At 75.6% G+C, this 114258-nt stretch carries 114 protein-coding genes, 1 pseudogene and 1 riboswitch (1 of these 116 only partly in view); of the genes and pseudogenes, 81 read left to right on the top strand and 34 right to left on the bottom strand.

The features are described from left to right. Positions 1–558 carry the beginning of an SCO7613 C-terminal domain-containing membrane protein gene (locus CHC04_RS19675; protein WP_089405646.1) on the bottom strand. The gene continues 1542 nt to the left of window position 1, outside the view, so only the first 558 of its 2100 coding nucleotides appear in the window; its start codon is at positions 556–558; its stop codon lies beyond the left edge, outside the window. Positions 559–688: 130 nt separating this feature from the next. Here CHC04_RS19675 and CHC04_RS19670 point away from each other — a divergent pair, with 130 nt between their 5' ends. From CHC04_RS19670 to CHC04_RS19615, 12 genes are all read left to right on the top strand, one after another. Beyond that, the gene (locus CHC04_RS19670) at positions 689–2290 is read left to right on the top strand and encodes an ABC-F family ATP-binding cassette domain-containing protein (RefSeq protein ID WP_089405645.1); all 1602 of its coding nucleotides are present in this window, start codon (positions 689–691) and stop codon (positions 2288–2290) included. A gap of 84 nt (positions 2291–2374) precedes the next feature. Continuing rightward, positions 2375–2557 carry a hypothetical protein gene (locus CHC04_RS19665; protein ID WP_089405644.1) on the top strand — a complete coding sequence of 61 codons (183 nt, stop codon included), beginning with the start codon at positions 2375–2377 and terminating at the stop codon, positions 2555–2557. A gap of 160 nt (positions 2558–2717) precedes the next feature. Continuing rightward, complete coding sequence (locus CHC04_RS19660) at positions 2718–2948, top strand: helix-turn-helix domain-containing protein (protein WP_073420258.1); 231 nt, start codon at positions 2718–2720, stop codon at positions 2946–2948. Next, a complete protein-coding gene (locus CHC04_RS19655; RefSeq protein WP_089405643.1) occupies positions 2945–3718 on the top strand; it encodes an enoyl-CoA hydratase/isomerase family protein in 774 nt (257 codons plus the stop codon). The genes CHC04_RS19660 and CHC04_RS19655 overlap by 4 nt, the downstream gene beginning before the upstream one ends. A gap of 247 nt (positions 3719–3965) precedes the next feature. Then, positions 3966–5261 (top strand): MFS transporter, encoded by a 1296-nt coding sequence (locus tag CHC04_RS19650; protein ID WP_089405642.1) that lies wholly within the window; start codon positions 3966–3968, stop codon positions 5259–5261. Between the two features lie 20 nt (positions 5262–5281). Beyond that, entirely contained in the window at positions 5282–6502 is a 1221-nt protein-coding gene (locus CHC04_RS19645; RefSeq protein WP_089405641.1) for a M24 family metallopeptidase, read from the top strand. After that, a complete protein-coding gene (locus tag CHC04_RS19640; RefSeq protein ID WP_141233861.1) occupies positions 6502–7431 on the top strand; it encodes a LysR family transcriptional regulator in 930 nt (309 codons plus the stop codon). The genes CHC04_RS19645 and CHC04_RS19640 overlap by 1 nt, the downstream gene beginning before the upstream one ends. Further along, positions 7428–8456 carry an ornithine cyclodeaminase gene (locus CHC04_RS19635; RefSeq protein ID WP_089405639.1) on the top strand — a complete coding sequence of 343 codons (1029 nt, stop codon included), beginning with the start codon at positions 7428–7430 and terminating at the stop codon, positions 8454–8456. Before CHC04_RS19640 ends, CHC04_RS19635 begins: the two co-directional genes overlap by 4 nt. 121 nt (positions 8457–8577) lie before the next feature. Continuing rightward, entirely contained in the window at positions 8578–10470 is a 1893-nt protein-coding gene (locus tag CHC04_RS19630) for an ABC transporter ATP-binding protein (RefSeq protein ID WP_245817519.1), read from the top strand. 43 nt (positions 10471–10513) lie between these two features. Further along, complete coding sequence (locus CHC04_RS19625; RefSeq protein WP_089405637.1) at positions 10514–10981, top strand: SgcJ/EcaC family oxidoreductase; 468 nt, start codon at positions 10514–10516, stop codon at positions 10979–10981. Then, positions 10978–11802, top strand: a complete 825-nt coding sequence (locus tag CHC04_RS19620) for a sulfurtransferase (RefSeq protein WP_176450104.1) — start codon at positions 10978–10980, stop codon at positions 11800–11802. Before CHC04_RS19625 ends, CHC04_RS19620 begins: the two co-directional genes overlap by 4 nt. Positions 11803–11831: 29 nt before the next feature. Then, on the top strand, positions 11832–12113 hold the full coding sequence (locus CHC04_RS19615) for a hypothetical protein (protein WP_089405635.1): 282 nt from the start codon (positions 11832–11834) through the stop codon (positions 12111–12113). A gap of 58 nt (positions 12114–12171) precedes the next feature. Here CHC04_RS19615 and CHC04_RS19610 read toward each other — a convergent pair whose 3' ends face one another. The 3 genes from CHC04_RS19610 to CHC04_RS19600 are packed head-to-tail and all read right to left on the bottom strand — an operon-like array spanning position 12172 to position 16485. Continuing rightward, the gene (locus CHC04_RS19610) at positions 12172–12870 is read right to left on the bottom strand and encodes a sirohydrochlorin chelatase (RefSeq protein WP_089405634.1); all 699 of its coding nucleotides are present in this window, start codon (positions 12868–12870) and stop codon (positions 12172–12174) included. Then, positions 12867–13622, bottom strand: a complete 756-nt coding sequence (locus CHC04_RS19605; protein ID WP_089405633.1) for an SDR family oxidoreductase — start codon at positions 13620–13622, stop codon at positions 12867–12869. Before CHC04_RS19605 ends, CHC04_RS19610 begins: the two co-directional genes overlap by 4 nt. A gap of 4 nt (positions 13623–13626) precedes the next feature. Next, positions 13627–16485 (bottom strand): aconitate hydratase, encoded by a 2859-nt coding sequence (locus CHC04_RS19600; RefSeq protein WP_089405632.1) that lies wholly within the window; start codon positions 16483–16485, stop codon positions 13627–13629. A 214-nt stretch (positions 16486–16699) separates the two neighbouring features. On the opposite strand from CHC04_RS19600, the gene CHC04_RS19595 reads away from it, so the two are divergent. The 11 genes and pseudogenes from CHC04_RS19595 (at position 16700) to CHC04_RS19550 (ending at position 26650) form a co-directional block, all read left to right on the top strand. Continuing rightward, a complete protein-coding gene (locus CHC04_RS19595) occupies positions 16700–17461 on the top strand; it encodes an SIR2 family NAD-dependent protein deacylase (protein ID WP_089405742.1) in 762 nt (253 codons plus the stop codon). Beyond that, positions 17458–17769 (top strand): hypothetical protein, encoded by a 312-nt coding sequence (locus CHC04_RS19590; RefSeq protein WP_089405631.1) that lies wholly within the window; start codon positions 17458–17460, stop codon positions 17767–17769. Before CHC04_RS19595 ends, CHC04_RS19590 begins: the two co-directional genes overlap by 4 nt. After that, on the top strand, positions 17766–18197 hold the full coding sequence (locus CHC04_RS19585) for a DUF1772 domain-containing protein (RefSeq protein WP_089405630.1): 432 nt from the start codon (positions 17766–17768) through the stop codon (positions 18195–18197). Before CHC04_RS19590 ends, CHC04_RS19585 begins: the two co-directional genes overlap by 4 nt. Positions 18198–18329: 132 nt before the next feature. After that, positions 18330–19865, top strand: coding sequence for an AMP-binding protein (locus CHC04_RS19580; RefSeq protein ID WP_089405629.1), 1536 nt, complete (start codon positions 18330–18332; stop codon positions 19863–19865). A gap of 158 nt (positions 19866–20023) precedes the next feature. Beyond that, complete coding sequence (locus CHC04_RS19575) at positions 20024–21433, top strand: C40 family peptidase (protein WP_089405628.1); 1410 nt, start codon at positions 20024–20026, stop codon at positions 21431–21433. Positions 21434–21735: 302 nt separating this feature from the next. Then, positions 21736–23034 (top strand): AAA family ATPase, encoded by a 1299-nt coding sequence (locus tag CHC04_RS19570; protein WP_245817517.1) that lies wholly within the window; start codon positions 21736–21738, stop codon positions 23032–23034. Beyond that, the gene (locus CHC04_RS19565; protein ID WP_245817515.1) at positions 23031–24098 is read left to right on the top strand and encodes a DUF58 domain-containing protein; all 1068 of its coding nucleotides are present in this window, start codon (positions 23031–23033) and stop codon (positions 24096–24098) included. The genes CHC04_RS19570 and CHC04_RS19565 overlap by 4 nt, the downstream gene beginning before the upstream one ends. A 28-nt stretch (positions 24099–24126) precedes the next feature. Continuing rightward, positions 24127–25086, top strand: a complete 960-nt coding sequence (locus CHC04_RS19560; RefSeq protein WP_089405627.1) for a VWA domain-containing protein — start codon at positions 24127–24129, stop codon at positions 25084–25086. A gap of 1 nt (position 25087) precedes the next feature. After that, positions 25088–25441: pseudogene (locus CHC04_RS25615) on the top strand (SDR family NAD(P)-dependent oxidoreductase); the annotation flags it as partial. Beyond that, complete coding sequence (locus tag CHC04_RS25080; RefSeq protein WP_425432461.1) at positions 25414–25704, top strand: SDR family oxidoreductase; 291 nt, start codon at positions 25414–25416, stop codon at positions 25702–25704. The pseudogene CHC04_RS25615 and the gene CHC04_RS25080, both read left to right, overlap by 28 nt. A 97-nt stretch (positions 25705–25801) precedes the next feature. Continuing rightward, complete coding sequence (locus tag CHC04_RS19550; protein WP_089405626.1) at positions 25802–26650, top strand: mycofactocin-coupled SDR family oxidoreductase; 849 nt, start codon at positions 25802–25804, stop codon at positions 26648–26650. Positions 26651–26697: 47 nt separating this feature from the next. Here CHC04_RS19550 and CHC04_RS19545 read toward each other — a convergent pair whose 3' ends face one another. Beyond that, the gene (locus CHC04_RS19545; RefSeq protein ID WP_089405625.1) at positions 26698–27669 is read right to left on the bottom strand and encodes a quinone oxidoreductase family protein; all 972 of its coding nucleotides are present in this window, start codon (positions 27667–27669) and stop codon (positions 26698–26700) included. A 106-nt stretch (positions 27670–27775) separates the two neighbouring features. Here CHC04_RS19545 and CHC04_RS19540 point away from each other — a divergent pair, with 106 nt between their 5' ends. The 5 genes from CHC04_RS19540 to CHC04_RS19520 all read left to right on the top strand — a co-directional run bounded on the left by CHC04_RS19540 (position 27776) and on the right by CHC04_RS19520 (position 33125). Beyond that, positions 27776–28294, top strand: coding sequence for a hemerythrin domain-containing protein (locus tag CHC04_RS19540; RefSeq protein ID WP_089405624.1), 519 nt, complete (start codon positions 27776–27778; stop codon positions 28292–28294). A gap of 191 nt (positions 28295–28485) precedes the next feature. Continuing rightward, on the top strand, positions 28486–28869 hold the full coding sequence (locus tag CHC04_RS19535) for a hypothetical protein (RefSeq protein ID WP_089405623.1): 384 nt from the start codon (positions 28486–28488) through the stop codon (positions 28867–28869). After that, on the top strand, positions 28866–31394 hold the full coding sequence (gene fxsT / locus CHC04_RS19530) for an FxSxx-COOH system tetratricopeptide repeat protein (RefSeq protein WP_089405622.1): 2529 nt from the start codon (positions 28866–28868) through the stop codon (positions 31392–31394). The genes CHC04_RS19535 and fxsT overlap by 4 nt, the downstream gene beginning before the upstream one ends. A gap of 238 nt (positions 31395–31632) precedes the next feature. After that, complete coding sequence (locus tag CHC04_RS19525; protein ID WP_217897460.1) at positions 31633–32559, top strand: glycerophosphodiester phosphodiesterase; 927 nt, start codon at positions 31633–31635, stop codon at positions 32557–32559. Positions 32560–32819: 260 nt separating this feature from the next. Further along, complete coding sequence (locus CHC04_RS19520; RefSeq protein ID WP_089405621.1) at positions 32820–33125, top strand: muconolactone Delta-isomerase family protein; 306 nt, start codon at positions 32820–32822, stop codon at positions 33123–33125. A 91-nt stretch (positions 33126–33216) separates the two neighbouring features. Here CHC04_RS19520 and CHC04_RS19515 read toward each other — a convergent pair whose 3' ends face one another. Genes CHC04_RS19515 through CHC04_RS19505 form a run of 3 tightly spaced genes read right to left on the bottom strand, consistent with a single transcriptional unit; the run spans position 33217 to position 35359 of the window. Next, entirely contained in the window at positions 33217–33426 is a 210-nt protein-coding gene (locus tag CHC04_RS19515) for a hypothetical protein (protein ID WP_089405620.1), read from the bottom strand. A 6-nt stretch (positions 33427–33432) separates the two neighbouring features. Then, complete coding sequence (merB, locus tag CHC04_RS19510) at positions 33433–33876, bottom strand: organomercurial lyase (RefSeq protein ID WP_089405619.1); 444 nt, start codon at positions 33874–33876, stop codon at positions 33433–33435. 52 nt (positions 33877–33928) lie between these two features. Beyond that, positions 33929–35359, bottom strand: a complete 1431-nt coding sequence (locus CHC04_RS19505) for an MFS transporter (RefSeq protein ID WP_245817513.1) — start codon at positions 35357–35359, stop codon at positions 33929–33931. Positions 35360–35688: 329 nt separating this feature from the next. On the opposite strand from CHC04_RS19505, the gene CHC04_RS19500 reads away from it, so the two are divergent. Both CHC04_RS19500 and CHC04_RS19495 read left to right on the top strand, forming a co-directional pair. Beyond that, a complete protein-coding gene (locus CHC04_RS19500) occupies positions 35689–37848 on the top strand; it encodes a DEAD/DEAH box helicase (protein ID WP_089405618.1) in 2160 nt (719 codons plus the stop codon). A 65-nt stretch (positions 37849–37913) separates the two neighbouring features. Further along, the gene (locus CHC04_RS19495) at positions 37914–39134 is read left to right on the top strand and encodes a 3-deoxy-7-phosphoheptulonate synthase (RefSeq protein ID WP_089405617.1); all 1221 of its coding nucleotides are present in this window, start codon (positions 37914–37916) and stop codon (positions 39132–39134) included. A 45-nt stretch (positions 39135–39179) separates the two neighbouring features. On the opposite strand, the gene CHC04_RS19490 is transcribed toward CHC04_RS19495, so the two are convergent. The 3 genes from CHC04_RS19490 to CHC04_RS19480 all read right to left on the bottom strand — a co-directional run bounded on the left by CHC04_RS19490 (position 39180) and on the right by CHC04_RS19480 (position 41256). Next, on the bottom strand, positions 39180–39383 hold the full coding sequence (locus tag CHC04_RS19490) for a zinc-ribbon domain-containing protein (RefSeq protein ID WP_089405616.1): 204 nt from the start codon (positions 39381–39383) through the stop codon (positions 39180–39182). A gap of 72 nt (positions 39384–39455) precedes the next feature. After that, positions 39456–40265 (bottom strand): phosphotransferase enzyme family protein, encoded by an 810-nt coding sequence (locus CHC04_RS19485; RefSeq protein ID WP_089405615.1) that lies wholly within the window; start codon positions 40263–40265, stop codon positions 39456–39458. A gap of 43 nt (positions 40266–40308) precedes the next feature. Further along, a complete protein-coding gene (locus CHC04_RS19480; protein ID WP_089405614.1) occupies positions 40309–41256 on the bottom strand; it encodes a sugar-binding transcriptional regulator in 948 nt (315 codons plus the stop codon). Between the two features lie 159 nt (positions 41257–41415). Here CHC04_RS19480 and CHC04_RS19475 point away from each other — a divergent pair, with 159 nt between their 5' ends. The 10 genes from CHC04_RS19475 (at position 41416) to CHC04_RS19430 (ending at position 51414) form a co-directional block, all read left to right on the top strand. Continuing rightward, entirely contained in the window at positions 41416–42783 is a 1368-nt protein-coding gene (locus CHC04_RS19475; RefSeq protein ID WP_245817511.1) for an ABC transporter substrate-binding protein, read from the top strand. 31 nt (positions 42784–42814) lie between these two features. After that, positions 42815–43801, top strand: a complete 987-nt coding sequence (locus tag CHC04_RS19470) for a carbohydrate ABC transporter permease (RefSeq protein WP_089405612.1) — start codon at positions 42815–42817, stop codon at positions 43799–43801. Next, on the top strand, positions 43798–44691 hold the full coding sequence (locus CHC04_RS19465) for a carbohydrate ABC transporter permease (protein WP_089405611.1): 894 nt from the start codon (positions 43798–43800) through the stop codon (positions 44689–44691). The genes CHC04_RS19470 and CHC04_RS19465 overlap by 4 nt, the downstream gene beginning before the upstream one ends. Then, positions 44688–45749 (top strand): NAD(P)-dependent alcohol dehydrogenase, encoded by a 1062-nt coding sequence (locus CHC04_RS19460; protein WP_245817509.1) that lies wholly within the window; start codon positions 44688–44690, stop codon positions 45747–45749. Before CHC04_RS19465 ends, CHC04_RS19460 begins: the two co-directional genes overlap by 4 nt. A 29-nt stretch (positions 45750–45778) precedes the next feature. After that, complete coding sequence (locus tag CHC04_RS19455; protein ID WP_089405610.1) at positions 45779–47296, top strand: mannitol dehydrogenase family protein; 1518 nt, start codon at positions 45779–45781, stop codon at positions 47294–47296. Positions 47297–47348: 52 nt separating this feature from the next. Beyond that, positions 47349–48329 (top strand): patatin-like phospholipase family protein, encoded by a 981-nt coding sequence (locus CHC04_RS19450; protein ID WP_089405609.1) that lies wholly within the window; start codon positions 47349–47351, stop codon positions 48327–48329. Further along, positions 48326–48679, top strand: a complete 354-nt coding sequence (locus CHC04_RS19445) for a nuclear transport factor 2 family protein (protein WP_089405608.1) — start codon at positions 48326–48328, stop codon at positions 48677–48679. The genes CHC04_RS19450 and CHC04_RS19445 overlap by 4 nt, the downstream gene beginning before the upstream one ends. Positions 48680–48754: 75 nt before the next feature. Then, positions 48755–49459 (top strand): 3-oxoacyl-[acyl-carrier-protein] reductase, encoded by a 705-nt coding sequence (gene fabG / locus CHC04_RS19440; protein WP_089405737.1) that lies wholly within the window; start codon positions 48755–48757, stop codon positions 49457–49459. Further along, the gene (fabI, locus tag CHC04_RS19435) at positions 49459–50232 is read left to right on the top strand and encodes an enoyl-ACP reductase FabI (protein WP_176450103.1); all 774 of its coding nucleotides are present in this window, start codon (positions 49459–49461) and stop codon (positions 50230–50232) included. The genes fabG (CHC04_RS19440) and fabI overlap by 1 nt, the downstream gene beginning before the upstream one ends. Positions 50233–50298: 66 nt before the next feature. Further along, positions 50299–51414 carry a ferrochelatase gene (locus tag CHC04_RS19430; RefSeq protein WP_089405607.1) on the top strand — a complete coding sequence of 372 codons (1116 nt, stop codon included), beginning with the start codon at positions 50299–50301 and terminating at the stop codon, positions 51412–51414. On the opposite strand, the gene CHC04_RS19425 is transcribed toward CHC04_RS19430, so the two are convergent. After that, positions 51411–52067, bottom strand: a complete 657-nt coding sequence (locus tag CHC04_RS19425; protein ID WP_089405606.1) for a hemerythrin domain-containing protein — start codon at positions 52065–52067, stop codon at positions 51411–51413. The two genes, CHC04_RS19430 and CHC04_RS19425, sit on opposite strands and share 4 nt — an antisense overlap. A 136-nt stretch (positions 52068–52203) precedes the next feature. Between CHC04_RS19425 and CHC04_RS19420 the strand changes: the two genes are divergently transcribed. After that, positions 52204–53058, top strand: a complete 855-nt coding sequence (locus CHC04_RS19420) for a class I SAM-dependent methyltransferase (protein ID WP_089405605.1) — start codon at positions 52204–52206, stop codon at positions 53056–53058. 54 nt (positions 53059–53112) lie between these two features. On the opposite strand, the gene CHC04_RS19415 is transcribed toward CHC04_RS19420, so the two are convergent. Then, on the bottom strand, positions 53113–53847 hold the full coding sequence (locus tag CHC04_RS19415; protein WP_089405604.1) for a hypothetical protein: 735 nt from the start codon (positions 53845–53847) through the stop codon (positions 53113–53115). An 88-nt stretch (positions 53848–53935) separates the two neighbouring features. Between CHC04_RS19415 and CHC04_RS19410 the strand changes: the two genes are divergently transcribed. Further along, positions 53936–54376 (top strand): NfeD family protein, encoded by a 441-nt coding sequence (locus CHC04_RS19410; protein ID WP_089405603.1) that lies wholly within the window; start codon positions 53936–53938, stop codon positions 54374–54376. 82 nt (positions 54377–54458) lie between these two features. After that, entirely contained in the window at positions 54459–55646 is a 1188-nt protein-coding gene (locus CHC04_RS19405) for an SPFH domain-containing protein (RefSeq protein WP_089405602.1), read from the top strand. A gap of 65 nt (positions 55647–55711) precedes the next feature. Here CHC04_RS19405 and CHC04_RS19400 read toward each other — a convergent pair whose 3' ends face one another. Then, complete coding sequence (locus tag CHC04_RS19400; protein ID WP_245817507.1) at positions 55712–56761, bottom strand: RNA polymerase sigma factor SigF; 1050 nt, start codon at positions 56759–56761, stop codon at positions 55712–55714. Next, positions 56758–57267 (bottom strand): ATP-binding protein, encoded by a 510-nt coding sequence (locus CHC04_RS19395; RefSeq protein ID WP_089405601.1) that lies wholly within the window; start codon positions 57265–57267, stop codon positions 56758–56760. The genes CHC04_RS19400 and CHC04_RS19395 overlap by 4 nt, the downstream gene beginning before the upstream one ends. 238 nt (positions 57268–57505) lie before the next feature. Between CHC04_RS19395 and CHC04_RS19390 the strand changes: the two genes are divergently transcribed. After that, positions 57506–59380 (top strand): SpoIIE family protein phosphatase, encoded by a 1875-nt coding sequence (locus tag CHC04_RS19390; RefSeq protein WP_089405600.1) that lies wholly within the window; start codon positions 57506–57508, stop codon positions 59378–59380. A 47-nt stretch (positions 59381–59427) separates the two neighbouring features. Then, positions 59428–60438 carry a DNA topoisomerase IB gene (locus CHC04_RS19385; RefSeq protein WP_245817505.1) on the top strand — a complete coding sequence of 337 codons (1011 nt, stop codon included), beginning with the start codon at positions 59428–59430 and terminating at the stop codon, positions 60436–60438. A gap of 152 nt (positions 60439–60590) precedes the next feature. Here the strand turns inward: CHC04_RS19385 and CHC04_RS19380 are convergent, their stop codons facing one another. Both CHC04_RS19380 and CHC04_RS19375 read right to left on the bottom strand, forming a co-directional pair. Further along, complete coding sequence (locus CHC04_RS19380; RefSeq protein ID WP_089405599.1) at positions 60591–60989, bottom strand: STAS domain-containing protein; 399 nt, start codon at positions 60987–60989, stop codon at positions 60591–60593. Positions 60990–61249: 260 nt separating this feature from the next. Beyond that, the gene (locus CHC04_RS19375) at positions 61250–61774 is read right to left on the bottom strand and encodes a hypothetical protein (RefSeq protein ID WP_089405598.1); all 525 of its coding nucleotides are present in this window, start codon (positions 61772–61774) and stop codon (positions 61250–61252) included. Between the two features lie 156 nt (positions 61775–61930). On the opposite strand from CHC04_RS19375, the gene CHC04_RS19370 reads away from it, so the two are divergent. The 5 genes from CHC04_RS19370 (at position 61931) to purU (ending at position 66627) form a co-directional block, all read left to right on the top strand. Then, the gene (locus CHC04_RS19370) at positions 61931–62569 is read left to right on the top strand and encodes a DUF1360 domain-containing protein (RefSeq protein WP_089405597.1); all 639 of its coding nucleotides are present in this window, start codon (positions 61931–61933) and stop codon (positions 62567–62569) included. 126 nt (positions 62570–62695) lie between these two features. Further along, positions 62696–63754, top strand: a complete 1059-nt coding sequence (ku, locus tag CHC04_RS19365; RefSeq protein WP_089405734.1) for a non-homologous end joining protein Ku — start codon at positions 62696–62698, stop codon at positions 63752–63754. Between the two features lie 3 nt (positions 63755–63757). Beyond that, positions 63758–64747, top strand: a complete 990-nt coding sequence (gene ligD / locus CHC04_RS19360) for a non-homologous end-joining DNA ligase (RefSeq protein ID WP_245817502.1) — start codon at positions 63758–63760, stop codon at positions 64745–64747. A gap of 23 nt (positions 64748–64770) precedes the next feature. Further along, the gene (ligD, locus tag CHC04_RS19355) at positions 64771–65691 is read left to right on the top strand and encodes a non-homologous end-joining DNA ligase (protein WP_217897459.1); all 921 of its coding nucleotides are present in this window, start codon (positions 64771–64773) and stop codon (positions 65689–65691) included. Positions 65692–65742: 51 nt separating this feature from the next. Then, positions 65743–66627, top strand: a complete 885-nt coding sequence (gene purU / locus CHC04_RS19350) for a formyltetrahydrofolate deformylase (RefSeq protein ID WP_089405596.1) — start codon at positions 65743–65745, stop codon at positions 66625–66627. Between the two features lie 85 nt (positions 66628–66712). Here the strand turns inward: purU and pabB are convergent, their stop codons facing one another. The 3 genes from pabB to CHC04_RS19335 form a co-directional block, all read right to left on the bottom strand. Further along, positions 66713–68461, bottom strand: a complete 1749-nt coding sequence (pabB, locus tag CHC04_RS19345; RefSeq protein WP_089405595.1) for an aminodeoxychorismate synthase component I — start codon at positions 68459–68461, stop codon at positions 66713–66715. Beyond that, positions 68458–69408, bottom strand: coding sequence for a proteasome assembly chaperone family protein (locus CHC04_RS19340; protein ID WP_089405594.1), 951 nt, complete (start codon positions 69406–69408; stop codon positions 68458–68460). Before CHC04_RS19340 ends, pabB begins: the two co-directional genes overlap by 4 nt. Positions 69409–69478: 70 nt before the next feature. Then, positions 69479–70603: an AI-2E family transporter gene (locus CHC04_RS19335; protein ID WP_245817500.1), complete on the bottom strand. Its 1125-nt coding sequence runs from the start codon at positions 70601–70603 to the stop codon at positions 69479–69481. A gap of 415 nt (positions 70604–71018) precedes the next feature. Between CHC04_RS19335 and CHC04_RS19330 the strand changes: the two genes are divergently transcribed. The 10 genes from CHC04_RS19330 (at position 71019) to fabG (CHC04_RS19285) (ending at position 77584) form a co-directional block, all read left to right on the top strand. After that, a complete protein-coding gene (locus CHC04_RS19330) occupies positions 71019–71288 on the top strand; it encodes a hypothetical protein (RefSeq protein WP_089405592.1) in 270 nt (89 codons plus the stop codon). A 60-nt stretch (positions 71289–71348) separates the two neighbouring features. Continuing rightward, positions 71349–71813 carry a PPOX class F420-dependent oxidoreductase gene (locus tag CHC04_RS19325; protein ID WP_089405591.1) on the top strand — a complete coding sequence of 155 codons (465 nt, stop codon included), beginning with the start codon at positions 71349–71351 and terminating at the stop codon, positions 71811–71813. Between the two features lie 62 nt (positions 71814–71875). After that, positions 71876–72412: a hypothetical protein gene (locus CHC04_RS19320; protein ID WP_089405590.1), complete on the top strand. Its 537-nt coding sequence runs from the start codon at positions 71876–71878 to the stop codon at positions 72410–72412. A gap of 87 nt (positions 72413–72499) precedes the next feature. Further along, complete coding sequence (locus CHC04_RS19315) at positions 72500–73033, top strand: hypothetical protein (protein ID WP_245817498.1); 534 nt, start codon at positions 72500–72502, stop codon at positions 73031–73033. Between the two features lie 40 nt (positions 73034–73073). Beyond that, on the top strand, positions 73074–73841 hold the full coding sequence (locus tag CHC04_RS19310; protein WP_089405588.1) for a dienelactone hydrolase family protein: 768 nt from the start codon (positions 73074–73076) through the stop codon (positions 73839–73841). A 104-nt stretch (positions 73842–73945) separates the two neighbouring features. Further along, complete coding sequence (locus tag CHC04_RS19305) at positions 73946–75286, top strand: AI-2E family transporter (protein WP_089405587.1); 1341 nt, start codon at positions 73946–73948, stop codon at positions 75284–75286. 87 nt (positions 75287–75373) lie between these two features. Continuing rightward, complete coding sequence (locus tag CHC04_RS19300) at positions 75374–75637, top strand: hypothetical protein (protein WP_089405586.1); 264 nt, start codon at positions 75374–75376, stop codon at positions 75635–75637. A 23-nt stretch (positions 75638–75660) separates the two neighbouring features. Further along, the gene (locus CHC04_RS19295) at positions 75661–76083 is read left to right on the top strand and encodes an ATP-binding protein (protein ID WP_089405731.1); all 423 of its coding nucleotides are present in this window, start codon (positions 75661–75663) and stop codon (positions 76081–76083) included. A 170-nt stretch (positions 76084–76253) separates the two neighbouring features. After that, entirely contained in the window at positions 76254–76673 is a 420-nt protein-coding gene (locus tag CHC04_RS19290) for a DUF350 domain-containing protein (protein ID WP_089405585.1), read from the top strand. A gap of 149 nt (positions 76674–76822) precedes the next feature. Continuing rightward, entirely contained in the window at positions 76823–77584 is a 762-nt protein-coding gene (gene fabG, locus CHC04_RS19285) for a 3-oxoacyl-ACP reductase FabG (protein ID WP_089405584.1), read from the top strand. A 131-nt stretch (positions 77585–77715) separates the two neighbouring features. On the opposite strand, the gene CHC04_RS19280 is transcribed toward fabG (CHC04_RS19285), so the two are convergent. Both CHC04_RS19280 and CHC04_RS19275 read right to left on the bottom strand, forming a co-directional pair. Further along, on the bottom strand, positions 77716–78879 hold the full coding sequence (locus tag CHC04_RS19280; protein WP_089405583.1) for a cation:proton antiporter: 1164 nt from the start codon (positions 78877–78879) through the stop codon (positions 77716–77718). 9 nt (positions 78880–78888) lie between these two features. Then, positions 78889–79377 carry a cation:proton antiporter regulatory subunit gene (locus tag CHC04_RS19275; RefSeq protein ID WP_245817497.1) on the bottom strand — a complete coding sequence of 163 codons (489 nt, stop codon included), beginning with the start codon at positions 79375–79377 and terminating at the stop codon, positions 78889–78891. A gap of 108 nt (positions 79378–79485) precedes the next feature. Between CHC04_RS19275 and CHC04_RS19270 the strand changes: the two genes are divergently transcribed. Beyond that, entirely contained in the window at positions 79486–80106 is a 621-nt protein-coding gene (locus CHC04_RS19270) for an SGNH/GDSL hydrolase family protein (protein WP_089405582.1), read from the top strand. A gap of 4 nt (positions 80107–80110) precedes the next feature. Here the strand turns inward: CHC04_RS19270 and CHC04_RS19265 are convergent, their stop codons facing one another. The 3 genes from CHC04_RS19265 to CHC04_RS19255 form a co-directional block, all read right to left on the bottom strand. Next, positions 80111–80767 (bottom strand): NADPH-dependent F420 reductase, encoded by a 657-nt coding sequence (locus CHC04_RS19265; RefSeq protein ID WP_089405581.1) that lies wholly within the window; start codon positions 80765–80767, stop codon positions 80111–80113. Positions 80768–80864: 97 nt separating this feature from the next. Further along, positions 80865–83696, bottom strand: a complete 2832-nt coding sequence (locus tag CHC04_RS19260; protein WP_089405580.1) for an FAD-binding and (Fe-S)-binding domain-containing protein — start codon at positions 83694–83696, stop codon at positions 80865–80867. 66 nt (positions 83697–83762) lie between these two features. Then, on the bottom strand, positions 83763–84167 hold the full coding sequence (locus CHC04_RS19255; RefSeq protein ID WP_089405579.1) for a cupin domain-containing protein: 405 nt from the start codon (positions 84165–84167) through the stop codon (positions 83763–83765). Between the two features lie 173 nt (positions 84168–84340). Here CHC04_RS19255 and CHC04_RS19250 point away from each other — a divergent pair, with 173 nt between their 5' ends. The 6 genes from CHC04_RS19250 to CHC04_RS19225 all read left to right on the top strand — a co-directional run bounded on the left by CHC04_RS19250 (position 84341) and on the right by CHC04_RS19225 (position 92609). Continuing rightward, the gene (locus tag CHC04_RS19250; protein ID WP_176450101.1) at positions 84341–85741 is read left to right on the top strand and encodes an MFS transporter; all 1401 of its coding nucleotides are present in this window, start codon (positions 84341–84343) and stop codon (positions 85739–85741) included. A gap of 572 nt (positions 85742–86313) precedes the next feature. Next, the gene (locus CHC04_RS19245) at positions 86314–87645 is read left to right on the top strand and encodes an MFS transporter (protein WP_176450100.1); all 1332 of its coding nucleotides are present in this window, start codon (positions 86314–86316) and stop codon (positions 87643–87645) included. Between the two features lie 22 nt (positions 87646–87667). Further along, positions 87668–87901 (top strand): hypothetical protein, encoded by a 234-nt coding sequence (locus CHC04_RS19240; protein ID WP_089405577.1) that lies wholly within the window; start codon positions 87668–87670, stop codon positions 87899–87901. Between the two features lie 53 nt (positions 87902–87954). Beyond that, positions 87955–89499: a gluconokinase gene (locus tag CHC04_RS19235; protein ID WP_089405576.1), complete on the top strand. Its 1545-nt coding sequence runs from the start codon at positions 87955–87957 to the stop codon at positions 89497–89499. A 17-nt stretch (positions 89500–89516) separates the two neighbouring features. Then, complete coding sequence (locus CHC04_RS19230) at positions 89517–90980, top strand: GntP family permease (protein ID WP_089405575.1); 1464 nt, start codon at positions 89517–89519, stop codon at positions 90978–90980. A 57-nt stretch (positions 90981–91037) separates the two neighbouring features. After that, positions 91038–92609, top strand: coding sequence for an FMN-binding glutamate synthase family protein (locus tag CHC04_RS19225; RefSeq protein ID WP_089405574.1), 1572 nt, complete (start codon positions 91038–91040; stop codon positions 92607–92609). Positions 92610–92642: 33 nt separating this feature from the next. On the opposite strand, the gene CHC04_RS19220 is transcribed toward CHC04_RS19225, so the two are convergent. Next, positions 92643–93266, bottom strand: coding sequence for an FMN reductase (locus CHC04_RS19220; RefSeq protein ID WP_089405573.1), 624 nt, complete (start codon positions 93264–93266; stop codon positions 92643–92645). Beyond that, a complete protein-coding gene (locus CHC04_RS19215; RefSeq protein ID WP_245817494.1) occupies positions 93263–94420 on the bottom strand; it encodes an LLM class flavin-dependent oxidoreductase in 1158 nt (385 codons plus the stop codon). The genes CHC04_RS19220 and CHC04_RS19215 overlap by 4 nt, the downstream gene beginning before the upstream one ends. A gap of 252 nt (positions 94421–94672) precedes the next feature. Between CHC04_RS19215 and CHC04_RS19210 the strand changes: the two genes are divergently transcribed. The 10 genes from CHC04_RS19210 to CHC04_RS19165 all read left to right on the top strand — a co-directional run bounded on the left by CHC04_RS19210 (position 94673) and on the right by CHC04_RS19165 (position 104622). Then, on the top strand, positions 94673–95623 hold the full coding sequence (locus CHC04_RS19210; protein WP_089405572.1) for a DivIVA domain-containing protein: 951 nt from the start codon (positions 94673–94675) through the stop codon (positions 95621–95623). 164 nt (positions 95624–95787) lie between these two features. After that, positions 95788–95949, top strand: a riboswitch (cyclic di-AMP (ydaO/yuaA leader). A gap of 231 nt (positions 95950–96180) precedes the next feature. Continuing rightward, positions 96181–97101: an aggregation-promoting factor C-terminal-like domain-containing protein gene (locus CHC04_RS19205; RefSeq protein ID WP_176450099.1), complete on the top strand. Its 921-nt coding sequence runs from the start codon at positions 96181–96183 to the stop codon at positions 97099–97101. A gap of 153 nt (positions 97102–97254) precedes the next feature. After that, positions 97255–97896 carry a class I SAM-dependent methyltransferase gene (locus tag CHC04_RS19200; RefSeq protein ID WP_089405571.1) on the top strand — a complete coding sequence of 214 codons (642 nt, stop codon included), beginning with the start codon at positions 97255–97257 and terminating at the stop codon, positions 97894–97896. Between the two features lie 41 nt (positions 97897–97937). Then, positions 97938–98603 (top strand): TetR/AcrR family transcriptional regulator, encoded by a 666-nt coding sequence (locus CHC04_RS19195; protein ID WP_089405570.1) that lies wholly within the window; start codon positions 97938–97940, stop codon positions 98601–98603. Positions 98604–98679: 76 nt separating this feature from the next. After that, the gene (locus CHC04_RS19190; protein WP_089405569.1) at positions 98680–100188 is read left to right on the top strand and encodes a flavin-containing monooxygenase; all 1509 of its coding nucleotides are present in this window, start codon (positions 98680–98682) and stop codon (positions 100186–100188) included. Continuing rightward, positions 100188–101027: an SDR family NAD(P)-dependent oxidoreductase gene (locus tag CHC04_RS19185; RefSeq protein WP_089405727.1), complete on the top strand. Its 840-nt coding sequence runs from the start codon at positions 100188–100190 to the stop codon at positions 101025–101027. The genes CHC04_RS19190 and CHC04_RS19185 overlap by 1 nt, the downstream gene beginning before the upstream one ends. A 16-nt stretch (positions 101028–101043) precedes the next feature. Next, on the top strand, positions 101044–101769 hold the full coding sequence (locus CHC04_RS19180; RefSeq protein ID WP_089405568.1) for a DUF72 domain-containing protein: 726 nt from the start codon (positions 101044–101046) through the stop codon (positions 101767–101769). Between the two features lie 76 nt (positions 101770–101845). After that, the gene (locus CHC04_RS19175) at positions 101846–102235 is read left to right on the top strand and encodes a hypothetical protein (RefSeq protein WP_089405567.1); all 390 of its coding nucleotides are present in this window, start codon (positions 101846–101848) and stop codon (positions 102233–102235) included. A gap of 42 nt (positions 102236–102277) precedes the next feature. Continuing rightward, positions 102278–103729, top strand: a complete 1452-nt coding sequence (argG, locus tag CHC04_RS19170; protein WP_089405566.1) for an argininosuccinate synthase — start codon at positions 102278–102280, stop codon at positions 103727–103729. A 332-nt stretch (positions 103730–104061) separates the two neighbouring features. Next, on the top strand, positions 104062–104622 hold the full coding sequence (locus tag CHC04_RS19165; protein ID WP_141233860.1) for a hypothetical protein: 561 nt from the start codon (positions 104062–104064) through the stop codon (positions 104620–104622). Here the strand turns inward: CHC04_RS19165 and CHC04_RS19160 are convergent. The 3 genes from CHC04_RS19160 to CHC04_RS19150 all read right to left on the bottom strand — a co-directional run bounded on the left by CHC04_RS19160 (position 104591) and on the right by CHC04_RS19150 (position 105941). Beyond that, complete coding sequence (locus tag CHC04_RS19160; RefSeq protein ID WP_141233859.1) at positions 104591–104974, bottom strand: hypothetical protein; 384 nt, start codon at positions 104972–104974, stop codon at positions 104591–104593. The two genes, CHC04_RS19165 and CHC04_RS19160, sit on opposite strands and share 32 nt — an antisense overlap. Before the next feature lie 111 nt (positions 104975–105085). After that, positions 105086–105523 carry a VOC family protein gene (locus tag CHC04_RS19155; protein WP_089405563.1) on the bottom strand — a complete coding sequence of 146 codons (438 nt, stop codon included), beginning with the start codon at positions 105521–105523 and terminating at the stop codon, positions 105086–105088. A gap of 25 nt (positions 105524–105548) precedes the next feature. Then, positions 105549–105941 (bottom strand): VOC family protein, encoded by a 393-nt coding sequence (locus CHC04_RS19150; protein ID WP_176450098.1) that lies wholly within the window; start codon positions 105939–105941, stop codon positions 105549–105551. Positions 105942–106071: 130 nt separating this feature from the next. On the opposite strand from CHC04_RS19150, the gene CHC04_RS19145 reads away from it, so the two are divergent. Beyond that, positions 106072–106950: a pentapeptide repeat-containing protein gene (locus tag CHC04_RS19145; RefSeq protein ID WP_089405561.1), complete on the top strand. Its 879-nt coding sequence runs from the start codon at positions 106072–106074 to the stop codon at positions 106948–106950. Here the strand turns inward: CHC04_RS19145 and CHC04_RS19140 are convergent. The 4 genes from CHC04_RS19140 to CHC04_RS19125 are packed head-to-tail and all read right to left on the bottom strand — an operon-like array spanning position 106892 to position 110739. Beyond that, positions 106892–107329, bottom strand: coding sequence for a hypothetical protein (locus CHC04_RS19140; protein WP_089405560.1), 438 nt, complete (start codon positions 107327–107329; stop codon positions 106892–106894). The two genes, CHC04_RS19145 and CHC04_RS19140, sit on opposite strands and share 59 nt — an antisense overlap. A 38-nt stretch (positions 107330–107367) precedes the next feature. Next, entirely contained in the window at positions 107368–107769 is a 402-nt protein-coding gene (locus CHC04_RS19135) for a hypothetical protein (RefSeq protein ID WP_089405559.1), read from the bottom strand. Between the two features lie 21 nt (positions 107770–107790). After that, positions 107791–109200 carry a Re/Si-specific NAD(P)(+) transhydrogenase subunit beta gene (gene pntB / locus CHC04_RS19130; RefSeq protein ID WP_089405558.1) on the bottom strand — a complete coding sequence of 470 codons (1410 nt, stop codon included), beginning with the start codon at positions 109198–109200 and terminating at the stop codon, positions 107791–107793. A gap of 3 nt (positions 109201–109203) precedes the next feature. After that, positions 109204–110739, bottom strand: coding sequence for a Re/Si-specific NAD(P)(+) transhydrogenase subunit alpha (locus tag CHC04_RS19125; RefSeq protein WP_281252259.1), 1536 nt, complete (start codon positions 110737–110739; stop codon positions 109204–109206). A gap of 286 nt (positions 110740–111025) precedes the next feature. Here CHC04_RS19125 and CHC04_RS19120 point away from each other — a divergent pair, with 286 nt between their 5' ends. The 3 genes from CHC04_RS19120 to CHC04_RS23720 all read left to right on the top strand — a co-directional run. Then, positions 111026–113062 (top strand): putative bifunctional diguanylate cyclase/phosphodiesterase, encoded by a 2037-nt coding sequence (locus CHC04_RS19120; protein WP_089405556.1) that lies wholly within the window; start codon positions 111026–111028, stop codon positions 113060–113062. 5 nt (positions 113063–113067) lie between these two features. Continuing rightward, the gene (locus tag CHC04_RS19115) at positions 113068–113910 is read left to right on the top strand and encodes an HDOD domain-containing protein (RefSeq protein WP_245817490.1); all 843 of its coding nucleotides are present in this window, start codon (positions 113068–113070) and stop codon (positions 113908–113910) included. Positions 113911–114020: 110 nt separating this feature from the next. Further along, on the top strand, positions 114021–114258 hold a 238-nt coding region (locus CHC04_RS23720; RefSeq protein WP_141233858.1), incomplete at its 3' end, for a helix-turn-helix domain-containing protein.

Below are 114258 nucleotides of genomic sequence, written 5' to 3'. Positions count from 1 at the left end.
GGCGGCGCCGAGGTCGACGGCCAGCAGGGCGGCACCGGCGGCGGCCAGGGCCTCCTCGGTGGCCCGCAGCCCGCGCCGCGCGGCGAACGCCGAGGCGGCGCAGGCGGCGGCGGTGACCGTGCCCATCACGACGGCCTGGAAGGTCACGCCCAGCCGCGTCCACGCCACGGCGACGAACGCGATCGCCGCGGCGACCACCAGCAGTGCACCGAGCCCGAGCAGCACCTGCTGCGGGCTCAGCCGGGGGCGCGGCGCCCGGGGTGGCGCGACCGGCCGGGGGGCCGGCGGCGCGGGGACCGGTGCGTCGGGCACGCGGGCGACCACCGGGATGTGCGCCGGTGCTGGGGGAGGGGCCGGCGCGGTGCGGGCGGCGCGGCGCAGCGTGGCCACGAGGGCGTCGCGCTCGCGGGCGAACTCGTCGATCGTGGCGCCCAGCCGCGCCACCACCGTCGCCGCCTGGGCCACCGCGGGCAGTCCGCAGGTGGGGCAGGGTGCGGGTGCCGGCACGGCCGGCGTCCCGCAGACGGGGCAGGGCGGTGCCCAGGTCGGCGTGCTCATGGCCGGATGGTGACGCGCGCCGGGCGTCGGCGGAACCGATCTCACCCCGACTGTGGACACGGCCGGCTGCTGTGGACGTCACCCCGCAATCCGCTCGGGTTCCGGCGCGCGGGCGCCTACCCTGGGATCAGTGATCACCACGACCGGCCTGGAGCTGCGCGCCGGCGCCCGCATCCTCCTGAGCGACATCAGCCTGCGCGTGCAGGCCGGTGACCGCATCGGCCTGGTCGGGCGCAACGGCGCGGGCAAGACCACCACCCTCACCACCCTCGCCGGCGAGCGCCTGCCGCACGCCGGGAGGGTCGAGGTGAGCGGGGAGATCGGCTACCTGCCGCAGGACCCGCGCAGCGGCGACCTCGACATCAGCGCCACCGACCGCGTGCTGTCCGGCCGCGGCCTCGACGTCCTCAAGGCCCAGCTGGTCAAGGCGCAGGTGGCCATGGCCGAGCCCGCCGACGACGCCGAGCGCGACCGCGCGGTGCGCCGCTACGGCCGTCTCGAGGACCAGTTCGCCGCTCTGGGCGGGTACGCCGCCGAGAGCGACGCCGCCCGCATCTGCACCGCCCTCGGCCTGCCCGACCGGGTGATGGGCCAGCCGCTGCGCACCCTCTCCGGGGGTCAGCGGCGGCGCGTCGAGCTCGCCCGCATCCTGTTCTCCGACGCCGAGACGCTGCTGCTCGACGAGCCCACCAACCACCTCGACGCCGACTCGATCACCTGGCTCAAGGGCTTCCTCGCCGCGCACAAGGGCGGCCTGGTCGTCATCAGCCACGACGTCGAGCTGCTCGACGCCGTCGTCAACAAGGTGTGGCACCTCGACGCCAACCGGGCGACCGTCGACGTCTACAACCTCGGCTGGAAGGCCTACCTGCAGCAGCGGGAGACCGACGAGCGCCGCCGCCGGCAGGAGCGGGCCAACACCGAGCGCAAGATCGACGCGCTCACCGCCCAGGCGGACAAGATGCGCGCCAAGGCCACCAAGGCGAAGGCCGCCCAGAGCATGGACAAGCGGGCCCAGCGGCTCGCGGCGGGCCTGGAGGCGGTCCGCCAGCAGGACCGGGTGGCCAGGCTGCGCTTCCCGACGCCGGCGCCGTGCGGGCGCACGCCGCTGACCGCGGAGGGGCTGAGCAAGAGCTACGGCTCCCTCGAGGTGTTCACCGACGTCGACCTCGCCGTCGACAAGGGCACGCGGGTCGTCGTCCTCGGGCTCAACGGCGCGGGCAAGACGACGCTGCTGCGCATGCTGGCCGGCACCGAGGTGCCCGACACCGGGGAGGTGCGCCCCGGGCACGGGTTGCGGGTGGGCTACTACGCGCAGGAGCACGAGACGCTCGACATGGACCGGTCGCTGCTGGAGAACATGCGCGCGGCCGCACCGCAGAGCACCGACACCGAGCTGCGGCGCATCCTCGGCGCCTTCCTGTTCTCCGGCGACACCGTCGACCAGCGGGCCGGGACGCTCTCCGGCGGCGAGCGCACCCGGCTGGCGATGGCCACCCTCGTCGTCTCCGGCGCCAACGTGCTGCTGCTCGACGAGCCGACCAACAACCTCGACCCGGCCAGCCGCGAGCAGGTCCTCGACGCGCTGCGCACCTACACCGGCGCGATCGTGCTGGTGACCCACGACGAGGGCGCCGTCCGGGCGCTGGACCCCGACAAGGTCATCCTGCTGCCCGACGGCACCGAGGACGCCTGGAGCGAGGACCTCGCCGACCTCGTCGAGCTGGCGTAGCGCAGCGACGGGGACCCGGCCGACCTGCTCGGCGACTCCGCGCCGTCCGGCCCGGCCCTGGGCCTGCGCACCGCCGGCCCGGAGGTGGTCGACGCCCTCGTCGCGGCACGCCCGGGGGTCTTCTCCACCGTCGCCGGCTACGGCCTGCACCCGATGGTGCTCGCGCACGTCGAGCGGGCCTGCGTCGAGGACCTCGAGGAGGCGCTCACCGAGGCCTGGTGGTGCCGCGCCCCGCGCCGGCTGCGGGAGGAGCTGCGCGGCCGGTGACGGCGGTCCGGCCGGCGGATCCCGCCTCGCGTGGCCGAGGTCGCCCGACTGGGTGATCATCGGACGGGGAGGTCGGCGTCACGGGGACGGCGGCACCACGCGGACCAGCACCGGGCACGCCGGCACCGGCCGGCGCGGACGGCGGCGACGGAGGGGAGTCATGGCCGACTCGAGCACGGCGGACCTCGGCAAGGGCAAGCGGATCACCGGCGGGGACCGCACGTCCCTCGCGGACGAGCTCAAGAAGCGCTACGACGGCGGGGAGAGCATCCGCTCCCTGGCCACCTCGACCAACCGGTCCTACGGGTTCGTGCACCGGCTCCTGTCGGAGTCCGGTGCCACCCTGCGCAGCCGTGGCGGTGCCAACCGGAACAGCAAGAAGACCGCGTGACGGCGGTCGACACCGACGGCTGGGTCCGCACCAGCCGGGACGGCGCGGTCCTCACCGTCACCCTCGACCGTCCCGAGCAGCTCAACGCTCAGACGCCGGCCACCTGGACGGCGCTGGCGGCGGTCGGGGCCTCGCTCGACGACGACGTGCGCGTCGTCGTCGTGCGGGGCTCGGGGCGCTCGTTCTCCGCGGGGCTGGACCGCAGCCTGTTCAGCCCCGACCCGTCGACCGCCGGCGGGCTCGGCCAGCTCGGCTCCCTGCCGCCCGACCAGGCCCAGGAGCGCATCCGCTCCTACCAGGCCGGGTTCCGGTGGCTGCGCTCGCCGGGGATCGTCTCGGTGGCCGCGGTGCAGGGCCACGCCATCGGTGCCGGCGCGCAGCTGGCACTGGCCTGCGACCTGCGGGTGCTCACCGAGGACGCGTCGCTGCGGCTGCCCGAGGCGACGCTCGGCCTGGTGCCCGACCTGACCGGCACGAGCACGCTGGCCGAGCTCGTCGGGTACGCGCGGGCGCTGGAGGTGTGCGTGACCGGACGGCCGGTCGGCGCGGCCGAGGCGCTGTCGTGGGGGCTGGCCAACGCCGTCGTCCCGGCCGGGGAGCTCGACGGGGCGGTCACGACGCTGGTCGCGGCCCTGACCGCCCCGCCGGCCGGTGCGGTCCGGGAGACCGCCGCGCTGGTCCGCTCCGCCGTCCGCAACACCCCGGAGGCGCAGGACGCCGCCGAGCGCGCCGCCCAGGCGCGCCGGCTGGCCGAGCTGGCCGGGGGCTGATCCCGCCGTCCCCCGGCACACCTCCGGCGCGCCTCGGCCGTGCGCCGGAGGTCCGGCGAGGGTCCGGACACGTGGCCCGACCCCGGCCGCACCGGCACGGGGCACGGCTCCGGTGGCCTGCATCCCGTGAGCCGCGACACGGGGACCAGCAGGACCGATTCCCGGAGGGAATCACCGAGGACTCAGGTGATATTGGACCTCGGTCACAGAGGCTTCCTACGGTCGTCCGGACCGAAAGGGGCCCGTCATGACCGTCCTCGCCGATCCCGCCACGCGACCCCAGGTTCGCCGTGTCGTCCTGTCCAGCTTCGTCGGCACCTCGATCGAGTGGTACGACTTCTTCCTGTTCGGCTCGGCCGCGGCGCTGGTCTTCCCGACCGTGTTCTTCCCCGAGTCCGCGCCGCAGACCGCCATCCTGCTGTCCTTCATGACCTACGGCGTCGCCTTCCTGGCCCGGCCGCTCGGCGGCATCCTCTTCGGTCGCATGGGTGACGCGGTCGGCCGCAAGAACGTCCTGGTGATCACGCTGCTGATCACCGGGGGTGGCACCTTCCTGATCGGCTGCATCCCGGGGTACACGTCGATCGGGGTGTGGGCGCCCGTGCTGCTGGTCCTGATGCGCCTGGTGCAGGGCCTGGGGATCGGCGGCGAGTGGGGCGGTGCGGTGACCCTGTCGACCGAGCACGCCGAGGCCGGCGGGCGCCAGCGCTCCCGCGGCCTGCTCACCTCGGCCATCCAACTGGGCGTGCCGATCGGCAACCTGTTCGCGGTCGGCGCCCTGGCGGTCATGAGCACCACGCTGCCCGAGGAGCAGTTCCTCGCATGGGGCTGGCGGGTGCCGTTCCTCGCCAGCGCCCTGCTCATCGGCCTCGGGCTCTGGATCCGGGTCGCGGTGCACGAGTCCCCCCTGTTCACCAAGAGCGAGCAGGCCGAGGCCCCGTTCCGGGAGATGCTCGCCACGCACTGGCGCCAGGTCGTGCTCACGGTCGGTCTCCGGATCGCCTCGGACGTCTCCTACTACGTCTTCGCGGTGTTCGCGCTGTCCTACCTCGCCTCCGGGCTCGGGCTGTCGTCGTCCGTGGGGCTCTACGGCGTCATCGTCGGATCGATCGCCCAGCTGGTCACCATCCCGTTGTCGGCGACGCTCTCCGACCGGTTCGGACGTCGTCCGGTGTACATCTGCGGCGCCGTGGCCGTCGGCATCTGGGCCTTCGTGGCGTGGCCGCTCATCGACACCGCCAGCACCGGCTGGGTCATCCTCGCGATCGCGGTCGGCATCGCCGCCCAGGGCGTCATGTTCGGGCCGATGGCCGCCTTCGTCGCCGAGATGTTCAGCACCCGGGTGCGCAACTCCGGCGCCTCCTTCGGCTTCCAGATCGCCGGCGTCTTCGGCGGCGCGATCGCGCCCTTCGTCGCCCAGTTGCTGCTGACGACCTTCGGTTCCACCTCCGCCGTCTCCCTCTACGTCGTCCTCACCGCCGTCCTCGCCGTGGTCAGCGCCCTCCTCGCGCGGGAGACGCACCGGTCGGCGATCGACGCCTGACCCCCGCTGGAGAGCTCGAGATGAACGTCCACGCCGTCGGTGCCATCCGCGCCGCGCTGCAGTCCCGCGGTCTTGCCGGGTACATCGCCTACACGCCGTCCTCCGTGTTCTACGTGACCGGTTTCCGCAGCTACTTCGTCTCCGAGTGGTGGCGCATGCACGGCACGGTCCTGGCGTTCGTGCCGGCCGACGAGTCGCAGCCGGTCACGCTGCTCGTCAGCGACTTCGAGGCCGGCACGGCCGCCGACGCGGCGCCGGAGGTGGCGTTGAGCACCTACCGGCTGTGGGTCGACCTGTCGACGGCGGAGCAGATGGCCGTCCGGCCCGACGCGGGCGTCCCACTGCGCCCGGAGCAGTGGGACGACGCCGAGGTCGACCGGCGCGTGTCCGAGGTGCTCGCCGGGCTCGGCATGGCGGCCGGCTCCGTGGCGACCGAGCTGGGACACATGAACGGTGCGACGTCGGCGCGCCTGCGCCGGTGCGCGCCGGACGCGACGTGGGTGGACTTCACCGACGAGGTGTACGCGATCCGTCTGGTGAAGCAGGAGTGGGAGATCGACCGGCTCCGCCGCGGCGTCGAGCTGTCCGAGGCGGGCATGAGCTACGCGGCGGGGCACCTGGAGAAGGGCATGACCGCACAGGACGTGCGTGCGCTCTACCAGGTCGGCGTCGCCCAGGAGACCGTGGGCAACCAGCGGTACCACGGGTACTCCGACAACTGGGTCCTCCCCACCGTCGGTGGCACGACCTCGGCGGGTTACGGCGCGGTGTCGGCCGGCCTGCAGCCCGGCGACCTGGTGAAGTTCGACTGCGGCGTCACGATCGGTGGCTACCGGTCCGACGGCGGGCGGACCTTCGCCTTCGGCCATGCCAGCGACGCCGCCCGGCGTCTCTACGACGTCGTGGCGCGCGCCCAGGAGATCGCCCGCTCCGCCATCGCGCCCGGTGTCGTGATCGGTGACGTGTACCGAGCGGCGATGGACCACGTGCACGCCAACGGGTACCCCACGTTCAACCGTGGCCACATCGGACACTCGATCGGCATCGACTCCTTCCACGAGGAGCCCCCGTACCTCGGCCCCGCGTGCCGGCAGACGTTCGAGGTCGGCATGGTCTTCGCGGTGGAGGTGCCCACCTACACCCCGGACGTCGGTGCCATGATGGTCGAGGACCTGGTCGTGGTGCGCGAGGGAGGCGCGGAGGTCCTGCACCGCCTCAGCCACGACCTCATCGTGGTGTGATGGACGTCCAGGACCTCGAGGTCCTCATCGCGCTCGCCGACGAGCTCCACTTCGGCCGTGCCGCCCGGCGGCTGCAGATGACCCAGCCGCCGTTGACCAAGCGGGTGCAGAAGCTGGAGCGGTCGCTCGGCGTCCGCCTCTTCGAGCGCAACCGCCACGGTGTGCGCCCGACCGAGGAGGGGGCCGAGCTGTTGGAGCTCGCGCGCCGGGCGTTGCGCGAGGTGCGCCGCGTCGAGCTGCACGCGCGCGGGCTGCGCAACGGTGAGAGCGGGACCATCACGGTGGCCGCCGTCGGCTCCGCCTTCTACGCGGCGCTGCCCGCACTGCTCGAACCGTGCCGGCGCCGGCACCCGCAGATCCGCCTCCTCGTCCGCGAGCTGGAGAGCGCCGCGCTGGTCGATGCACTGCGCGACGGGGACGTCGACCTGGGCTTCGTCCGGCCCCCTGTGGGCCCGGAGCTGGACAGCTGGGAGGTGTGGAGGGAGCCGCTCGTCGTCGCGGTGGCCTCCACCAGCCCGCTGGCACGGTCCGACCGGGTGGGCGTCGAGCACCTCGTGGGCCACTCCCTCGTGTTCTTCGATCGCGCCATCGGGCCCGGGTACTGGGACCGGGTCGCCGAGCTGTTCGCGTCCCAGGACGTCCCGCTGGAGCCGGCGGTCACCACCGACCACGTCACGACGATGCTCGGCCTGGTCGCCCTCGGTGAGGGGATCAGCATCGTCCCCTCGTCCGCGCAGAACTTCCAGCACGTCAACGTCCGCTTCGTCGGCCTGGATCCTCCGGCGCTCCTGCCGCTGGCGGTCGCCGTGCCCCGGCCGCCGGTACGGCCGACCGTGCGGACCTTCCTCGCCACCCTTCCGCGCCGGCCCCTGCGCTACGAGCACCCGGCCGGCATCCCCGTCCCTCCGTCCGAGGACATCGCACCGTGACCGCTTTCGTCGGAGTCCGCAACATGCTGCGCTGGGTCGCCGACCGCGGCGCAGCCGAGATCATCACCGGCATCGCCGGTGAGATCACCACGGACTTCCTGCGCTGGGACCGCTTCGACAAGACGCCCCGGGTCGCCCACCACACGCCGTTGGGGGTCGTGGAGCTCATGCCGGTGAGCGATGGGAGGGAGTACTCGTTCAAGTACGTGAACGGGCATCCGGCCAACCCGGCGCGCGGCCTCCAGACCGTCACCGCCTTCGGCGTGCTCGCCGACATGGACAGCGGATACCCCGTCCTGGTCTCGGAGATGACCGTGCTCACCGCGCTGCGGACGGCGGCCATGTCCGCCGTGGCCGCCCGTGCCCTCGCACCTCCGACCGCCCGGACGCACGCCATGATCGGCGCCGGGAGCCAGGCGGAGTTCCAGGCCCTCGCCCTGCGTGACGCCCTGGGCCTCGAGCGCATCCGCGTGTGGGACGTCGATCCGCGGGCCATGGCGAAGCTGGCGGGCAACCTGGGACCGCTGGGCTTCCACGTCGCCCTGGCCGCCAGCGCGGCGGACGCGGTCGCCGGGGCCGAGGTCGTCACCACCTGCACCGCCGACAAGGCGCTCGCGACGGTGCTGCGCGACGAGATGGTGGTGCCCGGCGTGCACGTCAACGCCATCGGCGGCGACTGCCCCGGCAAGACGGAGCTCGACGCCGGCATCCTCGAGCGGGCCTCGGTGTTCGTCGAGTACACGCCGCAGACCCGCGTCGAGGGCGAGATCCAGCAGATGCCGCCGGACTTCCCGGTCACCGAGATGTGGCGGGTGCTGGACGGCACGGCACCGGGCCGCACCCGGCCCGAGGAGATCACGGTGTTCGACTCGGTCGGGTTCGCGGTCGAGGACCTCGCGGCACTGCGGTACCTGCACCAGGACGTCCGGGGCTCCCGCTACGTCGAGGACATCGATCTCGTCGCCGACCCGGAGGACCCCAAGGACCTGTTCGGCCTCTGCCTCTCGCTGGACCCGGTCGGCTGATCCCGGGCAGCGATCCGGATCGGCCGACGGCAGCGACCGTCCAGGAACAATGCCCTGTGACCGGCTGTTGACCCGAGGCCGGCGTCACGCCTGGCGCGGTCGGGCAGGGAGGGGGTCGCCGGTGAGCTCGCCCATGACCTCGATGGCGGCCATGCGCTCGTTCCGCCGGGACCCCTCGGTCACCTCGCGGCAGCTGCCCAAGGGCACCGTGCGCCGCATCCTGGGCATCGCCCGCCCGTACCGGCGCGAGCTGACGGCGTTCCTGGCGCTGGTCGTCGGCTCGTCGGTCATCGGCGTGCTCACCCCGCTGCTGGCCGGCAACATCGTCAACCGCATCGCCCGCCTCGACGGCACCGCGGGCGGCATCGTCCGGATCGCGCTGTTCATCGCCGGCCTGGCCGTCGTCGACGCCGCCATCTCGGTGGCCACCCGCTGGTACTCCGCGCGCATCGGCGAGGGCGTGATCTACGACCTGCGCGCCCGCGTGTTCGAGCACGTGCAGCGGATGCCGGTCGCGTTCTTCACCCGCACCCAGACCGGCGCGCTGGTCAGCCGGCTCAACAACGACGTCGTCGGCGCGCAGCAGGCGTTCACCTCGACCCTGTCCGGCGTCGTCTCCAACGTCATCGGCCTGGTGCTCACCGCCGGCGTCATGTTCACGCTGTCCTGGCAGATCACCCTGCTGTCGCTGGTCATGGTGCCGCTGTTCGTGCTGCCCGCCCGCCGCATCGGCCGCCGGCTGCAGGAGATCACCCGGGAGTCCTACGGCCTCAACGCGTCGATGAACGCGACGATGACCGAGCGGTTCAACGTCGCCGGCGCGCTGCTGGTCAAGCTGTTCGGCCGCCCCGCCGCCGAGGCGGAGAGCTTCCGCGGCCGGGCGGCGCGGGTCCGCGACATCGGCGTCCTGTCGGCGATGTACGGCCGCACCTTCTTCACCGCGCTGACCCTGGTGGCCGCGCTGGCCACCGCGCTGGTCTACGGCCTCGGCGGCTGGCTGGCCTTCTCCGGGTCGCTGTCGCCGGGCGACGTCGTGGCGCTCGCGCTGCTGCTGTCGCGGCTGTACGGCCCGCTGACCGCGCTGTCCAACGTCCGGGTCGACGTGATGAGCGCGATGGTCAGCTTCGACCGGGTCTTCGAGGTGCTCGACCTGCCGCCGATGATCGCCGAGGCCCCCGACGCGGTGCCGGTGCCCGCCGACGACCGCTCGGTGGAGTTCGACTCGGTCTCCTTCAGCTACCCGGCGGCCGCGGACGTGTCGCTGGCCTCGCTGGAGGACGTGTCGCTGCCCGAGCACGGCGGGCCGACGGCGGTGCTGCACGACGTGTCCTTCCGCGTCGAACCCGGCCAGCTGGTCGCCCTCGTCGGGCACTCCGGCGCCGGCAAGTCCACGATCGTCAACCTGGTGCCCCGGCTCTACGACGTCACCGCCGGCGCGGTGCGGATCGGCGGGGTCGACGTGCGGCAGGCCACGCTGGCCTCGCTGCGCGACGCGATCGGCGTCGTCAGCCAGGACGCGCACCTGTTCCACGACACCATCCGGGCCAACCTGCTCTACGCCCGGCCCGAGGCCACCGAGGAGCAGCTGTGGTCGGCACTGACCGGCGCGCGGATCGCCGCGCTGGTCGCCTCGCTGCCCGACGGGCTCGACACCGTCGTCGGCGACCGCGGCTACCGCCTCTCCGGCGGGGAGAAGCAGCGGCTGGCCATCGCGCGGGTGCTGCTCAAGGCGCCGGGGATCGTGATCCTCGACGAGGCGACCGCGCACCTCGACAGCGAGTCGGAGGTGGCGGTGCAGCACGCGCTCGACACCGCGCTCGCCGGCCGGACGTCGCTGGTGATCGCGCACCGGCTGTCCACGATCCGCAGCGCCGACCGGATCCTCGTCGTCGACGACGGTCGCATCGCGGAGTCGGGTACTCACGAGGAGTTGCTGGCGCTCGGCGGGCGGTACGCCGACCTCTACCGGACGCAGTTCGCCGACGGCGAGCGTCGGACGGTCGACGCGGCGTAGCAACTAGCGTTCCTCCTGCACCGGCTGCACCAGGAGGAACTCCGTGACGTCCGCCCACCCGCACGACGCCCAGATCCGCGCGCTGTACGCCGACTTCGTCGACGGCTGGAACCGGCGCAGCGGGGCGGCGGTCGCCGCGGTCTTCGCCGACGACGGCGACATGGTCGGCTACGACGGCACGACCGTCAGCGGCCGGCTGTCGATCGCCTCGGACCTGCGGCGGGTGTTCGGCAGCCATCCCACGGCCACCTACGTCGGCCTGGTCCGCTCGGTGCGCTCGATCGCCGAGGGCGTGGCGGTGCTGCACGCCCACGCCGGGATGATCCCGCCCGGTGAGGACGACGTGGACCCGGGACTGCACAGCATCCACACGCTGGTCGCCGTCGACGAGGGCGGCGGACGGTGGAAGACGACGCTGTTCCAGGCGACCCCGGCGGCGTGGCTGGGCCGCCGCGACGCCCGGGACGCGCTGACCGCGGAGCTGCGCGGGCTGCTGGCCACCGCGCGGTGAGCGTGCTGGTGCGGGCCGTCGAGCTGCTCGCCGGCCCGCGGCCGGTGCTGCTCGACGTCCGGTGGGCGCTGGGCGACCCGCACGGCCGGGAGCGGTACCTGGCCGGCCACCTCCCGGGCGCGGTGTTCGTCGACCTGGAGACCGAGCTCGCCGCGCCCCCGTCGGCCGCCGACGGCCGGCACCCCCTGCCGCCGGTGGGCGCCGTGCAGGCCGCGGCCCGGCGGTGGGGCATCGGCACCGGCGACGCCGTCGTCGCCTACGACGCCACCGGCGGCCTGGCCGCGGCGCGGGCCTGGTGGCTGCTGCGCTGGGGCGGGCTGGGTGACGTCCGGCTGCTCGACGGCGGCCTCGACGCCTGGGTGGCCGCCGGCGGCGTGCCGGAGACCGGCGACGTCGTCCCCGAGCCCGGCGACGTGGTGCTCACCGGCGGCGGCATGCCCACGCTCACCGCCGACGAGGCGGCCGCGCTGCCGGGCGCGGGCGGGGTGCTGCTCGACGCCCGGGCGGGGGAGCGCTACCGCGGCGAGGTCGAGCCGGTCGACCCGCGGGCCGGGCACGTGCCCGGTGCGGTGAGCGCCCCGACGGCGGACAACCTGCGCACCGACGGGACGTTCCGGCCCGACCTGGTACAGCGGTTCGCCGCGCTGGGTGTGCGGCCGGGGACGACGGTCGGCGTCTACTGCGGGTCCGGCGTCACCGCCGCGCACGCGGTGGCCGCGCTGGCCGAGGCCGGCATCGCGGCGGCGCTGTGGCCCGGGTCGTGGTCGCAGTGGTCGGCCGACCCGGCCCGCCCGGTGGCCACGGGACCCGATCCGGCCTGAGCCCGCCGCGGCCCTGCCATGCTGCCGCCGTGCCCACCCGGACCGCCCGCCCCGCCGCCGGACTGCTGCTGCTCGCCGCGCTGTCCGGGCTCGCCCACCTGGCCGTCGGGTGGTTCTACCTCGCCGGCGGCCTGGTCGTCCCCGGTGCGGTGCTGATCCCGCTGTGGCTGCTCTGGCTGGGGCTGGCGGCGTGGCTGGCCCGATCGGCGCTGCGCGGCTCGTGGTGGACGCCGGTGGTGCCGGTGCTCGCCGCGACCGTGTTCGTGCTGGTCCTCGTCGTGGGGGAGCAGGCGCTCGGCTGGCAGGCCTGAGCAGGTGCCTCCGTCGCGCTGCCGGCTGTCGGCGGGCCGCCGAGGTGCCTTTGTCGCGCTAATGGCTCCCCAGGGCGGCGTCGTAGCGGTCGAGCAGGACGGCGGCGATGCGCTCGTCGGGCAGCAGCGGAGCGGTGACGACGTCGGCGCCGGCCTCCGCCAGCTTCCCGTGGAAGTGGCCGGGCGCCAGCAGGTAGGAGGCGACGACGACCCGCTCGGCGCCGCCCTTCCGGGCCGCGGCCACGGCGTCGGCCACCGGCGGCTGCGCGGCCGAGCCGTAGCCGGTGGTGACCGGGCCGGCCCACGAGCGCTGCAGCAGGTCGGCGGTGTCCTCGACGTCGGCCACCGACCGGGGGTCGCTCGACCCGGCGGCGGCCAGCACGACCGCCGTGAGCGGGTCGCGCGGGTCGGCGCCGGCCTCGACCAGCCGATCGCAGAGCACCGCGGCCAGCCGGGGGTCGGGCCCCAGCGGCCGCGCGGCGACGGCGGCGTCGTGTGCGGCGACGGCCCCGGCGATGTCGACGTGCACGTGGTAGCCGCCGGACAGCAGCAGCGGCACGACGACCGCCGGCTGCCCGTCGGCGGCGAGTCCCGCGACGACGTCGGCGACCGTGGGCGGCTGCACGTCGACGAACGCCGCCGTCGTCACCAGGCCCGGCCGCAGCCGGCGGGCGGCCAGCGCCAGCTCGGCCACCAGCCGCCGTCCGGCGGGGTTGCGCGTGCCGTGGGCACACGCGACGAGCACCGGTGGGGTCACGGGCTGCGCAGGATGCCGCCGTCGACGGCGACCATCGTGCCGGTGACGTAGGAGGCGGCGGGGGAGAGCAGGAAGGCGGCGACCCGGCCGAACTCGTCGGGCTCGCCGACGCGGCGCAGCGGGATGCCGGCCTCGGTGCGCGCCCGCATCCGCGCGGGGTCGCCGGAGGCGGCCTCGAGGTCGGTGATCCGGTCGGTGGCGATCGTGCCGGGCAGCAGGCCGACCACCCGGATCCCGCGCGGGCCCAGCTCGTCGGCCAGCGCCTTCGCGGTCATGGCCAGACCCGGCCGCAGCCCGTTGGAGATGGCCAGGTGCCCGATCGGCTGGCGCGCCGACGTCGAGAGCACGAAGCCGATCGCTGCGCCCTCGGACAGGTGCGGCACCAGCGCGCGCACCAGCCGCAGCGGGCCGAGCAGCACGCTGTCGACGGCGTCGCGCCAGGCGTCCTCCGGCGTCTCCAGCACGGTGCCCGGGGCCGGGCCGCCGACGCTGACCAGCACGCCGTCGACCCGGCCGAGCCGCTCCAGCGCGGTGCTCACCAGCAGCGAGGCCGCGTCCGGGTCGGCGAGGTCGGCGGCGACGCCCGAGGCACCCTCGCCCAGCGACGCCACGGCCGCCTCCACCGAGGACGCGGAGCGGGAGCTGACGAGGACGCGGGCCCCGTCGGCGACGAGGGCCCGGGCGGTCGCCAGGCCCAGCCCCCGGCTCGCGCCGGTGAGCAGGTACCCGCGACCGCCCAGGCCCAGGTCCACCGGGTCAGCCCTGCCGGAGCGAGCGGAGGACGTACTGCATGATCCCGCCGTTGCGGTAGTAGTTCGCCTCACCGGGGGTGTCGATGCGGACGCGGGCGTCGAACTCGACGTCCCCGGCCTCAACCTTCACCGTGCGCGGGGTGCGGCCCTCGTTGAGCTCGGTGATCCCGGTGATGGTGAACTCCTCGTCGCCGGTCAGGCCCAGCGACTCGCGGTTCTGGCCCTCGGGGAACTGCAGCGGCAGCACGCCCATGCCGATGAGGTTGGAGCGGTGGATCCGCTCGTAGCTCTCGGCGATGACCGCCTTGACGCCCAGCAGCGCCGTCCCCTTGGCCGCCCAGTCGCGTGACGAGCCCGAGCCGTACTCCTTGCCGGCCAGCACGACCAGGGGGATGCCCTGTTCCTGGTAGGCCCGCGAGGCGTCGTAGATCGTCGTCGTCTCACCGGTCAGGTGGTTCTTGGTGACGCCGCCCTCTGTGCCCGGCACCAGCTGGTTGCGCAGCCGGATGTTGGCGAACGTGCCGCGGATCATGACCTCGTGGTTCCCGCGGCGGGAGCCGTAGGAGTTGAAGTCGCGCCGCTCCACGCCGTGCTCGCGCAGGTACTGCCCGGCGGGGCTGTCGGCCTTGATGGAGCCGGCCGGGGAGATGTGGTCGGTGGTCACCGAGTCGCCGAGCACCGCCAGCGTGCGGGCGCCGGTGATGTCCTGGACCGGCGCCGGCTGCGCCGGCATGCCCTCGAAGTACGGGGGCTTGCGGACGTAGGTGCTCTCCGGGTCCCAGGCGAAGGTGTCGCCGGTGGGCGTGGGCAGGTCCTGCCACTGCTGCGTGCCGGCGAAGACGTCCTCGTAGCTGCGGCCGAACTGCTCGGCGGAGACCGCCTCGTCGATGACCCGCTGCACCTCCTGCGGCGAGGGCCAGATGTCGCGCAGGAAGACGTCGTTGCCGTCGGCGTCCTGCCCCAGCGGGTCCTCGTTGAGGTCGACGTCCATCGACCCGGCCAGCGCGTAGGCGATGACCAGCGGCGGGCTGGCCAGGTAGTTCATCTTGACGTCGGGGTTGATCCGGCCCTCGAAGTTGCGGTTGCCCGACAGCACCGAGACGACGGCGAGGTCGGCCTCGTTGACCGCCTGGCTGACCGGCTCGGGCAGCGGGCCGGAGTTGCCGATGCAGGTGGTGCAGCCGTAGCCGACCAGGTAGAAGCCGAGCTTCTCCAGGTAGGGGGTGAGCTGCGCCTTCTCGTAGTAGTCCATGACGACCTTCGACCCGGGGGCCAGCGTCGTCTTCACCCACGGCTTGGTGGCCAGGCCGCGCTCGACGGCGTTCTTCGCCAGCAGCGCCGCGCCGATCATGACCTGCGGGTTGGACGTGTTGGTGCACGAGGTGATCGCCGCGATGACCACGTGGCCGTGGTCCACGGTGGTCTCGGTGCCGTCCTCCATCACCACGCGGGTGGGCTTCGACGGTCGCCCGGAGACCGGGTCGTCCTCGTAGTGGTGCGGCTGCCCGGCGCTGCCGTTCCCGCCCTCGCTGCCCGGCGCGGCGGTGGCCGGGTCGGAGGCGGGGAAGGACTCGGCGGAGGCCTCGTCGACGGCGGACTCGACGCCGTAGGGCTGCGTGTTCTGCGGGACGCCGGGCTTGCGGTCGTCGCCGCCGGTCTCGTCGTCGGAGACGTAGTCGGCCAGCGCGGCGCGGAAGGCGTGCTTGGCGTCGGTGATGGCCACCCGGTCCTGCGGGCGCTTGGGGCCGGCGATCGACGGGACGACCGTGGCCAGGTCGAGCTCGAGGTACTCGGAGAAGGCCGGCTCGCGGGAGGGGTCGTGCCAGAGGCCCTGCTCCTTGGCGTAGGCCTCGACCAGCGCGACCTGCTCCTCGGAGCGGCCGGTCAGCCGCAGGTAGCCGATGGTCTCCTCGTCGATGGGGAACATCGCCGCGGTGGAGCCGAACTCCGGGCTCATGTTGCCGATCGTGGCGCGGTTGGCCAGCGGGACGGCGGAGACGCCGGCGCCGTAGAACTCGACGAACTTCCCGACCACGCCGTGCTGGCGCAGCATCTCGGTGATGGTGAGGACCAGGTCGGTGGCCGTGGCGCCGTCGGGCAGCTGGCCGGTGAGCTTGAAGCCCACCACCCGCGGGATGAGCATCGACACCGGCTGGCCGAGCATCGCGGCCTCGGCCTCGATGCCGCCGACGCCCCAGCCCAGCACGCCGAGGCCGTTGACCATCGTGGTGTGGCTGTCGGTGCCCACACAGGTGTCGGGGTAGGCGACGACGCGGTCGCCGTCCTGGCGCGGGAAGACCACGCGGGCCAGGTGCTCGATGTTGACCTGGTGCACGATGCCGGTGCCGGGCGGGACGACCTTGAAGTCGTCGAACGCGCCCTGGCCCCAGCGCAGGAACTGGTAGCGCTCGCCGTTGCGCTCGTACTCGATCTCGACGTTGCGCTCGAAGCTCTCCGGGGTGCCGAAGACGTCGGCGATGACGGAGTGGTCGATGACCAGCTCGGCCGGGGCGAGCGGGTTGATCCGGTTCGGGTCGCCGCCGAGGTCGGCCATGGCCTCGCGCATGGTGGCCAGGTCGACGATGCAGGGGACGCCGGTGAAGTCCTGCATGACCACGCGGGCCGGGGTGAACTGGATCTCCTGGTCGGGTTCGGCCGTGGGGTCCCAGTTCGCCAGCGCCCGGACGTGGTCGGCGGTGACGTCGGCGCCGTCCTCGGTGCGCAGCAGGTTCTCGAGCAGGACCTTCAGGCTGTAGGGGAGCCGGTCTGCGCCCTCGACCGCGTCGAGCCGGTAGATGTCGTAGTCGGTGCCGGCGACGCTGAGCGTCGACCGGGCGCCGAAGCTGTCCTTGCTGGCTGCCACTGCTTGCGCCTCACCCTCGAGAAGTCCATCGGGCTTGAATGCCACCCGCCATCATCCCAGCCCGGGCCGGTGAACCGCTGGCCAGGCGACCCTTCCCTGCCCGGGTGACCTGCGTCTCAGGGCCGCCCGGACCGTGCACTTCCGCGGAAGTGCACGGAATGGCCGGGCACTTCCGCGGAAGTGCACGCCAGGGGGCGGACCTACGGTGGACGGCGTGACCGGCGCCGTGCCCGACCCGCTCCCGGACTGGCTCGCCGGCGCCCACCGGATCACCGTGCTGACCGGCGCCGGCATCTCCACCGACAGCGGCATCCCCGACTACCGCGGCCCGAACGGCGTGTGGACCCGCGACCCCGACGCCGAGAAGCTCGTGACGCTGTCCTACTACGTCACCGACCCGCAGATCCGGCGGAAGGCCTGGCGCATGCGGGCGGGGATGCGCGCCGGCGACGTCGCCCCGAACGCCGGGCACCGTGCGCTGGCCGGGCTCGAGGCGCAGGGCCGGCTGCGGGCACTGCTGACCCAGAACGTCGACGGGCTGCACCAGGCGGCGGGCTCGGCGCCGGAGCGGGTGCTCGAGCTGCACGGCACGGTGCACGCCGTCGAGTGCCTGTCCTGCGGCGACCGCACCTCGATGGACAGCGCACTGGCCCGCCTCGACGCCGGCGAGGACGACCCCGCCTGCCTCGTCTGCGGCGGCATCCTCAAGTCCGCGACGGTCAGCTTCGGGCAGGCCCTCGACGAGCGGGTCCTCGACGCCGCGGCGCAGGCGGCCGCCGACTGCGACGTGTTCCTCGCCGTCGGCACCTCGCTGGTCGTCCACCCGGTCGCCGGTCTGGTCGAGGTCGCCGCGGCGCACGGGGCCCGCGTGGTCGTCGTCAACGCCGAGCCCACGCCCTACGACGGGCTGGCCGACCTCGTCGTCCGCGAGCCCATCTCGACGGCGCTGCCCCGGCTGCTGGGGACGACGGCGTGACCCGCGCCGACCTGGAGGCCCGCTACCGCGAGCTGGTGCTGCACGAGCTGCCGCGGCGGGCCCGCGCGGGCCGCTGGGTGGTGACGAACGACCACTGCTTCGGGCGGATCGTCCTCGACCACGCCGTCGGTGGCCGCTGGTACGACGTGCTCGACCGCCGGCGCTCCCCGGCGTTCGCGCAGCTGTCCGACGAGCATCTCGCCGCCGCCGTCGCCCTGGCCGAGCGGGTGCTCGCCGAGGGCGACCCGCTGCTGCGCGAGCTCGACGCGCAGAGCCTCACCTGGCGCGGCAAGCCGCTGAAGCGGTGACGCTGCTCGTCGTCCACCTGGCGCTGACCGCGGCCTACGCCGGGTTCCAGTGGACCGTGCGCGCGCTGGTCTACCCGCAGTTCGCGCAGGTGCCGCCCGACGCGTTCCCCGCCTACGAGCGGGCGCACCAGCGGCGGGTGAGCCGGGTGGTGGGGCCGCTGTTCGCCGGGCAGGGCGTCACCACGCTGTGGTTGCTGGCCGCGCGGCCGGCCGGGACGCCGCTGCTGCCGGTGCTCGCCGGCGGTGCCTGCCTCGCCGTCGTCCTCGCCGTGACCGCGCTGCTGGCCGTCCCGCTGCACCGGCAGCTGGGCGGCGGGTGGGATCCCGTCGCGCACCGCCGGCTCTGCCGCGTCGACACCGTGCGCGCACTCGCGGCCACGGCGGGGACGGCCGCGGTGGCGTGGGCCGTCCTCGCGACGAGCGGTTGACGCCGTCCTCCCGTGCGGGAGGACGCTGCGCGATCAGGTCACCTGATCGTCGCGGAGGCGGCTAGCGTGACGGGGACCACGTCGAGCGGTCGACCGGCCTCCCCGGTCGGCCCTGGCCACCGGGAGCCCGGCATGCGCGTGCCCCTGACCACCCGCGACTTCCTCGACCGCGCCGAGCTCGTCTACGGCGACCGGATCGGCGTCGTCGACGAGCCGGACCAGCCCGCGCCGTCGGTGGGCGAGACCACCTGGCGCGAGTTCGCCCGCCGCGGCCGCGCGCTGCAGGCCGGCCTCGACGCCCTCGGGGTGGGGGAGGGCGAGCGGGTGGCGATCGTCAGCCACAACGCCGCCCGGCTGCTGGAGGTGCTGCTGGCGGTCCCGTCGTCGGGCCGGGTGGCGGTGCCGGTCAACTTCCGGCTCAACCCCGAGGAGGTCTCCTACATCGTCGGGCACAGCGGCGCGCGCGTGCTGCTGGTCGACCCGGAGCTGGAGACCTCGCTCAAGGCCGTGCAGGCCGAGCACCGGTTCGGCACCGGCGAGGAGTACGAGCAGCTGCTGGCCTTCGACGCCGAGCCGCGGCCGTGGGGAGAACCCGACGAGGACGCCACCGCCACGATCAACTACACCAGCGGCACGACGGCGCGGCCCAAGGGCGTGCAGATGACCCACCGCAACATCTGGGTCAACGCGGTCACCTTCGGCATGCACATGCAGGTCAGCGACCGCGACGTCTACCTGCACACGCTGCCGATGTTCCACTGCAACGGCTGGGGGCTGCCCTACACGATGGCCGGCGTCGGCGCCCGCCAGGTGGTGCTGCGCAAGGTCGACGGCGCGGAGATCCTGCGCCGCGTCGAGCGGCACGGCGTCACGATGATGGCCGGCGCCCCCGCCGTCTGGAACGCCGTCCTCGAGGCCGCCGCCACCTGGGACGGGGAGATCCCCGGCCGGGACCGGGTGCGGATCGTCGTCGCCGGCGCCCCGCCGCCGTCGAAGACCATCGCCCGCGTGGAGGCCGAGCTCGGCTGGGAGTTCAACCAGATCTACGGCCTCACCGAGACCGCGCCGCTGCTGACCATCAACCGGCCCCGCGCGGAGTACGACGAGCTCCCGCGCGAGGAGCGCGCGCAGCGGCTCTCGCGCGCCGGCGTCCCGGCGCTGGGCACCCGGCTGGCGGTCAGCGACTCCGGCGAGGTGCTCGCCCGGGGCAACACCGTCCTGGCCGGCTACTGGGACAACCCCGACGCCTCGGCCGAGGCGCTGGAGGGCGGCTGGTTCCACACCGGCGACGGCGGCAGCATCGACGACGGCGGCTACCTGACCATCTCCGACCGCAAGAAGGACGTGATCATCACCGGCGGCGAGAACGTCTCCTCCATCGAGGTCGAGGACGCCGTCTTCAGCCACCCGGCCGTGGCCGAGGTCGCCGTCATCGGCATCCCCGACGAGAAGTGGGGCGAGCTGGTGACCGCGATCGTCGTGCTCGGTGAGGGCCAGAGCGCCACCGCCGAGGAGATCATCGCCCACTGCCGGTCGCGGCTGGCCGGGTACAAGACGCCCAAGCGGGTCGAGTTCCGCGATGCGCTGGCCCGCACCGCCACCGGCAAGATCCAGAAGTTCAAGCTGCGCGAGCCCTTCTGGCAGGCCGGCGGGCGGCAGGTGAGCTAGGGAGGGACGGCCTTCCTCCCCCCTGAGGGGGAGATCGGCCCGCCGACCCCTCCGGAGGTCACCCGGACCGGTCGATCCCCGGTCCGGGTGGCGCCCGGACGGGCGCCCGGAGACCAGCGCCCGGTGTGCGACGCCGGCGCACCGGGAGGGGTCGGCACGTGGGAACGGGAACGCGCACGCGACATCACCGCTGGGCGCTGCGGGTGGTGGGGACGGCGCTGGCCGGGCTCACCGTCGCCGGCCTCACCCCCGGCACGGCCACCGCCGCGCCCACCGACGAGGAGATCGCCGCCGCCGAGGCCGCCCGCGACGCCGCCGCCGCGCAGGTCGGCGTGCTCAGCGCGCAGCTGGCCGAGGCCGAGGCGGCCGCGGCGACCGCGCACCAGGACGCGCAGATCGCGCTGCAGGACTACGAGGAGACACAGGCCGCCTACGAGGCCGCCCGCGACGCCGCCGAGGCCGCCACGGCCGCCGCCGCGCAGGCCGACGCCGAGGTCGCCACCGGCCGGGCCCAGGTGGCCGACTACGCCCGCGACACCTACATCCAGGGCAGCACCGCGCCCGGCACCGCGGCGCTGCTGTCGGCCGGCGGCCCCGCGCAGCTGATCGAGCGCGCCGCGCTGCTCGAGGCGGCCGGCACCCACCGCGTCGACGTCGTCGGCGAGCTCGTCGCCCTGCAGGAGCAGGCCGTCGTCGCCCAGCAGGACGCGCAGTCGGCCTCGGCGCGGGCCGAGGGGCTGCAGGCCCAGGCCGCCGCGGCCCTCGAGGGCGCGCAGGCCCAGGAGCTGGCCGCCCGCGAGCAGACCGCTGCCCTCACCGGGCAGCGCGACGAGCTCGCCGCCCAGGCCGCGGCCGCCGGCCAGGAGGTCACCGAGCTCCAGCAGGAGCAGGACGCCGCCGAGGCCGCCGCGGCCGCGGCTGCCGAGGCCGCCCGGGCGGCGGCGTCGCGCCCGGCGCCGGCGCCCCCGGCCGCGCCCGCCCCGCAGGCCGCCCCGTCGAGCAGCGCGCCCGCGCCCGCCCCGTCCGCACCGTCCGCTCCGGCGCCGTCCGCGCCGAGCACGCCCTCGGGGTCGTCGGGCTCGTCGGGTTCCTCCGGCTCGTCGGCGGGCACCCCGGCGCCGCCGGCGTCGACCTCCGCCGGTGCGCCGTCGGCCTCGGCGGCGCAGCGGGCCATCGACGCGGCGCTGTCCCAGCGCGGCCTGCCCTACAGCTGGGGCGGCGGCGGCAGCAACGGCCCGAGCTACGGCATCCCGCCGGACACCCGCATCTGGGGCTTCGACTGCTCGGGGCTGACCCAGTACGCCTACGCCCGCGCCGGCATCCAGATCGGCGGCACCAGCCGCGACCAGTGGTGGAACAACCGCGGCAAGACCGTCGCGCGGGGCGACCTGCGCCCCGGTGACCTGGTCTTCTGGGGCTCGGGCAGCTCGTACCTGTCGATCTACCACGTGGCGCTCTACATCGGCGACGGCAAGGTGGTGCACGCCCCGCAGAGCGGCGACGTCGTCAAGGTGGCGCCGATGTGGTTCGGCAGCAGCTACTTCGGGGCGGTCCGGCCGTCGGCCTGAGCCGCACCGGTCGGGACAGTAGGGCGTCGGGCAGCCACGGGGGGAGCTGCCCGACGCAGCGCACACGCTAGCAGCCGACGGGCGCGAGGTGCAGGGGGACGGACGTGCTCCGACGGCGCGTCGGTGTCCTTCCCCGGCGTGTCCCGCCCGACACCCGGCGCGGCGCGGCGCCGCGCACGCCGGACGGATCCCCAGGCCGGGGTGGGACACTGGCCGCGGGACGGGCGGCAGGCCCCGTCACCGGCCTCCCGGGGAGCCCCGCTCCGGATCCGGAGGCCGCGAACCGGCACCCGAGGAGCCTCGTGACCACCGCCAGCACCCCTCTCGACAAGCCCGCCGGCGCCACCGCCGCGGCCGGTGCCCCGGTCCCGCCGTCGGCGGACGCCGCGCGGCTGGAACGGGCGCTGTTCGAGATCAAGCGGGTCATCGTGGGCCAGGACCGCCTGGTCGAGCGGATGCTGGTCGCCCTCCTCGCCCGCGGGCACGTGCTCCTCGAGGGCGTCCCGGGCGTGGCCAAGACCCTCGCCGTCGAGACGCTGGCCACCGTCGTCGGGGGGAAGTTCGCCCGGCTGCAGTTCACGCCCGACCTGGTGCCGGCCGACATCCTCGGCACCCGCATCTACAAGGCCGGGCAGGACGCCTTCGACACCGAGCTGGGCCCGGTGTTCGCCAACTTCGTCCTCACCGACGAGATCAACCGCGCGCCGGCCAAGGTGCAGTCGGCGCTGCTGGAGGTCATGGCGGAGCGGCAGGTGTCCATCGGCGGCGTCACCCACCCGCTGCCCGACCCCTTCCTCGTGCTGGCCACCCAGAACCCGATCGAGTCCGAGGGCGTCTACCCGCTGCCCGAGGCCCAGCGCGACCGCTTCCTCATGAAGGTGCTCGTCGACTACCCGAGCCCGGAGGAGGAGCGCGAGATCATCTACCGGATGGGCTCGACGCCGCCGCAGGCCGAGACCGTCCTGGGCCCGGAGGACCTGCGCCGCATGCAGCGCACCGCCTCGCAGGTCTTCGTGCACCACGCGCTGGTCGACTACGTCGTCCGGCTCGTCGTCGCCACCCGGCAGCCGCGCGAGCACGGCATGGACGACGTCGCCTCGTGGGTGTCCTACGGCGCCAGCCCCCGCGCCTCGCTGGGGCTGATCGCCGCCGGCCGGGCGCTGGCCCTGGTCCGCGGCCGCGACTACGTGCTGCCGCAGGACGTCCTCGACGTCACCGCCGACGTGCTGCGCCACCGGCTGGTGCTCTCCTACGACGCGCTCGCCGACGGCGTGCCGGCCGACCACGTGGTCAAGCGGATCCTGCAGACGGTGCCGCTGCCGCAGGTCACCCCGCGCCAGCGGGCCGCCGGTTACGGCCCGGCCGCGCCAGGCGGCCCGGCGGTCCCGCCGCCCGGCGCGCCGCAGTACGGCCCGCCCCAGGGCGTGGCGCCCTACGGCCCGCCCGGGTACCCGGCCGGTCCCGTGCCCGGCGGCCCGGTGCCGACCGGCCCGGCCGGCCCCGGCGGGGTGGTGCCCCCGAACGGTCCGGTGCAGAACGGCCGGCCCGGCGCCGGTGCGCCGGGCGGCAACGGCCACGTCCCGGGCGCTCCGCAGGCGTGATCCGGCGTCGCGGCCGCGCGCGGGCTCAGGAGCCCGCCGCGGCGGGGGCGGCGACGGCCGCCGCACCGACGGCCGCCGCACCGGTGGCCGTCGCGCCGTCGGGTGGCGGCACCCCCGGCTCGGGGATCGACCCCGGCGACGGCGACGCCGCACCTCCCCACTTCGGCGAGGGTCCGGCCGACGTGCTCCTGCAGCGGCTGGAGCTCACCGTCCGGCGGCGGCTCGACGGGCTGCTGCAGGGTGACCACCTCGGGCTGGTCCCCGGCTCGGGCAGCGAGGCCGGCGACTCGCGCACCTACCACCCCGGCGACGACGTCCGGCGGATGGACTGGCCGGTCACCGCCCGCACCCAGGTGCCGCACGTCCGCGAGACGATCGCCGACCGCGAGCTGGAGACCTGGGCCGTGGTCGACCTGTCGGCCAGCCTCGACTTCGGCACCGGGCTGTGCGACAAGCGCGACCTCGCCATCGCCGGGCTCGCCGCGGTCAGCCACCTCACCGTGCGCGGCGGCAACCGGCTCGGCGCCGTCGTCACCACCGGCGAGCGGGTGGACCGGTACCCGGCGCAGGCCGGCCGGCTGGCCGCCGACCGTCTGCTGCGCGGGGTGGTCGGCACGCCGCGGGCCGCCACCGGCCGCCGCGGCGACCTCGCCGCGGCGCTGGAGACGCTGCGCCGCCCGCCGCGCCGCCGCGGGCTGGTGGTCGTGGTCTCCGACTTCCTCGGCGACCTGGACTGGGAGCGCCCGCTGCGCGGGCTCGGCGCCCGCCACGAGCTGCTGGGCATCGAGGTGGTCGACCCGCGCGAGCTCGAGCTGCCCGACGTCGGCCTGCTCACGGTGCGCGACCCCGAGTCCGGGCAGACCCTGGAGGTGCCCACCGGCGACCCGGGGTTCCGCGCCCGGTTCGCCGAGGGCGCGGCCGAGCAGCGGCGCGCGATCGCCGCCGCGCTGCGCCGGGCCGGCGCCGGTCACCTGCAGCTGCGCACCGACCGCGACTGGCTGATGGACGTCGTCCGGTTCGTCGCCGACCGCCGGCGCGCCGGCTCCGGAGGGGCGTCGCGGTGACCGCCCCGAACCCCAGAGAGGTCCGCTCGTGAGTTTCCAGTCACCGCTGTGGCTGCTCGCACTCGTCCCCGCCGTCGCGCTGGCCGCGCTGTACGTGGTCAAGCAGCTGCGCCGGCGGGTGTACGCCGCCCGGTTCTCCCAGACCGGGCTGGCCGCCGGGCTGCTCCCCAAGCGGGCCGGCTGGGTGCGGCACGTCGCCTTCGGCCTGACCCTGGCCGCGCTGCTGGGCCTGGTGCTGTCCCTGGCGCAGCCGAGCACCGAGGTGCGGGTGCCGCGGGAGACCGCCACCGTCGTCCTGGCGCTCGACGTCTCGCTGTCGATGCAGGCCGAGGACATCGAGCCCAGCCGGTTCGAGGCGATGAAGGACGCCGCCTCGGACTTCGTCGACATCCTCCCGGAGCGGATCAACCTCGGGCTGGTGTCGTTCTCCGGCACCGCCTCGACCCTGGTGACGCCCACGACCGACCGCGACCAGGTGCGCGGGGCCATCGCCAACCTGGAGCTGTCGGAGGCGACGGCGATCGGTGAGGCGATCTTCACCTCGCTCACCGCGATCAGCACCTTCCAGTCCACCCTCGACGTGGGGGAGGACGAGGAGCTGCCGCCGGCGCGGATCCTGCTGCTGTCCGACGGCTACAACACCGTGGGCCGGGAGAACACCCAGGCGATCGCCGCCGCGCAGGGCGCCGGGGTGCCGGTCTCGACGATCGCGTTCGGCACCGACTACGGCTCGATCGAGATCGGCGGCGAGGTGACGCCGGTGCCGATCGACCGCGACGCGCTGCGGCAGATCGCCGAGGACACCGGCGGCCAGTACAACGAGGCCCGCACCCGCGCCGAGCTCGAGGCCGTCTACGACGACCTCGGCAGCCAGATCGGGTACACCACCGAGCCGCAGGACGTCTCGCACTGGTTCGTGCGCATCGCCACGCTGCTGCTCTTCGGCGGGCTGGGCCTGGCGGCCTGGCGCCTGCAGCGCCTGTTCTGACGTGGCGACCCGGCCGTCGTCGGTCGTGACCGGCGGAGCGCAGGGCGTCGGGCGGGCCGTCGCCGAGCGGTTGGCCGCCGACGGCGAGGTGGTCGTGGTGGACACCGCCACCGACCTGGGCGGGACGCACGAGCGGGTACGGCTGGTCGGCGGCGACGCGCGCGACCCGGAGGTCGCCGCCCGCGCGGCCGCCCTGGCGGAGTCGGCCGGCCCGCTGACCGGGTGGGTGGCCAACGCCGCGGTCTTCCGCGACGCCTCGCTCGCCTCGGCCCCCGCCGCCGAGGTGCTCGCCCTGGTCACCGCGAACCTGGCCCTGGCGCTCACCAGCTGCTCGGTCGCCGTCCGCCACTTCCTGGCGCACGGCCGGACGGGATCCGGGCCAACGCCGTCGCGCTGGGCACGGTCGCCACCGACCGGCTCGAGGAGTTCCGGGCCGCGCACCCCGCGGTCGACGCGGAGCTCGCCACCCTCCACCCGCTGGGGCGGGTCGGCACGCCGGCCGAGGTCGCCGACGTCGTGGCGTTCCTGCTGTCCCCGGCCGCGGCCTTCGTCAGCGGCGCCGTCCTCCCCGTCGACGGCGGCCGGGCGGTCCTCGGCGCCGACCCCGAGGCGCGCTGACCCCGTGGCCGGGGCTTGACCCCTCCTGCGAGCCGGATCACAGTCATCCGGCACCGGGGTCGCCACCGGGGTGCACCCCGCGACGGAGGGGGTTCCCGTGGGACGGGTCGAGGGGAAGGTCGCCTTCATCACCGGTGCCGCGCGCGGGCAGGGCCGCGCCCACGCCATCCGCCTGGCGGAGGAGGGCGCCGACGTCATCGCGGTGGACATCTGCCAGGACATCGCCACGGTGCCCTTCCCGGGTGCGACCGAGGCCGACCTGCGGGAGACGGTCAAGGCGGTCGAGGCGCTCGACCGGCGGATCGTCGCCCAGCAGGCCGACGTCCGGGATCTCGGCGCGCTGCAGCGCGTGGTCGACGAGGGGCTGTCCCAGTTCGGACACATCGACGTCGTCTGCGCGAACGCCGGGATCGGCAGCATGGCCCCCGCCCTCGAGCTCACCGAGGAGCAGTGGCAGGACGTCGTCGACGTCAACCTGACCGGGGTGTGGAAGACGGTCAAGGCGGCGGCGCCGTCGATGGTCGAGCGCGGACAGGGCGGCTCGATCGTCCTCACGAGTTCCGCGGCCGGGCTGATGGCCTATCCCAACCTGGCCCACTACACCGCCGCCAAGCACGGGGTGACCGGTCTCATGCGGGTGCTCGCCGTCGAGCTGGCGCCGCACATGATCCGGGTCAACTCGGTGCACCCCACGACCGTGGACACCCCGATGGTGCAGAACCCGGCCACCTACGAGCTGTTCACCGGGCGCCAGGGGGTCAGCCGCGAGGAGGCGGTAGAGGCGTTCAAGCCGCTCAACGCCCTGCCGATCCCCTGGATCGAGGCGGTCGACGTCAGCAACGCGATCCTGTACCTGGCCTCCGACGAGTCCCGCTACGTCACCGGGACGACGATGGTGATCGACGCCGGTGCCATGGCGGCGTACAAGATCCCGCACCAGGCCTGACGGGACCCGCGGAGGGAGGGCACGCCCTCCCTCCGCGGGGGAGCGCCTCAGCGGGTGGGGTCGAGGACGAGCTTGCCGGTGGTGCGGCGGGCGAGCAGGTCCTGGTGCGCCTCTCGGACGGCGGTCAGCGGGTAGCGCCCGCCGCCGACCGGCTTCAGGGCGCCGTCGGCCACCAGCGGCAGCATCTCGCCCATCGCGGCGTCGAGCATCGCCGGGCGGCTGAAGCAGTGCGCCAGCCAGAAGCCGACGACCGCGCGGCTGGTGCCCATGAGCGACGGCGGCTGCACCGGCTTGGGCGGGCGCCGGCCGGCCATGCCGTAGAACACGATGCGGCCGAAGGGCGCCAGCGCGGAGAACGCGCCGTCGAACACGTTGCCGCCGGTCATCTCCAGGACGACGTCGACCCGCCGGCCCCCGTTGGCCTCGCGCAGCGCGGCGGTGAACGCCTTCGGGTCGCCGTCGGCCAGGGCGGGGTCGACGGTGGCGTCGGCGCCGAGCTCCTCGGTCAGCGCCCGCTTCTCCGGGCTGGACGCGGTGGCGATCACGCGGCCGGCGCCCCACCGCTTGGCCAGCTGGACGGCGAGCGAGCCGACCCCGCCGGCGCCGGCGACCACCACGACCGACTCGCCGGCGGCCAGGTGCGCGCTGGTGCGCAGCAGGTGCCAGGCGGTGCTGCCCTGCAGCACGAGGGCGAGCGCCTGCTCGTCGGTGACGGTGTCGGGCACCGGCCAGGTCAGCCGCGGGGTGCCGACCACCTTCTCGGCGTAGCCGCCGCCCTCGACCAGGCCGACCACCCGCTCGCCGCCGCCGGCCGGGCGGCCGACGAACTCCGCGCCCGGGACCAGCGGCAGCTGCTGCGGCGCCAGGTAGCTGTCCTCGGTCTGGTGGGTGTCGGCGTAGTTGACGCCCGACGAGCTGACCTCGTACAGCTGCTGGCCGTCGCCGGGGACGGGGTCGGGCAGGTCGACGACGTCGAGGACCTCCGGGCCGCCGAAGCGGGTGATCTGCACGGCACGCATGCAGCTGAGGCTATGGCGTGGGTCCGGCCGACGGTGACCGGCGGGGTCGGCACCACCGGACTGCTCCGTCCGCCTACCTCCCGCTCGGTGCGGGTAGGCGTCCGGCATGTCCGACTTCGAGATCACCGCCCTCGTCCTGGCCGAGCACGAGGTCTTCCGGCGGGAGTTCTCGGCGCTCGAGGACCTGTCCGGCGAGGAGCTCGCCGCCGCCTGGGAGGCCCTGCACGCCAGGCTGGAGGTGCACGCCGTCGCCGAGGAACAGCTGTTCTACCCGCTGCTCGCCCAGGAGGCGGACGGCGAGGAGGAGACGGCGGAGGGCGTGCACGACCACAACGAGATCCGGCACGCCGTGGCCGCCGTCGGGGAGCACGAGGTCGGCAGCGAGGCGTGGTGGGAGGCGGTGCGGACCGCCCGGCAGGTCAACGCCGACCACATGGCCGAGGAGGAGACGGACTTCTTCCCCCCGTTCAAGGAGGCCGTCGACGACGACCAGCGCGAGGCCCTCGGGATGCGCTGGCTGGCGTTCCACGACGAGCACGAGCAGGCCGAGGGGCTCTCCGGTGAGGACGCGGAGGTGGCCGAGGTGGTCGCGACCGAGGTGCCGGAGGGCGACCCGTCCGTCTGAGCACGCCGGCCTCCTCCCAGGTGGCCGGCCGTCCGGCCGGACCCCTGGTCGCGGATCCGGCGACTGCTGGTCGGCGCGGATCTCCGCGTCCCGGTGGCCGGTGCCGACCACGGGCGCTGACGTCACGAGGACCCTGTCAGTCCCCCACCCTCGGTGGCAGACTGGTCACAGTCCGACGACAAGGGGCCGAGATGGAACCCGTGAGTCTGCTGCTGGCGGCGTTGGCGGCCGGGGTCGGGGCGGGCGTGCAGGACGTCGCCGGCTCCGCGGTGCGGGACGCGTACGCCAAGCTGCGGGAGGTCCTCCGCCGGCGGTTCGCCGGCAGGCCGGCCGCCGAGGAGGCGCTGGCCGAGCACGAGAAGGACCCGAAGGCGTACGAGCCGTTGCTGCGCAGGTACGTGACCGAGACCGGCGCCGACCGCGACGCCGAGGTGCTGGAGCTGGCGGAGAGGGTGCTGGCCCTCGCCGACTCCGCGGGGAGCGCCGCCGGCAAGTACCGGGTGGACGCCGCCCACGCGCAGGGCGTGCAGGTCGGTGATCGCAACGAGCAGATCAACACCTTCGGCGCCGGGTGACCGAGGACGTGACGCCGGGGGAGGCCGTCGGCGCGCCACGGGTGGACGCCCAGCGGGCGCAGGGGTTGCAGGCCGGCGACTTCAACCGGCAGACCAACGTCTTCCAGGTCAACAGGGAGACGGTGGCGCGGCGCGCGGTCTTCCTGCCGCCCCGCCACCGGGTGACGGGGCGCGAGCAGCTCCTGGACCGGGTGCGGCGTGAGCTGCTCCACCTGACCGCGGGCGAGGATGTCGGCCCGGCCGTGCTGGTGCTGCACGGCCTGGGCGGGGTGGGCAAGTCGAGCCTGGCGCTCGAGTACGCCCACCGGCACTGGATCACGGAGGACTACGGGCTGGCGTGGTGGGTGGCGACGGCAGAGCCCGTCACGGTCGCCACCCAGCTGGGGACACTGCTGGCCGCCCAACTCGAGGTCGACGCCGAGGGCCAGGACGCGGTCGCGGCGACCCAGGCCGTGCTGGCCGCGCGCACCGACCCGTGGCTGATCGTCCTCGACAACGCCGAGAGCCCGGACGCCGTCCGCGAGTTCCTCCCGCCGGCCGGGTCCGGGCACGTGCTGGTCACCAGCCGCAACCCCAGCTGGTACCCGTACCGCACGCTCGAGGTGCCGGACCTGGACGCGCAGGCGTCGGCCGCGTTCCTCGTCAGCCGGACCGGCGACCCCGACGAGGCCAGCGCCGCACAGCTGGCCGAGGAGCTCGGCCACCTGCCACTGGGCCTGGAACAGGCCGGCGCCTACATCTCGGCCTCCCCGGGCGCCACGCTGGCCTCCTACCTGAGGGCGTACCGCCGGCGCCGCCCGGATCTCCTGGGACGGGGAGACCCGGCCGGCTACGAGTACCCCATCGCCCGGACGTGGAGCGTCGCGCTGGAGGCCCTCAGCCCGACAGCGGCCGGACTGCTGCGGCTGCTGGCCTGCTACGCCCCCGACGACGTCCCTCTCGCCCTGCTGCTGTCCGGCGGCACCGACGCAGCGGGACTGGCACCGGAGACCGCCGCAGTCCTCGGCCCGCTGACCGAGGACGAGCTGGCCCTGGACACGGCCCTGGCCACGCTGTACCGCTACTCCCTGGTGCGGACGGGGGCCGGATCCCGGAGCGTGACGGGGGCGGACGCCGAGGTGCCGCGGGACGGGCGGACGGTGTCGGTCCACCGCCTGGTCCAGGCCGTCGTCCGTGACCAGATGCCGGACCGGCAGCGAACGGCGTGGGAGCACGCCGCGCGCACCCTCCTCCACCGAGCTCTCCCCCTCGATCCGGAGGACCCGGCGGGCTGGCCGGCCTTCTCGGCGCTGCTCCCACACCTGCTCGCCACGCTCCCCGACACCGACGATCACCTGCGAGGGGCGGCGCGGTACCTCCACGTCTGCGGGGACTTCCGCGGTGCTCGCCGCGTGCTGGACCGGGCGGTCTCGGGCCTGGCGGGGGCGCTGGGGTCGGAGCACCCCGACACCCTGGCGGCGCAGGTCGACCTGGCGCGGACCCTCTTCGCCCTGGGGGACCTCGACGGGGCGCGCCGGGTGCTGGACCAGGTCGCCACGACGAGGTCGGAGGTGCTGGGTCCCGCCCACCCGGCAACCCTCACGGCGCAGGCCAACCTCGCGCTCAGCCTGTGGCACCTGGGCAGGTGGATCGAGGCGCGAGAGGTGCTGCAGCGGGTGATCGGGGGACTGGCTCAGGTGCTGCCCGAGCCGGGGCCGGCGGGGTCGACCGGGCCGGGTGGTGGCCCGGCCGACCTGGCCGCGCTGGGCGACCTGGCCGCTCTGGGCGACCTGGCGGAGGCGAGGCTGCCCCTGGAAAGGGTGCTGCCGGCCAGGTTGCGTGCCTCGGTGTCCGACGAACCACTCCTCGAGACCGGGGCGGTCACGGGGCTGTCGCTGGCCGACCTGACGGGACTCGGACAGGCACGGCGGGTGCTGGGCCGCATGGAGCGGGCGCTGGAGCAGGCGCTGGGACCGGAACACCCGAGCATGCTGACGACCTCCGGGAACCTGGCGTTCGTCCTGATGGGAGCGGGCGAGTTCGACGAGGCCCGGCGCGTCCTGGAGAGGCTGGTGGCGGCCCGGCTGCGGGTGTCGGGTCCGGAGCACCCCGCGACGCTGACCGCGCAGGGCGGCCTCGCCGAGGCCCTCACCGTGCTGGGGGAGCGGGCCGGGGCCCGCCGGCTCCTCGAGCACGTGGTGTCCGTCCGGCAGCAGGTGCTGGGCAGAGAGCATCCGGACACCAGGACGGCGGAGGCCAACCTGGCGCTGGTCCTGGCGGAATCGGGGGAGTGGTGCCCGGCCCGCCAGTTGCTCGAGCAGGTGGTGGACGGACTGATCCGAACCCTCGGGCCGACCCACCCCGACAGCCTGACGGCCCAGGGCGACCTCGCTGCCGTCCGGGCCGGGACGGGGGAGTGGGGTGCGGCTCGGGAGCTGCTCGAGCAGGTGGTCGAGGGCCTGTCCCAGGCGGCGGGCCCCGACCACCCGGTCACGGTCTCCGCGCGGGAGAACCTGGCCGTCATCGCCGCCCGTCAGGGCGCCTGAGCGGTCACCGCACCGCCGCTGCCGCCCTCCGGGACGCGGGTGATCAGCACGGCTCGCACGCGGTGAGGCCCTGGCGTGACCGCCCGCTGCTCCCGGCCGCGTCCCGGACGCCCGGTGCGCGTGTCGCCCGGGAGGCGCCGGGTAGGAGGCGGGCCCAGCGGCGGCGGGACGGGTCCTGCCGCCGGACGACGGCGACCCGGCGTCCGCGCCCGGTCCTGGGACCGTTCGAGGAGATGGCGTGTCCCGTACGGGGACCGGTACGGGCCACGGCAGGGGCGTCGGAGGCCTGCCGCCGCGCGCACCGTCGGAGATCGAGGTCGTGGCGCACCGCGGCGTGTCGGCGGAGGCCCCCGAGCACACCCTCACCGCCTACCAGCAGGCGCTGGCCCTCGGCGCGGACGCCGTGGAGTGCGACGTCCGGATGACCCGCGACGGCGTGCTGGTGTGCGTGCACGACCGCCGCATCAACCGGACGTCCACGGGCCGCGGTGTGGTGTCCGCCCTCGACCTCGCCGAGCTGGAGCGACACCGGGTGGTCCACCGGCGGCCGCGGGGCGCCGCGATCCGGGGTCGCCGGTCGCGTCCGGCGGTCGAGGAGGACGACGTCGAGGCCGACGAGGACGCCGGCCGGGTGCTCACCCTGGACCGGTTGCTCGACTACGTGACGGCCTCGCCCGGGCGGGTGCGGCTGGCGATCGAGACCAAGCACCCGACCCGCCACGCCGGTCAGGTCGAGGCGGCCCTGCTGACGAGCCTGCGCAGGTTCGGGCTGCTCTCCGGCGGGCGTCCGCTGCAGTGGTCGGGACGCCCGGCGGTCCGGGTCATGAGCTTCTCGCCGACGGCGCTGCGGCGGGTCCGGGTCCTGGCGCCGGACCTCCCCACCGTGCACCTGGTCCGCCAGGTGCTGCCGCGGTCGCGGTCGCGACCCGTCCTCCCGGACGGCACCGCCGTCGGACCGTCCCTGGCGCTGCTGCGCCAGCACCCGGGCCTCGTCACGCGCCTGCACCGAGCCGGCCTGCAGGTGCACGTGTGGGTCGTCAACCGCCCGCGCGACATGCAGTTCGCGGTGTCCCTGGGGGTCGACGCGATCATCACCGACGAGGCCGCCTCGCTGATGCACCTCCTGGGGCGGGGCGGACCGCCGTCCCTGATGAGCACGGGCTGACCGTCGCCGAGGACCCCGGCACGACCAGCGGGTAGGCGACGCGGGCGAGGCACTCGCCGACGGGCCGGCGACCACCGGGCGGGGACCCGGGTGGCGCACGGTCGGGGCCCGCCGTGGCAGCCGGACCCGGTCGTCGTCGGCCCGGGCGTGGTGACCCCGTCCGCCGCCTTGTCCCGTGGGCGAGGCGCGGGCACGCTGACGCCCACCCCGACAGCAGCGGCGTCTGCCCCGGGCGCCGCCCGGTCCTCTGGAGTGCCCCGATGCTGTTCCACGTCAGCTTCCGCGTCGAACACACCCGGCTCGACCGCGACGAGTTCTGGGACGAGTGGGAGCGGGAGACGCAGGCGGCGATCGGCGCGATCGAGGCCGGGGTCATCAAGAGCCTGTACAAGGTCGCCGGTCAGCGCCGGGTCATCGGCATCGTGGAGGTCGAGTCGCACGACCAGCTCGACCAGATCGTGATGGGCGCCCTGCCGATGAGTCACCACCTCACCCTCGAGGAGGTCCTCCCCGTCCGGGAGTACACGGCCTTCGCCGACGACGTGCGCCGGCGCTGGCAGGCCTAGCCGCGGGACGGTCCGGGCGCCGGCTCCCGGCCCGACCGCGGCGGAGTGCTCCCGACAGGCGGGCGTGCGGCGCGAGCACCTCCGGGGGCGGTCAGCCGAGCCGCCAGAACTCGCCGGTCAGCCCGACGCCGTCGAGGACGGCCTGGTTCTGCTGCCGGGAGTGGGGCGTCCAGCCGGGTGCGAGCCGGTCGCCCCACCAGGCGTGCGCCAGCGCGCTCAGGGTGGTCACCGGGACGGTGACGCCGGGGGGACGGGTGCCGAGCCAGGCGGTGACGTGCTCCTCCGACCGGAAGAGGTTCATCGTGCTCTAGGTGAAGACGATGTCGTCCCACCAGCGCCGCGCGGGCAGCAGGCAGTGGAAGAGCAGGGACGGGTCCTCGGGCCGTTCGTCCTCGACGGCGATGGCGAGGGGGTCCCCGCAGTCGGGGCAGGACGTCTCGATGCGCCCGTCGGTGTGCAGGGCCGCGCAGACGCCGAAGGCGTCCCAGGCGCAGTTGGCGTACCACCAGCGGCCGCCGGCCCGCACCCGGTGGGCGGTGGGGACGGCGGAGAAGGGGTTGGCCATCCGGATCTGCGTGCCCCCGGCGTCGAGGACGAGGGCGTGCTCGTCGTGCAGCCGCCGCCACCCCCGCAGGACCTCGTCGGGCGTCGTCCCCCTCGCGGCGGCGACCTCGTCGGCCGACGGCGCGCGGCCGAGGGTCACGAACGCGCGGTAGGTGTCGTTGCGCAGGGCGACGTCGGCGGGCTCCATGTCCGGGGAGTGTGGCCCCGCAGCTCCGCCGACGACACCCGGTGGCGTTCGGTCAGCGGCCCCGGGTCGCCTGGACGGCCGCCGTCCGGGCCGGCGGGTCCGCGGCCCCGGCCGCCGCGCGCGGGGGCAGCAGCCACGCGACGACGGCGGTCAGCACGCAGACCGCGAACCCGAGGACGGCGACGGTGCCGTACCCCTCCCCGCCCGGCGCGGCGGCGCCCTCGGGCGTGGCGGCGGCGAGGACGGTGGCGGTCAGGGCGCTGCCGAGGGCGAACCCGACGTAGCGCAGCACCTGGTTCAGGCTCATCGCGCTGCCCGTCTCGGACGACGGCACGGCGGAGATGACCAGCGCCGGGAAGACGGCGAAGGCCGCCCCGACCCCGAGCCCGGCCACCGCCATGACGAGGAACACCTGCCACAGCTGCGTGTGGGCCAGGCCGAACAGGACGAAGGCGCCGCTCTGGACGAGCGCCGCGACCGGCAGCACGAGGTGCGGGCCGGCGCGGTCGGCGAGCAGCCGGGCCAGCCGTCCGGCGAGCACGCTGGCCGCCGAGAACGGCAGCAGCGCCAGCCCGGCGACCACGATCGACGCGCCGAGCCCCGGGCCGCCCCGCGGGGCCTGCGCGAGGACCGGCACCGCCGCGAGGAGGAGGTAGTTCGACAGCCCGACCAGCAGGGCCGCCGAGTGGGCCGTGGCGGCGGTGCGTCCCCGGGCCAGCCGGAGGTCGACCAGCGGCGACGGGGTCCTGAGCTCCCGGAGCACCCAGCACGCCAGCACGAGAGCGGACCCGGCGATCAGCACCCACGGCACCGGCGACGTCCAGCCCCCGCCCTCCGCCTCGCCGAGGGCGAGCAGCGCACCGGCCAGCCCGGCGCCGAGCAGCACGGCGCCGAGGACGTCCAGCGGCCGGGAGGACGTGCTGTGCGAGGCGGGCAGGACCGCGGCCGAGGCCACGAGCGCGGCGGCGCTCACGGCGGCCCCGGCCCAGAAGGCGGCGTGCACACCGCCGAGCTCCGCGACGAGTCCCGCGAGCGGGTAGCCGAGCCCCACACCGGCCACCACGGTGATCGACAGCGCGGCGATCGTGGACCGCGACCGCTGGCCCGCGAGCGCCTCCCGGGCCGTCGCGATCGCCAGGGGGGTCAGCCCGAGCCCGACCCCCTGCAGCCCCCGGCCCGCGACGAGCCACCCCAGACCCAGGGGGAGGGCGGCCAGCAGCCCGCCGAGGGTGACGGCGGCCAGCACGACGAGCACGACCGCGCGCCGGTGCGGACCGTCGCCCAGCCGACCGACGACCGGGGTGGCGACCGCGCCGACCAGCAGGGTGACCGTCAGTGCCCACTGGGCACTGGGCAGCGTCGTCGCCATCTCGGTGGCGATGGCCGGTACCAGGGGTGCGCCGAGGCTGCTGATGACGGCGACGACCGTGCCGACGAAGAGCAGCACCGGCACCAGGGCCCGGGACGGAGGAGCGGTGTGCACGGTCCCACGCTCCCAGGTCGTTGCAGATCCCAAGCGATCAGGGCCGTGCTGGCCGGGGTCCCCGGCGCCGACTCGCCGGGACGGCAATACCCGGCGGCCGGTCGGCGTTACTGTTCAGTCGGGGCGGACCACCTCCGCCCGACCGGCGGCTCTCCCGGACGAGTCGAGTCGCCGACCGGCCGCCGCCGGTCCGGGGGCACCGCCCCCGGCAGACCCGAGGGTCCGGCCCGGGACGACCGCGTCCCCGCCCGGCCGTCGTCGTCCGGCCGCACCACCGGGTGCGGCCCTGCCCCGGCAATCGTTGCCGGGCACCGCAGAGGAGTGTTCGAGTGGCTCGACCAGGCCGGCGCCCCACCGGCGCCCGCCGTACCGCCCCGCGGCAGCAGCGGCGCGTCCGGGACCGCGACCTCGTCTCGCTGCTGGCCCGCACCGTCCGCGAGGTCGAGGCGGCCGTCCGGCGGCGTCGCGTGACGCCGTCGGTCCGCACCGACGTGCAGGTCGTGGCGCTGCTGCTGCGCGAGGAGCGCGCCCGTGTGCAGGCCGACGGCGCCCTGAGCCCCACCCGCCGCGCCGAGCAGCTCAAGCGCCTCGACGGGATCGCGACCATCCTCGCGACGACCGCCGTCCGCGACGCCGCGCTGCTGGCGCTGCTCGACGACGACGCGGTCGTCTCCGACGCCGCCCGGTCGCGCCGGCGGGAGCTGCTGCGCGCCGTCGGCATCGAGCCGGCCCCGGACGACCTGCCCGCGCCGGAGCCGGTGGACACCCCCGCCCCGCCCGAGCGGCGGGTCGTGCCGCGGTCGGTCGTGTCCCGGCAGCTGGCCAACCCCTTCCTCGCCCCCGACTTCTCCGCCCCGCGGCCGGCCGCCGTCCGCCCGCGCCGCCTCGCCGGCTGGGAGCTGCTCGGCCCCCTGCTGACCTCCTTCGAGCGGGCCGGCGCCGGCGCGCCGGCCTCCATGGACCTGCCCGAGCCGACCCTGCGCACCCTCCCCGGTGGCGCCGAGCTGATGCCGCACCAGGCCCGGCTGGTCGCCGCCGCCGCGGCCGGCCACCGGACGTTCCTGCTCGCCGACGAGCCGGGCCTGGGCAAGACGGCGCAGTCGCTGCTGGCCGCGGAGGCGGCCGACGCCTACCCGCTGCTCGTGGTCGTGCCCAACGTCGTCAAGACGAACTGGGCGCGCGAGGCCGGCCGCTGGACGCCGCACCGGCCGGCCACCGTCGTGCAGGGCGACGGCGACACCATCGACGGGTTCGCCGACGTCGTCGTCGTCAACTACGACGTGCTCGACCGCCACGCGGGCTGGCTCGGGGACTTCGGCTTCCGCGGGATGGTCGTCGACGAGGCGCACTTCATCAAGAACCGCACCTCGCAGCGCTCCCAGCACGTGCTGGGGCTGTCCGCGCGCATCCGCGAGCGCACCCCGCGGGCGCTGCTGATGGCGCTCACCGGCACCCCGCTGATCAACGACATCGACGACTTCCGGGCGATCTGGCAGTTCCTCGGCTGGATCGACGAGACGGGGCCGGTCGGCGAGCTGCTCGACGCGCTCGAGGACACCGGCCTGACGCCCGCCGACCCCGGGTTCTACGCCGCCGCCCGCCAGTGCGTCGTCGACCGCGGCATCGTCCGCCGCCGCAAGGTCGACGTCGCCGCCGACATCCCCGCCCGGCTCGTCGCCGACCTCCCCGTCGAGCTCGACGGGGAGGCCGGCCGCTCGATCCGCGCGGCCGAGCGCGACCTCGCCCGCCGGCTGGTCGCCCGGTACGAGGCCGCGCTGGCCGCCCGGACCGCCGACACCGCCGACAGCCCCGACGGCGGCATCGACCTCGAGCTGGTGCGCCGGGTGGCCCGGTGGGAGCTCAAGGAGGCGAACGCCTCGACCACCGGCGAGAACGTCTTCGGCGTGATGCGGCGCATCGGCCGCGCGAAGGCCGGCCTGGCCGCCGACTACGCGGCGCAGCTGGCCCGCAGCGCCGGCAAGGTCGTGTTCTTCGCCAAGCACGTCGACGTGATGGACGCCGCCGAGGAGACGTTCACCCGGCTCGGCATCCGGTTCTCCTCGATCCGCGGCGACCAGACGCCGACGGTGCGCCAGCGCAACGTCGACGCGTTCGTCACCGACCCCGACGTCGCCGTCGCCGTCTGCTCGCTCACCTCGGCCGGGGTGGGGCTCAACCTGCAGGTCGCCTCCAACGTGGTGCTCGCGGAGCTGTCCTGGACCGACGCCGAGCAGACCCAGGCCATCGACCGCAGCCACCGCATCGGGCAGACCGAGCCGGTCACGGCGTGGCGCATCATCGCCGCGCAGACGATCGACAGCCGGGTCGCCGAGCTGGTCGACAGCAAGGCCGGCCTCGCGGCGCGCGCGCTCGACGGCGCGGACGGGGACGCCTCGCCGGCCGGGGACGTGCAGCTGGAGGCGCTCGTCGGCCTGCTCACCGACGCGCTGGCCGCACGGCCCGGCCCGGCCCTGCCCGCGGCGCGCTGACCGCGGCCGGGCGCCGCGGCGGCCTGTGGTTGGCTCGGCGACCGGCGGCGACGACGGGAGGCCCCATGCCGGCTGAGCGGATCCTGGACACGGCGACCCGGATCGCCGACCTCCTGGTCGAGGTGCAGACCCAGGTCAACGGGCAGATCGACGCCGCGCTGGGCGCCCTGCTGCCCGGCGTCCGCGAGCGGCTCGGCGTCCCGCCGGACGGCGACGTCGACCTGTCCGGGCTGGTCAACACCCGCATCACCGGGCTGAGCGTCGTCGTCACCCCGGCGGCGGTGGCGACGGTCCTCCCGCTGAGCGCCGCCTCCGCCGCGACGACGGCCGCCGGGCGCCGGGCGGTCGCCGACGTCGTCGCCGGCCGCGACGACCGCCTCGCCGTCATCGCCGGCCCCTGCTCGATCCACGACCCCGAGGCCGCGCTCGAGTACGCCGCCTTCCTCGCCCGGATGCGCGAGCGGCACGGGGCGGACCTCGAGCTCCTCATGCGGACCTACACCGAGAAGCCGCGCACCGAGGTCGACTGGAAAGGGTTCGCCTACGACCCGTTCCTCGACGGGTCGAGCCGGATCAGCGTCGGGCTGGTCGCCACCCGCGTCCTCATGGGCCGCATCACCGACCTCGGTGTCCCGGTGGCCGCGGAGCCGCTCAACGCGCTCACCCCGCAGTACGTCAACGGCCTGGTCACCTACAACGGGGTGGGCGCCCGCAACGTGACCGACCAGACCGCCCGCGAGCGGGTGTCGGGCTTCTCCTCCGTCGTCGGCTTCAAGAACTCCCCGGAGGGCAGCATCGACGCCGCCGTCTCGGCCGTGCTGACCGCGCGGGCCCCGCACGAGTTCCTCGGCGTCGACGCCCACGGGGTGTCCGCGCAGCTGTCGACCACCGGCAACGACACCGCGCACGTGATCCTGCGCGGCGACCGGCACGGCCCCAACCACTCCGCCGCGCACGTCGCCGACACCAAGCGGCGGCTGGCGGAGCGCGGGCTGCCGGAGGTGGTCGTCGTCGACGCCTCACACGGCAACAGCCAGAAGGACCACCGGCGCCAGCCACTGGTGGTGCGCGACCTCGCCGGCCAGATCGCGGCCGGGGAGCGGGGGATCCGCGGCGTGATGATCGAGAGCAACCTCGTCGAGGGCCGGCAGGACCTCGACCAGCGGCACCCCGAGCGCCTGGCCTACGGCGTGAGCGTCACCGACGCCTGCGTCGACCTCCCGACGACCGAGGCGCTGCTCGCCGAGCTGGCCGACGCCGTCCGGGCCCGGCGCGCCGTGGCCTGACCGCCTCCGCAGGCGGCCCGGGACGGGCGCCCCGAGCCGGACGGGTCACACCGCGACGGCGGTGCCGCAGACGCCGCAGACCTCCAGCTGCTCGCGCCGCCAGCGCAGGACCGGCACGAAGAACACGCTGAACTGCCGGAACTGCCGGATCCGCGCCCAAGCCGTGGTGTTCGAGCAGCGCGGGCAGGTGCGCAGCTGTCCGGGACCGAGGTGCTGCTGCTTCGTGCCGAACCCGAACAGGAGGAACACGGCGTCAGCGTAGGGAGCCAGCGGCCCGCTCGCGTCCCGGCGGCCCGGCCGCGGTGCGGGTCCGGCTCACGGTCAGGCGAGTGCGTCGCGCAGCAGGTCGGCGTGGTCCAGGTACCACTGGCGGGTCTCGCGGGCGCGGACCATCGCGCCGTTGGTCCAGTAGTCGGTGAAGGCGGGGTGACCGTTCGCGGCGGCGGTGCCCACGACGTCGTAGGACCAGTCGTGACTCCCGAGCACGGCGCTCACCAGCCGGTCCCGGTCGCCGTCGGTCAGCCCGTAGCTGTCGACGAACAACCGGAAGCGGGACAGGCCCCGGCCGCGCCGGGAGTCGCCGACGTGCCGGTCGGGACGCAGGGGAGCCCACAGCCGTGCCGCGCCGGCGACGTCCCAGACACGGCTGCCGGGGCTGGCCAGGTCGAAGTCGATGAGGGCGACCGCCCGGCCCCCGCGGAAGACGACGTTGTCCAGGTTGACGTCGTTGTGGGTGACCAGCCGGCCGGCGAAGGGAGCCGGCGGGCGTGGCGGCCACTCGTGGCCCTCCGGGTCGAAGGAGCTCACGGCCCGGTGGTAGTCGCGCAGCAGGCGCGCCACGCTGACGAGCGCGTCGTCGGTGAGGGCCCAGGCCGGGTAGGGCGGCGTGACGGCGGTGCCGGGGACGAAGGAGAGGACCTCGCGGCCCCGTCCGTCCACCCCCAGGACGCGCGGTGCCCCGGCGAAGCCGACGTCGGCGAGGTGGCGCAGCAGCGCGTGCGTGGCCGCGCTCGTGTCGCGGCGCGGCCGGCGGACGGTGTCCCCGACCCGCACCACCTGCCCGCGGTTGGCGGTGCCCCCGACGAGGGGGACCTCACCGCCGGTCCCCGTGGTCTCGGTCCCCTCGCGCATGGGCCTCCCTCGGGCGGGTGCTGCCGCCGGCGTCGGCGGGCCGTCACTCCTCGAGCACGGCCCGGGCGAGGGCCGTGTGCGTCACGATGCCACCGACGAGCCCGCTGCGGAGGGTGGCGCGGACGGCCCGGGCCTTCGCCGTGCCGTAGGGGATGGTGATCACCTCGGGGATGGCTCGCATCTCCTCCGCGCCGATGCCGATCATGCGCTCGGACAGCTCGGTCACCACCGGCTCGCCGTCGGCGGACAGGAAGACCCCCGACACGTCGGCGCAGACCCCGAGCCGCGCGAGGGCGTCGCGGTCCTCCTCCGGCAGGGCGTCGTGGAGGACCGAGAGACCCGGCGCCCACAGGCCCACCCCGGCCACCGCCTTCGTGACGGCCGGCAGGTGGGCGAACGCGCGCGCCACCTCGGGTTGCTGGCGGAGGGCGCGCGCGGTGGCGGCGTCGGGCACGGTGAACGGCGCGTAGAAGACGTGCGCCGCGCCGCCCGAGGCGCTGGCCACCTCGCGGACGACGTCGACGGAGGTGTCCGGCCCGCCGGGCAGGGACATCGCCCCGGTGAGCTGGACGACAGGTGTCCCCGGCAGCGGCGGCAGGGCCCGGGCCATCGCGCTGACCGCCCGCGCCCAGGCGAGGCCGAGCACGTCCTGTGGCGTGATCACCTCGGCGAGCAGCTGCGCCGCCGCCCGCCCGAGGTGGTCGCGCAGCGAGGCGGGGTCGTCGTCGGGGATGTCGAGGACGACCGCGTGCTGCAAGCCGTAGCGGTCCTGCAACCGTGCCGAGAGGTCGACGTCGACCTCGCCCTGGTGCCGGATCTCGATGCGCACCAGCCCGCTGTCGCGGGCGGCGTCGAGGAGGCGGGCGACCTTGAAGCGGCTCAGCCCGAACTCGTCGGCGATCTCGACCTTCGACCGGCCGTCGAGGTAGTAGCGGCGGGCGATCGACGCCGTCAGGACGATCCGCGCCAATCCGCCCGGCTCCGCCGTCATCTGCTTCTCCTGCTCATCTGAGCGCGCTGCTCCTCATCATGGCACCGCTCTTGACGGGGTCACCCGGCCGTATGAGACTCAGGTCACTCACATCTGAGAGCACGCGCGCTCAGATGAGCGCGCACCGGTGGTGCGCTGGCTCGGGAGAGGACTCCGACCGTGCACCCACGCACCCGCTCCGCCCTCGCCGTGGCGACGACGACCGTGCTGACCGTCGGGGTGACCGGCTGCGCCGGCTGGGGCGGGGGACCCACCGGCGGCGGGCCGGACACGATCGACGTGCTGATGGTCAACAACCCGCAGATGGTCGACCTGCAGCAGCTGACCGCCGAGCACTTCACCGCCGAGACGGGCATCTCGGTCAACTACACCGTGCTGCCGGAGAACGACGTCCGGGACAAGATCAGCCAGGAGTTCTCCAGCCAGGCCGGGCAGTACGACGTCGCCACGCTGAGCAACTTCGAGATCCCCATCTACGCCCGCAGCGAGTGGATCGCCCCACTCGACGAGTACGTCGCGGCCGATCCCGAGTTCGACCAGGACGACGTCCTCGCGCCGCTGACCGCGTCGCTGTCCGGCGACGACGGGCGGCTCTACGGCGAGCCGTTCTACGGCGAGTCCTCGTTCCTCATGTACCGCAGGGACGTCCTCGACGCCGCCGGGATCACGATGCCCGACGCCCCGACCTGGCAGGAGGTCGCCGACATCGCGGCGCAGGTCGACGGCGCCGAGCCGGGGATGGCCGGCATCTGCCTGCGCGGCCAGCCGGGCTGGGGTCAGGTCTTCGCCCCGCTCACCACGGTCGTCAACACCTTCGGCGGCACCTGGTTCACCGAGGACTGGCAGCCGCAGGTCGACAGCGCCGAGTTCCGCGACGCCGTCCAGTTCTACGTCGACCTCGTCCGCGAGCACGGCGAGGTCGGTGCACCGCAGGCCGGCTTCACCGAGTGCCTCAACAACGTGGTCCAGGGCAACGCGGCCATGTGGTACGACGCCACGTCGGCGGCCGGCTCGCTGGAGTCCGCCGACTCCCCGGTGCGGGGGCTGATGGGCTACGCACCCGCGCCGGTGGTGGAGACCGACAGCTCCGGCTGGCTCTACGCGTGGTCCTGGAGCATCCAGCAGGCCAGCTCGAAGAAGGACGCCGCCTGGGAGTTCGTCTCCTGGGCCTCCAGCCAGGAGTACGAGGAGCTCGTCGGCGCCGAGCTCGGCTGGTCGCGCGTCCCCGCCGGCAAGCGTGCCTCGACCTACGAGAACCCCGACTACCTGGCGGAGGCCTCGGCGTTCGCCGAGCCCACGCTGGCGGCGATCCAGGCCGCCGACCCGAACGACCCGGGCGTGCAGCCCCGCCCGGCGCCCGGCATCCAGTTCATCGGCATCCCCGAGTTCCCGGACCTGGCCACCCAGGTGTCCCAGGACGTCAGCTCCGCCATCGCCGGCCAGATGACGGTCGACGAGGCGCTCGACCGGGGTCAGCAGCTGGCCGAGGACGTCGCCGCCCGCTACCGCGAGCGGGAGTCCGGATGAGCCCGCAGGCAGGTCCCCAGGAGGCAGCGGCATGAGCACCACCCTCGAGACCAGCCGCGGACGCGGTCAGCAGCCGCCCACGCCACCGACCCCGCCACCGCCGCCACCCCCGGGCGGCGCGCTCCGCCGGACCAGCGACTGGGCCCGCCGGGCGCCCCTGCTGCCGGCCCTGGTCTTCACCATCGTGGTGACCCAGCTGCCGTTCGTGGTGACGCTGGTCGTGTCCTTCATGGACTGGAACGCCTACTACCCCGACGAGCGCGGCTTCACCGGCTTCAGCAACTACGCCAGCGTGCTCACCGACGTCAACATGCGCGAGGCGATCCTCACGACGGTCATCCTGACCGTGGTCGTCGTGCTGGTCAGCCTGCTCCTGGGGCTGGGCGTCGCACTGCTGCTGGACCGCAGGTTCCGCGGCCGCGGCGTGGTGCGGACCATGATGATCACACCGTTCCTGATCGTGCCGGTGGCCGCGGCGCTGCTGTGGAAGCACGCCCTGTTCAACCCCGAGTACGGCCTGCTCAACGGCACCCTCAACGGCATCTGGCGGTTGTTCGGGTCCGACGACGCGCCACAGCCGGACTGGATCACGGCCGCCCCGCTGGTCTCGGTGGAGGTCGCGCTCATCTGGCAGTGGACGCCGTTCATGATGCTGATCCTGCTGGCGGGACTGCAGAGCCGGCCGCTGGACGTCATCGAGGCCGCCCGCCTCGACGGCGCGAGCACCTGGCAGATCTTCCGGTACATGACGCTCCCGCACCTGCGCCGCTACCTGGAGCTGGGAGCGCTGCTGGGGTCGATCTACATCGTCCAGAACTTCGACGCGGTCTTCACCATCACCTCGGGCGGCCTGGGCACGGCGAACCTCCCGTACGTGATCTACCAGACCTTCTACCAGGCCCACGACTACGGCCGGGCATCCGCCGCCGGCGTCGTCGTCGTCATCGGCACGATCGTCATCGCCACCCTGGCGCTGCGGACGGTGTCGACGCTGTTCCAGGAGGAGAACGCGCGATGAGCTCGATCACCGACGTCGCGCCGGTCGCCGCGACCCGCACCCCCGAGGGCCGGCCCCGCCGCACCCGCAAGCCGCGCTCGGGCCCCCTGCTGGGGCTGCTCGCCTGGGTGATCGGCTTCCTGTTCGTCGTGCCGGTGCTGTGGATGGTGCTGACGTCGTTCCACAGCGAGGAGGACGCCGCCACCAACCCGCCCTCGCTGGCGGCGCCGCTGACGCTGGAGGGCTATCGCGAGTTCTTCGGCGTCGGCACCGGCACCAACCCGTGGCCGTCGCTGCTCAACTCCCTGACCGCCAGCGTCGTGTCCACCGTCATCGTGCTCCTGCTGGCCCTCCCCGCCGCCTACGCGCTGTCGATCAAGCCGGTGCGCAAGTGGAGCGACGTGCTCTTCTTCTTCCTCTCCACCCGCATGCTGCCGATCGTGGCCGGGCTGCTGCCCATCTACCTGTTCGCGCAGTGGAGCGGCCTGCTCGACAACATCTGGCTGCTCATCGTCCTGTACACGGCGATGAACCTGCCGATCGCGGTCTGGATGATGCGCTCCTTCCTCGCCGAGGTGCCGGTGGAGATGCTCGAGGCCGCGCAGATGGACGGCGCCGGGCTGCTGCGGACCCTCCGCGCGGTCGTGGCACCCGTCGTCCTGCCGGGCATCGCCGCGACCTCGCTGATCTGCTTCATCTTCAGCTGGAACGAGCTGCTGCTGGCCCGGACCCTGACCGGCACCGTGGCGCAGACCGCGCCGGTCTACCTGACCGGGTTCGTGACCAGCCAGGGGCTGTTCCTGGCGCAGGTCTGCGCGGCGGCGTTCGCGGTGTCCCTGCCGGTGCTGATCGCGGGCTTCGCCGCCCAGGACAAGCTCGTGCAGGGGCTCTCCCTCGGCGCGGTCAAGTGACCCGGTCGGCCGCGAGCGCGGCCACCCTCGAGCGAGGCGCGGTGATGCGGGCCGCCGTGCTCCACGGGGTCGGCGACGTGCGGATCGAGGAGAGACCCGTCCCGGGAGCCGGCCCCGGGGAGGTCGTCGTCCGGGTCTCGTCGGTCGGCGTGTGCGGGTCGGACACGCACTACTACGACCACGGGCGGATCGGCCGGTTCGTCGTCGACTCCCCGCTCGTGCTGGGGCACGAGGCGGCCGGCGAGGTGGCCTCCCTCGGGCCGGGCGTCACCTCCCTCGCCGTCGGGCAGCGGGTGTCGGTGGAACCGGGCGTCCCCGACCTGACGTGCCCGCAGTGCCTGGCCGGCCGGTACAACCTGTGCCCGGGGATGCGCTTCTTCGCGACCCCGCCCGTCGACGGAGCGCTGGCCGAGTACGTCGTGGTGCACGCCGCGTTCGCCCACCCGGTGCCCGACGTCCTCAGCGACGACGCCGCCGCGCTGCTCGAACCGCTCTCGGTCGGCCTGTGGGCCTGCCGGAAGGGCGGCGTGACCGCCGGTTCGCGCGTGCTGGTCACCGGTGCGGGGCCGATCGGGCTGGTCAGCGTCCAGGCGGCCCTGGCCTCCGGCGCCACCGAGGTCGTGGTGTCCGACGTCAACCCCGAACGGCTCGCCCTGGCCCGCGACCTCGGGGCCACCGACGTCGTCGACGCGCGGACGGCCGACGTCGCCGAGCTGCCCCGCCCGCCGGAGGTGCTGCTGGAGTGCTCGGGGCACCCCGCGGCGACCACGGCGGCCATCCGCGCGCTCGACCGCGCCGGCCGGGCGGTCCTGGTCGGCATGGGCGGCGACGAGCTGTCCCTCCCGCTGTCGGTGGTGCAGGAACGGGAACTGCAGGTGACCGGCACCTTCCGCTACGCCGGGACGTGGCCGACGTCGATCGCGCTGGTCGCGGCCGGACGGGTCGACCTCGACCGGCTGGTCACCGGCACCTACGGCCTCGACGGGGCGGCCGACGCCCTGACCGCCGGGCGTGACGACCCCCGCTCGGTGAAGGTCGTGGTCCACCCCCAGCGCTGACCGCCAGCCCCGTCCGAGCGGAGGACACCGTGCACCCCCTGAGCACCGCGACCCTGCCGTCCCTGGCCGGCTCCCTGCCGGTACCCGGATACGACCGCTCCCGGGTGCGCACCGGGATCGTGCACCTGGGGGTGGGCGCCTTCCACCGGTCCCACCAGGCCGTGTACGTCGACCGGCTCCTGGAGCAGGGACAGGCGCAGGACTGGGGGATCTGCGGCGTCGGCGTGCTGCCGTCGGACCGCCGGACGGCGGAGGTCATGGCGGCGCAGGACTGCCTCTACACGCTCGTCGCCAAGCACGCCGACGGCACCTACGACGCCCGCGTCGTCGGCTCGATCGTCGAGTACCTGCTCGCCCCCGACGACCCCGAGGCCGTCGTCGAGAAGATGGCGGCGGAGACGACGCGGATCGTGTCGCTGACGGTCACCGAGGGCGGCTACGCCATCGACCCGGTGACCGGCGAGTTCGACCCGACCGACGTGGGCGTCGCCGGGGACCTGGGGCGCGGCGCGACGCCGGTGACGTGGTTCGGACTGGTCGCCGAGGCGCTGGCGCGCCGGCGCGGGCGCGGGGTGGCCCCCTTCACCGTGGTGTCCTGCGACAACGTGCAGCACAACGGCGACGTCGCCCGCCGCAGCTTCGCCGCGTTCGCCGCCCTGCGGGACCCGGGGTTCGGCGCGTGGGTGGAGCACGAGGTCCCCTTCCCGAACTCCATGGTCGACCGGATCACCCCGGCGACCACCGACGACGACCGCGCCGAGGTGGCCCGCCGGTTCGGCGTCGACGACGGGTGGCCGGTGGTCTGCGAGCCGTTCAGCCAGTGGGTCCTCGAGGACCGCACCAGCCTCGGGCGGCCGCCGCTGGAGGAGGTCGGCGTGCAGGTGGTCGACGACGTCGACCCCTACGAGCGGATGAAGCTGCGGCTGCTCAACGCCAGCCACCAGGCACTGGCCTACCTCGGCCGGCTCGCCAGGCACACGCTGGTGCACGACGCGGCGCAGGACCCGCTGCTGCGGGCGTTCCTGGTCGGCTACATGGAGCAGGAGGCCACCCCGACCCTGCTGCCGGTCCCCGGGATCGACCTCGACGACTACCGGCGGGAGCTGGTCGTCCGCTTCTCCAACCCCGCCGTCCGCGACACACTCGCCCGGCTGGCCTTCGACGGCTCCGAGCGGCTGACCAAGTGGCTGCTGCCGGTCGTGCGGGACAACCTCGCCGCCGGGGGCGAGGTGCGGCGGTCCGCCGCCGTCGTCGCCGCCTGGGCCCGGTACTGCGAGGGCGTCGACGAGCAGGGGCACCCGATCGAGATCACCGACCGCCGGCGCGACGCGCTGGTGGCCCGGGCCCGGGCCCAGCGCGAGGACCCGCTCGCCTTCCTCGCGGACCGCGAGCTGTTCGGCGACCTGGTCGACGACGAGCGCTTCACCTCCGCCTACCTGGCGACGCTGACCTCCCTGCACGAGCGGGGTGCCCGGGCGACGCTGCAGACCCTGGCCGACGAGGCGCCGGGCCCGCGGCCGGTCGCGCCGGCCACCTCGCGGGGCTGACGCCGGGCCGCCCCGGCGGGCCCGGTGATCACGCCCGTGGCAGGCTCGTGGCGTGGTCCGTGTCGGTCTGGTGCTCGGTGGGGGCGGCGTCGTCGGTCAGGCCTACCACGCCGGCGTGCTGGCGGTGCTGCAGCACGACTTCGGCCTCGACGCCCGCGGCGCCGACGTCGTCGTCGGGACCTCGGCCGGGTCGATCACCGGCACCCTGCTGCGGGCGGGGGTGTCCGCGGAGGACCTCGCCGCGTGGACGGTCAAGGCGCCACTGTCCGGCGAGGACGAGGTGCTCAGGACGATGGCCGCCACCAGCGTCCCCGAGCTGGCGCCGTTCCGGCCGCTGGAGGTGCTGCGCCGGCCGCTGCGGCTGCCCGGCCCCCAGCTGATCGGGCGGGCCATCGCCCGCCCGCTGCGCTTCAACCCACTCGCCGCCGCCATGACGCTGCTGGCGCCGGGCCGGCACGACGTCGTCGAGCAGCTGGCCGCCCTGCGCGAGGTCGAGGGACCCGGGTGGCCCGAGCGCGACCTGTGGATCACCGCGGTGCGCCGCCGCGACGGGCGCCGGGTGGTCTTCGGCCGCCCCGGCGCCCCCGCGGTGCCGCTGCACCTGGCCGTCGCCGCCTCCTGCGCGGTGCCCGGCTACTTCGCCCCCGTGCGCATCGGCCGGCACGCCTACGTCGACGGCGGCGTGCACTCGGCCACCAACGCCGCGGTGATGCGCACCGCCGGCGTCGGCCTCGTCCTCGTCGTCGCGCCGATGAGCGGGTCCCCGGGCTGGCGCCCCGACGTCACCGCCGCCGTGCGCCGGTACTCGCAGCGGCAGCTCGTCCGCGAGGTGCGGGCCCTGCACGCCGCCGGGATCCGCACCGCCGTGTTCACCCCGGGCCCGGCCGAGCAGGAGGCCATGGGCGCGGACATGATGTCGCGCCACCGCCTCGACGAGGTCATCCAGCAGTCGTTCCTCCAGGGCGGCGCACACGCCGCGCGGCCGGAGGTGGCCGACCTGGTGCGGGAGGCCGCGGAGCGGACGGCGCGGTGACCGCACCCCGCGAGGTCGCCGAGGCCTTCAGCCGCCACCGCTTCCGCGACGTGTACCCGGTGCTGGCCCCCGACGTCGTCTGGACCGCCGTCGGCTCCCGGCGGACGGTCGGCCGGGACGCGGTCGTCGGCCTCTGCGAGCAGACCCTGGCCGCGCTCGCCGGCACCCGGGTCGAGTTCACCCGCTTCGTGCTGGTGGCCGACGGCGACGCCGCCGCCTGCGACGTCGTCGCCCGGTACACCGACCCCGGCGGCACCTCGGTGGTGGCCTCCTGCGACGTCTACGAGTTCCGCGACGGGGCGCTGGCGGTCATCACCTCCTACGACGTCGAGCTCGAGACGCCCGGCTGACACCCGCGGCCGGGTGGGACCGGCGGGGGCTGACTAGGTTGGACGCCGGACGAGGTCCTCGGACAGGGGGTGCACGTGGCCAGGTCGGTGCTCGTGACCGGCGGGAACCGGGGGATCGGGCTGGCCATCGCCCGTTCCTTCGCCGAGCAGGGCGACGCGGTGGCCGTCACCCACCGCGGCAGCGGCGCCCCCGAGGGGCTGTTCGGCGTGCAGTGCGACGTCACCGACGCCGAGGCCGTCGACCGCGCCTTCACCGAGGTCGAGGAGCACCAGGGGCCGGTGGAGGTGCTGGTGAGCAACGCCGGCATCACCCGCGACGGGCTGCTCATGCGGATGAAGGAGGACGACTTCACCGACGTCCTCGACGCCAACCTCACCGCCGCCTACCGGGTCGCCAAGCGGGCGACGCCCAAGATGGTCCGCGCGCGCCGCGGCCGCATGGTGTTCGTCAGCTCCGTCGTCGGGCTGCTGGGCTCGGCGGGGCAGACCAACTACGCCGCGAGCAAGGCCGGGCTGGTGGGCCTGGCCCGCTCCATCGCCCGCGAGCTCGGCAGCCGCAACGTCACCGCCAACGTCGTCGCGCCCGGGTTCGTGCGCACCGACATGACCGCGGAACTGCCGGAGAAGCGGCAGCAGGAGATCCTCGGGCAGGTGCCGCTGGGCCGGTATGCCGAGGCCGACGAGATCGCCGCCGTCGTCCGCTTCCTGGCGAGCGACGCGGCCGGATACGTCACCGGGGCGGTCGTCCCGGTCGACGGCGGACTGGGGATGGGGCACTGATGAGCGGCATTCTCGAGGGCAAGCAGGTCCTCGTCACCGGCGTGCTGACCGAGGCGTCGATCGCCTTCGCCACCGCGCGGATCGCCCAGGAGCAGGGCGCCACCGTCGTCCTGTCCAACTTCGGGCGGGCGCTGTCGCTCTGCCAGCGGATCGCCAAGCGGCTGCCGCAGGAGGCCGCCGTCGTCGAGCTCGACGTGACCAACACCGAGCACCTGGGCTCGCTGGCCGACCGGCTGCGCGAGGCCGGCCTCGACACCCTCGACGGCGTCGTGCACTCCATCGGCTTCGCGCCGCAGGAGGCGATGGGGGAGGGCTTCCCCGAGGTCGCCTGGGAGCACGCCGCGACGGCGTTCCAGGTGTCGTCGTGGTCCTACGCCTCGCTGGCCCAGGCCTGCCGGCCGCTGCTGGGCAACCCGTCGGCCATCGTCGGGCTCACCTTCGACGCCAGCGTCGCCTGGCCGGTGTACGGCTGGATGGGCGCGGCCAAGGCGGCGCTGGAGTCCGTCAGCCGCTACCTGGCCCGCGAGCTCGGCCCGGAGGGCGTGCGGTCCAACATCGTCGCCGCCGGCCCGCTGCGCAGCATGGCGATGAAGTCCATCCCCGGCAGCGCCCAGTTCGAGGAGGCCTGGGAGGGCCGCGCCCCGCTGGGCTGGTCGGTGACCGACACCGAGCCCGCCGGCAAGGCCGTCGTCGCGCTGCTGTCGGACTGGTTCCCCGCCACCACCGGCGAGATCGTCCACGTCGACGGCGGGTTCCACGCCGTCGGCGTGTGAGGTCACAGCGCCACGCCGTCGGCGTGTGAGCGCATCCGTCCCCGCACCGTCCCCGGAAGAGAGTCCGTGCCCCGCGCCACCGTCGACCTGCACCCCGGCCAGCGTCCCGACGAGGACCCCTCCCTGGCCGTCCGCAACAACGGCGGGGTCCCGCCCGCGGCCACGCCCGCCCCGCCCGGCCGCCGCGAGGCGCTGCTGGTGCTCTCCTTCGGCGGGCCCCGCGGTCACGACGACGTCATGCCGTTCCTGGAGAACGTCACCCGCGGGCGGGGCGTGCCCCGCGAGCGGCTGCTCGACGTCGCCGAGCACTACCACCACTTCGGCGGCGTGAGCCCGATCAACGAGCAGAACGAGGCGCTGGTGGCCGCGATCCGCGAGGACCTCGCCGCCAACGGCGTGGAGCTGCCGGTGTACTGGGGCAACCGCAACTGGGACCCCTACGTCGAGGACGTCTGGCAGCAGATGACCGACGACGGCGTCGAGCACGTCTACGTCCTGGCGACCTCGGCCTACGCCTCCTACTCCGGGTGCCGGCAGTACCACGAGGACGTCGCCCGGGCCCGCATCGCGACCGGGGGCGGCCCCACCGCCGAGAAGCTGCCGCACTACTTCGACACCCCCGGCTTCGTGCGGGCCAACGCCGACGCCCTCGCCGCGGCGCTGGCGCGGCTGCCCGAGGAGCACCGCGGCACCGCCCGCCTGGTGGCCACGGCGCACTCCATCCCCGACGCGATGGCCGCCGTCGCCGGGCCCGACGGGCACGCCTACGAGACCGAGCTGACCGCCGCCGCGCGGGCCGTCGTCGACGCCGTCGACCCCGGCCGGGAGTTCGACCTGGTCTGGCAGAGCCGCAGCGGCCCGCCGTCGGTGCCGTGGCTCGAGCCCGACGTCAACGACCACCTGCGCGCGCTGGCCGGGAGCGGCGAGCGCGCGGTCGTGGTGTTCCCGGTCGGGTTCGTCAGCGACCACCTCGAGGTCGTCTGGGACCTCGACAACGAGGCGGAGGGGACCGCCGAGGAGCTCGGGCTGGTGTTCGTGCGGGCCGGTACCGCCGGCACCCACCCGGCGTTCGTGGCGATGGTCCGCGAGCTGCTGGAGGAGCGCCGCGCCGGCGGGCAGCCGCGGCTGGGCACCAACTGCCCCGCCGCCTGCTGCCACGTCCCGCGGCCGGCGGGCCGCTAGCCGCCGACGGGCGGGCGGACCGCGGCGCGCCACACCGGCGCGACCCCGCGGGTGTAGCGCCGGCCGAACACCCGGGACAGCACGGCGGTGACCGGCGCCGGCACCGTGGCGCGCAGCACCGCCCGGTCGCCGGCGCTGATGCCGTCGGTGAGCCAGGCGAAGAAGGAGCCGGCCGCGCGGGGGTCGCGGTGCCGGAGCCGGCCGGTGACGGCCCGCCACTCGGCGCTGCCCTCGTGCGCGCGCAGCAGCGGCTCGAGCGCCTCCTCCTCGTGGTCGAGGTGGCCGACCACCACCGCGCGGGTGTGCTCCACGCTGGTGCGGGCGGCCGCGGCGTCGGCCCCGGAACCGGTCCGGGCCAGCGTGCGCAGCGCGCCGGCGGTGCCGGCCAGCGCGGCCGACATCGCCGCGTGCTCCTCCTCCATCTCGGTCAGCAGGTCCGCGGCGACCCCGGTGCCGGCGAGGAAGGGCCAGACGTACTCGTCCTCGCCCTCGTGGTGGTGGGTCAGCTCGCGGTGCACGTTGGCGAAGGCCCGCTCGAGGCCGGCCGCCCGGGCGCGGTCGCCGTCCTGCCACGGGTCGAGGGCCGCCGACAGGCGGGCGAGGTCCCGGCGCACGGCGTTGTGGATCAGCCCGTTCATCGTCGGCGCTGTCATGGCGGCCGACCGTAGCGGCGCCGCTGCCCGCACGGGAGCCCCTCCGGCCACCGACCGCGACCGCCCGCGCCCGTTGACGGGCCCGGGCCGGGAGCGGACCCTCGGAGCTCCGGGGGCCGGACGAGGACGGTGTGCCGTGGTCGCTGCTCGCTCTCTCGACGTCGACCCGGGCAACGCCGCGCAGCACCGCTCCTGGGAGGGCTCGCAGGGCGAGTTCTGGGCCGCCGAGGCCGACCGCTTCGACCGGTCGGTGGCCCGCTACGACGCGCCCCTCCTCGCTGCCGCCGCCGTCCGGCCGGCCGACCGGGTGCTCGACGTCGGCTGCGGCACCGGCGCCACGACCCGCGCGGCGGCCCGCCTGGCCGTCGCGGGCTCCGCGGTGGGGGTGGACCTGTCCTCGACGATGCTCGCCGTCGCGCGCCGCCGGGCCGACGAGGAGGGGCTGGACAACGTCGTCTTCGTCCACGCCGACGCCCAGGTCGCCGACCTGCCCGGCGGCAGCGACGTCGCCGTCAGCCGGGCGGGGGCGATGTTCTTCGCCGACCCGGTGGCCGCGCTGGCCAACGTGGGCCGCGCGCTGCTGCCCGGTGGCCGGCTGGTCCTGCTGGTGTGGCAGGCCGCGGCGGCCAACGAGTGGATCACCGAGATCACGACCGCCCTCGCCGCGGGCCGGCCGGTGCCCGCGCCGCCGCCCGGCGCTCCCGGCCCGTTCTCGATGGCCGACCCCGCCCGCGTGCGCGAGGTCCTCGACGGCGCCGGCTACCGGTCGGTGTCGGTGGACGCGCTGCACGAGCCGCTGTGGCTCGGCGCCGACGCCGACGACGCGTTCGGGTTCGTCACCGGCCTCGCCGGCTGGATGCTCGAGGGGCTCGACGACGCCGCCCGCGACGCGGCGCTGGGCGACCTGCGGCGCCGGGTGGAGGCGCACCGGGGCGGCGGCGGCGTCGAGTTCGGCTCGGCCGCCTGGCTGGTGACCGCCCGCCGCCCGTGACTGCTGCGGCGGCCGCAACGGCGCACGCGAGAAGGGCGCACGCGAGGAGGCCGGTCAGCGGGGGACGGCGTTGTACGCGGCGACGGTCGCCTCGCGGACGGCGGCGGCCAGCGGGCGCAGCGCGTCGTCGCGGGCGGCGGCCTGACCGCCGGTGACCGCGCCGCCGGGGGCGTCGGCCGTCGCGAGGTCGAGCACCCGCGCCAGCCGCCGGGCGCGGGCGAGGACCGATACCGCCAGCGGGTCGGTGTCCGGCGGCAGCTCCGGCGCCTGAGCCCCGGCCAGGCCGGTCAGCAGCGCCGGCACCTCGGGGTGCCAGCGGGCGAGGTCGAGGCGGGCCAGCGTGCGGGCCGCGTCGCCGACGGCGAGGTCCAGCGACCCCGACAGCGCGCGCAGCGACCCCTCCGCCGCCGGCGGAGCGGGTGGCACGCCGTCGAGGTCGACCGCCGTCCAGGTCACGACCTCCGGCCCCGCGGCCTCGGGCACCAGCGCGACCCGGTCGCCCACCGCGGCCTGACCGGCCTCCAGCGCCAGCGCGCCCAGCCCGGGTGCCGGCGGCAGCCCCCGGACGTCGCCGGGCACCGGCAGCACCAGCTTGACCCGGCGCTCCCCGAGCCCGCGCAGCGCGGTCAGCGCCCAGCCCAGCGGCACCGCGCCGGGCGCACCGGGCACGCCGGTCACCCGGTGCGCGCGGTCGTCGGCGAGCGCGTCGAGCGCGGCGTCGGTGGAGACGCGGCCGGAGAGCCAGGCGGTGGCCCACACCGCGAACCGGCCGGCGAGGAGGTCGTGCACCCCGCGAGGCTACGTCGGGCGGCCGGCCGGGCGCGCAGCCGGCGCGAGAGCGGCACTCGCCGGTGCCGCCGTCTGGGAGGATGCAGGCATGGCTGCGTGGGTGCTCTGGCTGGTGGCCGCGGGGCTGTTCACCGCCGGCGAGGTGGTCAGCCTCGACCTGGTCCTGCTGATGTTCGCCGGCGGGGCGCTGGGTGGCATGGTGGTCGCCCTCGCCGGGGGCGGCGTGCCCGTCCAGCTGATCGCCTTCCTCGCCGTCTCGGCGTTCCTCATCGCCGCCGTCCGGCCGGTGGCCAAGGCGCACCTGGAGAACCGGACGCCGCGGCACCTCGACGGCGTCCAGGCGCTGGTCGGACGCACCGCCATGGTCACCCGCGAGGTGGGTCGCTCCGGTGGCCGCATCCAGGTGGGCGCCGACGAGTGGACCGCGCGGTCGGGGTTCGACGAGACCTTCGAGGTCGGCACGACCGTGCGCATCCTGCAGGTCGACGGCGCCACCGCCGTGGTGGGCGAGTCGTTCGGGGAGCACTGACCCGAACCGCCGCGCGGGCCGGTGACCCGCGGCGGCGGGTGGGGGATGATCACGGTCAGGCACCGACCCCCTGGAGGCCCCCGTGACCCCCGCCCTGATCGCACTCATCGTCGTCGTCGTGCTGTTCGTGCTGGTGGCGGCCAGGAGCGTGACGATCGTCCCGCAGGCCCAGGCGAAGGTGGTGGAGCGGCTGGGTCGTTACAGCCGCACGCTCTCGCCGGGCCTGTCGTTCCTGCTGCCCTTCGTCGACCGGGTGCGGGCCACCATCGACCTGCGCGAGCAGGTCGTCTCCTTCCCGCCGCAGCCGGTGATCACCTCCGACAACCTGCAGGTGGGCATCGACACCGTCGTCTACTTCCAGGTGACCGACCCGCGGCTGGCCACCTACGGGATCGCGAACTACATCACCGGCATGGAGCAGCTGACCACCACGACGCTGCGCAACGTGGTGGGCGGGCTCAACCTCGAGGGCACCCTCACCGGCCGCGACGGCATCAACAGCCAGCTGCGCGAGGTCCTCGACGGCACCACCGGGCCCTGGGGCCTGCGGGTGGCCCGCGTCGAGATCAAGGCGATCGACCCGCCGCCGACCATCCGCGACTCCATGGAGAAGCAGATGCGCGCCGACCGCGACAAGCGCGCGGTCATCCTGCAGGCCGAGGGGCAGCGGCAGTCGGCGATCACCAGCGCCGAGGGTCAGAAGGCGGCGGCGATCCTCTCGGCGGAGGGCCGCAAGCAGGCGGCGATCCTCGACGCCGAGGCCGAGCGGCAGAGCCGGATCCTGCGGGCCGAGGGCGAGCGGGCGGCGCTGTTCCTGCAGGCGCAGGGCCAGGCCAAGTCCATCGAGACGGTGTTCCGCGCCATCCACGACGGCAAGCCCGACCAGGGCCTGCTGGCCTACCAGTACCTGCAGACGCTGCCGCAGATCGCCCAGGGCGACGCGAACAAGATGTGGATCGTCCCCAGCGAGTTCAGCAAGGCGCTGGAGGGCCTGTCCCGGCTCGGCGGGGGCGACGGCGAGAGCCGGTCGTTCCTCGACGTCCCGCCGTCGGTCGACGGGACGGCCGCGACCGACCCGATCGACACCAGCGGCTGGTTCGAGTCGCAGCTGCCCCCGGCCGCCGCGCAGCCCGAGGCGCGGATCGAGATGTCGAGCATCGCCGACGCCGGCCCGGCCGTGCCCTCTCCGCAGCTGCCACCGACGACGGACATGGCGCGGGTCGCCGAGAACGGCGTCGCCCGGCAGGACGGGACGCCCCCGGGCGCCTGAGGAGCGGACCCGGAGCCCGTGCGGCCGACCCGGAGCCCGTGCACTTCCGCGGAAGTGCACGGGCTCTAGTCCTTGAGGAGGCCCTCGCGGAGCTTGGCCAGCGTCTGGGACAGCAGCCGGGAGACGTGCATCTGCGAGATGCCGATGTCGGCGGCGATCTGCGACTGGGTCATGTTGCCGAAGAACCGCAGGATGAGGATCCGCCGCTCCCGGGCCGGGATGGTGGCCAGCAGCGGCTGCAGCGACTCGCGGTACTCCACGCCCTCGAGCGCGGCGTCCTCCTCGCCGAGGGTGGCGGCCAGCGTGGGGGAGTCGTCCTCGCCGGAGAGCCGCTCGTCGAGGGAGCTGCTGCGGTAGGCGTTGGCCACCGCGAGGCCCTCGAGGACCTCCTCGCGCGGGATGCCCAGGTGCTCGGCCAGCTCCGACGGCGTCGGCGCCCGCCCGTTCTTCTGCGCGAGCTCCCCGACGGCGGAGTTCAGCGACAGGTGCAGCTCCTGCAGCCGGCGCGGCACCCGCACCGACCAGCCCTGGTCGCGGAAGTGCCGCTTGATCTCACCGGTGATCGTGGGGACGGCGAAGGAGAGGAACTCCACGCCGCGGTTGGGGTCGAACCGGTCGATCGCCGCGATGAGGCCGAGCGTGCCGACCTGCAGCAGGTCGTCGAAGGGCTCGCCGCGGTTGCTGAACCGGCGGGCGAAGTGCCGGACCAGGGGCAGGTGCTCCTCGACCAGGATCTCGCGCAGCCGCTCGCGGCGGGGGTCGTCCTTCTCCAGCGTCGCGAGCTCGGCGAACAGCGGCGCGGTGCGCTCGGCGCGGCGGCGGTTGTCCGAGACCGGGGCGCTGTCGGGCTCGCGGGCGGCGTCCGCGGTCCGGTCGCCGTCCTCGGTGTCGGCGTCCTCCGTGTCCGTGTCGGCCTCGGTGTCCTCGGTGTCCTCGGTGTCCTCGGTGTCCTCGGTGTCCTCGTCCGAGGCGGTGTCGCTGTCGGTGACGTCGTCGGTGCTCTCGTCGTCGTCGCGGGGCAGGACGGTCTCCTCCGCGGGGTCGGGCGTGGTCTCCGGCACGTCGTCCAGGGTGTCCTCCTCGACGGCCCGGCTGCTGGCGGCCGCCGACGTCACGGGGCGACCGAGAGGTCGCTGCCCATGCCGCTGCCCGCGCGGCCGACGAGCTCGCCCGGTCGCTGCCCGGGCAGGTACTTGTCCATGCTGATCACGGCCACCGCCGCGCCGCTGCCGTCACCGCCGGGCACCGTCGCCTGGGTGGCGCGGTGGCCGTCGACGTTGTCGGCCAGGGTCTGCAGCACCGCCCAGCCGAAGCCGTCGCGGGGGACGTCGGTGCCCTCGGCGGTGGGCACCCACGCGTCGATGTGCAGCCCGGCGCGGGTGGTCTCGAACACCACCGTCAGCGGCGCGTCGCCCAGCGCGATGGCCGACAGGGTCGCGCACGCCTCGTCGACCGCGAGGCGCAGGTCCTCGACCGAGTCGAGGTCGTAGTCCATGCGGATCGCCAGGTCACCGGCCATCGCGCGCACCGCGGGGAGCTGGGTCGGCGTGGTGGGCACCCGCAGTTCCAGTCGTTCGGCGCGTCGCCCGTCCTGGGCGAGGGCACTGCTCGAGTCCGCCATCCGTCGTCCGCTCCTCATCCGTTCTGCTCGGTTCCCGCGCCGCCCGCGTGGGCGGGCCCGCGGGCACCCGGCTCCATCCTGCCCGCCGGGTCGTGGTGCGCTCCGCGCGGGGCCGGGGCTCTCGCCCGGCCGCACGCCAGCGCGGGGGGCTACCCCGCGGCCGAGCAGGTCAAACGCGCGCCGGACGGACCCGGTGCGCGGTTGCCGGGCCGCAGGCGCTGTTGTGTGCTTGTGCCGGATGAACACCAGCCAGGGCAGCTCGCCGCCGGGGCCCCGTCCCGTCGTGGACGAGGGCCCGGCCGCGTTGGTCGCCGCCCTGGAGGAGGCGCCCTCGGCCCTCTGGTTCGTCACCGGTCCGGAGCAGCGCACCGTGTGGGCCAACGCCCGCGCCCGTGAGCTGGGGGCCGCGCCGTACGACCTGCCGGTGGTGGGGGGCCGGCCGGTGGCCGACCTGGTCGCCAGCGTGCTGCGCACCGGCCGTCCGCAGACCCTCACCGGCGTCCTCGACGAGGAGGGGCCGCCGGTGACGGTGGCGGTCCGCCCGCTGGCCGCGGGGCCCGACCCCGGGGCGGTGCTCGTGCTCGAGGGCGGCCTGGTGCCCGACGGCGCCGAGGACCGGGTCGGCGACGCCCCGCCGCCCGGGCCGCTCCCGGACGTCGTCGGGGAGGCCCAGCTCTCGCTGCTGCCGCCGTCCCTGCCGCTGCTGCCCGACGTGCGCCTGTCGGGCAGCTACCACCCCGCCACCTCCGCGCGCGCCGCCGGCGGCGACTGGTACGACGCGGTGCCGCTCGGGCACGGCCGGCTGGCGCTGGTCATCGGCGACGCCGTCGGCCACGGGGTGCCGGCCGCGGCCGCGATGAGCCGGTTGCGCGGCGCGATGCGCTCCAGCGCGCTGCACGACCCCGCCCCGGCCGCCGTCCTGGGGGCGCTCGACGACTTCGCCGCCCAGATGGACGACGTCCAGGGCGCGTCGGTGTTCTACGCCGTCCTCGACGCCGCCACCGGCGCGCTGGCCTTCGCCGCGGCCGGGCACCCGCCGCCGCTGCTGGTGCACGCCGACGGCCGCACCACCTACCTGCCGGTGGCCGCCCGCCCGCCGCTGGGCACGCTCCCGGGCGCGGCCACCCCGGTGTCCCGCGCGCAGCTCGAGCCCGGCGCCACGCTGGTCCTCTACTCCGACGGCGCGGTGGCGGCCGCGGGCCCGCCGCCCTCCATGGGACTGGGGCGGCTCAGCGAGGTCGCCCGCACCGCGCTCACCGACCCGGCCGCCCTCGACGGCGAGGCCGTGGCCGGGCTCGCCTCCCGGATCGCCGCCGGGCTGCTCACCGCCGACGGGCGCCCCGACGACGTCGCCGTCCTGGTCGCGCACCGCCGCTCCCGGTCGGTGGAGCCGCTGCAGCTGGACCTGGTGGCGGTGCCCTCGGCGCTGCCCGCGGTCCGCCGCCGCCTCGGGGCGTGGCTGACGGCGCTGGGCATGGGCGAGCAGGACCGCGTCGGCGTGATGGTGGCCGTGGGCGAGGCCTGCGCCAACGCCGCCGAGCACGCCTACCGCGACACCGAGCCCGGCCCGATGCGGGTCACCGCCGCGGTCGACGTCGACGGCGTGCTCACCGTGACCGTGCACGACGAGGGCACCTGGCGCCCGCCCGACCGCGACCCCGGCGACCGCGGCCGTGGCCTGCTGATCATGCGGCAGCTCGTCGACGGCATGGTCGTCCGCGGCGAGCACGGCACCACGGTCACGCTGCGCACCCGGCTGCGGCAGAGCCCCGTCGAGGAGCCCGAGCACCCGGTGGGCGGCACCGGGGCCACGGTCGTCGTCGACCGGGCGGGCGGCAGCCCCGTGGTGCGCGCGGCCGGCGACGTCGACCTGGTCGGCGCCGAGCAGCTGCGGATCCGGCTGCTGGAGGCCAGCCACGGCGGCACCGTCCGCGTCGAGCTCGACCTGACCGCCGTCACCCTGTTCAGCAGCGCCGCGGTGCGGGTGGTGCTGGCCGTGGCGGCCATCGCCGAGTCCGAGGGCTGGCGGCTGGTGGTGCACGCGCCGGACGGCGGCGTCACCCGGCACATCCTCGAGGTCAGCGGGCTGCAGCGGCTGGTCGAGCTGCGCTGACCCGCGGGCCCGGTTTACCGGACCGGCCGGTTGCCCATCCACGGGGCGTGAGACTGCGGCGCAGCAACGTGCACGGCCCCGGCTGGACCCGGCGCCGCGCCGGGCGCGGCTTCGCCTACCGCGACGAGACCGGCGCGCTCATCCGCGACCCCGAGCGGCTCGACCGGATCAAGGGCATCGCCATCCCCCCGGCGTGGAAGGACGTCTGGATCTGCCCGTGGCCCAACGGTCACATCCAGGCCACCGGCCTCGACGCCGCGGGACGGCGGCAGTACCGCTACCACGACGCCTGGCGGGCCCGGCGCGACGCGGAGAAGCACGAGCGGGTCCTGGCGATCGCCTCCGAGCTGCCCGACGTCCGCGACCGCGTCGCCGCGGCGCTGCGGACCCGCGGGCCCAACCGCGAGCGGGTGCTCGCCTGCGCGCTGCGGCTGCTGGACCTGGGCACCTTCCGGATCGGCAGCGAGGAGTACGCCGAGGAGAACGGCACCTACGGCCTGGCCACGCTGCGCCGGGAGCACGTCACGGTCCGCGGCGAGCGCACCTACTTCCGGTACACCGCCAAGGGAAGCATCGAGCGCGAGGTGGAGATCACCGACCGGCCGACGGCGACCGTCGTCCGGCAGCTGCTCGAACGCCCCGACGACGCGGGGGAGGAGCTGCTGGCCTACCAGCTGGAGGACGGCAGCTGGCGCGACGTCACCAGCGACGAGATCAACGCCTACCTCAAGGAGGTCAGCGGCGCGGAGATCACCGCCAAGGACTTCCGGACGTGGAACGCCACGGTGATGATGGCCGCCGCGCTGGCCGAGCGGCCCTTCCCCAGGACCAAGACCGAGCGGGACAAGACCATCCGGGACGCCTACGTGCGGGTGTCGGAGCAGCTGGGCAACACCCCCGCGGTCTGCAAGGCCAGCTACGTCGACCCGCGGGTGGTCGACCGGTACGAGCACGGCGAGACCGTCGCCGACGCGCTCGGTGAGCTGACGCAGACCGACGACGACCGCGAGGCCCAGAAGGTGCTCGAGCAAGCAGTGTGCCGCTTGTTGTCCGCTTAGGCGGCCCGCCTGCAGGGGCCCGCCGTGAGCCTGTGAGCGGTGGGGGGCAGGCGGGTCCTTCCAGTGCCGCTTGCCGTCCGCCTGAACCGGGTCCCGGAAAGCGACGAGGCCCCGCCGGAGCGGGGCCTCGTCGGGGATGGTGCGGCGGACGGTCAGCGGGCGCTGCTGTCCACGATGGTGAACAGGTCGATCAGGCCGGTGACCTCCAGCGGGCGGGTGACGGCCCGGGTGGTGGCGACCAGGCGCAGGCCGACGTCGCGGGCGCGGGCCGACTTCTGCGTCTCGACGAGGACGGCCAGGCCGGCCGACCCCAGGAACTGGACGCCGGACAGGTCGATGACCAGTTCGCGGGGCTGCTGCTCGAGCTGGGTGTCCAACGAGGAGCGGAGCACCGGCGCGGTGAAGGTGTCGACCTCGCCGACGACCGTCACCGTGACCGCGCCGTCCTCACCGGTGGAGGTCGAGAGCGTGATCACGTCGTCGAAGGGAGCCTCCGTGCCCTCGGTGGACACGTCGGGCTGCCCCCCGGCGGGCAGGTCGGATGCGGTCACGGACGCAGCTCCTCTCAGTGGCCGCGCCGAACGGAACGGCCACCGGTCAATCTACCGCCGCGGAGACCGGGGACGTCGGTACCCCGGGTGGGCGGTCGGTCGTGGGGAACACGCCGGGAACGGTCGGCCGGCGCGCGCGGCTGCCTGCTCAACCGCATTTACAACGTAGACAACCGGATGGCCGCACGCCAACCAGCCCGGCAGGACCCCCTCAGCGGGTGACCTGCCGGGCCGGTCGGGGAACCGGGGGAGCCGGGGGATCAGGTGTCGAGCACGTGGACGGCGGCCTCCTCCGGGCCCTCGCCCCCGGCGCGGCGGTCGGCGGTGGCCTCGACGTCGTCGGCGGTCTTGTTCGTGCCCGAGTCGCTGTCGAACGTCGTCGAGGTGTCCTGCTCGAGCTGCATCGACGCCGCCTGCGGGTCCTCCGCCGGACGCACACCGGGCTGCACGTCGGGCACCTCGCGCTCCAGGCGGCCGCTGAGCGACTCGCCCTCGGACTGCTCGGCGGCGGTGGTGCCGAAGTCGATCGAGGCGCCGGGGTCCTCCCGCGGCAGCGGCGCGAACTCGGGGTCCTCGGAGGCCGCGATGCCGGGGGAGTCGTCCTGCGAGACCTCCGGGATGCCCTCGTCCTCGGGGAACACGTCGCGGGCGGTCTGCCCCTCCGGGCGCGTCGCGCCGGCGTCGCTGCCGGCGTCCTCGGCCACCCCGGTCAGGCCCCGCTCGTCGTCGGGGAACTCGGCGTCGTTGAGCGCGGAGTGGACGGCTCCGGGGTCGGGCTGGGTCATCGGCTTCCTCCCTCTCGGGCCGCCGGGACGGTGCACCCGGCGGCGGACTGCTCCTGCGCCTACCCGGCTCCCCGCGGCCCATGCGGCAGGAGTCCCGGGCGGAACGGGTCGCGCACGACCGCATGGCGCACCGGCCCCCCGGGTAGCGCAGCCGCCATGGCGATCCAGGACGAGGTGGCGCGCATCGGGCAACCGGTCCGCCGCTGGGCGACCGAGCAGGCCCGCGGCTACGACGGCGGGGAGGGCCGGCCGCTGGGCGGCTTCCTGGGTGCGATGAGCGTCTACAGCGCCGCGGTGGCCACCGGTGCCGCCGTCGTCCGGGCGACCGGGCGCGAGCTGCCCTCGCGGATCCCGCTCGGCGACGCCGTCCTGCTCACCGTGGGCACCTTCCGGCTCGCCCGCCGGATCGCCAAGGACCCGGTCACCAGTCCGCTGCGGGCGCCGTTCGCCCGCTTCCAGGGCGCCTCGGGCGAGGCCGAGCTGGCCGAGGACCTGCGCGTGGAGCACGGCTGGAAGCACGCGGTCGGCGAGCTGGTGACCTGCCCGTTCTGCCTCGCGCAGTGGGTGGGCACCGGCTTCGTGTTCAGTTACGTCGCCGCGCCGCGGGCCACCCGGCTGGCGGCGCTGACGATGACGATGGTGGCCGGCTCCGACGTCCTGCAGTTCGCCTACGACGCGCTGCAGAGCAGTGTCACCGGCGGCGGACCGGAGGAGGATCAGGGCGGCGGCGGCAGCCGCGGTGACGGCAGCGACGACGACGAGGACACGGCCGGCCGGCACGCCGAGCAGGCCTGACAGGAGGACGCCCGCTTCCCCCGGGCGGAGGAGACCAGCAGCGACGACGCTGCCGGGGCGCCGGCCCGCACCTATCCTGCGGGCCGCGCCGCCGATGGTCGCGGAGCCCGGGGAAGGGGAGTGGACATGCGCTCGATCTGGCGCGGCGCGGTCTCGTTCGGCCTGGTCAGCATCGGGGTGAAGCTGTACACGGCCACGGAGGACAGGGACGTCCGCTTCCACCAGGTGCACGCCGCCGACGGCGGGCGGGTCAAGTACAAGCGGGTCTGCTCGATCGACGGCGAGGAGGTCGAGTACGGCGACATCGCCAAGGGCTACGAGCTCCCCGACGGGCAGCTGGTGGTCCTCACCGACGACGACCTCGCCGAGCTGCCGCTGGCCACCCGGCGGGAGATCGAGGTCCTGCAGTTCGTCGACCAGGCCGAGATCGACCCCATCCACTTCGAGAAGACCTACTACCTCGAGCCCGACGGCCCGGCGACCCGCCCGTACGTGCTGCTGCGCGACGCGCTGGAGAACACCGGCCAGGTCGCCATCACCAAGATCGCGCTGCGGCAGCGGGAGTCGCTGGCCGCGATGCGCGTCCGCGACGGCGTCCTGGTGCTGCACACGATGCGCTGGCCCGACGAGATCCGCCGTCCGGACTTCGGCTTCCTCGACGAGGACGTCTCGGTCCGGCCGCAGGAGCTGCAGATGGCCGAGGCGCTGATCACTTCGATGGCCGGCGACTTCGACCCCGCCGGGTTCACCGACGACTACCGCGAGGCCATGACCGCGCTGCTGGAGGCCAAGCAGACCGGCGGCGAGGTGCAGCCGGTGCCCGAGACCGCCGACCCGGGCGCGGCCGTGGTCGACCTGATGAGCGCGCTGCGCCGCAGCGTCGAGCGCGCCCGCGGGGGAGGCGCCGACGAGGAGGACGAGGCCCCCGCCCCCGCCCGCCGTGCCCCGGCCGCGACGGCCGCGGCGAAGCGGGCCCCGGCGAAGCGGGCTCCGGCGAAGCGGGCCGCGGCGAAGCGGGCCCCGGCGGCGGAGAAGGCGCCGGCGGAGAGGACGGCGGCCCGCGAGGCCCCGGCGCGCACGGCCGCGGTCGCCGCGGAGGAGCCGCCGGTGCGCACCACCCGCGCGCGCAAGGTCACCGCGGCGAAGAAGGAGCCGGCCAAGCGCACGTCGCGGCGCAGCGCCTGACCCGTGCGCCCCGCCGTCCTCCCCGCGCCGCCGGTGCCGGCGCCCATGCTCGCCGTCGCCGGCGAGCTGCCGCCGCGCGGCCAGGACGCCGCGTGGGGTTACGAGTTCAAGTGGGACGGCGTCCGCGCGCTGGCCGCCGTCCGCCGGGGCCGGGTCGAGCTGTGGGCGCGCAGCGGCACCCCGCTCACCGACCGTTATCCCGAAATGGGTCAGCTGCCTGCGGCGCTCGGGCGCGCCGACGTTGTCGTCGACGGCGAGGTGGTGGCCCTCGACCGGCTGGGCCGGCCCGACTTCGGCCTGCTGCAGAACCGGATGCACCGCACCGGCGGGGCCGAGGTCGCCCGGCTGGCCGCCGCGGCGCCGGTGACCTACCTGGTCTTCGACGTGCTGAGCCTGGACGGGCGCAGCCTGCTCGACCTGCCCTACGACCAGCGGCGGGAGCGGCTCGACGGCCTGGGCGCCGAGGGGCGGCGCTGGGTGACCACCCCGTGGTTCCGGGGCGGCGGCGCCGACGTCCACGCCGCCAGCCGCGACAACGGCCTCGAGGGCGTCGTCGCCAAGCGGCTGGACTCGCCCTACCGGCCTGGCGTGCGGGCGCCGGAGTGGCGCAAGGTCAAGCACCTGCGCACGCAGAGCGTCGTCGTCGGCGGCTGGCGGCCGGGCAAGGGGCGGCGCGCCGGGGGAGTGGGCTCGCTGCTGGTCGGCGTCCACGACGACGACGGCCGGCTGGTCTACGCCGGGCACGTGGGCACCGGCTTCCCCGACGCGGCGCTGCGCGAGCTCGGGGCGCTGCTCACCCCGCGCCGCACTCCGCCGTTCGCCGACGCGCTGCCGCGCGAGGTCGCCCGCGATGCGCGGTGGGCCGAGCCCGAGCTGGTCGGCGAGGTGGCCTTCGCCGCGTGGACGGCCGACGGCCGGCTGCGCCACCCGGCGTGGCGCGGGCTGCGCGAGGACCTCGACGTCGACGAGGTCGTCGTGGAGTGGTCGCCGTAGGCCCGGCGCGGTGGGATGGGCCGGTGAGCCGCCAGCGGGTGCGCGTCGAGGGCCGGCAGCTGTCGGTGTCCAACCTCGACAAGGTCCTCTTCCCCGAGGTCTCGTTCACCAAGGCGCAGGTCATCGACTACTACGTGCGCATCGCGCCGGTGCTGCTGCCGCACCTGTCCGGCCGGCCGGTGACCTTCACCCGCTGGCCCGACGGCGTCGAGGGGCAGGCGTTCTTCGAGAAGAACAGCGCCCGGCACGCGCCCGACTGGGTTCGCAAGGTCACCGTGCCCAGCCCCGGCAGCGCCAAGGACCGCGAGGTGCTGGAGATGGTGGTCCTCGAGACCGTCGCCGACCTGGCCTGGGCGGCCAACCTGGCCGCGCTGGAGCTGCACGTGCCGCAGTGGCAGGTGGGCAGCAAGCTGCAGCCGGCCCTGCCGGACCTGCTGGTGCTCGACCTCGACCCCGGTCCGCAGGCCGGCATCGCCGAGTGCTGCGAGGTGGCCGAGCGGCTGCGGGTGCGGCTGGTCGACGACGGGCTCGACCCGGTGGTCAAGACCTCCGGCTCCAAGGGCATGCAGGTCTACGCCCCGATCCGGGTCGCCGACCGCGACCACCCGTCCCGGTACGCCAAGGCGCTGGCCCAGGAGCTCTCGGCGCAGACGCCCGACCGCGTCGTCTGGCGGATGGAGAAGGTGCTGCGCCCCGGGAAGGTGCTCATCGACTGGAGCCAGAACAACCCGGCCAAGACGACGGTGGCGCCCTACTCGCTGCGCGCCCGGCCCGACGCCCCGGTGTCCGCCCCGGTCGGGTGGGACGAGGTGGACGCCGTGCGGGACGGCGCCGACCCCGGTGAGCTGCGGTTCCGCACCGAGGAGGTGCTGGCGCGGGTGGAGGAGTACGGCGACCTGTTCGACGTCGCCGGCCGCACCCGCGCCCGGCTGCCCTCCCTCTGAGGGAGGAGACCGCGGCGGCGCCGGCGCCGGCCTCTGCCACCATGGCTGATCGTGTCCGCCGCGCCCGTCGCCTCTGCCGTGAACACCGCCGACACCGGTCGGCTGGTGGTGCGCTGCCCCGACCGCCCGGGCATCGTCGCGGTGCTCTCCCGGCTGCTCGCCGACGTCGGGGCGAACATCACCGAGTCGCAGCAGCACTCCTCGGACCCGACCGGCGGGGTGTTCACACTGCGGCTGGAGTTCGTGCTGCCCGGCCTGTCGGCGCGGCGCACCCAGCTCGAGGGGGCGCTGGAGCTCCTGGCCCAGCAGTGGCAGCTCACCTGGCGGCTCACCGAGGCCTCGTACCGGCCGCGGGTGGCGGTCTTCGTGTCGAGGACCGACCACGTGCTGCAGGAGCTGCTCTACCGGGTGCGCGCCGGTGACCTGCACGCCGACATCGTCGCCGTCGTCTCCAACCACCCCGACCTGGAGCCGGTGGCGGCCGCGGCCGGGGTGCCCTTCCACCACGTGCCGGTGACGCCGGAGACCAAGGCGCAGGCCGAGGCCCGGGCGCTGGAGCTCGTCGGCGACGTCGACCTGGTGGTGCTCGCCCGGTACATGCAGATCGTGTCGGCCGACTTCTGCAGCCGGTTCCCCGAGCGGCTGATCAACATCCACCACAGCTTCCTGCCGGCGTTCGTCGGCGCCAACCCCTACCAGGCCGCCCACGACCGCGGGGTGAAGCTGATCGGCGCGACGGCGCACTACGTGACCCCCGAGCTCGACGCCGGCCCGATCATCGAGCAGGAGGTGGCCCGGGTCGACCACCGCGCCACCGTCGAGGACATGCGCCGGGTGGGCCGCTACGTCGAGCGGCAGGTGCTCGCGCAGGCGGTGACCTGGCACGTGGAGGACCGCGTGATCGTCGAGGGCGACCGGACGATCGTCTTCGCCTGAGAAGGAGGACCCCGCCGCCCCCCCACGCCTCGCTCCGCTCGGCGCGGGCCCGTGCAGAGGGGCCGTCCCAGCACGACAGCCGGCTCTACACCAGGACGGCGGGGCGCCAGCCGCGCAGGGAGCTGACGACGGCGAGCGCCTGGGCGCGGCGCAGGTCGTCCGGGGTGAGGTCGCGCTCGCGCAGCCGGCCCTCCTCCACCAGGCGGCCGCGCGCCACGCCGGGGAGGCAGCCCGCCGACAGCGGCGGGGTCCACCACGCGCCGCCGAGCCGGACGGCGAGGGAGGCGATCGTGGTCTCGGTGACGGAGCCGGCGGTGTTGACGAGGACCACGTCGTCGGCGTCCGGGTGGCGGGCGGCGGCCGCGGTGTAGACGTCGCGGCGGGTGGTCTTGTGCCGCAGCCAGACCGACGCCGGGTCGACCGGCTCGTCGTCGACCGCCAGCCGCACCGGCCCGTCTGCCGGCGGCGGCAGCGGGTGCGCCTCGACGTCGAGCCGCCCGTCGCGGTGCAGCACCAGGCGCAGCCGCGCGGGCGCGCCCGGCGGGACGGCGGCCGCCAGCCGCCGCCGGGCCTCGGCCTCGCGGAGGGGGAAGCCGAGCTCGGCGGCGGAGGCGGCCAGCCGCGCCAGGTGCCGGTCGAGGTCGCGGACCCGGCCGTCGGGCTCGGCCGCCATCGTCTCCAGCAGCCCGAACGGGCCGGGGCCCGGCTCGAGGATCGCGGCCTTGGCCAGCAGCTCCGCGTGCTCGGCCGCGGGGTCGGAGGACCACGTGATGCCGCCGCCGGTGCCGTACTCGGCGGTGCCGGTCGCCCGGTCCACGGTCACCGTCCGGATGGCGACGCTGAACACCGCCCGGTCGCCGGCTCCCGGCGGGGCGACCCAGCCGATCGCGCCGCAGTAGACCCCGCGCGGGCCGTCCTCGAGCGCGGCGATGAGCTCCATCGACCGCCGCTTGGGCGCGCCGGTGACCGAGCCGGAGGGGAACAGCGCCCGGAGGACGTCGACCAGCCCGGTGTCCGGGCCGGTGCGCGCGGTGACGTCGGAGGTCAGCTGCCACACCGTCCCGTACCGCTCGGCGGTGAACAGCGCGGGGACGGCGACGCTGCCGACCTGCGCCACCCGGCCCAGGTCGTTGCGCAGCAGGTCCACGATCATCAGGTTCTCGGCGCGCTCCTTGTCGCTGGCCAGCAGCCGCGCGCGGGCCGCGGCGTCCTCGCCGGGCGTGGCGCCGCGGCGCGCGGTCCCCTTCATCGGCCGGGTCAGCAGCTCGCCGCCGGACCAGCGGAAGAACAGCTCCGGGCTGGCGGAGACGACGGCGTGCCGGCCGAGGTCGAGGAGGGCGGCGTGCGACCCGGCCTGGGCGCAGGCGAGGTCGGCGTAGAGCCGCTCCAGGTCGCCGGACACCGGCGCGCGCATCCGCACGGTCAGGTTGAGCTGGTAGGTGTCGCCGGCGGCGATGTGCTCGCGCACCGCCTCGACGGCGGCGCGGTGACCGGCCTCGGTCCAGCCCCGGGCCCACGGGCCGACCGCGTACCCGCGGCCGCCGGCGGGGGTCACGACGGGCACCTCGAGCGGCCGGTCGGCCAACCCGAAGACGGCCAGCGGCAGCGGGTCGCCGTCGGGCCGGGCGGCGACGGTCAGGCCGGGGTCGAGCCCGGCCGCGGCCTCGTAGGCGAGGTAGCCGAAGGCCCAGCAGCCGGCGGCGGTGGCGCGGTCGACCTCGGCGAGCACCGGGACGACGTCGGCCGGGGTGGTGGCGACCAGCACCCGGGAGGTCCCGGGGAAGGACCGCGCCGTGCCGCCGGCGACGTCGTCGAAGCGCCCCCGGAGCCTCACTCGCCCCGGTGGCGGTCCTGCTCGGCGAGGAACCGCTCGAACTCCGCGCCGAGCTCCTCGCCGCTGGGCACCTCGCCGACGCTGCCGAGCAGGTCGCTGCTCGCGCGGGCGGCGGTGAACTGGTCGTACTGCTGCTCCAGCGCCGCGACGACGGCGGTGTTGTCCGCCGAGCGGGCGATCTGCTCGTCGACGTCGGTGCGGTGCTGCTGGGCCGCCTCGCGCAGCGTCTCGGTGGGCAGCAGCAGGCCGGTCAGCCGGCCGAGGTGCTCGAGCAGGGTCAACGTCGCCGCCGGGTAGGTGGCCTGCGCCAGGTAGTGCGGCACGTGCGCGGCCACGCCGAGCGCGTCGACGCCGGCCTCGCCCAGCCGCAGCTCGAGCAGGGCCGGGACACTGCCCGGGACCACCAGGTCGCCCCAGTACACCGGGTAGGACCCGATGAGCGCGCGGCGGGTGGCGTGCGCGGTGACCGTCACCGGCCGGGTGTGCGGCACCGGCATGGGGATGGCCTGCAGCGCCACCACCGAGGTGACGCCGAGCCGCTCGACCAGTCCGGCGACCGCCGCGACGAAGCCCTCCCACCGGTAGTCCGGCTCGGGACCGTGCAGCAGCAGGAACGGCTCGCCGGAGTCGTCCTCCAGCGCGGAGAGCACGATCTCCGGCGCGGTGTAGGACTGGTAGCGGTCGCCGGCGAAGGACATCCGCGGCCGGCGGGCGCGGTAGTCGACCAGCAGGTCGGCGTCGAAGCGCGCCACCGGCCGGTGCGGCAGGCCGGCCAGCAGGTGCGCGGCGGCGGACTCCGCGGAGTCGGCGGCGTCGAAGTCACCGGTGAGGGCGTGCACCAGCACCAGCCCGCGCCGGTCCCCCGGAGCGGCCACCGCGGCCTCCGCGGTCAGGAACGGCTCGGCCTCGGGGAGCAGCTCGACGAGCTCCTCCGGTCGCTGCGCCACGACGGCACCTCCTGCTGGTCGACGTCCGCAGGGGTCAGCGCCGGCGGGCGCGGCGGCATTCCCGCCCGGGTCAGCGGGCGGCCGTCCCGGGGGCCGCGTCGCGGGTCAGCACGGCGCCGTCGTCGTCCCCGGCGACCTGGGTCCGCGTGCCGTCGCCGGCCACCTCCGGGTGGCGGCCGTCCATGGCGTCCCGGGTGTACCGGTAGACGACGGCGATGAGTGCGGCCACCGGCACCCCGAGGAAGGCGCCGATGATCCCGGCCAGGCTGCCGCCGGCGGTGACGGCGAGGATGACCACCGCGGCGTGCAGGTTGAACCCGCGGCCCTGGATGATCGGCTGCAGCACGTTGCCCTCGATCTGCTGCACCAGCAGCACGATGCCGAAGACGATCAGCGCCACGGTGAGGCCCTCGTCGACCAGCGCGATCAGCACCGCGAAGGCGCCGGCCACGAAGGCGCCGATGATCGGGATGAAGGCGCCGAAGAACGTGAGCACCGCCAGCGGGATGACCAGCGGGACGTCGAGGATCCACAGGCCCAGGCCGATGAAGAAGGCGTCGATGAAGCCGACCAGCGCCTGCTGCTTGATGAACTCCGACAGCGTGCTCCAGGTCTTCTGCGACAGGGCGGCCACGTGGGGGGCGGCGCGCGGGCCCGTCTGCGCGGCCAGCCACGGCACCCAGCGCGGGCCGTCCTTGATGAAGAAGAACGCCAGCACGAGGGCGAGCACCAGGTTGAGCAGGCCGTTGCCGACGGCGGAGGCGCCGGTGGCGGCGTAGCCGGCGATGTTCGACGCGTTGGACTGCACCGAGTCGATCGCCTGGTCGACGTACTGGCCGAGCTGGTCCTCGTCGATGTCGAGCGGCGGCCCCTGCAGCCACTGCTGGACCTGCTGCAGGCCGCTGGCGAACTGGTCGGCGAGGTCGGTGACCTGGTCGGCCACCTGCGGGGCGATGACGGCGATGAGGCCGCCGATCAGGCCGAGGAACACCAGCAGCACGACCGCGGCGGCCAGCGCGGGAGGCCAGCGGTGCCGGCGCAGGAAGCGGGTCGGCGGCCACAGCACGGTGGCGAACAGCAGGCCGAGGATGACCGGCAGCAGGATCACCCACAGCTTGCCCAGCACCCAGAAGACGACGACGACCGCCCCGCTGATGAGCAGCAGCTGGGCCGAGCCGATGGCCAGGGTGCTCATCGCCGACATCGCACGCCGGCCGCGCTCCCACGTCGGGGCCGGGGCGGACGTGGCCCGGTGGTCGGCGCCGCGCGGGTCGCCCTCCCCGCCCTCGCCCGACAACGACGGCGCCGGCCCGGGACCCTGCTCCCGGGCGGCGCCGGGCGCCGACGTGGATGCCGCAGCGGACGCCGACGTGGACGCCCCCGCGGAGGCGGCCGACGCCCCGCCGGGTACGTCACCGGCCCCGGGGGCGGCGCCACCGGCGGGCGCGTCCGGGCGTCCGGGCAGGCGGAACCTCATGCGGTGATCGCACCACAGTTCCGCGGTCCCCACCGCCGGAACCCGGTCGGCCGTCCCGGGTCGGGAGCGGCGTGCCCGGGTAGGGAGTCGACCCGGGGAACCGCCCCGGGGACGTCCGTCCGAAGGGGAGACCATGCCCGAGGTCCCGCAGCCGGTCACCGACAACAGCATCAAGGTCCGGCAGCTGTCGCACTACCAGTTCAGCTGGGTCGCCGGGGAGCCCGGCAAGCCGGGGACGTACACGCTGCAGCTCGTCCTCGACCAGGGTGCGTGGGAGGAGGTCCTCACCCTCGACCCCGACGACGCCGACAACCTGCAGGACCTGCTCGTCGACAACGACACCGTGCACTACGACGTCGACCGCCGGGTGCTCATGTTCGGGGTCAAGAAGGCCGGGGGCTGACCCCGTCCCGAGGGCACGGCCCCGGCGCCGGCGGGCGGCGGCGCCGCTAGCGTCGGGGCCGTGCCCAGGACCGCCACCGCCGACCGTGTCGACCGCGCCGCGCTGCTCGACTTCCTCCGCCCGCGCCACCGCGCGGTGCTGCTGACCCGCCGCCGCGAGGGCGGGGCGCAGCTCTCCCCGGTGACCTACGGCGTCGACGCCGAGGGTCGGGTGGTCGTCTCCACCTACCCACAGCGGGCGAAGGTGCGCAACGCCCGCCGCGACCCCGCGGTCTCGCTGTGCGCGCTCTCCGACGACTTCGAAGGCCCCTGGGTGCAGGTCGACGGGCGCGCGGAGGTGCTGGACCTGCCCGAGGCCCTGGAGCCCCTGGTCGAGTACTTCCGCTCCATCAGCGGCGAGCACCCCGACTGGGCGGAGTACCGCGCGGCGATGCTCCGGCAGGGCAAGTCCCTGCTGCGGATCACCGTCGACTCCTGGGGGCCGGTGGCCACCGGCGGCTTCCCCCCGGAGCTCGTGCAGGACTGACCGGCGCGCGGAGCAAGCCCAGGAGCTTGCCCCGGTCGGCGGGGACGGCGACGCTCCGTCGTGTGTCCCTGGCCGTCGCCTGCGCTCCGCTGACCGCGGCCGCCGCGGGGCCGCCCTCGGTCCTCGGGCCGGATGCGCGCCCGCTGGGGGAGGGCTGGGCCGCCGTGGTCGCGGACGCCCCCGCCGCCGTCGACGCCGTCGTGGGTCTGGTGCGGGCGGGCGGCTGGCGGATCGGGGTGGCCGCCACCCCGGGCCAGGACGCCGCCGACGGCGGCGGGCCGGTCGCGCTTGCGGCCCGGCGCGCGCTCGAGGCCGCCTCCCGCCGGCCGGCCCGGCTGGCCGTGCGCGGCGGCGACGCCGAGGCCGCGGCCGACGCGCAGGCGGTGCTCACCGCGCTCGCCGTCCTGCTCACCCGGCGCAGCCCCGCGGCCTGGGCCGCCGCCGACCTGGTCGCCGCCGGCGCCACCCGCTCGGCGGCCGCCGCGGCGCTCGGGGTGTCCCGCCAGGCGGTGGCCCAGCGGCTGGCCGCCGGCGGTTTCGACCTCGAGCACGAGCTGCGGCCCGCCGCGGCCCGGCTGCTCGCCCGCACCGCCGGGTGAGCGCCCGCCCGGGGGACGCCGCCGCGCGCGCCGGATCCGGGGTCGGCGAGGATGGACCGTCCGGAAAGCCCCTCCAGGAGGTCCGCCGTGCCCGAGCAGCCCCAGCGCAACGCCGAGCTCCTCGGCGTCTACCTCAACGACCACCTGGCCGCGGCCACCGGCGGCATCGAGCTGGTCGGCCGCATGACCCGCGTGCACCGCGGCAGCCGCTGGCAGCAGCCACTGGAGGAGCTGCGGGGCCAGCTGCTCGAGGAGCGCGCCGCCCTGCTGCGGGTCGCCGCGGCCCTCGGCGTCCCGGTGCGGCAGTACAAGCAGATCGGCGTGTGGGTGGCGGAGAAGGTGACCCGCGCCAAGCTCAACGGGCGGCTGCTGTCCCGCTCGCCGCTGTCGGACCTCGTCGAGTTCGAGTTCCTCGCCTCGGCGGTGCGCGGCAAGCGCAGCGGTTTCGAGACGCTGCGGATCGTCAGCGAGGTCGACGACCGCCTCGACCGCGGCGAGCTCGACCGCCTCATCGACCAGGCCCACCGCCAGTACGAGTGGCTCACCGACGCCCGCCGCGAGGTGGCCGCCGAGGTGTTCGGGGGCCGGCCCGAGGCCGCCGTGCCCAGCGACGTCGACTGAGCCCGCGCGGCCGACGGCCGTCCCTGGTAGCAACGACGGCGTGTGCCACGACCCCGCCGGCCGGCCCCCCGCACCGCCGCGCAGCGCGGCGGTCGGCGACACCGGGCTGACCACGCTCACCGCCGCGGACGGCACCCGGTTCTCCGCCGCCTGGGCCCTGCCCGCCGACGTCGCCGCGGCCGGCGCCGGCGTCGTCGTCCTCCCGGACATCCGCGGCCTGCACTCCTACTACGTCGCGCTGGCCGAGCGGTTCGCCGAGGCAGGGGTGCCCGCCGTCGCGATGGACTGGTTCGGGCGGACCGCCGGGGTCGCCGAGGGCGGCACCCGCGACGCCGGGTTCGACTGGCAGGCCCACGTCCCGCGGACGACGCCGGCGGGGGTCGACGCCGACCTCACCGCGGCCGTCGCCGAGCTGCGCCGCCGCACCCGCCCCGGCCTGCCGGTGGTCACCGTCGGGTTCTGCTTCGGCGGCAGCCACTCCTGGCGGCAGTCCGGCGGCGACCTCGACGTCGCCGCCTGCGTGGGCTTCTACGGCCGGCCGGCGATGGTCGGCGAGGCCGCGTCGCGCGCCTCCCGCCCGACGCTGATGGTCATCGCCGGTGCCGACGCCGCCACGCCCGTCGAGGACCAGCTCGCCCTCGCCGGGCGGATGCGGGCCGCCGGTGCCGACGTCGAGACCGCGGTCTACGACGGTGCGCCGCACTCGTTCTTCGACCGGGCCGCGACCGAGTGGGCCGAGGCCTGTCAGGACGCCTGGCGCCGGGTCCTCGCGCTGACCGACCGGGTGGGTGCCGCCGCGTCCGGCTGAGCGGCGCGGCGGCCGCGACACCCGGCGGCACCCGCCCCGGCGCCCGGTGTGTGCCGTGACACCCTGGGCACCCGCGAGGGGCGCCGGACGGGGAGGGGGACCGCATGGCCACGCAGCAGCACGTGCCCGGCCCGGGCGCGGAGCGGTCGCCGACCGGGAGCACGCGGCTGCCGCCGGTCGACGAGGAGGACGTCGTCGCGGCCGTGCTGGACGCCGCCGACCCCACCGCCGACGCGACCGCCGACCAGCGCCACCCGGCCGGCGAGGGGCAGTTCCTCCCCGCCGCGTCCGCCGCGGTCCCGGCCGAGCCGGGTGGGCTGCCCCGCTGGCTGGTGCTGCTCGTCGGCGCCGCGGCCGCCACCATCGCCGTCGCCGGGGTCCGCGAGATCGCCTGGCTGGTCGCGCCGGTGCTCCTGGCGCTGGTCGTCGTCGTCGCGCTCATGCCGGTGCAGCGCTGGCTGCTGCGCCACCGGGTGCCGCGCTGGGCCGCGGCGTCGGTCCTGCTGCTGCTGGTGTGGAGCGTCCTGCTGGGGTTCGGGTCGCTGCTGGTGGTGGCGATCGCCCAGTTCGCCGTCCTGCTGCCCGACTACGCCCCTCAGTTCGCCGAGCTCCTCGACGACGCGGTGCGGCGCCTCGACGAGGCCGGCCTGTCCTCCACGCAGATCGAGGGCCTGGTCGACCGGATCGACTACGGGCAGCTCGTGGGCCTGGCCACCGGCCTGCTCGCCCGCGTCACCGACACCGCCAGCACGCTGGTGCTGCTGCTGTCGGCGATGGTCTTCCTCGCCATCGAGTCCGGCGGGTTCGGCCGGCGGCTCGCGCTGGTCGCCGAGGAGCGGCCGCACCTGCCCATCGCGCTGGGCCTGTTCGCCCGCGGCACCCGCTCCTACCTGCTGGTCAGCACGGTCTTCGGGGCGATCGTCGCGGTCGGCGACGGGATCGCGCTGGCGGTCCTCGACGTGCCGCTGCCGGTGCTGTGGGGCCTGCTGTCGTTCATCACCAACTACGTGCCCAACATCGGGTTCGTGCTCGGCGTCATCCCGCCGGCGCTGCTCGGGCTGCTCGACGGCGGCTGGACCGAGTTCTGGGTGGTCCTCGGCGTCTACTCGCTGCTGAACTTCGTCGTCCAGACGCTGATCCAGCCCCGTTTCGTCGGCGACTCGGTCGGCCTGTCGATGACCGTCACCTTCCTCGCCCTGCTGTTCTGGGGCTGGGTGCTGGGCGCGCTCGGGGCGTTGCTGGCCATCCCGCTCACCCTGCTGGTCAAGGCGCTGCTGGTCGACGTCGACCCGCGCGGGCACTGGCTCGACGCCCTGCTGCGCGAGGAGCCGCGGGCGGCGCGCACGAGCCGTGCTCGGCAGCGCGCGCAGACCCGGCGGGCCGCGCTGGCGTCGGTCCGGACGCTGCACCCGCACTGGCCCGGACGTCGCGGACACCCGGACTGACCTGCGCGTTCGAGGAATGTCAGGGGTCCGCGGGACGTTGTCCACACGTCGGGTGCAGTACCCGGCGAGACCCCTGAGGAGGACCCCGTGAAGGGTGATCGTGTCGAGGTCGTCATCGACGCCGGTGGCGCTACCCGAACCTACGAGATCGAGGCCACCCGGGCCGGGCGCCGGGTCGACGTGACCCACGGGCGCGGCCTGGTGGAGGTCACCGAGACCACCCGCGGCGGCACCCCGGTGCGCACCGCGCGGTTCATGTCCGGGCGGGTGCTCGCCCTCGTCGAGCACCCCGCGGCCCGTCCCGGCCTCGACGACGACGAGCCGGTGACGCCGCTGCGGCGGAGCGCCTGAACGCCGGTCAGGAGCTGGTCGTGATGGTGGGCCTGCAGGGCGCGGGCAAGTCCACCCACGTCCGCGAGCACCTGGCCGCGACGCACGCGGTGGTCAGCAAGGACCACTGGCCGCGGGCGCGCCGCCGCGAGGCCCGGCAGCAGCGGGTGGTGGCCGAGCTCCTCGCCGCCGGGCGCAGCGTGGTCGTCGACAACACCAACCCCTCACCGGCCGAGCGCGCGGCGCTCGTGGCCGCGGCCCGCACCGCCGGCGTCCCGGTGCGCGCCGTGTGGGTGGACACCCCGCCGGCCACCTGCCTGGCCCGCAACGACGCCCGCGAGGGGCGGGCGCGGGTCCCCCTCGTCGGGGTGCACGCCACCCGGGCCCGGCTACTCCCGCCGTCGACGGCGGAGGGCTTCGACCGGGTCGACGTCGTCCGGCCCGGCGGGACGCCCCCTGCCGGCTGAGCGACGCCGGCTGAGCGCCTGCCGGCTGAGCAACGCCGGCTGAGCGCCTGCCGGCTGAGCAACGCCGGCTGGGGCACGCCGGCTGGGGCACGCGGCGTGCCGGCGCGGGGAGCGGTGCGGTAGACCTTGCAGGCCGTCCGCCCCGTCGTCGCTCCCCGGAGGTCCCACCCGTGCTGGCCAGCATCGGTTACGCCGTCGCCTACACCGCCGTCGGCCTCGTGCTGCTGGCCCTGGGCTACCTCGCCCTCGACCTGCTGACCCCCGGTCACCTGGGCCGCCGCATCTACCACGAGCGGTCGGTGAGCGCGGCGATCGTGCTCTCGGCCGGCTTCCTCGCCCAGGGCGCGATCATCTTCACCACCATCTGGACCAACGCCACCGCCGGGTTCGGGCAGGCGCTGCTCTACACCGTCGTCTTCGGCGTGCTGGGCGTGCTGCTGCAGGCGGTGGCGTTCGTGGCGCTCGACCTGCTCACGCCCGGGAAGATGGGCCACCTCGTCACCGAGGTCGGCTTCCACCCCGCCAGCCTGGTCAGCGCCGCCGCGCAGCTGTCGGTCGCCGCGATCGTCGTGGCCTCGATCTGGCCCTGATCACGGCCCGGCGGGGCCTCCGGAGGATCGCCACGGGCCCGACGTAACGTGTCCGGCGCAGCGTGGGCTACTCGCCGGTACTCCCCGTCGGGTGGCCCCCACACGGACGGCCGGCACCGACGCCGCGCCCACCAGCGAGAGGAACAGCGATGAGCGAGGCAACCCCCCGCGTGGCCATCGTGACCGGCGCCGCGCGCGGCATCGGCGCGGCCACCGCCAAGCGGCTGGCCGCCGACGGCTTCGCCGTGGCCGTGGTCGACCTCGACGAGGCCGCCACCAAGGACACCGTGCAGGAGATCGAGGGCGCCGGCGGGCGCGCGCTGGGCGTCGGGGCCGACGTCAGCGACGCCGAGCAGGTGCAGGCCGCCGTCGACCGGATCGCCGCCGAGCTCGGCGCGCCGGTCGTGCTGGTCAACAACGCCGGGGTCACCCGCGACAACATGCTGTTCAAGATGACCGAGGTCGACTGGGACGTCGTGATGAACGTGCACCTGCGGGGCTCGTTCCTCATGACCCGCGCCTGCCAGAAGCACATGGTCGAGGCCAAGTGGGGGCGCGTGGTCAACCTGTCCTCGACCTCGGCGCTGGGCAACCGCGGCCAGGCCAACTACTCGGCGGCGAAGGCCGGCCTGCAGGGCTTCACCAAGACCCTGGCGATCGAGCTGGGCAAGTTCGGCGTCACCGCCAACGCCATCGCCCCGGGCTTCATCCAGACCGAGATGACCAAGGCGACCGCCGAGCGCATGGGCATCCCCTTCGAGGACTTCGTCAAGGGCGCGGCCTCGCAGATCCCGGTCGCGCGGGTGGGCCAGCCCGAGGACATCGCGCACCTGGTGTCGTTCTTCGTCAGCGAGGGCGCCGGCTTCGTCTCCGGCCAGGTCGTGTACGCCGCGGGCGGTCCCAGGGCCTAGGAGGACCCCGCTGCCGCCCGCCACTCGCACGCTCGCGGCGGGCCCCTGCAGCGAGGCCGTTCCAGCACCTCGACGTGACAGGGCCCGGCCGGGAGGACTCCCCGGCCGGGCTCCGTCGCGTCGGGGGCCCCTCAGGCGGTCGCCGGGCGCTCCGGGCGCGCGAGGCGCGGCACCGGCAGCCGGGCGAGCAGGGGACCGGCCACGGCGAGCACGAGCACGTACGCGGTGGCCAGCGGGCCGAGCTCGGGCAGCCCGGCGGCCACGGCGAGACCGGCGATGACGACGGAGAACTCCCCGCGGGCGACCAGCGCGGTCCCGGCCCGCCAGCGTCCCGGCGTGCCCACGCCGTCCCGGCCGGCGGCGTACCAGCCGGTCGCGACCTTGGTCGCCGCGGTCACGGCGGCCAGCAGCAGCGCCGCCGGCAGCACGGGCACGATGTCGGCGGGATCGGTGGCCAGCCCGAAGGCGACGAAGAACGTGGCCGCGAACAGGTCGCGCAGCGGGGTGAGGATCCGCCGCACCCGCTCGGCGAACGGCGTGGGCAGCGCAAGCCCGACGAGGAACGCCCCGACCGCGGCCGACACGCCCAGCGCCTGCGCCGCGCCGGCCACCAGCAGCGTCAGCCCGACCAGGCGCAGCAGGACCTGCTCGTCGTCGGGCGAGGTGAGCAGCCGCCCGAGGTGGTGACCGTGCCGCCGGGCGGCGGCCAGGACCAGCACGACCGTGCCGGCGGCCAGCGCCAGCCCGCCGCCGGCCGCCACCGGACCACCGCCGGCCAGCGCCACCGCGAGCAGCGGCAGCACCAGCGCCATCGCCAGGTCCTCGAGGACCAGCACCGACAGCACCGCCGGCGTCTCCCGGTTGGCCAGCCGGCCGAGGTCGGCCAGCAGCCGCGCCACGATGCCGGACGAGGAGATGTAGGTGATGCCCGCCAGCGCGAGCGCGCCCTGCCACGGCAGGCCCAGCAGCAGGCCGGCCACCAGGCCCGGCGGTGCGTTGAGCAGCAGGTCCACGAGCCCGGAGCGGCCGTGGTGGCGCAGCGAGGTGAACAGCTCGTCCGGGGAGAACTCCAGGCCGAGGGCGAGCAGCAGCAGCACGACGCCGATCTCGGCCGCCGCCTCGAGGAACGGGGTGGCGGTGCCCAGGGGCGCCAGCCCGCCCTCGCCCACCGCCAGGGCGGCCACGAGGACGAAGGGGATGGGGGAGAGGTCCAGGCGGCGGGCGAGCAGGCCGAGGGCGGCCAGGCCGAGGAAGAGCAGGCCCAGCTCGACCAGCAGCGCCTCCGTGTCGTGCACGCCGCCGGCCTACGACCCGCCGTCGAGCCGGGCGGCCAGCTGACCCAGCCCGCTCGCGGACCCGATGGCGACCAGCACGTCCCCGGCGTGCAGCACGTCGGCCGGCCCGGGGGAGGGGACGACGTCGGCCGCCCGGACCAGGGCCACGATCGAGCAGCCGGTCAGCGTCCGGGCCCGGGTCTCGCCCAGCGGGCGGCCGTCGAAGGGAGAGCCGGGCCGCACGGTGAAGCGGCCCGACTCCAGCCCCGGGACCTCGCGGGAGAGGTCCACGAAGCGCTGCGTCAGCCGGGGCGCGCCGAGCAGCTCGGCCAGCACGCCGGTCTCGTCGGCGTCGAGCCGGATGACCCCGCGGGTGCGGTCGGGGTCGCGCCGGTCGTAGACCGCGACCTCCACGCCTCCCTCGCGGCGGACGACGACGGCCAGGCGGTCACCGTCGCGCGTCGTGAGTCCGTAGCGCACGCCGACGCCGGGCAGCAGGGTCTCCTCGAGGTCCACCACGCGGGCATCGTGGCAGGCCGCCCGGGTCCGCGCGGCCGGTGGCGGGGGTCACCGCCGGGAGGCCCGCACGCCGGGCAGAGCGCCCCGCCGGCCGGCGTTGTCCCTGGCGTGACCGCTCCGCTCCGCCTCGTCGTCCTCGGTGACTCCATCGCGTACGGCACCGGTGCCGCCCGGGTCGAGGAGGGCCTCGGCCCGCGCCTGGCGCAGGTGCTGCGCGGCGACGGCATCGACACCGACCTCACCGTGCTCGCCGTCCCCGGTGCGGTCTCCCGGGACCTCGCCGCCCAGGTCCGCCGGGTCGCGCCGCTGGGCGCCGACCTCGCCGTCGTGGTGATCGGCGCCAACGACCTCGCCCGGTTCCTGCCGGCCGAGGCGGCCGCCGCCGCGCTCGGTGCCGCCGTGGCCGACCTGCGCGCCGCCGGCACCGACGTCGTCGTGGTGCCGGCGCCGGACATGTCCAGCGTCCCGTTCGTGCCGCCGGCGCTGCGGCCGGCCGTGCGGGCCGCGTGCGCCGTGCTGCAGGAGCGCCAGGCCGCGGTCGCGCGGGCGCACGGCGCCGTCGTCGCGCCGGTGGCCGCCGAGGTCGGCCGTGCCTTCACCGCGGACCCGGCGCTGTTCTCCGCCGACCGCTTCCACCCGTCCTCGGCCGGCTACGCCCGCATCGCCGCGGCGCTGGCGCCCACCGTCCTCGGCGCGGCCCGCGACCGGCTGGCCCGCCGGGCGGCCTGAGCCCTCAGCTGCGGGAGGCCTCCGCGGTCGCCCGGCGCAGGCCGTCGAGGTCGAGGTCGGGGCCGTAGCCGGGGGTGCCCGGCTCGATCCGCCGGCTCTCCGACAGCGGGCCGAGGTCGAGGACGTCGAACCCGAGCCCGTCGATGAGCGAGGTCGCCGTCTCCTTCGCCGAGGCGTCGTCCCCGGCGATCGCCAGGGCCCGCCGGTGCGGGGTGCCGGGCGGCGTCCGCCGGGCGGTGATGTCCGCGGCCAGGATGTGGTTGAAGGCCTTGACCACCCGCGAGGTCGGCAGGTGCCGCTGCAGCAGCTCCGAGGAGGTCGTCGACCCGTCGTCGAGCTCGGCGATCTGCCCGTCACGCTGCGGGTAGTAGTTGTTCGTGTCGAGCACGACCTTGCCGGCCAGCGGCTCGACCGGCAGGTCACCGATCGCCTTGAGCGGCACGGTCACCACGACCAGGTCGCCGGCGGCGCCGGCCTCGGCGGCGGTGGCCGCCCGCACCGACCCGGTCCGCGACGGGCGGGCGGTGATCGCCTCGACCAGGTCGGTGAGCGTCTCGGGACCGCGCGAGTTGGCCAGCACGACGTCGTGGCCGGTGTCGGTGGCCGCCTGGGTGAGCGCCGTGCCGATGTGGCCGGCGCCGATGATGCCGATGGTCGTCATGCCCGGCGCCAACACCGCACCCGGCCGCCCATTCCCACCCGTCGCGGCATAGGAAGCTCTCCGCACGTGTCGAGCCCGAGAACGTGGGGATTGCTTCCTATGCCTGGTCGAGGGCGTCGGCGAGCAGCTCGGCGAGGTGGCGACCGCGCCGGCCGGCCAGCTGGTCGAGCTGGGTGCGGCAGGAGAACCCGTCGGCCAGCACGACGGCGTCGGGACCGGCGGCGCGGACGGCGGGCAGCAGCTGCTGCTCGGCGATCGCCACCGACACGTCGTGGTGGCCGCGCTCGACGCCCCAGTTGCCGGCCAGCCCGCAGCACCCGCCCAGCCGTGTCACCGTCGCCCCGGCCCGCCGCAGCAGCCGCTCGTCGGCCGCCCACCCCATGACGGCGTGGTGGTGGCAGTGCGGCTGGGCGACCACCTCGACGCCGGCCAGCGACGGCGGCGCCCAGCCCTCGGTGGCGGTCAGCAGCTCCGCCAGCGTGCGGGTGGCCGCGGCGACCCGAGCGGCGGCCGGGTCGTCGAGCAGCTCGACGGCGTCGCTGCGCAGCGCCGCGGTGCAGGAGGGCTCCACGCCGACGATCGGGATGCCGGCGTCGGCCAGCGGGACCAGCCGCCGCACCGTGTCGCCGAGCACCCGCTTCGCGGTGTCGAGCTGGCCGGTGGTGATCCAGGTCAGCCCGCAGCACGTGTCGTCGCCGGGCACCTGCACCGTGTAGCCGGCGGCCTCGAGCACCCGCACTGCGGCGCGCGCGGCCTCCGGCGCGAAGTGGTCGGTGAACGAGTCCACCCACAGCGCCACCGGAGCGCCGCCGCCCGGACGGGGCGTGAACTGCTGCCGGAACGTGCGCGGCGCGAAGGCCGGCAGGTCGCGCCGCCGGTCCACGCCGGCGCCCCACTTCGCCAGCCGTCCGCCGAGCCGGTTGCGCAGCACCGCGTTGACCACCCGCGGCGCCCGGGCGGCGAGGTCGGACCACATCGGCAGCCGGCCGAGCGTGTAGTGCGACAGCGGCCGGACCCGACGCCGGTAGCTCTGGTGCAGCACCTCGGACTTGTAGCTGGCCATGTCCACGCCGGTCGGGCAGTCGCGCGAGCAGCCCTTGCACGACAGGCACAGGTCCAGCGCGGCGTGCACCTCCGGCGAGCGCCAGTCGCGCACCGGGCCGCCGGGCGCGAGCATCTCCTGCAGCACCCGGGCGCGGCCGCGGGTGCTGTCCTTCTCCTCCCGGGTCGCCGGCCACGACGGGCACATGACGCCGACCCCTGAGGGCTCGGCCCGGCACTTGCCGACGCCGGTGCAGCGGTGGACGGCGTTGGAGAAGTCGCCGCCGTCGTGCCGGTACGCCAGCGCCAGGCCCTCGCGCCGCCGGGGGGCGGCGGCCACGCGGACGTCGTCGTCGAGCGGTGCCGGACGCACCAGCACGCCGGGGTTGAGCACGTCGCCGGGGTCGAACAGGCCCTTGACCCGGGCGAAGAGGTCGAGCGCGGCGGGGGAGTACATGGTGCCGAGCAGCTCGCTGCGGGCGCGGCCGTCGCCGTGCTCGCCCGACACCGACCCGCCGTAGCGGGCGACCAGCCGGGCGGCGTCCTCGACGAAGGCGCGGTAGGCCGCCCGGCCGCGGTCGGGCTCCCGGCCGAAGGGGAAGTCGATGCGCACGTGCACGCAGCCGTCGCCGAAGTGCCCGTAGGGCACCCCCTGCAGCCCGTGCCCGTCCAGCAGCGCCTCGAACTCGCGCAGGTAGGCGCCCAGCGAGGTCACCGGGACCGCGGCGTCCTCCCAGCCGGCGTGCGCTGGCCGCCCGTCGGAGGTGCGCGCGGCCAGCCCCGCGCCGTCCTCCCGGATCCGCCAGATCGCCGCGGCGTGCGCGACGTCGGTGACCACCAGGGAGTCCACCGCGCCGGCGTCGGCGACGACGGCGGCGCCCTTCGCCTGCACCTCCGCGACGGTGTCGCCGGTGACCTCCACGATCAGCCAGCCCGCGCCCCGGGGCAGGTCGGGGACGACGGCGGCCGGCACGTCGCGCAGCCGCTGCACGATCCGCTCGTCGAGGCCCTCCACCGCCGTCGGCCCGTGCCGCAGCAGCCCGGGCGTGGCGTCGGCGGCGTCGGCCATCGAGGGGTAGCCGAGCACCACCAGCCCGCGGTGCGGGGCGTCGGCGACCAGCCGCACGGTGGCGCCGAGGACGACGGCGAGCGTGCCCTCGCTGCCCACCAGGGCCCGGGCGACGTCGAAGCCGTGCTCGGGCAGCAGGTGCTCCAGGGAGTAGCCCGACACCTGGCGGCCGAAGCGGCCCAGCTCGGTGCGGACGGTGGCCAGCTCGGCGGCGACCAGGGCGCGCAGCTCGTCCAGCCCGGACGGCTCGGCGCCGGAGACGAGCTGCAGCCGCCGGCCGGTCCCGGTGACGACGTCGAGGCCGACCACGTTGTCCGACGTGCGGCCGTAGCCCAGCGCCCGCGAGCCGCAGGCGTTGTTGCCGATCATCCCGCCGATCGTGCAGCGGTTGGCGGTGCTCGGGTCGGGCCCGAAGCGCAGCCCGTGCGGGCGGGCGGCGACCTGCAGCGCGGCCTGCACCACGCCGGGGTCGACGACCGCCGTCCGCGCCTCGCCGTCGATGGCGCGCACCCGGGTCAGGTGCCGGCTGGTGTCGACGACGACGCCGGTGCCCACCGCGTTGCCGGCGATGGAGGTGCCCGCCCCGCGCATCGTCAGCGGGACACCGAGCTGCCGGCACACCTCCAGCGCGGCGACCACCTCGTCGGCGTCGCGCGGGCGGACGACGGCGCGGGGCAGCACCCGGTACAGCGACCCGTCGGAGGAGTACAGCGCGCGGGCCAGGCCGGAGTCGTCGACGTCGCCGATCCCGGCCCGGCGGAGAGCTGCCGAGACCTCCCCGGTGGCGGCGTCGGTGGTGGCGGCGTCGACGGCGGTCACCGGGCCAGTGTCCCCGGTGCCGCCGGTCGGTGCGGCGACACCGGGGTGTGGCGTCAGTCCTGCCGCTCAGTCCTGGCCGGGCGGCTCGTCGTCGCCGGACTCCTCGGCCGCGTCGGCCTCCTCCTTGGTGTGGTGCACCGCGCCGTCGGCGTGCTCTGGCGGGCCGTAGACCGTGTAGAGGATCAGCGGGTTCTCGCCGGTGTTGACGAAGTTGTGCTTGGTCCCGGCCGGGACGACGACGAGGTCGCCCTGCGCCACCTTCTTGGTCGCGCCCCCGACCTTCGCCTCACCGACGCCGCTGACGAAGGTCAGGATCTGGTCGATGTCCTCGTGGACCTCCTCGCCGATCTCCCCACCCGCCGGGATGGTCATGACGACGAGCTGGGTGTTCTTCCCGGTCCACAGCACCCGGCGGAAGTCCGGGCTCTCCTCGGCGACGGTCGCGATCGTGAAGTGGATGACGGACGCCATCGGCGCGCTCCTCCCTGATCCTGCGGCACCCGGGCGGTGCCCTCCGGCGGCTCTCCTGCCCGCGCCCCGCGCAGACCATGCGCGACCGGTGCGCCCGGCGGCGGTCACCTGCTACCGTGACTCCTCGTCGGTTCGGAAGTCCAACTGACGACGTCGATCCCCTGGGGGCACGCGTGTCCAGCTCGGTCCGGTCCCGCCCACCCGCCGCCGACGCCGCGGCGCCGTTGCAGTCGCGGACGCTGGCCGTCGTCGCCACCAGCACGCTGGTGGTCCTCGCCGCCTTCGTCACGCCGCTGGCCACCTCGGTCGCCACGGCCCGCGAACTGGGCACCGGCCCGGGCGGGCAGGCCTGGCTGCTGTCGGCGATGAGCGTCGGCCTGGCCGCGGCGCTGCTGGTCACCGGCGCGGCCGCCGACTCCCTCGGCCGGCGGCGGGTGTTCACCGCCGGGCTGGTCCTGCTGGCCGCCGGCGCGGCGGTGTCCGGCGCGGCCCCGGGCACCGGCGTCTTCGTCGCCGGGCGGCTGGTCGAGGGGGTGGGCGGCGCGGCCGTGCTGGCCTGCTCGCTGGGCCTGGTCGCGCAGGTCTTCCCGCTGGGTCCGGCGCGGGCGCGGGCCGCCGCGGTGTGGGGCGCGGCGATCGGGGCGGGGACCGGCGTGGGCGGGCTGGCCGCCGTCGTCCTCGACGGCGACACCGGCTGGCGCGCCACGCACCTCGCCACCGCCGTCGTCGCGGTGCTGCTCGCCGTCGCGGCGCGGCTGCTGCTGCCGGGGTCCGCGCCCGGGCGCCGGCCGCGGGTCGACGTCGCCGGTCCGGTGCTGCTGGTCGCCGCGGTCACCTGCCTGCTGGTCGGCCTGGTCGCTCCCCGCTCCGGCGCGGGCGCGGCGACGACGGCGGCGCTGCTGGTCGGCGGCGTGCTGCTGGGCGCGGCGTTCGTCCTCGCCGAGTCGCGGGTCGCCGCGCCGATGGTCGACCTCGCGCTGTTCCGCGTCCGCGGCTTCGACGCCGCCCTGGTCGGCGCGCTGGTCACCGGCGCGGCCACCGTCGGGCTGCTGTCGTTCCTCGCCACCGTGCTGCAGCGAGCGCTCGGGGAAAGCCTGCTGGCCACCACGGTGCTGGTGCTGGTCTGGTCGGCGGTGGCCACGGCGACCTCGGTCGGGCTGCGCTGGCTGCCCGGCGTCGACGGGCGGCTGCTCCTGGCCACCGGACTCGGGGTGTCGGCGGCCGGGCTGGCCGCGCTGGCGGTCCTCGACGCCGGCGGGTCGGGCCTGCGGCTGCTGCCCGGGCTGGTCGTCCTGGGCGTCGGCTACGGCGCCGTGAATGCCGCGCTGGGCCAGGAGGCGGTGGCGCACGTGCCGCCGGAGCGGGCCGGGATGGGCAGCGGCGCCAACAACACCGCCCGCTACCTCGGCGCCGCGGTCGGGGTCACCCTCGTCGTGCTGCTGGTCACCGCCGGGACCCCGGCGGGCACCGCGGCCGGCCTGGTCGCCGGCTGGGACACCGCCGCCCTGGCCGCGGCGGGCCTCAGCGCCGCCGGGGCGCTGGCGGTGCTGTCACTGCGACCGGCGCGCCGCTGACCGTCACGGCCGCCACCTCCGCCTCGGTCCAGGCGCAGGACCGCGGCGGTCTCCAGCCCGCCGGGCCGGGACGACGCCGGCGGGCGACTCGCCGGGGACGCCGGGTGAGCCGGCTCGGGCGGTGCGGGCGACGAGCTGGACGAGCACCTCGGTGGCGACGTCGGTGTCCTCGGCGAGCGCCGCGGCCTCGCCGCGCTCGCCTGGGCGGTCCGCACCGTGGCGAGCATCTTGTCGCCGGCCCGGGTGTGGAGCTCGAGCAGGCAGTGCTCCTCGTCGCGGAAGTGCGCGCAGACGACGGTCTCGGACACCCGGCCCTCGCGGGCGATGTCGGAGATCGTCGTGGCGCGGCAGCCCCTGGCCGCCGTGCAGGTGGCCAGCGCCAGCACGATGCGCACCCGGCGGGCCGCGTCGTCCTCGGTGAGGTCGGCCGGCGAGACCAGGGCTTCCACGGGCGGGAGGCTGCGGCCGCCGGGCCCGCGGACCGGCCTGCGACGCCGCGGCCGACGGCGGCGGTGAGGCGCTTCACCGGCCGCGGCGGGAACACATCGCGGCCGGGTGCTGTCGTCCTCTGGGTGACGCCCCCGACGCCTGCCCGTGCGCCGCTGCGCGCCTACGCCGTCTGGCTGACCGCGCTGGCCGCCTACGTCGTGGCGGTCTTCCACCGCGCCTCCCTCGGCGTGGCGGGCGTGGAGGCGCAGGAGCGGTTCTCCGCCGGCGCCTCGGCGGTGTCGCTGTTCCTCGTGCTGCAGCTGGCCGTCTACGCCGGGCTGCAGGTGCCGGTCGGGGTGGCGCTGGACCGGTTCGGCTCGCGCCGGCTGATCCTCGCCGGCGGGCTGACGATGGCCGCCGGCCAGCTGGTGCTGGCGCTGGCCACCGACGTCCCCACCGCCGTCGCCGCCCGGGTGCTCGTCGGCGCCGGGGACGCCATGACCTTCATCAGCGTGCTGCGGGTGATCGGGTTCTGGTTCCCCGGCCCCACCGTCCCGGTGGTCACCCAGCTCACCGGCATCCTCGGGCAGGTCGGGCAGATCGTGGCCGCCTACCCGCTGGTCGCGCTGCTGCACGCCGCCGGCTGGCGCAGCACCTTCCTCGGCGCCGCCGCGGTCGGCGTGCTCGTCGTCGTCCTGGCGTCGGCCACGCTGCGCGACGCCCCGCCCGGGACGACGGCGACCGGCGCCGCCGGGCTGGCCGAGGTGCGCCGCAGCCTGACGCTCACCTGGCGCGAGCCGGGCACCCGCATCGGCCTCTACACGCACCTGGTCACTCAGTTCTCCGGCACCGTCTTCGCGCTGCTGTGGGGCTATCCCTTCCTCGTCGTCGGCCAGGGCCTGGCCCCGGCGACGGCGGCCGGGCTGCTCAGCCTGCTCGTGGTCGTCGGCATGGCCGTCGGCCCGCTGCTGGGCCGGCTGTGCGGGCGGTGGCCGCTGCGCCGCTCGGTCCTCGTGCTCACCATCCTCTGCCTCACCGCGACCACCTGGACGGCGGTGCTGCTGTGGCCCGGCCGCGCGCCGCTGTGGCTGCTGGTGGTGCTGGTCGTGGTCCTGGGCACCAACGGCCCGGGCTCGATGATCGGCTTCGACTTCGCCCGCACCTGGAACCCCGCCGAGCGCCAGGGCAGCGCCAGCGGCGTGGTCAACGTCGGCGGGTTCGTCGCCTCGCTGCTGACGATCCTCGCCATCGGCGCGGTCCTCGACGCGCTCACCCCGGGCGGCTCCACCGCCTACGACCTGGGCGCCTTCCGCGCCGCGTTCGCCGTCCAGTACGTGTTCTGGGCGGTCGGGCTGGTCGGCGTGCTGCGCCACCGCCGCGTGCTGCGCGCCCGGCTGGCCCGCGACGGCGTCGTCCTCGCGCCGCTGCACGCCGCCGTCAGCGCGCGGCTGCGTGGAGGCTCGGCCTACCGCTGAGCGTGCGGCAGGATCGGCCGGCGTGGAGGCCGGCGGCACCGACGCCCACCGCCCCGAGGCCTGGCACGACCTGGCGGTGGCGGCGGTCGGTGCGACCGCGGCCCTGACCGGGCTGCTGTTCGTCGCCGTCTCGACCAACCTCGACCGGATCCTCGCGTTCCCGACACTGCCCCGCCGGGCCGCGGCCACGCTGGGGCTGGGGATCGCGGCGGCGTGCCCGAACGCCTGGGTGCTGCTGGTGGAGATCCGGCGCTGACGATCCGGCGCCGGCCTCGCGTCCGGGCCGCGGCCCCGGGCAGGATCGCGCGCATGGACGTGGTGGTCGGGCTGGACAGCGGGACGACGGCCACCAAGGCGGTCACCGCGGGCACCGACGGGCGGGTCCGCGACCTCGTCAGCGTCGGCTACCCGCTGTCGGTGCCGGCGCCCGGCCGCGCCGAGCTCGACGCGCGGCGCCTGGCCGAGGCCGCGGTGACGGCGCTGGCCGCCGTCAGCGCCGCCGCCCGGGAGCGCGGTGACCGGGTGGTCGGCGTCAGCCTGTCGGCGGCGATGCACGGCCTGGTGCCCATGGACGGCGACGGCCGCCCGCTGGGCCCGCTGGTCACCTGGGCCGACGACCGCGCCGCGGGGTTCGCCGCGGCGCTGCGGGCCGACGGTCGCGCCGCCGGGCTGCACGCCCGCACCGGCACGCCGGTGCACCCGATGTCGCCGCTGCTCAAGCTCGCCTGGCTGCGCGCCGACGACCCCGACCGGCTGGCCGCCGTGCCGCGCTGGGGCGGGGTGAAGGAGCTCGTCGTCTCCGCGCTGCACGGCGGCCCGCAGGTGCTCGACCGCTCGTGCGCCTCGGCCACCGGCCTCTACGGCCTGCGCGCCGGCACCTGGGACGCCGAGGCGCTGCTGGTCGCCGGCGTGCGCGCCGACCAGCTGGGGGAGGTCCTGCCGACGACGGCGGTGCTACCGGGCCTGCGCCCGGGGGTGGCCGCGGCGGCCGGGCTGCCCGGGGACACCCCCGTGGTCATCGGGGCCTCCGACGGCGTGCTGGCCAACCTCGGCATCGGCGCGGTCCGCCCGCAGGTCGCCGCGGTGTCGCTGGGCACCAGCGGCGCGATGCGCGTCGTCGTCCCCCAGCCGACCGTCGACCCCGCCCACCGGCTGTTCTGCTACGCCCTCACCGACGACCACTGGGTGGTCGGCGGCGCGGTGAACAACGGCGGCTCGGTGGTGCGCTGGGCGGCGCAGGCGCTGGCCGGCGGGGAGGCGGTCACGGAGGAGGACGCCGACGCCCTCGACGCCCGGCTGCTGGAGGAGGCCGCGGGCGTGCCGCCCGGCAGCGCCGGGCTGCTGTGCCTGCCCTACCTGCTCGGCGAGCGGGCGCCGTGGTGGCGGTCGGGGCTGCGCGGCGCCTACGTCGGCCTGCGCCGCGAGCACCGCCGGCCGCACCTGGTCCGCGCCGCCGTCGAGGGGGTGTGCCAGCAGCTCGCGCTGGTCCGCGACGCGTTCTCCGCCACCGGCCTGCCGGTCACCGAGGTCCGCGCGACCGGTGGCGCGGTGGCCTCCGCGCTGTGGGTGCGGACGCTGTCGGCCGCGCTGGACCTGCCGGTGCGGGTGGCCGACTCACCCGAGGGCACCGGCCTGGGCGCGGCGCTGCTCGGGCTGCACGCCCTCGGTGCGCTGCCCGACCTCGACGAGGCAACCGCGCTGATCGGCGTCTCCGACCCCGTCGAGCCCGACCCGGCGGCCGCGGACCTCTACCGGGGCATGCGCCCGCTGGTCGAGCGCTCGACCGACGCGCTGACCGACATCCTCGCCACGCTCGACGAGCTCGACGACACCCTCTCGGAGAACCCCGTCTGAACCCAGGAGGAACCGCCATGCCCGAGGTCGAACCGGCGCTGGGTGCCGGCCCGCTGCTGCTCATCGCCGCCGCCGCGGTGGGTGTCCTGCTCTTCCTGATCATGAAGCTGAAGCTGCACGCCTTCCTCGCGCTGATCCTGGTTAGCCTGCTGACGGCGCTGGCCACGCGGATCCCGCTCGAGGACGTCGTCAGCACGCTGACCGAGGGCTTCGGCGCCACGCTCGCCAACGTCGCCCTCCTCGTCGGCCTCGGCGCGATGCTCGGGCGGCTGCTCGAGCACAGCGGCGGGGCACAGGTGCTCGCCGACAGCCTGGTCGGCCGGTTCGGGGAGAAGCGCGCCCCGCTGGCGTTGGGCGTGGCCGCGCTGCTGTTCGGGTTCCCGATCTTCTTCGACGCCGGGCTCGTGGTCTTCCTCCCGATCGTGTTCACCATCGCCCGCCGGCTGGGCGGGTCGCTGCTCACCTACGGCCTCCCGGTCGCCGGTGCCTTCGCGGTCATGCACGCCTTCGTGCCGCCGCACCCCGGGCCGGTCGCCGCGGCCGAGCTCGTCGGGGCCGACATCGGGCTGACCCTGGTCTTCGGCCTGCTCGTCGGCCTGCCGACCTGGTACCTGGGCGGGTACCTGTTCGGCCTGTGGGCCGGCCGGCGCTACGACGTCGCGGTGCCCGACCTGTTGCACGACGAGGACCGGCCGGCGCCGGAGGAACCCGACGGGACCGTGGCCGGTACGGCGCCGGGGATCGCGGGCGCCTCGGGTGGGCGGCGCACGCAGACCGCGACCCGCCCGGCCCCGCCCCGGTTCGGCACCGTGCTCGCGCTCCTGCTGTTGCCGCTGGTGCTGATCTTCCTCAACACGGGGCTGACCACGCTGGCCTCCGCGGGGGCGGTGGACGAGACCTCGTTCGTCGTGCGCGCCGGCCAGCTGATCGGCGCCACCCCGATCGCGCTGCTCATCACCGTGCTGGTGGCGATCGTGGTGCTCGGGCGGCGCCGCGGGGAAAGCGGCGCGCAGGTCGAGTCGATCGTCAACAGCGCGCTGGGCCCGGTCTGCGCGATCATCCTCATCACCGGTGCCGGCGGCATGTTCGGTGGCGTGCTGCGGGCCAGCGGCATCGGCACCGCGCTGGCCGACGTGCTGGGGGACATCGGGTTGCCGGTGATCGTCGCGGCGTTCGTCATCTCGGTCCTGCTGCGGGTGGCGCAGGGGTCGGCGACGGTCGCCCTCACCACCACCGCCGGCCTCATGGCGCCGGTGATCGAGGCCACCGACGGGCTGTCCTCGATCGACCTCGCGCTGATCGTCATCGCCATCGCCGCCGGCGCGACGGTTCTCTCGCACGTCAACGACTCGGGGTTCTGGCTGGTCAGCCGGTTCTTCCAGATGGACGAGAAGACCACGCTGAAGACCTGGACGGTCATGGAGACGCTGCTCGGCAGCATCGGCTTCGTCCTGGCGTTCGTGCTCAGCCTGTTCCTGTAGGGCGGACGCCGCCGTTCCGCGCCAGGATGACGCCCTGACCGCGAGCGGAGGTGCGACATGAGGGGTGCGGCGCGGGCCGCGGTGGCCGGACTGGGCGCGGTGGCGGCGGTGGCCGCCCGGGACCTGCTGCAGCGGGAGCACACCCTGCTGCGCAACTTCCCGGTGATCGGGCACGCCCGCTACCTGCTGGAGTCGATGGGGCCGGAGCTGCGGCAGTACCTGGTCGCGGGCAACAACGAGGAGCGGCCCTTCACCCGCGACCAGCGCCGGTGGGTCTACGCCTCGGCCAAGGGCCAGAACAACTACTTCGGGTTCGGCACCGACAACGACCTCGAGTACACGGCCGGGTACCCGGTCATCAACCACCGCACCTTCGGCCGCGCCGTCCCGCCGTCGCACCCGCACTCGGCCTCCGACGTCGCGCTGCCCTCGGCGAAGGTGCTCGGCGGTCCGCGCGGGCGGCGCCTGGCGTTCCGGCCGGCGTCGGTGGTCAACGTGTCGGCGATGAGCTTCGGCTCGCTGTCGGGTGCGGCGGTCGAGGCGCTCAACCGGGGCGCGGCGCTGGCCGGGTGCCTGCACAACACCGGCGAGGGCGGGCTGTCGGTGCACCACCGGCACGGCGGGGAGCTGGTGTTCCAGATCGGCACCGCCTACTTCGGCTGCCGCGACGAGCGGGGCCGCTTCGACCTGCAGCGGCTCAAGGACCTGGTGGCGTCCGCGCCGGTGCGCGCGCTGGAGGTCAAGCTCAGCCAGGGCGCCAAGCCCGGCCTGGGCGGGGTGCTGCCGGGGGCGAAGGTGACCGCCGAGATCGCCGCCGCCCGCGGGGTGCCCGAGGGCGTCGACTGCGTCAGCCCGTCCCGGCACGCCGAGTTCGCCGACGTCGACGGCCTGCTCGACTGGGTGGAGCTGCTGGCCGCCGAGACGGGGCTGCCGGTGGGCATCAAGTCCGCCGTCGGGGACATGGCCTTCTGGGACGAGCTGACCGACCTCATGGCCGGCACCGGCCGCGGGGTGGACTTCGTGACGGTGGACGGCGGCGAGGGCGGCACCGGCGCCGCGCCGCTGATCTTCACCGACTCGGTGTCGCTGCCGTTCCAGCTCGGCTTCGCCCGGGTCTACTCGACCTTCGCCCGGCGGGGGCTGGCCGAGCAGGTCACCTTCGTCGGCGCGGGCAAGCTGGGGCTCCCCGACAACGCGATCGTGGCGTTCGCGCTCGGCTGCGACATGGTCAACATCGCCCGCGAGGCGATGCTGGCGATCGGCTGCATCCAGGCGCAGAAGTGCCACACCGACACCTGCCCGACCGGCGTCGCCACGCAGAACGCGTGGCTGGCGCACGGCCTGGACCCGGCGCTGAAGTCGGTGCGGCTGGCCAACTACGTCGCCACGCTGCGCCGCGACCTGCTCAAGGTGGCCGAGGCCTGCGGCGTCGAGCACCCGGGGCTGATCGACACCGGCTCGGTGGAGGTGCTGACCGGGCGGACGGCGTCGACCCCGCTCGGGGAGGTCTACGGCTACGAGCCCGGCTGGGGGCTGCCCTCGGCCGCCGACCGCGAGCAGATCGTCGCGGTCATGACGGCCGAGGCGCCCCAGGGCGGCTCGGCACCTCCGTCGGAGGACGCCGTCTGACACCAGGGCGGGCACTTCCGCGGAAGTGCCCGGTCAGGCCTCGCCCCGGAGGAGCTGCTCGAAGGAGGGGACGTCGGCGAACGGGTCGGCCGGGCGGGCCGACGCCGGCCGTCCGGTGACGACGTCGGCCAGCTCGCCGGCCGCGCGGTCGACCCGCGCCGCCAGCTCCCCGCCGGCACCCTCGCCGCCGGCCCAGTCCTCGCTCGCCGCGAACACCGCGGTCGGCACGGTCACCGCGCGCAGGTAGGCGAACAGCGGCCGCATGGCGTGCTCGAGCACCAGGGAGTGCCGGGCGGTGCCGGCGGTGGCCCCCAGGAGGACCGGCTTGCCGGTCAGCGCGTCCTTCTCGAGCACGTCGACGAAGGACTTGAACAGCCCGCTGTAGGAGGCGGTGAACACCGGGGTCACCGCGATGACGGCGTCGGCGCCGGTCACCGTCTCGATCGCCGCGCGCAGTGCGGCGTTCGGGAAGCCGGTGACGAAGGCGTCGGCGAGGTCGCGCGCGTGCTCGCGCAGCTCGACGACCTCGACGACGGCGTCCTGGCCCCGCTCGCGCAGGGCGGCCACCGTCGCGGCAGTCAGCCGGTCGGCCAGCAGCCGGGTCGACGACGGCGTCGACAGCCCGGCGCTGACCACGGCCAGGGTGCGGGTGGTCACGCGGAGACCTCCTCGGCGGTGCGCCCGGTGACGTCGTCGCCGGCGGCGTGGACGGTGGGGTCGACCGCGCCGCCGCGGGCCGCCACCAGGGAGGCGTGGGTGGGCGCGTCGGGGACGTGCGCGGGCTTGAGCGCGGCGAACTCCTTCCGCAGCACGGGCACGACCTCCTCGCCGAGCACGTCGAGCTGCTCGAGCACGGTCTTCAGCGGCAGGCCGGCGTGGTCGATCAGGAAGAGCTGGCGCTGGTAGTCGCCGACGTACTCGCGGAACCCGAGGGTGCGCTCGATGACCTGCTGCGGGGAGCCGACGGTCAGCGGGGTCTCGCGGGAGAAGTCCTCCAGCGACGGGCCGTGGCCGTAGACCGGCGCGTTGTCGAAGTAGGGCCGGAACTCGCGGACGGCGTCCTGGCTGTTCCTCCGCACGAACACCTGCCCGCCGAGGCCGACGATGGCCTGGTCGGCGCTGCCGTGGCCGTGGTGCTCGAAGCGGCGGCGGTAGAACTCCACCATCCGCTGCGTGTGCTCCTTCGGCCAGAAGATGTGGTTGGAGAAGAACCCGTCGCCGTAGTAGGCGGCCTGCTCGGCGATCTGCGGGCTGCGGATCGACCCGTGCCACACGAACGGCGCGACGCCGTCGAGCGGGCGGGGGGTGGAGGTGAAGCCCTGCAGCGGCGTGCGGAAGCGGCCCGACCAGTCGACGACCTCCTCGTCCCACAGCCGGCGCAGCAGCGCGTAGTTCTCCACCGCCAGCGGGAGCCCGTCGCGGATGTCCTGGCCGAACCAGGGGTAGACCGGGCCGGTGTTGCCGCGGCCCATCATGAGGTCGACGCGGCCGCCGGCGAGGTGCTGCAGCATCGCGTAGTCCTCGGCGATCTTCACCGGGTCGTTGGTGGTGATCAGCGTGGTCGCCGTCGACAGCTGCAGCCGCTGCGTCCGCGCGGCGACGTAGGCCAGCGTCGTGGTGGGCGAGGACGAGAAGAACGGCGGGTTGTGGTGCTCGCCGAGGGCGAAGACGTCCAGACCGACCTCCTCGGCCTTCTCCGCGATCCGGACGATGGCCTGGATCCGCTCCGCCTCGCTCGGCGTGCGGCCGGTCGTGGGGTCGGTCGTGATGTCGCTGACCGAGAAGACGCCGAACTGCATCTCGTGCTCCATGTGGTTGAGCGTGCAACTACTGCACTCCGCCGAACTCCCCGGCGCCCGGATCCATTCCCAGGCTCTCGTGACCGTGCCGAGACACTGCGACTGCGCTGTGTGATCGTCCCGGCACGTCGTGACGACCCCACTCCGACGGCTCCCCGAGCCGCCCGTCGGGCCGGTCCGGCCGGGTCCCCGGGGTGGGAGATTGTGATCACTCCGACCGGCCAGCGGGGAACCGGATCGGACGGCGTACCGAGGGGGACCGGGATGTCGCAGGTGGGGGACGGGCACGCGCGGCACGCAGCGGCCGGGGACGACGACACGAGACGGGCGCCGAGCGGGCTCGACGGCCTGCTGGGCACGGGGCCGGTGTTCAAGACGGCGGTGCGCGGCTACGACCGCGCGCAGGTGGACACCTACGTGGACTGGGCCGAGACCGAGGTCATGGTCCTGCGGCGGGAGAACGACCACCTGCTCAGCCGCTACGCCGCCTGCTCGACCGAGTTGCAGAACGCGCGGCGCCGGCTCGCGGCGCTGGTCCGCGAGCGGCAGTCGCTGCCCGGCCCGGAGGAGGCCAGGGCGCTGGTGGCCCGGGCCGAGCAGGAGGCCGCCGCCGTGACCGCCACGGCCGAGGAGGAGGCCCGGCGGCTGCTCGCCGAGGCCCGCACCGAGGCCGAGGCGCGGCTCCGCGGGGTCGCCGAGATGCGCGAGGCGGTCATCGCGCTGCGCGAGCAGACCCGCAGCGAGGCCGCGGCGGTGCTGGAGGCGGCCCGCCGCCAGGCCGCGGAGGTGGGCCGGGCGGCGGCCGAGGAGCGCGCCCGGCTCGACCGCGCGGCCGCGGAGGCGCGCGAGCGGCTCGACCAGGAGGCCGTCGAGGTCCGCGCCCGGCTGGACCGGGAGGCCGCCGAGGTGCGCGCCCGGGCCGACGCCGAGGCGCTCGAGCGCCGGCTGGCCGCCGAGGCCGAGCTCGCGCCGCTGCGCGACGAGCGCGACCAGGCCCGCGAGTGGCTGCTCGGGCTGACCGGGCAGATCGACCGGGCCCTCGCGGTCGTCGCCGGGGTGCTCCCCGACGACGTCCCCGTCCTCGCCGAGCGCCGGGAGGCCGCGGAGGCCGCCGCCGGGGCGCCGGACGACCGCGAGCCGGTCGTCCCGGGCGATGCGTCGCAGCTCACGGTGCTGCACGGCGCCGGCCGTCCCGAGGTCGCCGCGGCCTCCTGACCGGCCCGCTGAGCAGGGCGGACGCCGGCCGGGCGGTCGGCGTCCGCCCCGGCCGGACCCCAGCGGTCCCACCTGTCCCTCCGGTCCCCGTGTTGTCACGGACCGGTAACGGCCTCTACCGTGGCGGGCGTCCGGTTGGTCGTCCTTCCCCGTCCGGGGAGCCTGGCCGGACGCCGCCGAGTCGTGTCCGTCCCCGCGGACGCGAGCCGGGGACCCACCGCAGTGCCGGGGTGAATCGCACCCGGCGAGCTCCGCTCGCCGGCGCGTAGGGCTGCTTCCCGCCCGAACCCGTCAGCTAACTCGGTAGGCGGCTCACGGAAGGAACGGAGTCTCCCGCATGCCCCGCCTCCGGGCCCCCGTGGCCCGCAGGTGCAGCCGCCGGTGCGCGCAGCGCGCCCTCGCGTCCTCCTGACGCCGGCTCGACCCTGCCCCGCCGCGCCCGGCACCGACCGGAGCCGCCGGAGACCCGCACTCCGCCAGACCCCGTAGACCGCGCCGCGTGCGCGCGCCCGTGCCCCGGGCCGCCGCGTGCACTCTCCCTCGGAGCCCCCACCCTCATGCCCCGTACCCGCCACACCGCCCCCGACACGCCGGAGAGCGTCGAGGCCACCGCCGTCGAGGTCGCCGACGTCGACGAGGCCCCCGCCCGCCGCGGCGGCTTCCTCCGCTCGCGCCGTCCCGCGCTGCTGCTCGGCACCGCCACCGCCGGCGCGCTGCTGGTCGGCGTGCTGACCACCACCGGCGCCGCCTCGCCCGCCGACACCGACACCGACACCGCGAGCGCCTCGGTGGGCGTCGCCGAGGCGCTGGGCATCCCGCAGCAGACCGAGGACGCCGCCACCACCAGCGCCATCGGGGACGACACCCTCGCCTCCCTGGAGGACCTCGCCGCCTCGCGCAACCAGCGCACCGCGGTGGACGCCGCCGCCGTCCAGGCGCAGGCGGCCGCCGAGCAGGCCGCCGCGGAGCAGGCCGCCGCCGAGGAGGCCGCCCGCGTCGCCGCCGAGGAGGAGGCCGCGCGCGCCGCCGCCGAGGCCCAGGCCGCCGCCGAGGCCGCCGCGGCCGAGCAGGCCGCCGCGGCCGAGCAGGCCGCCGCCGAGGCCGCCGCGGCCGAGCAGGCCGCCGCCGCCCAGCCGGCCGCCGCGGCCACCGAGGCGCCGGCCGCCAGCAGCGCGAGCTCGGGCACGGCCAAGAGCGGGTCCTTCAAGGACTACGCGCTCAGCCTCGTGGGCGCCGAGCAGTTCTCCTGCCTGGAGAAGCTGTGGGGCAAGGAGAGCGGCTGGGACCCCACCGCGCAGAACCCCACCAGCACCGCGTACGGCATCGCGCAGTTCCTCGACTCCACCTGGGCCAGCACCGGCATCGCCAAGACCTCCGACGGCTACCTGCAGATCGACGCCGGCCTGATCTACATCGAGGACCGCTACGGCTCCCCGTGCGAGGCCTGGGCGCACTCGCAGGCCACCGGCTGGTACTGACAGGACCCTCCCGTCCCCCACCCTTCGCACGCTCAGGGTGGGACCCTGCAGGAGGGCCGTTCCAGCACGTCACCTGCTCGGCGCGGGACCCTGCAGCGGGGCCGTGCCGGGCGGTGACCAGGCCGTTCCAGATCGTCACCAGGAGGGGCCGGCGTGACCAGGGTGGTGCCCGCGGCGTTCGTCCGCGCGCACACCCAGGTCCGCCGGCCCTCCCTCGTCCCGGAGGTGCGGCTGCACGTCGCCGACGACGTCGTCGCCCTGTGGGAGGCGATGGAGGACGCCGCCGGTGGCGCCGGTGAGGACCCGCCGTTCTGGGCGGCGGCCTGGCCCGGCGGGCAGGCGCTGGCCCGGGCCGTGCTCGACGGCGCCGTCCCGGTGGCCGGCCGTCGCGTCCTCGACCTCGGGTCGGGCAGCGGGCTGGTCGCCGTCGCCGCCGTCCTCGCCGGGGCCCACCACGTGCTGGCCAGCGACGTCGACCCGTTCTCCCGGACGGCGGTGGCGGTCAACGCCGTCCTCAACGGCGTCACCGGCATCAGCGTCATCGGCGACGTCCTGCACCGCGAGCCCCCGGACGTCGACGTCGTCCTGGCCGGGGACGTCTGCTACGACCGCGTGATGACCGAGCGGGTGCTGCCCTTCCTCGACCGGGCCCGCGCCCGCGGCTGCTCCGTCCTCGTCGGGGACCCGGGCCGGCCCTACCTGCCGCACGAGCGGCTCGAGCCGGTCACCGTCCTCGACGTGCCCGAGACCGAGGGCCCGGGCAGCCGCCGCACCACGGTGTGGCAGCTGCCCTGAGCACACCCGGCCGCCGATCCGCGCTGGGTAGGGTCGCCGCCGTGGCCGCACCGCTCCCCGTCCCGCCCGGCGGCAGCCGCGGACGCCGCGCCCGCCGCCCCTCCGGCGACGACCGCGAGCGGGCCATCCTCGCCACCGCCGAGGAGCTGCTCGGCCGCCGTGCGCTCGCCGACATCTCCGTCGACGACCTCGCGCGGGGAGCGGGCATCTCCCGGCCCACCTTCTACTTCTACTTCCCGTCCAAGGACGCCGTCGTGCTGGCGCTGCTCGACCGCGTGGTCGAGGAGGCCCGCGCCTCCCGGGCGGCGGCGCTGCGGCGGGCCGGCGACGACGTCCGCGCCGGCTGGCGGGGCGCGCTCGAGGCGGTCCGCGACACCTTCCTCGCCCACCGCGCGCTCACCACCGCGGCGGCCTCGCTGCTGCCCACCAGCGTCGAGGTGCGGGCGCTGTGGTCGCAGGTGATGGAGCAGTTCGTCGCCGAGACCGCCGCGGCCATCGAGGGCGAGCGGGCCCGCGGCGCCGCCCCGCCCGGGCCGCCCGCCCGCGACCTCGCCGTCGCGCTGAACTGGATGGACGAGCGGGTGATCCACGCGACCGCCACCGGGACGACGCCGGCGCTGGCCGAGGACGACCTGCTCGACGTACTGCTCACCGTGTGGCTGCGCACCGTCTACGGCGGCGACGGCCCGGCCGCCGCCCCCGGCTGACCGACGCGCCGTCGACCAACTCGACAGGGTGTCGAGTACCGTCGTGCAGGTCACCCCGGCCGTCCCGAGGAGCGCCATGACCGAGCCCAGCACCGCCCGCCACGTCGACGTGCTGATCGTCGGTGCCGGCCTCTCCGGCATCGGTGCGGCCTGCCACCTGCAGCGCGAGTCCCCGGGCCGGACCTACGCCGTCCTCGAGGCCCGCGAGGCCATCGGCGGCACCTGGGACCTGTTCCGCTACCCCGGCGTGCGGTCGGACTCGGACATGTTCACCCTCGGCTACTCCTTCCGGCCGTGGACCGACCCGAAGGCGATCGCCGACGGCGCCTCGATCCGCGAGTACGTGCAGGACACCGCCCGCGAGTACGGCGTCGACCGGCACATCCGCTTCGGCACCCGCGTCGTCGCCGCCTCCTGGTCCACCGAGGACTCGCGGTGGACGGTCACCGCCGAGCGCACCGGCACCGGCGAGACCGAGACGTGGACCTGCTCGTGGCTGTCGGTCTGCTCCGGCTACTACCGCTACGACGAGGGCCACCGCCCGCGGTTCCCCGGCGAGGAGCGCTTCGGCGGGCGGGTGGTGCACCCGCAGCACTGGCCCGACGACCTCGACTGGGCCGGCAAGCGGGTGGTCGTCATCGGCAGCGGCGCCACCGCCGTCACCCTGGTGCCCAGCCTGGCCGAGCAGGCCGCGCACGTGACCATGCTGCAGCGCACCCCCACCTACGTCGTGAGCCTGCCCGGCCGCGACGCGCTCGCCGAGAAGCTGCGCCGCCGGCTGCCCGACCGCGTCGTCTACCCGGTGGTCCGGTGGAAGAACGTGCTGGTCTCGATGGCGTCCTTCCAGCTCAGCCGGCGCCGGCCCGAGCTGATGAGGAAGGTGCTCGCGAAGGCGGCGGCCAAGGAGCTGCCCGGCAGCGTCGACGTCGGCACGCACTTCAACCCCCCGTACGACCCGTGGGACCAGCGGCTGTGCGTGGTGCCCGACGGCGACCTGTTCCGGGTGCTGCGCGAGGGCCGGGCGTCGATCGTCACCGACCGGATCGCCGGCTTCGACGAGACCGGCATCGCGCTGGAGTCGGGGGAGCACCTCGACGCCGACGTCGTCGTGACCGCCACCGGCCTGAACCTGCTGCCCATCGGCGGCATGCGGCTGACCGTGGACGGCGAGGACGTCGACCTGTCGCGCACCGTGTCCTACAAGGGCTTCATGGTCTCCGGCGTGCCGAACTTCGCCATGACGATCGGCTACACCAACGCCTCCTGGACGCTGAAGGCCGACCTGGTCGCCCGCTACGTCTGCCGGCTGCTGGACCACCTCGACCGCAACGGCTACGCCGCGGCCACCCCGCTCGCCCCGGCCGACGGCGGCACCGCGCCGTTCATCGGGCTGTCCTCCGGCTACGTGCAGCGCAGCCTCGCGGCGCTGCCGAAGCAGGGGTCCCGGGCGCCGTGGAAGCTGTACCAGAACTACGTCCGCGACGTGCTGCTCATGCGCCGCGGGCCGCTGGAGGACGAGGGCATCCGGTTCACCCGCCCGGTCGACGAGCGCGCCACCGCGGGCGTCGGCGAGGTGGCGGCGTGATGCGGCCCTACGACTTCACCGGCACCGCCGTCGTCACCGGCGCGGCCAGCGGCATCGGTGCCGCGCTGGCGCCGGCGCTCGCCGCGCGCGGCAACGACCTGCTGCTGCTCGACCGCGACGCCGAGCGGCTCGCCGGCGTCGCGGCCGCGGTGCGGTCGGCCTTCCCCGCCCGGTCGGTCGACACCGTCGTCGTCGACCTCGCCGACGCCGGGCAGGTGCGCGAGGCCGGCGAGGCGATCGTCGCCGGCCACCCCGGGACGACGCTGCTGGTCAACAACGCCGGCGTCGCGCTGGGCGGGCGCTTCGACCAGGTGACCCTCGAGGAGTTCGACTGGGTCCTCGACATCAACTTCCGCGCCGCCGTCCGGCTCACCCACGCGCTGCTGCCCACGCTCAAGGCCCACCCCGGCGCGCACCTGGTCAACGTGTCGAGCATCTTCGGCATCATGGCCCCGGCCGGGCAGGCCGCGTACTCCTCCAGCAAGTTCGCGATCCGCGGCTTCACCGAGGCGCTGCGGCACGAGCTGGCCGAGGACGGGGTCGGGGTCACCAGCGTGCACCCCGGCGGCATCGCCACCCGCATCGCCGAGACCGCCCGGGTGGCCAGTGGCGTGGACCCGGCGGAGGCCGAGCAGGGCAAGCGGGAGTTCTCCAAGATGCTGCGCTACCCGGCCGACCGGGCCGCGGCGCGGATCGTCACGGCGGTCGAGCGGCGCCGTCCGCGGCTGCTCATCGGCGCCAGCGCCGCCGTCCCCGACGTCCTGGTGCGGCTGGCACCCGGCTCCTACGGCCGCCTCCTCGCCGGGGCCACCCGGCTGGCGGGGCTGCGCCGGGCCTGAGGGCCCGCGCCGGGTGATGGCCGTCCACGTCGGCACCTCCGGCTGGAGCTACGACCACTGGGACGGCGTCCTCTACCCGCCGGGGACGCCGCCCCGGGACCGGCTGGCCCACTACGTGCGCCGCTTCGACACCGTCGAGCTCAACGCCAGCTTCTACCGCTGGCCGCGCACCGCCACCTTCGCCTCCTGGCGGCGGCGGCTGCCCGAGGGGTTCGCGCTGTCGGTCAAGGCCCCCCGCGGCCTGACCCACGCCAAGCGGCTCTACGCCCCCGAGGCGTGGGTGGAGCGGATGACGGCGGCCTGGCACGAGCTGGGCCCGCGGCGGGCGGTGCTGCTGGTGCAGCTGCACCCGGCCGCCGCCCGCGACGACGCCCGGCTGGACTTCTTCCTGTCCCAGCTGCCGGACTGGATGCGGGTGGCCGTCGAGTTCCGCCACCCCAGCTGGCACGACGAGGGCGTGTTCGCGCTGCTGGAGCGGCACGGCGCGGCCTACTGCGTCATGAGCGGCGCGGGCCTGCCGTGCGTGCTGCGGGCCACGGCGCCGTTCGTCTACGTCCGGCTGCACGGCCCCGACCCCGCGCACCTCTACGCCGGCTCCTACGCCGACGCCGACCTGCGCTGGTGGGCCGACCGGGTGGGGGAGTGGACGGCGCAGGGCCGCGACGTCTACGCCTACTTCAACAACGACGGCCACGGCCACGCCGTCCGCAACGCCGAGACCCTGCGCACGCTGGTCGGCTGAGCGGGCCGGCGCCGGGGACGCGAGACTGGGCGCGGACCCGCCGGGACGGCGGCGGGCCGGGTCGGGGGAGGTCTGCGTGAGCGAGCCGGAGGACAGGCCCCGCGACGGCGGGCTGGTGGCGCGCTCGGTCGAGGAGTTCGTCGCGCAGCTGCGCGGCTTCACCGACCGGGCCACCCGGCTGGCCGCCGGCGCGATGCCGGCGGGACTGTCGCTGCCTCGGCTGCCCTCACCGCCCGGGGCGATGTCGGCGGCGCAGGTCCGGTCGGTCGCCGCGTCGGTGAAGGCCCAGCGCCAGCTGGTCGAGGGTCTGGTCGCGCAGCTGCAGGCCTTCGACGAGCAGCTCGCCGTCTTCGAGCGGATCCTCGAGCCGCTGGTGGAGTGGAGCTCCACGTGGGCGCGGCTGGAGGAGTCCTTCGCCGACATCGTGCGCCGGGCACCGACCGACCGGGAACCGCCGCCGCCCTGACCCTCTCTGCATGATCATGCGTGGTCGTGCATAATCTTCGACGTGTCCAAGGTGCTCACGTCCCTGCCCGTCGGCGAACGCGTCGGGATCGCCTTCTCCGGTGGTCTCGACACCTCCGTGGCGGTGGCCTGGATGCGCGACCGCGGCGCCGTGCCGTGCACCTACACCGCCGACCTCGGCCAGTACGACGAGCCCGACATCGACTCGGTCCCCGGCCGCGCGGCCGCCTACGGTGCCGAGGTCGCCCGGCTGGTCGACTGCCGGCAGGCGCTGGTCGAGGAGGGGCTCGCCGCGCTGACCTGCGGTGCCTTCCACATCCGCTCCGGCGGGCGCAGCTACTTCAACACCACGCCCCTGGGGCGGGCGGTCACCGGCACGCTGCTGGTGCGCGCCATGCTCGAGGACGACGTCCAGATCTGGGGCGACGGCTCGACGTTCAAGGGCAACGACATCGAGCGCTTCTACCGCTACGGGCTGCTGGCCAACCCCTCCCTGCGGATCTACAAGCCGTGGCTGGACGCCGCGTTCGTCGAGCAGCTCGGCGGGCGCCGGGAGATGTCGGAGTGGCTCACCGCCCACGGGCTGCCCTACCGCGACAGCGCCGAGCGGGCCTACTCCACCGACGCCAACATCTGGGGCGCCACCCACGAGGCCAAGCGCCTGGAGCACCTCGACGCCAGCATCGAGATCGTCGAGCCGATCATGGGCGTGCGCTTCTGGGACCCCGCGGTGGAGATCCCCACCGAGGACGTGACCGTCGGCTTCGCCCAGGGCCGGCCGGTGTCGATCAACGGCAAGGAGTTCGACTCCGCCGTCGACCTGGTGCTGGAGGCCAACGCCATCGGCGGCCGGCACGGGCTGGGCATGTCCGACCAGATCGAGAACCGGGTCATCGAGGCCAAGAGCCGCGGCATCTACGAGGCGCCGGGCATGGCGCTGCTGCACGCGGCCTACGAGCGGCTGGTCAACGCCGTCCACAACGAGGACACCCTCGCCGCCTACCACACCGAGGGCCGCAAGCTCGGCCGGCTGATGTACGAGGGCCGGTGGCTGGACCCCCAGGCGCTCATGCTGCGGGAGTCGCTGCAGCGGTGGGTCGGCATGGCGGTCACCGGCGAGGTGACGCTGCGGCTGCGGCGGGGTGAGGACTGGTCGCTGCTGGACACCTCCGGGCCGGCGTTCAGCTACCACCCCGACCGGCTGTCGATGGAGCGCACCGAGGACCCCGCGTTCGGGCCCACCGACCGGATCGGCCAGCTGACCATGCGCAACCTCGACATCGCCGACTCGCGGGCCAAGCTCGAGCAGTACGCCGCCCTCGGCATGGTGGGCAGCGGCGGCGAGCGGGTCGCGATCGGCGCCGCGCAGGCCGCCGCCACCGGCCTCATCGGCGCCATGACCCAGGGCGGGGCCGAGGCGATCGCCGCCCGCGGCGGCCCGGCCGGCGACGACGAGCTGCTCGACCGCGCCGCCATGGAGGCCGGCAACGACTGACGCCCGTCCTGCGGGCGCCTACCCCGTCGGCCACCGTCCCTGGAGGCGGCCCACGGGACGGTCGGTGGCCGGAGGGGTCGTGCGCGCCCCTCGAGGTCGCCGGTGGCTGAGACCCCACGACGGCACGGCCGGTGGTGTCCGCCCGGCCGTGCCGCCTGCCGAGGCGCCACACTCGGCGGTGAGGGGGAGCCATGGTGCCGAGGGTCGTGCGGGTGTGGGTGGCAGCGGCGCTGATGGCGTCCGGAGGTCTCCTGTTCGCCGCGTCCTGGCAGCGCTGGGCCGGTGCGTGTCCGTGGGGCGGGAACCAGGAGGCCCGGCCGTGCGAGACACGGATGGACCACCTCTACGACTTCCTCCCACCCCTGGAGCCGTGGATGCCCGCGGGGGTGGCCGCCCAACTGGCGGGGGCGTCGCTCCTCGTCCTCGCGGTCGCCGTCCTCCCCCTGCCCTGGGCGCTGACCGGACGGAAGCCGGGCCTTGCCTCCGCCGGGGTGCTCCTCGCGATCACGCTGATCGTGCTCGACGTCGGACTGGCGACCCTGCGCTCGGGGTTCGACGGCGTCGTCGTCGGTCCTGTGGGCGCGGACGTCACCGTCGTGCTCTGGGTCCTGGTGCCCACGTTCCTCTACGGGTGCCTGGCGGTGCTGTCCTGCGGCTGGGCGAGCGGCGCGGCGGCGGGGCTGCTGGTGCTGGCGTCACCACTGGTCGCCTCCTCCACCTACGCCATCGGTCCCTGGGACGCCCAGCCGTGGTGGGAGGCGATCTCCGGCCTGCTGACGTGCGGAGCCGGGGCGTGCGTGCTCGTGGAGGCGGTACGTCGGCCGGTCCCACGGTGTGCGTCGCGCCTCGCGGGTCAGCGGCTCACGGTGGAGGGAAGTGGCAGGTCATGGTGATGCGGCCGCTGGTGGTGACGACGATGTGTCCCTGGGTGACGGTGACCTCGTCGCTGTGACAGGGCACCCAGGCCGCGAAGGTGTGCTCCGGCAGGGCGATCCCCTCGGGTAGCTGTCCGAAGCAGGTGGCGTTCACGCCGCCCTTCGGCGTGATGACCACCGTGACGTTCTCGATCGGGACCTGCTGCACCGAGTCCGGCAGAAACGGGAGGTTGCCGGGTTCGCTCCAGCACTCGTCCGCGCCCCGCTCGCGGACGACCACCGCTGCGGCCTGCGCGGAGGCAGGCACCGCCGCTGCCAGCACCAGCGCGACACCGCCGATCACCGTGGCCCGGGCCAGTCGACTCGTCATGTCAGCCTCCCCGTGGTCGGTGCAGGGAGATTGCCTCGGCCAACCGATCGTGGACAGAGCACAAGTCCTCTGCGGACCACCGGGACAGCGGAGTGCACGCTGGGCCCGGGGTCAGCCGAGCTGCTCGGCCAGCGCAACGATGATCCCGGCGGGGCCGCGGACGGAGCAGAGCCGGTGGCTGTCCTGGTACTGCACCACCTCGCCGATGGGGTGCCCGCCGTGGGCCCGCAGGCCGGCGAGGGTGGCGTCGAGGTCGTCGACGGCGAACACGCTGCGCAGGCCCAGCGTGTTCGCCGGTGCGTTCGCCGGCTCGGCGCTCACCGCCTGCGGGCTGTGGAACCTCGTCAGCTCGAGCCGGCCGTGGCCGTCCGGCGTCCGCATCATCGCGATGTCGACCCGGACGCCGTCGAGCCCGCTGAGGCGGTCCACCGACGGCCCCTCGATCGGCGCCTCGCCCTCCAGCTCCATGCCGAGCGCGGTGAAGAACGCCGTGGCCGCCTCGAGGTCGTCGACGACGACGCTGACGTGGTCCATCCGCCGGATCGCCATGGGTGGGTCATCCCCCCGTGCAGGGTCACCCGGGCGGGCGCACGTCCACCCGCAGCGGGTGGTCGGCAGGGACCTCGACCAGCACGATCGCCACGCCATCGGGGTCGCTGACCGTCGCCTCGAGCAGCCCCCACGGCTTGCGCTCCGGCCGGTCGACGACGGGGACGCCCGCCTCGGCCAGCCGGTCGACCGCGGCGGTGAGGTCGCGCACCTGCACCCACAGCGCCAGGCCGCGCGGGCGCTCGTCGGCCCGGCCGGAGACCTCGAGCAGGCCGTTGCCGAGGAAGAACACCAGCCCGCGGTGCCCGGGCGGGCCGAACTCGCGGTAGACGGCCAGCCCGAGCACGTCGCGGTAGAACGCCTGCGAGCGGTCGGGGTCGGTGGGCCGCAGGAGCACGCGGCTGCTGAGCACGTCCACGCCGCCCATCCTGGCCCGGCCGTCGCGTCGAGATCACGGGATCTCGACGCCTCAGGGCCGCTGGAGCGCCGAGATCACGTGATCTCGACGGGGAACTGGGCCGGACCGTCCCCGCGCATACCCTCGACCGGTGACCCCTCCCGCCTCCCCGGCGGCGGCTCCCGTCGACCGGCGGCGGGAGCTGCGCGCCGACTGCTCCGCCTGCGCCGGCCTGTGCTGCGTGCTGCCGGCCTTCGCCGCCTCGGCCGACTTCGCGATCGACAAGCCCGCCGGGCGGGCCTGCGTGCACCTCACCACCGACGCCCGCTGCGGCATCCACGCCGACCTGCGGCAGCGCGGGTTCCCCGGCTGCACGGTCTTCGACTGCTTCGGCGCCGGCCAGCGGCTGGTGCAGGTCGCCGCCGTCGAGCGCCCGGCCGCCGACCCGGGCGTGGCCGCGGCCTTCCCCGTCCTGCGGCAGCTGCACGAGCTGCTGTGGTACCTCGCCGAGTCCGCCGCCCTGCCGCTGCCGGCGCCGCTGCGCGCCGACGTCGCCGCTCTCACCGGGCGCACCGAGCGGCTGGCCGCCGGCGACCCGGCGGAGCTGGCCGCCGTCGACGCGGCCGCCCTGCGGGCCGAGGCCGGGCAGCTGCTCGGCCGGGTCAGCGCCGCGGTCCGCCCCGGCGGCCGCGACCGGCGCGACGCCGACCTGATCGGCGCCGACCTGCGCCGCACCGACCTGCGCGGCAGCAGCCTGCGCGGCGCCTACCTGATCGGCGCGGACCTGCGGGGCGCCGACCTCACCGCCGTCGACCTGCTCGGCGCCGACCTGCGCGCGGCCGACCTGCGCGGCGCCGACCTCTCCGGCGCGCTGTTCCTCACCCGCCCGCAGGTGGCCGCGGCCCGCGGCGACGGCGCCACCCGGCTGCCGGCCGCGCTCGACCGCCCCGCGCACTGGACCGCCGCGCCGGTCACGGCACGGCGTCCCCGTCGTCGTCCGGGCGGCCGCGGCGGCGCAGCAGGCCGGTGACGCCGGCGACCCGGTTCTGCGCCTGACGGATCGTCGCGATCATCGGCATGAGGTCCTCGTCGATGGTGCGGATGATGTCGGGCACCGCGTCGACCGCGGGGTCGTCGAGGACCCGGCCCACCCGCTCCAGCCCCGGCTTGAGCGCCCGCACCGGCTCCTCGAGCTCACCGACGAGGTCCTCCAGCCGCTCGGCGGTGCGCTGCGCCGAGGCGATCGCCGACGTCGCGGTCGTCGTCGCGGCGATGAGCTCGCGGACGGCGCCGTTGAGGTCGGTGAGGGTGCGCGGCAGCTGGGCCAGCGCCTCGGTCTGCGCCTGCAGCGCGGTCAGCAGCTCGGTGAGGCCGGGGATCTTCGGCATGCCGAGGCGGAAGGGGTCCACACCGGCAACCGTCGCGCCCCCGGCGACCGCGCCGCAACTCAGCCCGGCAGCACCTCGCGCCACCGCCGGCCCGCCTCGCGCCCGCTGCGGACGTCGGCGAGGCCCCGCATCGCGTCGATGTCGTGCCAGGTGCCGGTGAGCAGCCCGAACACCCCGACCCCGGTGTCGAGCATCGACGGGTGCGGCGGCGGCATCCCGTTCGGCCGGACGAACGTGATCTTCCACCGCTGCCCGGCCGCGGTCAGCTTCAGCCCGCCGCCGAACCACCACCACGGCCACGACACGTCGCTGACCTGGGTCAGCGGTACGTCGAAGACCGGGGTGTCGCTGACGAAGGTCAGCCCGCCCTGGGCGGTGGCCAGGTAGCCGGGGACGTTGCGCAGGCCCCCGATCAGCCAGGCCGGGCTGACCAGCGCGGCGGCGGTGGGGTGAGTGGTCACGGTGCTCCTCTCGCGGGGGCCCTACAGGGCCCGCAGGATGTCCTCGACGCGCTCGCGCGCGTCGCCGAACAGCATCCGGGTGTTCTCGCGGAAGAACAGGGGGTTCTGCACGCCGGCGTATCCGGTGCTCATGGACCGCTTGAACACCACCACGTGCTCGGCCTCCCACACGTGCAGCACCGGCATGCCGGCGATCGGGCTGGCCGGGTCCTCGGCGGCGGCCGGGTTGACCGTGTCGTTGGCGCCGATCACCAGCACCACCGACGTCTTGGCCAGGTCGTCGTTGATCTCGTCCATCTCCAGGACGACGTCGTAGGGCACCTTGGCCTCGGCCAGCAGCACGTTCATGTGCCCGGGCAGGCGCCCCGCGACCGGGTGGATGCCGAAGCGGACCAGCACGCCCTTGTCGGTGAGCGTGCGGGTCAGCTCGGCGACGGCGTTCTGCGCGTGCGCGACGGCCATGCCGTAGCCGGGGGTGATGACGACGCTGTCGGCGTCGCGCAGCAGCTGCGCGACCTCCTCGGCGGTGGTCTCGGTGTGCTCGCCGTCGACGTCGCCGGAGGCGGCGGTGGCGCCCTCGTTGCCGAACCCGCCGGCGATGACCGACAGGAACGAGCGGTTCATCGCCTGGCACATGATGTAGGACAGGTAGGCGCCGGAGGAGCCGACCAGCGCGCCGGTGACGATCAGCAGGTCGTTGTCGAGCAGGAAGCCCGAGGCCGCGGCCGCCCAGCCCGAGTAGCTGTTGAGCATCGAGACGACGACGGGCATGTCGCCGCCGCCGATCGAGGCGACCAGGTGCCAGCCCAGCGCCAGCGCCAGCGCGGTCAGGCCCGCCAGCACGCCCAGCCCCGGCGAGACGACGAACACGACGGTCAGGACGGCGAAGGCCGCCAGCGCACCGAGGTTGAGCGCGTTCTTGCCCGGCAGCACCAGCGGGTTGCTGCGGATCCGCCCCGACAGCTTCAGGTAGGCCACGACCGAGCCGGTGAAGGTGACCGCCCCGATGAAGACGCCGATCGCCACCTCGGCGGAGTGGATGCCCACGGGCAGGTCGAGCACCTCGGCCTCGCCGGCCGGTGCGCCCTCCACCGAGAGGTAGCCGTTCCAGCCGACCAGCACCGCGGCCAGGCCGACGAAGCTGTGCAGCAGCGCGATGAGCTCGGGCATGCCGGTCATCTCGACGATCCGGGCCCGCCAGATGCCGATCGCGGCGCCGATCACCATCGCGACGGCGATGAGGCCGATCGACAGCGCGTCGCCGTCGCGGGCGGCCAGCCCGATGGTGGCGACCAGCGCGACCGCCATGCCGGCGATGCCGTAGGCGTTGCCCGCCTTGGCGGTCTCGTGCCGCGACAGCCCGGCCAGGCTCAGCACGAACAGCAGGGCGGCGACGATGTAGGCCGCGGACGCGGCGGTGGTGGCACTCACGGGTCAGGCCCTCCGGAACATGCCGAGCATGCGGCGGGTCACCGCGAAGCCGCCGAAGACGTTGATGCTGGCCAGCAGCACCGCGAGGAAGGCCAGCACGGTCACCACCGTGCTGGTGTGCCCGAGCTGCAGCAGCGCGCCGACCACGATGATCCCGGAGATCGCGTTGGTCACGCTCATCAGCGGGGTGTGCAGCGCGTGGTGCACGTGCCCGATGACGTAGAAACCGACGACGACGGCCAGGGCGAACACCGTCAGGTTGCCGATGAGCTGGTCGGGGGAGAAGGCGGCGAGCAGGAACAGCAGAGCCGCGCCGAGGCCGACCAGCGCGGCCCGCCGGCCGGGCGCGGGCGGACCGTCCGCCGGTGGCGGCAGCGGCGCCGGCGGGGGATCGGCGGCCGGTGCCGGCGCGGCCGAGACCGGCACCGGGGGTGGCGGCCACAGCTTCTCGCCGGCCCGCGCCACGGTCATGCCCCGCACGACGACGTCGTCGAGGTCGAACACCGGCCGCCCGTCCCTGCCCGGGGTGAGCAGCGTCAGCAGGTTGACCAGGTTGGTGGCGAACAGCTGCGAGGCCTGCGCCGGCAGCCGCGCGGGCAGGTCGGTGTAGCCGATGATCGTGACCCCGTTCGGCGTCACCACCACCTCGTCGGGCACCGAGCCGGCCACGTTGCCGCCCTGCGCGGCGGCCATGTCCACCACCACCGAGCCGGGCTTCATGCTCGCCACCATCTCCTCGGTGAGCAGCCGGGGCGCGGGGCGGCCGGGGATCAGCGCGGTGGTGACGACGACGTCGACGTCGCGGGCCTGCTCGGCGTACATGACGGCGGCGCGGGCGTCGAAGCTCTCGGACGTGACCGACGCGTACCCGGTGCCCGACCCGGCGGCCTGCTCGCTCTCGTCGGCGGGCACGCCGACGTACTCCCCGCCCAGCGAGCGCACCTGCTCGGCCACCTCGGGGCGGACGTCGGTGGCCCGCACGACCGCGCCCAGGCTGCTGGCGGTGCCGATGGCGGCCAGCCCCGCGACGCCGGCGCCGGCGACGAACACCTTGGCGGGGGGCACCTTGCCCGCGGCGGTGACCTGGCCGGTGAAGAACCGGCCGAAGGCGTGCGCGGCCTCGACGACGGCGCGGTAGCCGGCGATGTTGGCCATCGACGACAGCACGTCCAGCGACTGCGCCCGCGAGATCCGGGGCACGGCGTCCATCGCCAGCGCGGTGACCCCGCGGGCGACCAGCGCGTCGAGCAGGTCGGGGGAGAGTGCGGGGGCGAGCAGGCTGACCAGCACGGCGTCCGGGCGCAGCAGCGCGACCTCGTCGAGGGTGGGGGCGTTGACGTGCAGGACGACGTCGGCGCCCCACGCGTCGGCCGCCCGGCCGATCCGCGCACCCGCGGCGACGTAGGCCTCGTCCGGGCAGCTGGCCGCCTCCCCGGCACCGGCCTCGACCAGGACCTCGTACCCGAGCGCGCGCAGCCGCCCGACGCTCACCGGCGTCGCGGCCACCCGCGTCTCGTTCCGTCGGGTCTCGGCCGGCACACCGATCAGCACGCGCACTCCATCGACAGCTCGGGCCGGCGACCCCGCCGGCGGACCGGGTGGTGCTGCGCGGGGTGGGCGGGCGGCCGACCCCGGTGGTGCATGGTGACAGGAGCCGGTACCGAACCGGGCGACCCCGTCCGGATTCGTGACCTGGATCGCATCCCCACCCTCCCGGGTGAGGGCCGCGCCCGGCGGGTGGAGTCCGGCCCGCCGCGTGCCGAGGGTGCCGGGGAGTCCCGCGCCGGGACCCCGCCAGGCAGCCGCACCGACAGCAGGAGGAACCGTGCCCGCCAGCCCGGAGGTGGTGGCCGCCGTGTTCGCCGCGGCGGCCGGCAGCGACGGGCCCGCGCTGGTCGTCGTCGGGGCCGCCGACGGCCCGCCGCGGGTCACCTGGGCCAACGCGAGCGCGACCGCGCTGCTGGGGCCCGTGCCGGGCGGCACGCCGGTCCCCGCGCTGCTGCCGACCCTGCCGGTCGGGGAGCTGCCCGTGCTGCTCCGCCGCGGCCGCACCGCGCGGCTGGCGCTGCCGGTGCGCGCCGCCGACGGGCGGCTCGTCGACGCCGTTGTCCGGGCCACCCCGGCTCCCTCCGGGCGGTCGTGGACGCTGGCGGTGACCACCGGGGCCGCCGACGCCGAGCGGGCCTCGCGGGCCACCGCCGAGGCGGCCGAGCGCCGGTTCGCCACCCTCACCGCGCGCTCGCCGGTGCCGACCGTGCTCTCCGAGCAGGGCATGCGGCTGGCGCACGTCAACGACGCCTTCTGCCGGCTCGTCGGCCGGCCCGCCGAGGACCTGCTCGGCACCGGCTGGACCGGCTGCGTGCACCCCGAGGACCTCGGCGCCGTCGTCGAGGCCGTGGCCGCCGTCCTCGGCAGCGGGGAGGGCCCGGGCGCGGAGGGCGAGGTGCGGGCCCGGCTGGTGCGCGCCGACGGCGCCGAGCGGTCGGCGCTGCTGCGGCTGGGCCACGTGTTCACCCCGGGCTCCGGCGCCGGCTTCCTCGGCACCGTCGAGGACGTCACCGAGCGGCTGGCCTTCGAGGCGCGGCTGGCCCACCAGGCCTCCCACGACCCGCTGACCGGCCTGCCCAACCGCACCCTGCTCGACCAGCACCTCGCCGCCCGCTTCACCGCCGGGGGCCGCGGGTTGGCCTGCCTGTTCCTCGACCTCGACGACTTCAAGGTGGTCAACGACTCCCTCGGCCACGAGGCCGGCGACGAGCTGCTGGTGGTGGTCGCCGCCCGGCTGCGGGCCACCGTCCGCCCCGGCGACCTCGTGGCCCGCTTCGGCGGCGACGAGTTCGTGGTCGTCTGCGACGGCGTCGACGAGGCGGCCGCCACCGCGCTGGCCGGGCGGATCGGCACCGCGCTCGCCGCGCCGGTGTCCCTGGCCGGGGTGCTGCTGCGGCCGCACGCCAGCATCGGCGTCACCGTGCAGGCGCCCGAGCACGCCGACGCCGCCGACCTGGTGCGCGACTGCGACATCGCCATGTACCAGGCCAAGGCCGGCGGCAAGGGCCGGGTGCGGGTGCTCGACCGCGCCGGCCGCGCCGAGGCCCGCGCGAAGCTGCGGCTGGTCGCCGACCTGCGCGACGCGATCGAGCGGCGCGAGGTGGGCCTGCACTACCAGCCGATCCTCGCCGCCGGTGACGGGTCGCTCGACGCCGTCGAGGCGCTCGCCCGCTGGGTGCACCCCGAGCACGGGCCGATCAGCCCGGCGACGTTCGTGGCCCTGGCGGAGGAGAGCGGCCTGATCGGCGCGCTGGGCCTGCTGGTGCTCGACGAGGCCTGCCGGCAGGTGGCGGTGTGGGACCGCGAGCTGGGCCCGGCCGCCCCGCCCCGGGTCAACGTCAACGTCTCGGCGCTACAGCTCGACGGCGGCCTGCGCGACGCGGTGGTCGCCGCGCTGGACCGGCACGGCCTCGCCCCCGCCCGGCTGTCGGTGGAGATCACCGAGTCGGCGCTGATGACCGACCCCGCCGCCGCCCGCGCGGTGCTGCAGGGCCTGCGCGACCTGGGCGTGGCGGTCGCGATCGACGACTTCGGCACCGGCTACTCCTCGCTCGCCTCGCTGCGGCACCTGCCGGTGACCTGCCTGAAGGTCGACCGCTCCTTCGTCGCCGAGCTCGCCGACGGCCACGCCGAGATCGCCACCGCCGTCATCGCGATGGCCCGCAGCCTGGGGCTGTCCACCGTCGCCGAGGGGGTCGCCACCCCCGCGCAGGTCGCGGCGCTGACCGACCTGGGGGCCACCTACCTGCAGGGCTTCTCGCTGGCCCGGCCGATGGACGGCGCCGCCACGGCCGCCTGGGTCGGTGCCCGGTGACCGCGGTGTCGCCGATCGTGCCGGCCGCCGGCGGGCTGTCGCTGGGCACCCCCCCGGCGGTCGACCTCGACCGGCTGCTGGCGGGGATGGACACGATGGCCGGCCAGCGCCCGGTGGCCGCCCAGGTGGTCGCCGTCGCCAGCACCGACGACGCCAGCGCGGCCCGGCTGGCCGAGGTGCTCGCAGGCGACGTCGCCCTGGCCGGCCGGGTGATGAAGCTGGCCAACTCCGCCTACTTCGGCATGACCGGCCGGGCGACGACGCTGCAGTTCGCCGTCACCGTCGTCGGCTTCACCGCGGTGCGGACCATGGCGACGGTCGCGCTGACCTGCCTCGACGACGAGGAGCACCTGCCCGAGGGGTTCTGGGAGCGCAGCACCGGCGTGGCGCTGGCCGCCTCGGTGCTCGCGCCGCGGTCGGGGACCCGGCCGCAGGACGCCCTGTGCCTCGGGCTGCTGGCCCAGGTGGGCGCGGCGCTGCTGCACGGCGAGGACCCGGCGGGCTACCGCGCGCTGGCCGCCGCGCACCGCTCTCCGGCCGCGCGGCGCACCGCCGAGGTGTGCCGCTACGGCATCTCGGCCACGCGGCTGTCGGCCGTCGCGCTGGAGCAGTGGGGCTTCCCGCCGGTGATGGTCGGCCCGCTGGCCGCCGCGGACGACCCCGCCGCGCCCGACGGCGCGCTGCTGCGCGTCGCGTCGGAGATCGGCGCCCGCCACGCCGACCCCGCGCACGAGCCGGTGCCGGTGGAGCGGCTCGGCGGCGGGCTGCTGCGCGAGGACGGCGTCGCGGCGGTGCTCGAGCAGGTCGCCGCCGCGGCCGAGGACCTGCGCCGCGCCCTCGTCTGCTAGCTGTCGCAACCAGGGACGTTGTTGACGTTCGGCGCGTCGGCTTGATCATGAAGGAGACCTCCGGGAGGAGTGGTGGTGCTTGACGTCACCATCGCCAACCGGAGGTCTCCGTGGCTCACGCTAATGCCCGCACCACCGTCTACGCCCGCAAGCTGATCATCGCTCGTGTCCTGGCTGGTCATCGGCCCGGTGAGGTGGCCAAGCAGCTGGGGATCAGCCGGCAGACGGTCTACAAGTGGGTGCGCCGCTGGCGGACCGAGGGTGCGGCCGGGCTGGCCGATCGCTCCTCGCGGCCGCATCGGATGCCCCGGCGGACCTCACCGGAGACGGTCGCGCGCATCATCGCCG

The sequence above is a fragment of the Geodermatophilus saharensis genome (assembly GCF_900188205.1).
GTDB classification, from domain to species: domain Bacteria; phylum Actinomycetota; class Actinomycetes; order Mycobacteriales; family Geodermatophilaceae; genus Geodermatophilus; species Geodermatophilus saharensis.
This window is presented reverse-complemented; position numbering and strand designations above follow the sequence as displayed.

Excerpts from the sequence above, each read along its gene's own strand:
- CHC04_RS19660 (WP_073420258.1), top strand. The coding sequence starts at position 2,718 with ATGGCCGACTCGAGCACGGCGGACCTCGGCAAGGGCAAGCGGATCACC.
- CHC04_RS19650 (WP_089405642.1), top strand. The coding sequence starts at position 3,966 with ATGACCGTCCTCGCCGATCCCGCCACGCGACCCCAGGTTCGCCGTGTC.
- CHC04_RS19645 (WP_089405641.1), top strand. The coding sequence starts at position 5,282 with ATGAACGTCCACGCCGTCGGTGCCATCCGCGCCGCGCTGCAGTCCCGC.
- CHC04_RS19640 (WP_141233861.1), top strand. The coding sequence starts at position 6,502 with ATGGACGTCCAGGACCTCGAGGTCCTCATCGCGCTCGCCGACGAGCTC.
- CHC04_RS19580 (WP_089405629.1), top strand. The coding sequence starts at position 18,330 with ATGCGCGTGCCCCTGACCACCCGCGACTTCCTCGACCGCGCCGAGCTC.
- CHC04_RS19545 (WP_089405625.1), bottom strand. The coding sequence starts at position 27,669 with ATGCGTGCCGTGCAGATCACCCGCTTCGGCGGCCCGGAGGTCCTCGAC.
- CHC04_RS19540 (WP_089405624.1), top strand. The coding sequence starts at position 27,776 with ATGTCCGACTTCGAGATCACCGCCCTCGTCCTGGCCGAGCACGAGGTC.
- CHC04_RS19535 (WP_089405623.1), top strand. The coding sequence starts at position 28,486 with ATGGAACCCGTGAGTCTGCTGCTGGCGGCGTTGGCGGCCGGGGTCGGG.
- CHC04_RS19520 (WP_089405621.1), top strand. The coding sequence starts at position 32,820 with ATGCTGTTCCACGTCAGCTTCCGCGTCGAACACACCCGGCTCGACCGC.
- CHC04_RS19515 (WP_089405620.1), bottom strand. The coding sequence starts at position 33,426 with ATGAACCTCTTCCGGTCGGAGGAGCACGTCACCGCCTGGCTCGGCACC.
- merB (WP_089405619.1), bottom strand. The coding sequence starts at position 33,876 with ATGGAGCCCGCCGACGTCGCCCTGCGCAACGACACCTACCGCGCGTTC.
- CHC04_RS19495 (WP_089405617.1), top strand. The coding sequence starts at position 37,914 with ATGCCGGCTGAGCGGATCCTGGACACGGCGACCCGGATCGCCGACCTC.
- CHC04_RS19485 (WP_089405615.1), bottom strand. The coding sequence starts at position 40,265 with ATGCGCGAGGGGACCGAGACCACGGGGACCGGCGGTGAGGTCCCCCTC.
- CHC04_RS19480 (WP_089405614.1), bottom strand. The coding sequence starts at position 41,256 with ATGACGGCGGAGCCGGGCGGATTGGCGCGGATCGTCCTGACGGCGTCG.
- CHC04_RS19470 (WP_089405612.1), top strand. The coding sequence starts at position 42,815 with ATGAGCACCACCCTCGAGACCAGCCGCGGACGCGGTCAGCAGCCGCCC.
- CHC04_RS19465 (WP_089405611.1), top strand. The coding sequence starts at position 43,798 with ATGAGCTCGATCACCGACGTCGCGCCGGTCGCCGCGACCCGCACCCCC.
- fabI (WP_176450103.1), top strand. The coding sequence starts at position 49,459 with ATGAGCGGCATTCTCGAGGGCAAGCAGGTCCTCGTCACCGGCGTGCTG.
- CHC04_RS19425 (WP_089405606.1), bottom strand. The coding sequence starts at position 52,067 with ATGACAGCGCCGACGATGAACGGGCTGATCCACAACGCCGTGCGCCGG.
- CHC04_RS19410 (WP_089405603.1), top strand. The coding sequence starts at position 53,936 with ATGGCTGCGTGGGTGCTCTGGCTGGTGGCCGCGGGGCTGTTCACCGCC.
- CHC04_RS19395 (WP_089405601.1), bottom strand. The coding sequence starts at position 57,267 with ATGGCGGACTCGAGCAGTGCCCTCGCCCAGGACGGGCGACGCGCCGAA.
- CHC04_RS19390 (WP_089405600.1), top strand. The coding sequence starts at position 57,506 with ATGAACACCAGCCAGGGCAGCTCGCCGCCGGGGCCCCGTCCCGTCGTG.
- CHC04_RS19375 (WP_089405598.1), bottom strand. The coding sequence starts at position 61,774 with ATGACCCAGCCCGACCCCGGAGCCGTCCACTCCGCGCTCAACGACGCC.
- CHC04_RS19370 (WP_089405597.1), top strand. The coding sequence starts at position 61,931 with ATGGCGATCCAGGACGAGGTGGCGCGCATCGGGCAACCGGTCCGCCGC.
- ku (WP_089405734.1), top strand. The coding sequence starts at position 62,696 with ATGCGCTCGATCTGGCGCGGCGCGGTCTCGTTCGGCCTGGTCAGCATC.
- CHC04_RS19335 (WP_245817500.1), bottom strand. The coding sequence starts at position 70,603 with ATGAGCACCCTGGCCATCGGCTCGGCCCAGCTGCTGCTCATCAGCGGG.
- CHC04_RS19330 (WP_089405592.1), top strand. The coding sequence starts at position 71,019 with ATGCCCGAGGTCCCGCAGCCGGTCACCGACAACAGCATCAAGGTCCGG.
- CHC04_RS19305 (WP_089405587.1), top strand. The coding sequence starts at position 73,946 with ATGGCCACGCAGCAGCACGTGCCCGGCCCGGGCGCGGAGCGGTCGCCG.
- CHC04_RS19295 (WP_089405731.1), top strand. The coding sequence starts at position 75,661 with ATGGTGGGCCTGCAGGGCGCGGGCAAGTCCACCCACGTCCGCGAGCAC.
- fabG (WP_089405584.1), top strand. The coding sequence starts at position 76,823 with ATGAGCGAGGCAACCCCCCGCGTGGCCATCGTGACCGGCGCCGCGCGC.
- CHC04_RS19265 (WP_089405581.1), bottom strand. The coding sequence starts at position 80,767 with ATGACGACCATCGGCATCATCGGCGCCGGCCACATCGGCACGGCGCTC.
- CHC04_RS19255 (WP_089405579.1), bottom strand. The coding sequence starts at position 84,167 with ATGGCGTCCGTCATCCACTTCACGATCGCGACCGTCGCCGAGGAGAGC.
- CHC04_RS19235 (WP_089405576.1), top strand. The coding sequence starts at position 87,955 with ATGGACGTGGTGGTCGGGCTGGACAGCGGGACGACGGCCACCAAGGCG.
- CHC04_RS19230 (WP_089405575.1), top strand. The coding sequence starts at position 89,517 with ATGCCCGAGGTCGAACCGGCGCTGGGTGCCGGCCCGCTGCTGCTCATC.
- CHC04_RS19225 (WP_089405574.1), top strand. The coding sequence starts at position 91,038 with ATGAGGGGTGCGGCGCGGGCCGCGGTGGCCGGACTGGGCGCGGTGGCG.
- CHC04_RS19215 (WP_245817494.1), bottom strand. The coding sequence starts at position 94,420 with ATGGAGCACGAGATGCAGTTCGGCGTCTTCTCGGTCAGCGACATCACG.
- CHC04_RS19210 (WP_089405572.1), top strand. The coding sequence starts at position 94,673 with ATGTCGCAGGTGGGGGACGGGCACGCGCGGCACGCAGCGGCCGGGGAC.
- CHC04_RS19205 (WP_176450099.1), top strand. The coding sequence starts at position 96,181 with ATGCCCCGTACCCGCCACACCGCCCCCGACACGCCGGAGAGCGTCGAG.
- CHC04_RS19190 (WP_089405569.1), top strand. The coding sequence starts at position 98,680 with ATGACCGAGCCCAGCACCGCCCGCCACGTCGACGTGCTGATCGTCGGT.
- CHC04_RS19185 (WP_089405727.1), top strand. The coding sequence starts at position 100,188 with ATGCGGCCCTACGACTTCACCGGCACCGCCGTCGTCACCGGCGCGGCC.
- CHC04_RS19180 (WP_089405568.1), top strand. The coding sequence starts at position 101,044 with ATGGCCGTCCACGTCGGCACCTCCGGCTGGAGCTACGACCACTGGGAC.
- CHC04_RS19165 (WP_141233860.1), top strand. The coding sequence starts at position 104,062 with ATGGACCACCTCTACGACTTCCTCCCACCCCTGGAGCCGTGGATGCCC.
- CHC04_RS19160 (WP_141233859.1), bottom strand. The coding sequence starts at position 104,974 with ATGACGAGTCGACTGGCCCGGGCCACGGTGATCGGCGGTGTCGCGCTG.
- CHC04_RS19155 (WP_089405563.1), bottom strand. The coding sequence starts at position 105,523 with ATGGCGATCCGGCGGATGGACCACGTCAGCGTCGTCGTCGACGACCTC.